The following is a 115,343-nucleotide window of genomic DNA, read 5'->3' on the forward strand; positions in this document are numbered from 1 at the left end:
TAGAGGCGCATTAGATGCAAAAGCCAGTGAAATCAATTCAAAAATGAAAATAGCAGCGGTTCATGCACTTAAAGACTTGGCAAAACTTGACGTGCCAGACAGTGTTTTAAAAGCTTACAGTACAAAGTCTATGGTATTTGGTAAAGATTATATCATCCCCAAACCTTTTGACCCAAGGTTGATAGATGTGGTGCCAAAAGCAGTATTTGATGCTGCTGTTGCAAGTGGTGTTTCACGTTTGTAATTAGCGAAAAGACAGACTTTCAAAAAACAATAAAAAACGTTAAATTAATCCTTGCGCTCTAAAGATAGCTATGGGATAATGCCTGATTGTTTTTTGGAGGGGTTCCTGAGTGGTCAAAGGGAGCAGACTGTAAATCTGTCGGCTCTGCCTTCGAAGGTTCAAATCCTTCCCCCTCCACCATAAAGCATAATAGATTTGCGGGTATCGTATATTGGTATTACCTTGGTCTTCCAAGCCAATGAGACGAGTTCGATTCTCGTTACCCGCTCCAAGATGGAGGGATTGTGCTCACCTAGCTCAGTTGGTAGAGCACTCCCTTGGTAAGGAAGAGGTCGGCGGTTCAAATCCGCTGGTGAGCTCCAAAAATTTAAAATTTAATTTGTTAAATGTAGGAGCATAAAATGTCAAAAGAAAAATTCGAAAGAACCAAACCACACGTCAACGTCGGCACAATCGGTCACGTTGACCACGGCAAAACCACACTCACAGCCGCTATCACTAAAGTCATGGCAGAAGCGCGTGGTGGCGAATTCAAAGATTATGCAGATATTGATAATGCCCCTGAAGAAAGAGAACGTGGTATTACTATTTCAACAGCCCACGTTGAGTATGAAAGTGAAGCTCGCCACTATGCACACGTTGACTGCCCAGGACACGCCGACTACGTTAAGAACATGATCACAGGTGCTGCACAAATGGACGGCGCTATTATTGTTATTGCTGCTACAGATGGCCCAATGGCTCAAACTCGTGAGCACATCTTATTATCTAAGCAAGTAGGCGTCCCTTACATCGTTGTTTACATGAACAAAGCCGATATGGTTGACGATGAGGAATTGGTTGAATTGGTTGAAATGGAAATCCGTGAGTTACTAGACGAATATGATTTCCCAGGTGATGACACTCCAGTCATCTTCGGTTCAGCACTTAAGGCCTTAGAAGGCGACACCTCAGAGATTGGTGTGCCTTCCATTGTTAAATTAGTAGAAGCATTAGACACTTATATTCCAACCCCCAAGCGTGACACAGACAAGTCATTCTTAATGCCAATTGAGGATGTATTCTCAATCTCAGGTCGTGGCACTGTAGTGACAGGCCGTATTGAAACAGGCATTGTTAATATCGGTGACGAGTTAGAAATCGTTGGTATTAAAGACACACAAGCCACCACTTGTACCGGTGTTGAAATGTTTAGAAAACTACTTGATTCAGGCGAAGCGGGTGACAACGTAGGTGTGTTACTTCGTGGCATCAAGCGTGAAGAGGTTGAACGCGGTCAAGTATTGGCCAAGCCAAGTTCAATCAAGCCACATTCAAAGTTTGAAGCAGAGGTTTATATTTTAAGCAAAGATGAAGGTGGTCGTCATACCCCATTCTTTAACAACTACCGTCCACAGTTCTATTTTAGAACAACGGACGTTACAGGCGCTTGTCAGCTGCCTGATGGTGTAGAGATGGTAATGCCAGGTGACAACGTGAAAATGCAAGTAGCGCTATTGTCACCAATCGCTATGGAAGATGGTTTAAGGTTTGCCATTAGAGAAGGTGGTCGCACGGTGGGTGCGGGTGTGGTTTCTAAGGTGACGGATTAAATTAAAAAAGTTAAAACTTAAACAGATTTAAAAAAATAAAGTTGGCTTGGACAATAGTCCAAGCCTTTAAGATTTATAGGCAAGTGGCTCAATTGGTAGAGTAATGGTCTCCAAAACCATTGGTTGGGGGTTCGAGTCCCTCCTTGCCTGCCATGTTAAAGGATGTAATGTGACTAAAACAGTAGAAAGACAAGCAAAAGAGTCATCACTAGGAATGATTGTATCAGTCTTAATTGTGATTGCATCTTTTGTGTTGTTTTATTTAGATCCATTAGGATTAAACACAACGCTATACAAAGTATTGGCTTTATTAACGGGTCTTGTGTTGGCAGGTTTTGTGTTCTTTAAATCGCCTCAAGGCGTGCGTTTTAATTCATTTTTAATCGAAACAAAAATTGAATTACGCAAAGTTGTGTGGCCCACACGCGATGAAACTATTAAAACCACAGGTATGATTATGGTTGCTGTTGTGATTGTGGCTATTTTCTTGTGGATAGTTGATGCACTGCTCTCGTGGATGGTGCAGTTGTTAACAAATTAAGAGGACTAAAGTGTCTAAAAGATGGTATGTGCTTCATGTAAGAAGTGGTTTTGAAGCGAAAGTTAAGATTGCAATTGAAGAGTCTGTTACTAGAGAAGGTCTTGAAGATTTAGTAGGCGAGGTTTTGGTGCCGACTGAGCAAGTTGTTGAGTTAAAAGATGGGCAGAAAAAAACGGCCGAACGTAAATTTTTCCCAGGCTATATGTTGGTGAATATGGAACTGACTGAACCCAGTTGGTTGCTAGTTAAAAATACCAATAATGTGATTGGTTTTATTGGCGGCTCATCAGGTAAACCTTCCCCAATTATGCAGCGTGAAGTTGATAAAATTCTTGCACGTGTGCAAGAAGGTGCTGACAAGCCTAAGCCTAAAGTGGCTTATCAACCAGGTGAAGAAATTTTAGTTATCGATGGGCCGTTTAATGAATTTAATGGCTTGGTTCAAGCGGTTGATTACGAAAAGAATTTATTGAAAGTAGAGGTGCTAATTTTTGGCCGTTCTACTTCAGTAGAATTGGAATTCTCGCAAGTAGAGAAGACTTAAAGATAAACGACTTTTAAAGTTGTGATTTAACAGGGGAGTCCTAATCGGCGTTTGTACCCAAAACGAGGCAAAGTCCTCAAGGAAGAAAAATGGCTAAAAAAATTGAATCCTATATTAAGCTTCAAGTGGCTGCACAAGAAGCAAATCCATCACCACCTGTAGGTCCTGCATTGGGTCAGCATGGTGTTAATATTATGGAATTTTGCAAAGCATTTAACGCAAAAACTCAAGATATTGACAAAGGCATGAAAGTACCTGTTGTGATCACAGTTTATAGCGATCGTAGTTTTACCTTTGTAACCAAAACACCACCAGCAGCTTTGTTAATCCTAAAAGTAACGGGTATTAAAAAAGGTAGTGGTGTTCCTCATCTAGATAAAGTGGGCAATATTACTCGTGCTCAATTAGAAGAAGTGGCTAGTATGAAGATGAAAGATTTGAACGCAAATGACATGGGTGCAGCAGTGAATATTATTGCTGGTACAGCTAGGTCAATGGGTATTACGGTGGGGGGTTAGCAAGTGGCTAAATTAACAAAAAAACAAAAAGATATTTCAGCCAAGGTTGAGTCTAACAAGCGTTATTCAATCAATGATGCACTAAATTTATTAAAAGAATGTGCAACAGCAAAATTTGATGAATCTATTGATGTGGGTATTAATTTAGGTATTGATGCTAAGAAATCTGACCAAAATGTTCGTGGCGCAGTCGTGCTTCCAAATGGTACGGGTAAAACAGTTCGTGTTGCTGTGTTCACTCAAGGTGATAACGTGGCTAAGGCGCAAGATGCTGGTGCAGACGTTGTTGGCATGGAAGATTTAATGAAATCTATGCAAGATGGTGGTTTAAACTATGATGTGGTGATTGCATCTCCAGATGCTATGGGTGTTGTGGGTCGTCTAGGTCAAGTGTTAGGTCCTCGTGGCTTAATGCCTAACCCTAAAGTTGGTACAGTAACACTAGATGTTGCAACCGCTGTTAATAATGCTAAAGCAGGTCAAGTGCGTTATCGTGCTGACAAGGCTGGTATTGTTCATGGTTGCGTTGGCAGGGCGTCATTTGATGCAAGTGCACTAGCACAAAATATTAATGCTTTAATGGAGGCACTTAAAAAGGCAAAACCTAGTTCAACCAAGGGTATTTATTTTAAAAAATTAAGTATTTCTTCGACCATGGGGCCAGGACTTAGCGTTGATTTAGCAAGCGTAGATATTTAAGTTTTATTAAAAGAGACCTTTATATAATTATATAAAGGTCTTTAAAAAAATTCTTTGGGTCGCAAGATTTATCTTGCATGACCTCAAAGACCATAGGTGCAAACATATCTTCTGGTATATTCGTTTAATTGATTGATTTTTTCAATCTGCCTATGTAGAGGGTATGCAAATACTCTATGGCGAAAGTTATCAAAAGATGACTTTCTTTTTTAAATTGTTCAGGGAGGGGTAAATGGCTCTAAATCTGATGGCAAAAAAGGCAGTTGTCGAACAAGTAAACTCACTTGCAAAAGTGTCAGTGTCTGTTGGCGTTGCTGAGTATCGCGGATTGACAGTTGAACAAATGACTAATTTACGTTCAAGTGCGCTTGATGCTGATGTAACTTTACGTGTTGTAAAGAACTCACTAGCAAAAAGAGCATTGATAAAGACAAAATGCGAATGTGTATTGCCGGTTCTTAGCGGACCCGTTATTTTGGGTTTTTCACAAGAAGATCCAGGTGCAGTAGCACGAGTATTCAAAAATTTTATTAAAGAGAATGAAGATTTAGTCGTTAAAGGTTTGGGCGTTTCGGGTGAATTTGTAGAATCAAATCAGCTTCAACGCATTGCAGACTTACCAACTAAAGATCAAGCAATTGGTATCACAATGGCGTTAATGTTAGCACCAGTTGAGAAACTAGTTAGGACCTTAATTGAGGTGCCAACTAAGGCGACTCGAGTAGTGGCAGCAGTTCGCGATCAAAAACGATCATAAATAAATAAAAGGAGTAAATATCATGGCTAAATTAACCAATGAAGATATTTTAAATGCAATTGCCGATATGTCGGTAATGAATGTTGTTGAATTAGTATCAGCAATGGAAGAAAAGTTTGGTGTAAGTGCAGCAGCAGTTGTAGCGGCACCAGTGGCAGCAGTAGATGCAGGTGAGACAACAGTTGAGAAAGATGAGTTTGATGTTATGTTAACTTCATTTGGCGAGAAAAAAGTTGCTGTTATTAAGGCAGTTCGTAGTATTATTGGACTGGGTCTTAAGGAAGCCAAAGACATGGTTGAGTCTGCGCCAGTAGCAATCAAAGAGGGTGCGTCTAAAGCAGAAGCTGAAGACATCCAAAAGCAGCTTGAAGAAGCTGGTGCTAGCGTAGAACTAAAATAATTAGTTAAACGCAAAAACCTAGAATCCCCGACAAGGGGATTCTAGGTGTTTAATTTGTACACTAAATTAAAGTACAAACTCAATGAGAAATTTTTTATATAACACGATCGACTCAATACGAGGTATTCATGGCTTATTCATTCACCGAAAAAAAGCGAATTAGAAATAACTTTGGTTCTAGAGAATCAATTTTGACCGAACCGGATTTACTAGCAATCCAAATTGACTCATTTAACAGTTTTATCCAAGCGGGTAGCAAAACCAAACAAGATGTTGGTTTGCATGCTGTTTTTCAATCGGTATTCCCGATTACTGCGGTTAATGGCTATGCACAAATTGAGTATGCTGATTATGAATTACAAGAACCTAAATTTAATGTTGAAGAGTGTAAATTACGTGGTGTAACGTTTGCGTCGACATTGCGTGTTAAATTAAATCTGGTTCTATTTGATAAAAACGGCTCAACTTTGAAGAAAAAACGCAAAGTTAAGCAAATTATTGAAGAAGATGTTTATTTAGGGCAATTGCCACTAATGACTGAAACGGGTACCTTTGTTATTAATGGTACTGAACGTGTTGTTGTGTCTCAACTGCACAGATCTCCTGGTGTTATTTTTGAACACGATAAGGGTAAGACACACTCTTCAGGTAAGATTTTGTTCTCTTCACGTATTATTCCTTACCGTGGTTCATGGTTGGATTTTGAATATGACCATCACGAGCATTTGTATGTTCGAATTGACAGGCGTAGAAAATTACCAGTTACCACATTATTGCGCGCTATGGGTCTAAGTAGTGAAGGTATTCTTGAAGCCTTTTTTGAAAAAACTACTGTTAAATTAAAAGCTAAATCATGTGATTTAAGTATGGCACCGATTCGTCTGCAACGCACAATTGCAGAATTTGATATTGTTGCTAATCAAGATGTGGTGGTTGAGAAAGGTCGTAGAATCACTGCTAAGCATGTTAAGTTGCTAGAAAAAGCAGGTGTTAAATCAATCAATGCACCACTAGAGTATTTACTTGATAAGGTAATCTGCGCTGATATTATTGATAAAGACACTGGCGAAATTTTAATATCAGCCAATACTGTTATTTCTGAAGAAGTATCGGCGTTATTAAACACCAATAAAGTTAAAAAAATAGAGATTCTTTATATTAATGCCTCTGAAACAGGCGCTTACATTTCAGATACATTGCGTTTAGATGAAACGCAAACTGAGATTGAAGCTCGTATGTCTATTTATCATGTAATGCGCCCAGGTGAGCCTGCCACTGAAGATGCGGTTAATCTATTATTTAACAACTTATTTTTCAAAAACGACCGCTACGATTTATCAAAAGTCGGCCGTATGAAGCTTAATCGTCGTTTAGGCATTGGGTCTGAAACAGGCGAACATGTATTAACCAATGATGATATTATTAGTGTTATTAAGTTACTCATTAATATTAAAGACGGTAATGATTCTGTTGATGATGTTGATACGTTAGCCAACAGGCGCGTAAGAGCGATTGGTGAAATGATTGAAAATCAATTTAGAATTGGTCTTGTTAGAGTTGAAAAAGCAGTCAGAGAGGGTTTGAATTTAGCTGAAACAGACGAATTAACCCCACAAGATTTAATCAATTCTAAGCCTGTATCTGCAGCAGTTAGAGAATTTTTTGGTTCTTCTCAATTGTCTCAATTTATGGATCAAGTGAACCCTTTGTCAGGTGTGACTCATAAGCGTCGTATTTCTGCGCTAGGTCCTGGTGGATTGACTCGTGAGCGTGCTGGTTTTGAAGTGCGTGATGTGCATCCTTCGCACTATGGTCGTTTGTGTCCAATTGAAACGCCAGAAGGTCCTAATATTGGCTTGATTAATACATTGGCTGTTTATGCCAAAACAAACAGCTATGGATTTTTAGAAACGCCTTATCAAGTGGTTAAAAATGGTAAAGTCACTAAAGAGGTGATTTATGTTTCAGCCATTGATGAAATCACGCATACAATTGCACAAGCAAATGCAACAGTGAATGATAAAGGCAAGTTAATGGACGATCTTATTTCTTGTCGCCGTAAGAATGAGTTTGTTTTGGTGAATTCATCAGAAGTGACATTAATTGATATTGACTCTAAGCAAATTGCATCGGTAGCAGCAGCACTCATTCCTTTTTTAGAACATGATGATGCGAACCGTGCGCTGATGGGCTCAAACATGCAGCGCCAGGCTGTTCCTGTGTTAAAAGCTGAAAAGCCATTGGTTGGTACAGGTATTGAGCGTCTTGTGGCAATAGACTCTCGTGTTTGTGTAACTGCTAAACATGGTGGTGTGGTTGAGGCGGTAGATGCATCACGTATTGTTATTCGTGTAGATTCCAAGCAAACTAAAGCAAGTGAACTGGGCGTTGATATTTACAATTTGACTAAGTATTCACGTTCCAATCAGAATACTTGCATTAACCAAAAGCCATTAGTTAAAACGGGTGATAAAATTGCTGTTGGTGATGTCTTGGCAGATGGTCCATCAACCGATATGGGTGAGCTGGCATTAGGTCAAAATATGAAGATTGCCTTTATGCCTTGGAACGGTTACAACTTTGAAGATTCAATTTTAATTTCAGAGAAGGTCGTACAAGAAGATCGTTATACAACCATTCATATTGAAGAATTAACCGCCTATTCACGTGATACTAAATTAGGTCCTGAAGAAATTACTGCCGACATTCCAAATGTTAGCGAGTCAGCACTGGCTAAGTTAGATGAAGTGGGTGTTGTTTATGTAGGTGCTCGTGTTAAAGGTGGTGACATTTTAGTCGGTAAAGTAACGCCTAAAAGTGAAACAGCGCTTTCCCCTGAGGAGAAATTACTCAGAGCTATTTTTGGCGAAAAAGCTAATAATGTTAAAGATTCATCATTACGTGTTGGCGCTTCTAAATCGGGTGTTGTTATTGATGTTCAGGTCTTTATACGTGACCGCGTGGAAAAAGATGCCAGAGCATTAAGTATTGATGCAGAACGCTTAGAGAGAATTAAAAAAGACATTGACGATGAATTTGGCATTATTGATGGTGACATCTTCCGTCGCGTACGTTTAAAACTTTCTGGCAATGTGCTAAGTAGGACTGTTGGTGATATTAAAGCAGGTGAGAAGTTAAGTGCTAAATTGATGAAAAAACTTGATAATAAAGACATTTCTAAGCTTAAAGTTGAAGATGCAACTGTTAATAAAGAAGTAGCAGTATTGGTCAAACAAGCCAAAGCCAAGCAAGTTGAGTTTGAGAAATTTTTTGAAGAAGAAAGAGCCAAGATTAACGAGGGTGCGGAATTGCCACCAGGTGTTATGAAGATGGCTAAGGTTTACGTGGCAACCCGTAAAACACTCCAAGTGGGTGATAAAATGGCTGGACGCCATGGTAATAAAGGTGTGATTTCACGTGTATCTCCAGTTGAAGATATGCCTTATCTTGCAGACGGTTCTACCATAGATGTTGTGCTTAATCCACTAGGCGTACCATCACGTATGAATGTAGGTCAAGTGTTAGAAGTTCACTTGGGTTATGCTGCTAAAGGCCTGGGGTATAAAATTGCTGCCATATTAGATGAAAAACGCACTGAGATGGTTAAACAGATTAGAGACTTTTTAGACAAGGTTTATAACTCCTATGGCAAGCAGGAAGATTTAGCGTCATTTAATGATGAGGAAATTATTGAACTGGCAAATAACCTTCGCGAAGGTGTGCCAATGGCAACACCAGTATTTGATGGTATTAAAGAAGAAGACATTAAATCATTGCTTAGATTAGCCGATTTACCAGAGTCTGGTCAAGAACAATTATATGATGGTCGTACAGGCGAGCCATTTGACCGCCACGTGACTGTCGGCTATATGCACATGTTAAAACTGAACCATTTGGTTGATGACAAGATGCATGCACGTTCTACTGGCCCTTATTCACTAGTGACACAACAACCACTTAGTGGCAAGGCTCAGTTTGGTGGTCAAAGATTTGGTGAGATGGAGGTGTGGGCATTAGAAGCTTATGGTGCAGCACATACATTGCGCGAAATGTTAACCGTAAAATCTGATGATGTCGCAGGACGAGCAAAAATGTATAAGAGCATTGTTGATGGTAAGAATTTAACAGAGTCGGTCATGCCAGAATCATTTAATGTTTTGGTGAAAGAGATTCGTTCGTTAGGTATTGATGTTGAGTTAGAACAACACTAATTAGGAGAATTCAATGAGAGATTTATTAAAAATTCATAAGTTAGAGCAAAAAGAGCAAGATTTTGACGCAATTAGAGTTGGGCTGGCTTCTCCTGAGAAGATTCGTTCATGGTCATATGGCGAGGTTAAAAAGCCTGAAACTATTAATTATCGTACCTTTAAGCCTGAAAGAGAAGGCTTGTTTTGTGCCAAAATATTTGGTCCCATGAAAGATTTTGAGTGTTTGTGCGGTAAGTATAAGCGCATGAAGTTTCGCAACGTTGTGTGTGAAAAATGTGGGGTTGAGGTAACGTATTCAAAGGTTCGTCGTGAGCGCATGGGTCATATCGAATTAGCAGCACCAGTTGCGCATATTTGGTATTTAAAATCTTTGCCTTCACGTCTGGGATTGTTGATGGATATGACACTCAAGGATATTGAGCGTGTGCTTTATTTTGAAGCATTCTTAGTGACTGATTCAGGTTCAACACCACTTGTGCATAAGCAGTTATTAACTGAAGAGATGTATTTTGATGCACTAGATGAATATGGTGATGACGAGTTTGAAGCAAAAATGGGTGCAGAGGCTATTCAAGATGTCTTATCCGACATGAAACTTGAGGTTGAAGCGGCTAATTTACGCGAAGATAGTTTAAATACAAAAAGTCAAACTAAACTTAAAAAATACAATAAACGTCTTAAATTGGTTAATTCATTAATCCAATCTGGCAATAAGCCTGAATGGATGGTGTTAAAAGTATTACCAATTCTTCCGCCTGATTTACGTCCTTTAGTGCCATTAGATGGCGGTCGTTTTGCGACTTCAGATCTTAACGACTTATATCGTCGCGTAATTAATCGTAATAATCGTTTAGCACGTTTATTAGAGCTTGACGCACCTGAAATTATTGTTCGCAATGAAAAGCGCATGCTACAGGAGGCGGTAGATTCACTCATTGATAATGGTCGTCGTGGTCGTGCTGTGATGGGTAATAATCGTCGTCCTTTGAAGTCTATATCAGATATGATTAAAGGCAAGCAAGGGCGTTTCCGCCAAAATTTATTAGGTAAGCGAGTTGATTATTCAGGTCGTTCAGTGATTGTTTGTGGGCCCTATCTTAAGTTACACCAGTGTGGCTTGCCCAAGAAAATGGCATTAGAATTATTTAAGCCATTTATTTATAATAGATTACAAGCTAAAGGCTTGGCCTCAACTATTAAAGCTGCCAAGAAGATGGTTGAAAGTGAATCACCAGAAGTGTGGGACATTTTAGAAAGAGTCGTGCATCAGCACCCGGTTTTACTAAACCGTGCACCAACATTACACCGTTTAGGCATTCAAGCATTTGAACCGCTATTGATTGAAGGTAAAGCTATTCAGTTGCATCCACTTGTGTGTGGTGCATTTAATGCTGACTTTGATGGTGACCAGATGGCAGTGCACGTGCCTTTATCTGAGGAAGCACAACTAGAAGCAAGAACACTAATGTTGGCGTCTAATAATGTCTTACACCTTGCTAGTGGTGAACCTATTATTGTGCCTTCACAAGATGTTATCTTGGGTCTTTACTATATGACTCGTGAAATGATTAACCAAAAAGGTGAAGGGCTAATTTTTGCAAATACAACCGAAGCGCTTAACGCTTATGAGTCTGGCAATGTTACCTTGCATGCCAAGGTTAAATTACGCATTCAGGATTATCAAAAAATTGATGGTAAATTTGAGCCTAGCACTAAACGTATCGTTGATACCACGGTGGGTCGTGCGATTTTTTCAAGAATTTTGCCGAATGGCTTGTCATTTGATTTAATCAATGAGGCCATTAATAAAAAAGTAGTTTCTAATTTAATTCATGTTTGCTACCGCACGCAAGAATTAAAGCAAACGGTTATGTTTGCTGATCAAATGATGTATATGGGTTTCCAATATTCAACCAAATCAGGTATTTCATTTTGTTCAAATGATATGATCATTCCAGACTCTAAAGCCATGATGATTGAACAGGCAGAGGTTCAAGTTAAAGATATTCAGGAGCAATTTTCTAAAGGTGTTGTGACCGATGGTGAACGCTATAACAAGGTGATTGATATTTGGTCACGCACTTCTGAAAAAGTGGCAAAAGCCATGATGGACGAGATTGGTTTTGAAGATTTTACTGACGCTGATGGCAAGACTCAAAAACTTGCCTCATTTAACTCGGTTTATATGATGGCCGATTCAGGTGCTAGGGGTTCTCCTGCACAAATGCGTCAGTTATCAGGCATGCGCGGATTGATGGCGAAGCCAGATGGGTCAATTATTGAAACGCCAATTACATCAAACTTTCGTGAAGGTTTGAACAATATGCAGTACTTTATTTCTACACACGGGGCACGCAAAGGTTTGGCTGATACAGCACTTAAAACAGCAAACTCTGGTTATTTGACCAGACGTTTGGTGGATGTTGGACAAGACTTAGTGATTACTGAAGATGATTGTGGTACCGATAATGGCCTGATTATGAAGGCAGTGATTGATGGTGGTAATATTGTACAAACCTTGGGTGCAGCAACATTAGGTCGAGTGACAGCAGAAGATATATTAATGCCAGATTCAACAAAGGTGTTTTTAGAAAAAGGTCATTTGGTCTCTTTGGATGATTCAGACAAGATTAATGAATTAGGCATTGAGTCGATGAAAGTACGTTCGACTATCACTTGCGATACACGTTATGGTGTGTGCTCATCATGTTATGGTAACGACATGGCACGTGGTCATAAAATTGGTGTGGGTGAGGCGATTGGTGTTATTGCAGCACAATCTATTGGTGAGCCAGGTACACAGCTAACCATGCGTACTTTCCATATTGGTGGTGCTGCATCTGCTTCTACTGCGGTTAGTAGTGTCAATGTTAATACGGATGGTGTTGCACACTTTGAAAACTTAAAATCTATCACTAATGAAAACAATGATTTAGTGGTCGTTTCTCGTTCTTCTGAGGTCACCATTCGTAATAACAAAGGTCAAGAGGTTGAACGTTATAAAATTCCTTATGGTGCGATTGTGCATGTGCAAGAAGGTGGTAAGGTTAAAGCAAAAGACAAGATTGCTGATTGGGACCCGCATACGCATCCTATTATTTCTGAGCAGGCAGGTCGTGTGATTTTTGTAGATTTTGTTGAAGGTGTGACGGTTAATAAAAATACCGATCCATTGACGGGTTTAACGTTCTTTGAGATGATTGATGAAGCTGAAAGATCCACGGCAGCAAAAGGACTAAAGCCGTTAATTAAAATGGTTGAGGAAAGTGATTCTGAAGTTGTATTATCAACGCATTATCTACCTTCAACTGTTAAGATTAACTTAGATGACAATCAAGTCATTGTGGCAGGTGAGGTGCTGGCTAAAATTCCTAAAGATTTGTCTAAAACAAGTGATATTACAGGCGGTCTGCCACGTGTTGCTGATTTATTTGAAGCGCGCAAGGCTAAAGATCATTCAATTCTTGCAGAAGCAACTGGTGTCATTAGCTTTGGCAGTTCTACCAAATCTAAAGACCGTTTAATTATTACCAGTGCAGAAGGTGAAGCCATTGAAATGATGATTCACAAATGGCGTCAAATTAACGTATTTGATGGTGAAACCATTGAAAAGGGCGATGTGATTTCAGATGGTCCATCTAACCCGCATGATATCTTGCGTCTATTGGGTGTTGAGGCATTGGCTAATTATGTTGTTAGAGAAGTTCAGAATGTTTATCGCTTACAAGGTGTTAATATTTCTGACAAGCACATTGAAGTCATTGTTAAACAAATGCTACGTAAAGTTGAGGTTCTTGATGCAGGTGATTCATCATTTGTTAATGGTGAAACTGCTGAATATGGTCGAGTCATTGAAACTAATAAGCAATTAGAAGCACAAGGTAGGGACTTAATCATCTATCAAAGATTGTTAATGGGTATCACTAAAGCGTCTTTGGCAACGGAGTCGTTTATTTCTGCTGCTTCGTTCCAAGAAACAACCCGTGTGTTAACAGAGGCTTCAACAACAGGACGTGTGGACACACTCCAAGGCTTGAAAGAAAACGTGATTGTGGGTCGATTAATTCCAGCGGGTACCGGCTTTAAACATCATCAAAAGCGTCGCGCTCAATATGTTGCAAGGATTACGCAAGCAGTTGATGCGCAGCAGGCACTGGCTGATCAATTAAACGAAGCAGAGGAGCAAGCACAAGAGGGGTGATATTAACTTTTGCTTAAAAATAAAAAACCGCATTAATCAAAATTGATGCGGTTTTTTTATTACAAGGTTTAAAATACTTAGAATTTCTACATAAATACTGTTTATATGAATCAATCTAGTTTCAATCAATTTGTTGAACAGGGCTACAACCACATTCCCGTTTTTAAGGGGGTGGTTCTAGACACTGATACCGCACTAGGTTTGTACTTAAAACTGGCAGATACGCCTTATTCCTATCTTTTTGAATCCGTACAGGGTGGAGAAAAATGGGGTCGTTATTCGATGATTGGTTTGAGTGCACAAACCGTTATTAAAGTATTTGGTTATAAGGTTTGTATTGAGAGAAATTCACAACAGCTTGAGTCATTTATTGTAAAGGACCCGCTATTATGGATTGAACAATATCAACAGCAATACAAGGTGCCAAAAATTGATAATTTGCCAGAGTTTAATGGCGGTTTAGTGGGCTATTTCGGCTATGAAATTATTCACTATATTGAACCAAAATTAAAACATACCAAGCAAAAAGATGAGCTTAATATTGCGGATATTATGCTTATGGTGTCTAATGATTTGGTGGTATTTGATAATTTAGCCAATAAAGCTTTTTTAATGACGCACATTAATCCTGCCAAGCAAAGTTTTAAAGATGCGCAATCAAGATTAAGTGAAATCGAACATCAGATTAACCAACCTTTAATTAAAAAAGACTATCAATCTGATCATCTTAGTAGTGCAGATTTTATCTCTAGCTTTGGCGAACAAAACTATAAAGTTGCAGTTGACACCATTCAACAATATATTAAGGCTGGTGATGTCATGCAGGTAGTGCCTTCACAAAGACTTAGTACAACATTCAAAGCACCACCAATTGAGTTATATCGACAACTTAGACGCCTCAATCCGTCGCCTTATATGTATTATCTCAATTTGGATGATATTATGATTATTGGTTCTTCACCAGAGATTCTCACTCGTGTGGATAGTAATAGACGTGCAACCGTTAGACCTATGGCGGGTACTCGTGTGCGCAGTAAGAACCACGCCCAAGATTTGGCATTGGAGCAAGACTTACTAAATGATGAAAAAGAAATTGCAGAACATTTAATGTTGATTGACTTGGGTCGTAATGATTTAGGTCGTATTGCAAAAACGGGCACCGTTAAGTTGACTGATAAAATGTTTGTTGAACGCTACTCGCATGTGATGCATATTGTATCGAACGTTGAGTGTGAGCTTAAAGACGATGTAAGCGTGATTGATGTTCTAAAAGCAACCTTTCCAGCAGGCACACTCAGTGGTGCACCCAAAGTGCGAGCAATAGAAATTATCAATGAGGTTGAACCTTTAAAACGTAATATTTATTCAGGTGCAATTGGCTATTTATCTTGGCATGGATGTATGGATATGGCAATTGCTATTCGCACTGCTGTGATTAAAGACCAAATGCTTTATATTCAAGCTGGAGCGGGCATTGTTTATGACTCTATAGCACAATCAGAGTGGGATGAGACTATGCATAAAGCTCAAGCACTAATTAAGGCTGCAAAGCAAGTTTAAAAGGAAAAACTCAATCAAATAATTTCTTCTTGTTTGACCATTTGCTTGTTCCTTTTTGAAGAATAACTTGCTCTTTCTCTGTAAATATGTGCATTGTAAACTTACAATAAGCAACATTAATTTTTTTATAAATGGTATTACTTGCAATTGGTATGAAAAGCTACTTTGAAATAAGGTTATAAAACATAGACATTACGTGACATTATTTTTAGAATATTATAATATAACGCTTTAATAAAAGAGTTGCAAAGTATTTTTAAGTGCTATATCATTCCTCTCGTCAAGGCTTAACGCCTTGTTGAGGGATTTATTTTTTTATATAAAGAGGAGAGAAATATGAAGAAAACTATTTCTTCTATCTCAGCAGTTGTGACATTGGCAACATTATTTATGATGCCAACACAAGCAGGTGTTAAAGAGATGACGGGCGAAGAGGTAACTTTTGGTCGTAAGTTGGGCAATTGTCTAGCATGTCATATGATTCCAGGTGGAAGTTTGCCAGGAACAATTGGGCCACCACTACTTGCAATGAAAGCAAGATTTCCAAAAAAAGCTGATTTAAGAGAGCAAATTTGGGATGCGACTATTAAGAATCCACATTCAATTATGCCTCCGTTTGGTAAGCACCAAGCGCTAACCGAAAAGCAAATTGATCAAATTACAGATTTCATTTATTCAAAATAAGGAGAGCAAGATGAAAAGAAGGTTATTTCTAAAAAGTGCGATGACAGGTTCTGCAGTTGCTACAGCAGTAGGTGCAGGCTTACTAACACCAAGCATGGTTTTTGCTAATTCTGCAAGTTTTAAGGCTAAATCAGATGTAGCAAGTGCTTTGATTGCAAATGCTGGTCAAGGTTCATTCAAATTCAAAGTGCCTAAGATTGCTGAGAATGGTACAGTAGTACCAATGACGGTAGACGCTTCTAAAATTAAAGGGGTAACAAATATTTCTTTTTATATTAAAAATAACTCTACCCCTTTAGCAGCTTCATTTAATTTATCTGGTGCCCAGGGTTATGTGTCTACTCGTGTTAAGATGGGTAAAACTTCTCTAGTAATAGCATTAGTGACAGCAGGTGGAACAACAACTTCTAAAACTCAAGAAGTCAAGGTAACAATTGGCGGCTGTGGCGGTTAATTAACTAATCATATTAAAAGGAGAATATAAAAATGGCAAGTATTAAATTAAAGCCCAAGGCTAGAAAAGGTGTTATTGGTATTAAGTGTTTAATTAAACACCCTATGGAGACAGGTCTACGTAAGAAAAAAGGTAAAATCGTACCAGCTAACTATATTGAAAATATGGTTGTATTACACAATGGTAGCAAAGTTGTGGATGCTGATATTGGTAGTTCAATTTCTAAAAACCCATACTTTAGGTTTAATGTTCCTGGTAAGAAGGGTGACACAATTGAACTTAAGTATAAAGACAATAAAGGTAAAACAGGTTCTGCGACTGCAAAGTCTAAATAACTGTTTATGATTACTGGGGAGAGATTAATGAAAAAACTAATAACCACAGTGGCTGGTTTAGGTTTGTTGATTAACGTAGCATCAGCTGATGTTGCGTCTGACCAAGAGGCCTTTATTAACCACTTTAAAACAATTCTTCCGAATGTTGAATTTGCAGACTACACCAATGGTGTATATGCAGTTGATCAAGGTTCAAGAGAACAATTTGAGGAAATCTTAGACGGTATTCCCCCTTATGAGGAGGCAGTGGAAAAAGGTGGCAAGGAGTATTTAAAGTTTGGTCTTGATAAGTGTACTTCGCTTAAAGATCCAGCGGCAGCTCGTGTTAAACACCCATACTTTGATGAAGCAACTCAACAGGTGGTCACACTTGAAAGTGCAATTAAAAAGTGCTACCAACAACAAACTGGCAAGAAGTTAGGTTCTAAGAAGGGCAAAATTGCTCGTATTAGTGCTTGGATTTCAGATCAGGCAGCTGGACAAAAAATTAATGTAAAAGTTGAGTCTGCTGGTGCTAAAGCAGCTTATGAGAAGGGTAAGGCTTTCTTTTATGCTAAGCGTGGCCAGTTCAACATGTCTTGTGCAGATTGTCATGTGTATAACGCAGGTAAAAAAGCCCGTGCTGACATTTTATCCCCTGCATTAGGTCATACTACTCACGTACCTATGTATCGTGCAAAATGGGCTGGTATGGGCACACTACATCGTCGTTATGGTGGTTGCTTAAAGAATATGCGTGCTAAGCCATTAAAAGCTCAGACAGAAGCATTTCGTAATATGGAGTTTTTCCATCAAGCAATGAGCAATGGTCTTGAAATCACTGCTGATAGATACAGAAAATAGGAGACACTAATGAAAAAAGTATTACTAACAACTTTGACACTACTTGCTTTAACAGTTCAGGCTAACTCTTTAGATAGTTCGCATAACTGGAATAACGGCTCTTCTGATTCATTTAAGTCTGCCATTAAAGCAGCTGAGACTGGCTATAAAGCCAATCTTGCTGTAAATATGGCATGGCGTGACACTGGAAAGATGATTAAAAAAGCTAAAACATTGCACAAAGCAGGTAAAAATGTTGCGGCAGTTGCTTTAGCAAATAAAGCTCATAAGCAAACAATTAATGCAACAGCACAAACTGCATTAGCAAAAACAGCTGGACCTAGGCTCTAAAACAAGCTAATGAGTTAGAAAAAATACCCATTTTTTGTCTATTTTTTTTTGTCATAAAAATCTATATTGAAATTTTCAATTGGGTTTTTTAATGACCTTCCTTTTATTTGATATATTTTGAAAACTTCTAACACTTATTAAAATAAAACCAAGTTATTTAGAGTGGTTTATTTAGACTTGTAAAATAGATAAGTATTTCATCAAATTATTCTTAATGGCTAATCCTGGTTTTGTGCATCTACATTGTCAAAGTGAATTCTCGGTTGAGAACTCTTTGGTGCGCATTCCAAAATTGATTGAAAAAGCACAAGAAATTGGCATGGATTCAATTGCACTAACGGATGAATCCAATCTTTTTGCTGCCGTTAAGTTTTATCAAAAAGCCACTACTGCCAACATCAAACCCATATTTGGCGCTAAAATTAATGTCAAGGATAAAGAGGGTGAGTTTTATTCGGTTTTATTATTGTGTCAAGACCATCAAGGCTATCTCAATCTTTCTGAATTGATTTCTTTGTCCTATACTCAAGGGCGCTCATTTGAGGGTGTTAGTGTAACACAGCAACAACTAATTGATCATAACCAAAGCTTGATTATGATCGCAACACCTATTTATAGCGACGTAGCCAAACACTTAATATCAAATCAAATGGTTGAAGCTAAGCAAAAAGTTGAATTTTGGCAGGCTGTTTTTGTTGAGCGTTATTATTTAGGTGTACAGAGAACTTCAAGGGAATTTGATGAAAAGCACTTACACCTTTGCGTTGAATTGGCGCTTGAACTTGGTGTTGCTGTTGTGGCAACAAACGATGTGCAGTTTTTAAATGAAAGTGATTTTGATGCACATGAGGCTAGAATTTGCATTTCTCAGGGTGGTCTTTTGGATGATACACGGCGTGAACGACATTTTTCTAAGGAACAATTTCTAAAATCATCTAAGCAAATGCATGAATTGTTTGCTGATTTGCCAGAAATTTTAGAAAATACATTAGAAATTGCCAAACGCTGTAATGTGCATTTTGAGTTATTCAAAAAGAATTATTTGCCAGATTTTCCTGTACCAGAAGGGTTAACCATAGAGCAATTCTTTTGTGAAGAGGCGGAGAGTGGTTTGGTTAAGCGCTTACAAAACTTAAAAGTTGATGCGCAAATTTATCACCAACGCTTAAAATTTGAGCTTGATGTTATCAATCAAATGGGATTTCCGGGTTATTTCCTAATTGTGGCAGATTTTATTAGATGGTCAAAAGAAAATGATATTCCAGTAGGTCCGGGTCGTGGTTCTGGCGCTGGTTCGTTAGTGGCTTATGTTTTAGGCATTACCAATGTTGACCCAATTAAGCATGACTTGTTATTTGAGCGTTTTTTAAATCCAGAGCGGGTTTCCATGCCAGATTTTGACATTGATTTTTGTACTGACCGTCGAGATGAAGTGATTGACTATGTGTCTAAAAAATATGGTCATGAAAAAGTTTCACAAATTGTTACTTATGGCACAATGGCAGCTAAAGGTGTGGTACGTGATGCAGGGCGCGTTCTGGGTCACCCTTATGGGTTTAGTGACAAAATATCAAAAATGATTCCTAGTGATTTGAAAATGACACTTGAAAAGGCCTTGAGTGATCCTGAAGAAGGAGGTTCAGAGGAGTTGCGAGCTCGTTATGATTCAGAAGAAAGTGTAACGGCATTGATTGATCTTTCTAAGCAACTAGAAGGCCTAGTGCGAAATGTTGGTACACATGCAGGTGGCGTGGTTATTGCACCGAGCAAAATTAGTGATTTTTGTCCAGTGTACAAAGGTTATGGTGAGAATGATAGTGTGGTTTCTCAATTTGATAAAGATGACGTTGAAGCAGTTGGTTTGGTTAAATTTGACTTTTTGGGGTTGTCCAATTTAACGGTTATTCATAAGACTGTTAAGTTAATTAGTGCTAAAGGCTTATCAGATGAACCGATTGATTTAGATGCTTTGCCATTGGATGACAAAAAAGTCTATGAGCTACTTCAACGTTGCGATACAACAGGTATTTTCCAATTAGAGTCTGAAGGTATGCGTAGTTATCTAAAGAAGCTGCAAGCGGATAATTTTGAAGATATCGTTGCCATGTTAGCACTGTATCGTCCAGGTCCATTAGATGCAGGCATGGTTGATGATTATATTAATGTAAAGCATGGTGCTCAAGTTAAATACCCGCACCCAATGTTAGAACAAATCCTTAAACCAACCAATGGTGTATTTTTATACCAAGAACAAGTAATGAAATCAGCACAGGTAATGGCAGGCTACTCTTTAGGCGGTGCAGATTTGCTTAGACGTGCGATGGGTAAGAAAAAAGCCAGTGAGATGAGTCGCCAGCGTAGCGTGTTTGTTAAAGGTGCTGCTGAAAAAAATATTGACGAGAAAAAAGCCAACGAAATTTTCGATTTGATTGATAAGTTTTCGGGCTATGGTTTTAATAAATCTCATTCGGTGGCATACGCCTATGTGTCTTATCATACTGCTTGGCTTAAGTCTCATTACCCTGCACCTTTTATGGCAGCAGTTTTATCCGGTATGATGGATGATACAGATAGAATTTCATTTACCATTAGTGAGGTTCGGAAAATGGGCTTGGTGGTTAATGGCCCAAATGTGTGCGAATCTAATTATGAATTTAGTATTAATGATGAAAAAACAGTTGCCTATGGCCTTGGTGCAATTAAAGGCGTAGGTAGCGTATTGGTTGATGCGCTCGTATTTGAGCGCAATGCTAATGGCACTTATAAAGATTTATTTGAGTTTTGTTCTAGAATTGAAAAGCGTTATTTAAACAAGCGTGCCATTGAAGCATTGATTTATAGTGGCGCTTTTGATGTGTTGGGTGTGGATAGAGCAAGTTTAATCAAAACCTATCCTACCGCCATTAAGCAAGCAGAACAAAAGCAAAATGACCATTCTAGTGGTCAAAGCGGGTTGTTTTCCAATGCTGAACAACATAATGAATATGAGGCGCATTATCTTTCAGTACCAAGTTTTTCGTTTAAAGAGAGGCTACAATTAGAAAAAAGCGTGTTGGGTTATTATTTTGATGATCATCCTACTGATGAATATAAAGCCGATTTAAAGCGTATTGGCGCAACATTGCCTTCTAAAATTGTTTTTAGAAATAATAAAGACGTGCGTGTATTGGCATTGATTTCAGAGCTACGTTATCGTGCTACTAAGAGTGGCGGGCAAATTGCTCTGGTCACGGTTGAAGATGGTGCTAAGCTATTAAATGCTGTGGTATTTATTAAAACCCTAGGTTCGGTGAGCGATCAACTTATTGTTGATGAAGTGGTGGTAATTTCAGGCAAGATTAATAAAGATTTCAGAGATCAGTGGCAAGTAGTGGTTGATAAAATTGAAAATATTGGGCAAGTGAAAATGAGTTACGCTAAGGGCTTTGAAGTATTATTAAATACCAAACACCAGTCAATTTTTGACAAACTTGTCAAAGTGCTACTTGAACATAAAGGCAATTGCCCTGTTAAAATCTCTTATATGACTGATAATTTAAGAGGTGGCATGTTGCTAAACAAAGCCTATTTGGTGACGCCCAATCAACAACTAATTGACGCTGTTAACGCCTTGGCTCAAGATCAAGTTAGCAAGATTCATTATCATTAGTTGCACTGGCGTTGATAGTAGCGTGCATAATCTAACCTGTATTGATTAATTGCAATGTCTTTATCTAGAAAAATCTCAATTTGTCCAGCGCAACTGGTGTTTAAAATATTAATGTTATGATTTTTGTATCTATTTACAACGACCTTAGCAGGGTGGTTAAATCTATTTTTATAGCCGCTAGAAATTGGGTGAAACTACGTCTAAGAATTTATCACTTGATGAGGTCTTACTACCATGATGTGGACTAATGAGTATATTACTAGGAAGTTTATTTTTTTGATTAGCGATTAAATATTTTTCAGCTTTTTTCTCAATATCGCCGCTGAGTAGTATTGAGTGCGAATGGGTTGAGTATTTCAAATAGCACATCATACCAAACCCAATGCTGTCCTTTTTTGCATAAGGCTGTGGTTGCTTTAATTTTATTGGGTACTGAGGTGTGTATTTCTAATACGTTAAATGCTTTTAGGACAGAGTTTAAGCCACCGATATGGTCATTATCACCATGAGAGATAATAATTTTATCCAAATATTGAATTTGTTTTGAACGTAAATAAGGAATAATGACTGCATCACCTATGTTAAATCTAGAAGGGTAGCCGCTACCCGTATCAAATAATAGAGTATGATTTTGGGTGCGAATTACATTTGCAAGTCCTTGTCCAACATCAAGAATCGTAATAACCACTGACCCTTTGGTTATTTTTTCAAAGGGGTGAAATGCAATTAGTAATAATAAAATCAGGGCTATCTTACGAAGATGAAGCGCTGAAGGTAGTACGATCATTAGTATTGCAATGATTAATAGTAACATTTCAGCACTTGATGCTTGGGTGTAATACCACTGATTAAAATTAAGGCTTTGTAGATATTCAAGTAAAACTGACAAGATAATCAAGGATTGATTGGCAATATCAAAAAACTCAGCGTGGCTAGCAAAGAAAGTTGTAAATGGGCAAATATTGCACCTACGAGTGCAAATGGCGTGCTGATAAAACTAAATATTGGAATAGCGACTAGATTGGCAATAAGTGAAAGAAAATTGACCCAGAATTAAAAAACCAAGCAACTAAAGGCATTGTGGCAAGACTAATCAGTAATTGAATATAGATAAGTCGAACAATCCAGTGTCTGTTTTTGTGTTGACTAGTGCCGTAAATAATAATAGCAACTACATAAAAAGACAACCAAAAGCCCACGCTAAAAATACTGACTGGATTAATGACAAGAGCCAATAAAAGTGCCATGCCATAAAGTTGCCAAATAGCATGATAACGCCTAAGAATAATGGATAAAAACACCACGCTCGCCATAATAAAGGCGCGTTGAGTAGGGATGGAAAATCCTGCAATTAGTGCATAAATTAAGGCGGACATCAAACCAAAATAACCGCCTATAGCTACAGCAGGTATACGTAATGTGCATCTTATACATTGACGCCACAAAAAACTGGAAAATAAAAATATAAAACCAGATATAAGCCCGATGTGCAAGCCAGAGAATAACACTAAGGTGTGTGGTATTGGTGGCTTTAAAGAGTGTCCAATTGTACTCAGATATTAATGTTCTATCACCAATGACAAGCGCATTAAGCACACCATCAAATCGTAATTTATTTAAAAATTTAGATAAAGTTTGTTTAATATTTTGCCTAAATTTGTTAATCGACAAGCTATTGTTTGACTTAATTAGCTTGTTGTTAATGCTGTTTCTAACATAGCCCGTTGCGTCAATTTGTTTGTAAAATAACCATTGTTCATAGTCAAAACTACCTAAATTTTGATAACCATTATTGCGTTTTAGTGTTACTCGAAAATGCCATTGATCATTGGCATGTAATGCTGGCAAATTTTTGCCATACCAAGACAATTTGACCTTAGCATTAATAAGGTTGTTCAACTTTGAAAATAAACGTGGCTTTATTGATTTATCATTGCTAAATATATCGTGAAACCAGTTTAGTTTTCCTCTAAAGTGTTTTCAAATTAATTAATAGACATTTTCTCAGCTATCGGTTTTTTATAAATCTATATAAGTTGTTGATTTTTAATTAAAAATTATAACTGATTAATTTTTATTCAAAACCATAAAAAGGTGCAATATATCAACGTTTTGAGTGCTTTTTAATGAGATATTAACATGTTTATCCACAGTTTTGTGAGTAAGTCTATTGGGCGTTGATTTAACAGCATTTTTTGGTATTTATAAGCATTCTTTAATAAAGATTTCAAGGATTTTTTTTGCCACTTTTTGTTTGCTATTTTTGGCAATTTTTTTGTTTAAGTTTCGACTCAAAAAAACCACCTCATTTTCATCCATATTGAAGCCAAAGTCAGCCTTTGAAACATCATTAAGGATAATGACATCACAGCCTTTATTTTTGAGCTTTTTTTGAGCATTTTTTAATATATTTTGTGTTTCTGCAGCAAAGCCCATGCAAATAGGTTTTTCTTTTAATTTGCAGACATCTGCCAATATATCTTTGTTTGGAATGAGTTCAAGTGTTAGATTTTGTCCATCTTTTTTTATTTTTTGATTGTTTGAGTTTTTAACAGAAAAATCACTCACAGCCGCACAAGCAATAAAAATATCTTGACCAGTGATGCTATCCATAACCTTGGTATACATTTGTTGTGCACTAATGATGGATATATTGTTAGATTTTGCATTTAGAGTTGTGGTGATATTGCCATAAATACAAGTCACTGATGCGCCCATTTCAAGACAAGTATTGACCAATGCCATGCCCATTTTTCCGCTACTGTGATTAGAAATAAACCTAACTGGGTCAATGGCTTCAATAGTGGCACCCAAGGTAATCAGTACCTTTTTACCAGTGAGTTTTGTGCTGATAAACTGACTGGCCACTTGTTTGGCAATGCTTGATGGTTCTGCAAGTCTGCCTATGCCAATATCACCACAAGCCTGTTTACCAGATTCTGGCTTAATGATGATTATACGGCGACTAACAAGCGTTGATAGGTTGTCTTGAAGCGCATGAGATTGATACATTTTTAGGTTCATAGCAGGTGCAATAAGTAATGGCGTATCGTTTGCTAAAATGACATTACTTAATAAGTCATCAGCTTTTCCTAGAGTGATATTGGCAACGGTATTGGCACTGGCAGGCGCGATTAAAATGGCATCTGCCCATTTGGCAAGTTCAATATGTCCCATACCAAGTTTAGCATCTTCATCCCATAAATTACGATGAACTTTATTTTTTGAGATTGATTGTAAGGATAACTCGGTTATAAATTTAGCACCTCCCTCAGTAAGAATCACTTTTACCTGAGCACCTAAATCTTGCAATCGGCGTACAATATCAGGTGCTTTATAAGCTGAAATAGAGCCGCTCACGCCAAGGATAATGTGTTTATTAGTTAGTCTGTTCATTTTAAAGTGGCTGTTATCCTAATGTCATCACTCACCATTCTAACATTAACAATATTCAGCTTAATTTTATGAACTATATTTTTAATAACCAGATTAAGCATTGAATTGGCATCACTGCCCATCAATATGGGTGCTACATAAATAATAAACTCATCAATTAAGTTGTTTTTAATCATAGCACCAATCAATTTAGGGCCTGCCTCAAGTAAGACACTGTTAATGCCTTGATTGCCTAATTGGGCTAAGACATCACTAAGGTCCAGCTTGCCAGAGGCAAGTATTTTGGTGTTGGTTGGATTTAAGATTAGTGTTGGTGCATCAGTGTTAAATATATTAAGCGAGGTGTTTGTTATTTGATTTTTACTATCAATCACAACACGTAGTGGCGTTGGGTTGATATTATCAAGACGTACTGTCATTAAAGGATTGTCACTAATAATTGTGCCCGAGCCAGTCATAATTGCTTGGTGATTGGCACGTAATTTTTGCACGTCCAATCTTGCAGCTTCTGAGGTAATCCATTTACTTTCACCTGAGCTCATTGAGGTTTTGCCATCAAGACTCATGGCTATTTTGCAACGCACAAAAGGCTGATTGGTTTTCATGCGTTTGATGAATCCTTGATTAAGAGTTAATGCATCATTTTCTAACAAGCCAATTTTAACCTCAATACCTGCATTTTCAAGCATGACAACACCTTTGCCATTGACCAGTGGATTAGGGTCAAGCATAGCAATAATAACTTTTTTAGCACCTGAGTCAATAATGGCCTGCGCACAAGACGGGGTTTTTCCTTGGTGTGAACAAGGCTCTAGAGTGACGTAAAATGTAGCATTCTGAGCTTGGTGGTTAATTTGTTGTAAGGCGTTAATTTCCCCATGCGCTTTGCCAAAGGTTTGGTGATAGCCTTTGGCAATAATTTTTGTATGTTTTACAATTACACAACCAACCATAGGATTGGACTTTACACCGTATTTTCCTTGGCTGGCAAGTTTGAGTGCAATCGTCATGTTTTGAGTATCATTTATTGAAAAAGTTGCCGGCATATTTCAGATATAATCTGTGAAAATATTTTGCATAAGAATTGATAACATTTTACCTAGGAGAAACAACGTGGATGAACAGAAAAAACAAGCCCTAAAAGCAGCTCTTGCACAGATTGATAAGCAATTTGGCAAAGGCTCAGTTATATTTTTAGGCGACGATCAAGCTCAAAGTGATATTGAGGTGGTTTCTACAGGTAGTTTAAGTCTAGATATTGCCTTAGGTATTGGTGGCTTGCCTAGGGGGCGAGTGGTTGAAATTTATGGTCCTGAGTCATCAGGCAAAACAACGCTGACATTGCACGTGATTGCCGAGGTGCAAAAACTAGGTGGCATAGCAGCCTTTATTGATGCTGAACATGCGCTTGACCCTAAATATGCTAAATGTTTGGGCGTTAATACGGACGATTTATTAATTTCACAGCCTGATACTGGTGAGCAAGCATTGGAAATTACAGATATGTTGGTGCGTTCAGGTAGTGTGGATATTGTAGTGATTGACTCTGTTGCGGCATTAACGCCCAAGGCAGAAATAGAGGGTGAAATGGGCGCTTCACATATGGGGCTTCAAGCTCGACTTATGTCTCAAGCGCTTAGAAAACTCACCTCAAACATTAAGCGAACTAACACTATGGTAATTTTTATCAACCAATTACGCATGAAAATTGGTGTTATGTTTGGTAACCCTGAAACTACAACGGGTGGTAATGCGTTAAAATTTTACGCCTCAGTACGCTTAGATATTCGCCGTATTGGCGCAATCAAAAAAGGCGATGAAATTTTAGGCAATGAAACACGCGTTAAAGTATTAAAAAACAAAGTCGCACCACCTTTCAAACAAGCAGAATTTCAAATTCTTTACAACGAAGGCATTTCACTTGAAAGTGAAATAATTGATTTAGGCGTGAAGCATGGCTTTGTCGAGAAAGCAGGTGCTTGGTATAGCGTTGAAGGGGAGAGAATTGGTCAAGGTAAAGACAACGCTCGTGAATATTTAAAAGCTAACCCTGAGCTTAGTCAAAAAATTGAGACACAAATTCGTGAAAAATTACTAGCTAAAGAGTCAGGTATTGAAAAGGACGTTAGCAATCAAGACACCAACTAATCAAGTTTACCAGCAGGCATTAAGTTTACTGGCTCAGCGTGAGCATTCTGCTTTAGAACTGACACGAAAACTAAGCGCCAAAAGTTATGCTGTTGAAGAAATAGAGCCAGCTTTAGTGCAACTAGCACAAAATAATTATCAAAGCGATGAGCGCTTTGCTGAGGCATTTGTACTTATGCGTACTAATCAAGGCAAGGGTAGTGTGCTAATCAGCCAACAACTCAAACAAAAAGGCATTGAAGATTTTGATTTATCAACCATTGATTTTTTTGAACTTGCTAGTAATGTACGAGTAAAAAAATATGGTGAACAATTGCCTAAAAATTATAAAGAAAAAGCCAAACAGCAACGTTTTTTGCAATCTAGAGGCTTTGGATTTGATGAAATTAATCAAGCGTTCAATTGTGAATAAACTATTCACCATGCAATCTCCTTTGTATATCAAATACCCTAATGGTGAAACAAGAGTTATAGAAGCCTTATTTGAACATCCAGAGGGTATTTTGTATTTTGAACTTTTTTTGGAAAAAGACCCAACTTATAGTATTCATATTATTAAAGACGAGGTGATGGGCGATGGTCCTTGGAAAGTTGGGCAGTGTTCGTTACACGTATTGGGGTGTAATCATACACACCCACAGTTGTGTGAAATGCGTGCATTTTGGCAACAAGAATTATTGCAAAATCCAGACCAGTTTAGAGCCAATGACATGGTGAAAATTGCTTGTAAAAAAAGTGCGTTTTTACCCGGTGATTACCCGATAAACGATGCGCAGTACTGATAAACAAACCAAGGCTTATGATTTTAAAACCAGAGATATTAAGGTTTTAAAAAAGCTTCTACCTTATTTACTAAAAATGCGTGTGCGTGTTATTTTGGCAACGTTATTTTTAATTGCTGCAAAGTTTGCTAATGTTGCAGTGCCTGTTGTTTTAAAAGAAATTGTTGATTCTTTAGATCAAACTAACCTTTTACTGATTTTGCCATTAGGGTTGCTTTTTGCTTATGGTGCGCTTAGGCTTGCTAGTTCGTTGTTTAACGAGCTTCGTGATGCGATTTTTGCGCGCGTTCGTTATCATGCGATGCATTTAATTGCACTTGGTGTATTTAAGCATTTACACACACTGGACTTGTCTTTTCATTTGGATCGCCGTATTGGTGGTATTACTCGTGATATTGATCGCGGCACTCAAAGTGTGTCCACCTTATTATCGATTTTTGTGTTTAACATTATTCCTTCGTTTTTTGAGATATGTTTAGTGATTGGTATTTTGTGGCTAAATTATGATATTTTCTTTGCTGGCATTTCATTGTTGACCGTGGTTTTTTATGTCGGGTTTACACTGGCCATTACAACTTGGCGGATGAAGTATCGTTATCAAATGAATGATATGCAATCTGAGGCTAATACCAACGCAGTGGATAGTTTGATTAACTATGAGACGGTTAAATATTTTAATCAAGAAGACTTTGAGGTTAATCGTTACGATGAGACTATGACTCGCTGGGAAAATGTTGCCACCAAAAGTTTCACCTCAATGACAGCACTTAATTTTGTCCAAGGTGCTATTATTGCGGCAGGTGTGACCATTATTTTAATTTCAGCATCTCAAGGTGTGGTTGACAAAAATTTGAGTCTTGGTGATATGATTATGATTCAAGCATTGTTACTACAATTGTTCATGCCTTTGGGTTTTTTGGGGATTGTGTATCGGCAAATTAAGCATAATTTTATTGACATGAACAATATGTTCGATTTGCTTGATCGTCGACCAAAAGTGAGCAGTTCTAAAGAGGCACCAAAAATAAAAATCAGTCAAGGAAGAGTTGAGTTTAAGCACATCTCTTTTGCCTATAAAGGCAAAGATAAAGTATTGAAGGATGTTAGTTTTGTCATTGAGCCGGGACAAAAAGTAGCCATTGTAGGTCAATCTGGATCTGGCAAGTCAACATTGGCCAAATTATTATTCCGATTTTATGATGTAATTAGTGGCGAAATTTTAATTGATGGGCAAAATATCAAAGCCCTTGATCAGCGTTCAGTGCAATCGGTCATTGGTGTTGTGCCACAAGACACAGTAATGTTTAATGAAAGTATTTATTACAATATCGCCTATGGCAAGCAAGGTGCAAGCCAATATGAGGTTGAAAAAGTAGCCAAGCTTAGTTTTATTGACAGCTTTATTGATAAGCTTCCTGAAGGTTATGATACGTTGGTTGGTGAACGTGGTTTGAAGCTTTCTGGTGGTGAAAAGCAGCGTTTGGCGATTGCCAGGGTACTTTTAAAAAATCCGCCCATTCTAATTTTTGACGAGGCAACATCGGCACTAGATTCCTATTCAGAAAAGATGGTGCAAAAAGCATTAAAGGAACTGTCCAGTGAGCATACTATTTTAGTAATTGCACACCGACTTTCTACTATTGTTGATAGTGATAAAATCATTGTGCTTGGAGATGGGCAAGTGCAAGAAAGTGGCACACATGCTCAGTTGTTAGAGTCTAATGGTAAATATGCTAAATTATGGCAGTTGCAAGTTAATGAAAAGAGTGATGAAATTTGAATTAAAAAATACAGATAAGACAGCACGTCGTGGCAAAATGATTTTTGACAGAGGCGAGGTTGAAACGCCAGCGTTTATGCCAGTTGGCACTTATGGCACAGTTAAAGCCATGACACCAGAAGAAGTAAGCGGACTGGGTGCACAAATCATTTTAGGGAACACCTTTCATTTGGTAATTACACCAGGTACGGATGTTATTGAGGCACATGGAGATTTGCACGATTTCATGCATTGGCAAGGTCCAATACTAACGGATTCTGGCGGTTTTCAGGTATTTAGTTTGGGAGAAACAAGAAAAATTAGTGAAAAAGGTGTGGATTTTCGCTCACCCAAAGACGGCGCAAAGATTTTTATAGGTCCAGAAGAATCTTTGCAAATCCAGCATAAACTTGGCTCAGATATTGTTATGATTTTTGATGGGTGCACGCCTTACCCTGCTGATAAAACAACAGCCGATCAATCCATGCAATTGTCTTTGCGTTGGGCGCAACGCTCAAAAAATGAGCACAATCGTTTAAAAAATAAAAATGCCTTGTTTGGCATTGTGCAAGGTGGTATGCATGAGGATTTGCGCATGCAATCAGCAGCTACTTTGGTTGAAATAGGGTTTGATGGGTTTGCAATTGGGGGGTTGAGTGTGGGTGAGCCCAAAGAAGAGATGATGAAAGTATTGAATTATTTACCAAGTCAGTTGCCCAGTGATAAGCCAAGATATTTAATGGGTGTTGGCACGCCAAAAGACTTGGTAGAGGCGGTTGAGCGTGGTATTGATATGTTTGATTGCGTTATGCCAACACGTAATGCTCGTAATGGTTATTTGTTTACCTCGGTTGGTATCGTTAAAATTCGTAATGCACAGTACAAACTTGATACTAACCCATTAGATATAAATTGTGGTTGTTACACTTGTCAAAATTACTCTAAGTCTTATCTACATCACTTACAAAGGAGAAATGAAATTTTAGGCGCGAGGCTTAATACTATTCACAATCTTTATTATTATCAAGACCTAATGTCACAGATGAGTAATGCTATTGAAAATAATAAATTTTCAGACTTTAAACAAACCTTTTATCAACAACAAGAGCATGACTTATGAGTAGTAATTTATTATTTTTTGTTGATGAAGGTGGTTTTGAAGACTATACAGCAATGTTTATCGAGCAAGGGTTTTCAGTAGATTTCGAAGACTCTCAAAGAAAAGCAAGTAAGCTTGCTAAGAAAAATAGCTACCAAGTGTTGGTAGCTGAATTTAGTCACAATCCAGAGTAAGTAATATTGAGTCCTTACTAGCAACCTTAGAAGGCAACTCACCTGAAGCTAAAACCATTATTTTGTATGATGAAATTAACCAGCCACAATTAGACCAATTTAAAGCGCGTTATCGCATGGATGCAACTTTAATATTCCCAATTAAGCGAGATTTATTAAGGCAAAGTATTATTTAGTTGTTTGTCAAAATATACATCAAGCACCTGACGTGCAATTGGCGCTGCTTTTGAGCTGCCATTGCCTGCATTTTCAACAATAATGGCGATGGCTATTTCTGGGTTTTCAATAGGGGCAAAGCCAGTAAATAAAGCATGATCCCGTAATTTTTCATCAAGTTTTTCTGCAATGTATTGCTCTTCAGCGTCAAGACCGAACACTTGTGCGGTTCCAGTTTTCCCAGCCAGGGTATAAGTTAAACCCTTATTAAGTCTTCTGGTAGTGCCTTTAGGACCATAGACGGCTTGTTTCATGCCGTCAATCACATCCTCCCAATTTTGAATATTTTTGATTGGAATTTGTATATGATGACCTTTCTTAGATTCAATGATTATATTGCCAGGCACCTGCGTATTTTTAAGTAAGGTTGGTTGAAACAAAAGCCCCTTGCTGGCAATCGCTGCTGTGGCAACTGCAAGCTGCAAAGGAGTAACAGTTATAAATCCTTGACCAATGCCTGTAATTAAGGTTTCTCCTCGGTACCAAGGCTCATTTTTATTAATTTTTTTCCAAGCTTTAGAGGGTAGAATACCAGCACTTTCTCCAGGAATATCAATACCTGTTTTTCGGCCAAAATTAAACAAGCCTAAATTATCACGTAATTTGTTAATACCTAGCTTATTTGCTAAATCATAAAAAAATACATCACACGATTGCGCGATGGAGTCTTTGACATTGACGTGCCCATGCCCTGTTTTTTTCCAGTCGTTAAATTTTCGTTTAACGTTGGGTAATTTGTAATAACCTGGGCAGAAGGTGCTACTTTTATTAGTAATAATGCCTTCTTCCAAGCCTGCTAGAGCTATTATAGGTTTAATCGTAGATCCTGGGGGATACAGCCCTTGAACGGCACGGTTAAGTTGAGGGATATTTGTTGAAGTTTGTAACCGGTTATAGTTCGTATGTGATATGCCATTAACAAACCAGTTTGGATTATAGATGGGCGTACTAACTAGCGTTAATATTTCCCCATTTCTGACATCCATAACTACAATTGAACCACGTTTGCCTTTAAGTAATGTCTCTGCTTTTTTTTGCATATCTAAGTCAATGCTTAGATATAAATTCTCACCGGTAATAGCAGGTTTAATAACTTGGGTGTCGATAACTCTGCCATTTACATTTCGTTCAATTTGTTGTAAGCCATTAGTGCCATGCAGTAGTGTTTCGTATTGTTTTTCAATGCCGGTTTTACCTACAAATAAGGTTCCTGAATAGTTTTTCTTGTCATAAAAAAGCTTGTCTTTCTTAGTCATCCTGGAAACATAACCAATGACATGAACGCCGGAATCCTGGTTAGGATAAATTCGATGAAAATAAGGCTCTATATTTACACCAATAAAAGCATTGCTAATTAAGAATTTTGCAACCTGGGTCTCATTAAGATTATATTTGATTGGGATGCTATGAAATTTTTGATAACGCCTTGCATTTTTATTAAAGCTTTTGATGTTATTATCATTGATAAAGCCAGCTTTTTTGAGTTGTTGTAGTGTTTTAGTAATGTTTTTAGTTTTTTCTTGTGTTAAGGTTAGCCGAAATGCCAGCTTGTTAGTGGCTAAAACATTACCATGGCGATCAAATATTTTTCCTCTACTGGGTGTTATGGGCAGAGTGCGCATTTGGTTGCCTAAAGCCTCTTCTAAGTAATACTCATGATTTACTATTTGTAAATTGTAAATTCTAACCACTAATAAAGCAGTTAGTAAAAACATAAAAATAAGCGCTAGCCTTAGCCTAGAAAAGAGAGTTTTGTTTTCAAATTGAGTATTATTTATACTTTGCATTTTGATAATAAAAACCGAACGATTGGCCAAACTAACGCGCTAGTGAACGGCGCTAAAAATAAGTAATAGTTGATGACAAAACCCTGTGTTAATACAAAGGTTAGTAAGAAAAATGCCAGATAAATACTGCTAGATATAAACACATAGATTTGTTGAGTACTTAGGTTAGATACAAAAAATGATTGTTTGACATTACTAATAAATAGGCTACTCAATATGAGTGCCAAGGCATTTTGCCCTAAAATATCACCATGTAAAACATCAGCAAGCACGCCAAGAATGAGTGCAATAAAAAATTTAGCCCTGGTTGGAAAATATACCAACCAGTAGATATAAAAAAGTAACAACCAAAATGCAGATGCATCTAATAGCGCGTCATTCAGGGGTATTACACTTAAAATTAATGCAAAAAAAGTAATCTTAGTTAGAAATATGTAAGGGCGCTGTGCGTTCATGGTTAATCGGTCGCAATAATGACAAATTCTAGTTGCTCTAGTATTTGAGCGGGTTTTAATTGGATATGCAAGAAGGGCTCGTTTTGGTGTTCTTCTACGCGAATTACTGTTCCTAGTGGATATCCATCTGGAAATTTTGAACCGATCGCGCTACTTAGAAATATATCACCCACTTTAACATCTAAATTAGGTTCGATAAACTCAATATCTAATAGATGATTGTTCTCAGCAACGCCTCTACTAATACCGCGAATACCACTACGTTCATTTTTAACAGGTACGTGTTGAGTAGGGTCACTGACTATTAATATGGTTGAATATAGTGGCGTTGTTCGCGATACTTGTCCAATAATACCTTTAGCGCTTAAGGCGACCTGTCCAACCTTGATGCCGCTACTACTGCCTTTGTCAATAATAATTTGTTTTTTGAGTCTAGATTGACTGAGTGCACTTATTCTTGCCAAGGTAAAATTTTGTTGCTTGATGGCATAACTTGAACCTAAAAGCGCTTGGAGTTTTTTATTTTCAAGCGTTAAAGCGTTATAAGTTTGTAATCTTGCTTTGAGCTTTAATAGTTCACGATGTAAATTATTATTATTTCTGATTAATTGACCTTTGCTAGTGCCTAGCTCATCAATCCAAATATAAATTTGTGAAGGCAGGTTTACCATCATATAGATAGGTGATATTAAGGTTGCAATTGGTTGTCTTAAGTGGTTAAGATATGAGAACTTATAATCAGAGAGTATAAGTATTATAGCGATAATGACAGGGATAAAAAGTTTAAGAAACTTCATGTTGGCAACCCTATGAATCGTTAATCAATATTTAACTACTCAGCAGCTAAAAATCCCATATTGTGTTCAGATATCATACTAAGTGCAACACCACCACCACGGGCAACACAAGTGAGTGGGTCGTCAGCAATGCGCACTGGTAGATTGGTTTCTTGACCAATAAGCTTATCAAGGCCGTCTAAAAGTGCACCGCCACCTGTGAGGACCAAGCCATTCTCAGCAATGTCAGAACTTAACTCTGGCGGGGTTTTCTCTAGTGCAGTTCTAATAGCGCTAATAATCATTTTAAGTGGCTCTTGTAAGGCTTGTAAAATTTCAGTATTGGTTATATTAAAACTCACTGGAATGCCTTTGGCAACATCACGACCTCTAAATTGCATTTCTTTAATAGCAGTTGATTTAAAGGCAGAACCAACCTCTTCTTTAATTTTCTCAGCAGTAGAATAACCAATAATAATACCGTGTTCACGGCGTACGAATTTGACAATCGTGTCATCAAATACATCACCACCTACGCGCAGTGAGTCAGAATATACAATGCCATTTAGTGACATGATTGCAATTTCAGTTGTGCCACCGCCAATATCAATAACCATAGCACCTGAGGCCTCTTCAATTGCCATGCCCGCACCCAGTGCTGCTGCCATTGGTTCCTCAATTAAATAAACATCACGCGCACCTGCACCGACAGCGCTTTCTTTAATAGCGCGACGTTCAACTTGAGTTGCACCACAAGGCACGCAGATAAGCACTTTAGGGCTGGGTGAAAAAAAACCAGAACGCAACACCTTACGAATAAAGTGCTGTAACATTTTTTCAGTAATTTTAAAATCAGCAATAACGCCATCTTTCATCGGCCTGATAGCTTCAATAGAGCCAGGTGTTCTACCTAGCATATTTTTAGCATCTTGACCTACAGCAATGACAGTTGATTCTAGCGACCCTCTGTCGTTATAAATGGCAACTACTGATGGCTCATTAAGTACCACAGCACCATCCATATAAATTAATGTATTAGCCGTGCCTAAGTCGATAGAAAGACTTTGACCTTTTAAAAAATCAAACATAAAAATTCCCAGTTAAGTATTCGTAAAATAAAGAGATATAATACTATAAATAATCAGTAAAAATTAAGCAATAATTAACGCCTTATAAATATGAAAATTAAGCAAAAACATGTCATAGAAAGCATTTTTAATGCCTTGCAATATATTTCTTATTATCACAGTCCTGATTTTATTCAGGCCATGACCAATGCTTATGAAAAAGAAACTCACAAGTCTGCAAAAAATGCCATTGCACAAATTCTTATTAATTCAAAAATGGCAGCCTTAGGTAAGCGTCCAATGTGCCAAGATACTGGCATTGTCAATGTGTTTGTTGAGGTAGGTATGGATGTCGTTTGGGTGGCTGATTTATCATTAGAAGACATGATTAATGAAGGCGTTCGTCAGGCATTTACCTATGCAGATAATCCTCTTAGGGCATCGATTGTAAGAGACCCTCTATTTACTAGGGTGAACACTAAAGACAACACACCGGCAGTTATTCATATGAAAGTTGTTAAGGGCAATCAACTTAATTTTATTGTGGCAGCCAAAGGCTGTGGTTCTGAAAATAAGGCAAAATTTAGCATACTTGCACCAGATGATAATATTGTTGATTGGGTGCTAAAAACCATACCAACCATGGGTGCTGGTTGGTGTCCGCCAGGTATGATTGGTATTGGCGTTGGTGGTACAGCTGAAAAAGCTATGCTAATGGCAAAAGAAAGTTTGATGGAGCCTATTGATATTCAAAATATTGCACAAAAATCAAACCAAAGTAACCTTGAAAGACTGCGCCTTAAGTTGTTTGATAAAATTAATTATTTAGGTATTGGTGCGCAAGGTTTGGGCGGTTTGACAACGGTACTAGATGTCAAAATTAAAGACTACCCAACTCACGTCGCCTCTCAAGCAGTGGCAATGATTCCTAATTGTGCAGCGACACGTCATTTACACTTTTCACTTGATGGCTCAGGTGTGGCGCAAATGCCACAGGTAGATATGGACAGTTATCCTCAATTAGAGATGGATTATGCGCAATATAAAAAAATTGATTTAAACAATTTAACACGCAAACAAATGACTCAGTGGCATATGGGTGATACCTTGTTATTAACAGGCACAATTATTACCGGGCGAGATGCAGCACATAAACGCCTTAAGCAAATGCTTGATAATGGAGAAGGCTTGCCAGAGGGTGTAGATTTTGACAATAAATTTATTTATTATGTTGGTCCAGTGGACGCTGTTGGTGATGAAGTTATTGGTCCAGCAGGTCCTACTACCGCTACGCGTATGGATAAATTTACTGATATGATGTTGGATAATACCAATATTTTAGGCATGATTGGTAAGGCAGAACGTGGCGAGGCTACTACGCAAGCTATTAAAAAACACAAGGTCACGTATCTTATTGCAGTAGGTGGTGCAGCTTATTTAATTTCTAAGTCTATTAAAAAGGCTAAAAAAATTGCATTTGAAGAGATGGGCATGGAGGCAATTTACGAATTTGAAGTTAAAGATATGCCAGTTACAGTTGCAGTTGATACTCAAGGTCATAATATTCATAGCATTTTTCAAGATATTCAGATAACTCACTAAGTGGGTTGCTAGCGTTTAAGTAGATCCGTCTTTTTTTAAAGACAACTCAAGTACTTTAGAAAAATAGTCTTGGCGTATAATAACGCCGAAGTTGGTCGGATGGTCGCTGGAGGTTGATCCTTCAGAGGAAAGTCCGGGCTCCATAGAGCAAAGTGCTAGCTAACAGCTAGGTATGGTGACATAACGGAAAGTGCTGCAGAAATTTAGACCGCCTATTTTAGGTAAGGGTGAGAAGGTGCGGTAAGAGCGCACCGCGCGATTGGTGACAACCGTGGCAAGGTAAACCACACTTGGAGCAAGCTCAAATAGGCTGATGATGACGCTGCTCGCGGAGTTGGCGGGTTTAGAGTGCTAAAGCGTTTTGGTAACAAAACACGTAGATGAATGACCATCTATTACAGAACCCGGCTTATAGACTGACTTCTTTTTACTTCGTTTTTGTTCCTTCTACTACATTGAATATCAAACAATACTCGTAAAAACTTGTTTTGTTGTACAATCCGATTATGAAAAGTAATATTCAATCAATATTAATAGTGATGTTGTTGAGCATATCAGCTAATGGGTATGCAGATAATACTATTGCACCTGATTATCCTTACTATCCACCATCTAGCACTTGGGTTGAGGAAGATTATTTTACTCAGCAGGAAAAATACTGTGAGGTGGATTCAATCTATGGCAAGCAACTTGAATATGCATTGGATAAACAACAAAGTGAGGATTAAGGGACTTTAAAAGTCAGCAAAACCATACCAAGTTGGAAACAAAATAAGACTCATTAAAACCATAATTTGGATAGCGATAAAGGGCATAACACCTTTGTAGATACCCATTGTTTGGATTGATTTAGGCGCAACACCTTTGAGATAGAACAAACTAAAACCAAAGGGTGGCGTGAGAAAGGAGGTTTGCAAATTCATAGCAATTAAAATGGCAAGCCAAGTCATATCAATGCCGAGTGATTGGGCGATTGGGTAGAAGATAGGGACGATAATCAGTGATATTTCTACAAAATCGATGAAGAAGCCAAGGATGAGCATAGATAGTAGAATAAAACTCATTTCTTTGGCAGGAAGTTGCATGATGAAGGTTTCCACTAGGGTGTCGCCACCATTGTAAGTGAACACCATGGAAAAACCAGTTGCACCGATTAGAATAGCAAAGACCATTGAGGTGATTTTGATGGTTTCAATGCTGGTTTCACGCAGCATTGCCCAGTCTGGTCTTTTGTAAAGAGTAGCTAATACCAAAGAACCTACTGCACCAATTGAGGCAGATTCAGTGGGTGTGGCAATGCCAGAAAAAATAGAGCCAGGCACAGCAATAATTAGGGATAAGGGCGGAAGAATTGCTTTGGCAACAAGTAAATATTGTGTGGATTTTTTTAAATCATGATTTTTGCCTTTAAAGGCAGGGGCAGCTTGGTTGTCAAATTGGGCGATTGTCAGCACGTATAAGATATAACTACCTACCAGTATTAAAGATGGCATCACTGCGCCTTTGAATAAATCTCCCACAGGTACGCCAAGGACATCTGCCAAGATGATTAAAACAATTGAAGGAGGAATGATTTGTCCTAATGTGCCTGAGGCGTAAATGACACCACTAGCGAGGGTTTTTTGTAATGGTGTTTAAAAGGGCATTACAGGCAGTGAAATAACCCCCATCGCCACTACGCTTGCACCAACAACACCTGTAGAGGCAGCAAGTAATGAGCCAACCAGAATTGTGGAGACAGCAAGACCACCGCGCACATTGCCAAATAACTCACCCATGGCTTCTAAAAGTTGCTCGGCGAGTTTGGTTTTTTGCAAGACAATACCCATGAAAATAAACAAAGGTACTGCCATTAAAATCGTATTTTGCATCACGTTCATGATGCGATAAGGCATAAAGGTAAATAAATCCACGCCTTGGGTTAATACTCCAAAAATAACTGCCACAGGAAAGCCCACCATCAGTAGCATTAGGGTGACTAAAAACATAATAAGCCCTACCATGGTTTAAACTTTTTAAGGTTATTGTGTGTGAAGATAAACTCAGATACGACAAGTAAAATAAAACTGAATGGGATGACGCCTTTAATAATAAAGCGATAAAGCGATAAGGTAGACCGCCAGGATCGCCGCTTTGTTCGTTTAGCAAAAACGCTTGATAGGAAAAATCTACACCGTTGTAAATAATTAAAACACTAATAGGCAGGATGAAGATAACGAAGCCAATAAGGTTAATCCATGCTTGTCTTTTGACACTAAGGTTGGCATAAAAAACATCAACCCTGACACAGGCATCGTTTTGTGATGTATAAGAAATACCAAGTAGAAACATGGCTGAAAATAAATGCCAGCCCATTTCTTGAATGGCGATTGATGAATTGTTAAAGGCGTATCTTAGAACAACACCTGTAAAAATGGTTAATAAAAGCAGTCCAATGGTTAGATTTTCTAACCATTTTGTGTATTTACCCACCATAGTTAATTATTGCGTTTGAGAGTTTAAATAGGCTTGATCTGAGATTGCTGTCCAAGCCCGCGCTTTTTTTAAGTAATCCTTTTGTGATTCAATAATTTCTTTGGACAGTGGACTGTTGGCGGCTAGTTTGGCAAGTAGTTTTTTATTAGCAGCTCTAAGTTTGTCAAATACTGACTTTGGAAAAGTTTTGATTTTAATATTGGAATAATCTTTTTTCATACTTGCCCAGTTTTTAGCACTTTCATGATTAGAGCGTGCCAGCATATCATAAGCAGCTAATTTCATCGAGGTGATTAAGATGGTTTGTAGGTCTTCAGGCGGTGTGTTAAATTTTTTCAAGTTAATTAAGAACTGCATTTCAGAGCCAGGTTCATGCCAACCGGTGTAGTAATAAGGTGCAATTTTATGAAAACCCATTTTTAAAAGTCCAGCGAAGGACCTACCCATTCTAAGGCGTCAATCGTGCCACGATCTAGCGCAGTATATAACTCACCTGCTGGAATATTAGTAGGCTTAGCGCCAACTTCTGCCATGATTTCGCCTGCAAATCCAGGGATGCGCATTTTTAACCCTTGCAAGCCTTCAATTGAGTTAATTTGTTTTTGGAACCACCCACCCATTTGGGTTGCCAGTGTTGCCACCGATAATAGATTTTAGCCCATGTTTGGTATAGACTTTACCCATCAATTCTTGACCGCCACCATATTCAAACCAAGCATGTTGCTCGTTTGCTGTCATGCCAAAGGGCATGGAGGTAAAAAATAAAGTATTGATGTCTTTACCTTTCCAATAGTACGAGCCAGAATGTCCAAGGTCGTATTGACCAGATTTGACCATATCGAAAATACCAAGCGGGGCTTTGTGTTTGTTTTTTGAGTCAATTCTAATAATCAGGCGACCGTTTGATATATCAAATGCTAATTTAGCGGCTTTTTTAACCGCATCGCCAAAAATATGGAAGTTGCTTGGCCAAGTTTCGGCTAACTTTAAGGCTTTGTTGCTTGATTTGTTTTTGATTATCATCATCACTAAACCAGCCAGCAGTAGCGAGTAGCGGTAACAAAGGCGGTTAGTATTAGTATGGTGAACGCTTGTGTTGTTTTTTTCATGGTGACCTTTCTTTAATTTGTGCCAAAACGGCGCGATTTTGTTGATTGTAGTCTTTAAATTTTTGAATGTTGAAAAAATCATGGCTTAATAGTTGTGTGATTTCTTGTTGTTGATCAAAGCCGTGCTCTAATAAAATATAGCCTTTTTTATTAAGGTGTTGTGGTGCGTTGTCAATAATGGCGCGAATGTCATCCAAGCCATCTTTGCCAGATACAAGTGCACTCTGTGGCTCAAAGCCTAAATCATTAAGATGGAGGTCGCCTTGTTTGATATAGGGCGGATTGGAAATAATCAAATCAAATGTTTGATTAAGTGTAGCTTCAAACCAACTACCCAGTTGAAAGTTAATGTTTGTTTTTGCATTTTGTCGGGCAATGTTAAGCGCATCCATTGAAAAATCAGTTGCAGTTAGGTACCACTGCGGATTTTTATCGCCTATCGTTACGGCAATAATACCGCTACCAGTGCCTAAATCAAGTATTTCACAGGTTTGATTTTTATCAAATAAGCCTAAGGCAATATCGATTAAGAGCTCGGTTTCAGGTCTGGGAATTAACGTGCTAGGAGTGACCTTAAAATCAAGATGATAAAACCCTTTTGTGCCACTTAAATAAGCAAAAGGTGTGCCAGATTGTCTTTGCTTGATAAGTTGATTGAGTTGAGTTTTTTCCTCATTATTGAGTGGATAATCACGATGAGTAATAAGTTGAGCGTGGCTTTTATTAAGAACTAGAGATAGTAGTGGCGCAATATCAATTATGCCACTGTTAAAATAATCCTGAATGGCAACCAAGATTTACAGATGAACGGTTGTTAATCCCAATGCTTTCCAGTTTTGCATACCACCTCGAAAGTATTTAATTTTGGCAGCAGGGTAGCCATACTTAAGTAGAGCAGTTACAGCGGTTGGTGTTTGACCACACCAAATGCCATTGCAATACATAACTAAAGTTTTAGCATAAGAAAAATCAGGCAATTCGTCAATTTGAACACCTAATAAGTCTTCCATAACTTCTAGTGCTTTTTCTTTATTTTTAAAACGCGTATAAGGAATGTTAATGGCAGTAGAAATCATACCTGTAATGGTTGGCCAATCAGGTATGCGTGTATCAATAATCAAGATGGTATCATCGCCTGCTGATTTTTTTTGATGTAGTTAATCATGTCCAACTCGCCAATCGTTTCTACAGCATGTAGCGCAAAAGGATGCATGGACTGAATTTTGCCACGAGCAGTTTTGAGATAAAAACTAGAAATTTTATTGTCTTTATTTTGGTTGCGTTGTAGCTTAATGGTTTTGCCATTATGAACAACTTCAATAAAAACTTGTTTAGTGGATTTTTCTTGTGCATAAACACTTAGTGTTAATAAGCTGACTAATAATAATGTTAATTTTTTCATGATTCTCTTCCTCTTAAATCGTATCTATTTTTCATTGCCACAATAAGTCCCAGACCAATAAACGCCCCTGGTGGCAAGATGGCTAGTAAAGTGCCTTGATAATTTTCAAATACAGTAACACTGAGTGTGTTGCCTAAATCACCCAGTAATAATGCAGACTGGTCAAACAAAGTGCCACTGCCAATCAATTCACGCATTGCACCTAATACAATAAGCACAACAGAAAAACCAATACCCATCATCAGCCCGTCCAGTGCCGATTTCCCCCAAGTGTTTTTACTAGCAAATGCCTCAGCACGCCCTAAAATAGCGCAGTTAGTTACAATCAGCGGTACAAAAATACCCAATATTAAATACAAATCATAAAAGTATGACTGCATCAGCAACTCAACAATCGTTACAAATGAAGCAATTAGTAGAACAAAAATAGGAATACGAACTTCTTTTGAAATTTGATGACGAAAAATAGAAACGGTTACATTAGACGCCACTAAAACAAACGTGGTTGCCAGCCCAAGTCCGATTGCATTAACAATATTATTGGTAACTGCTAATAAAGGACATAAACCTAAAAGCGCAACCAAGGCTTGGTTGTTATTCCACAGTCCGTTTTTTATAATTTTGACGTAGTCGTTCATAGAACCCAATTATATACTTAATCGTGCATTGATTCGTTGACAACAAGTCCTTGATTTTGTAGGTCTTTTTCTATGACATACATGAGTTCTGTGGCACTTATTTCTAATGCTTTGGCAATATAGCAAATACTAAAAAGTAAAGGCTCTTGTTTGGCACATTCAAACAACGAAATTGAGCGCATAGAAAGTCCTGATTTTTCTGCTAGAACCTCTTGAGATAGATTAAGTATTTTGCGCTTTTGTTTAAGCACTCTAGCAAATGAGTTTTTAATTGGCACTTAATTTACCTCAAAAATATCAAATTTTGAAGGGTTATTGAAAATATGCTATGAAGTGCACTTCATGGTAATAATTTTTATAAAGATATAATCTTCCAACAAAGTGGTTTTTAAACAAAATGGGGGCGTTGTGATGGCTGTTGGTTTGGCAGGAACGGGGTTATATTAATATTGTAATAAAAAAGGAGGGCATAGCCCTCCTGTGTGTTAATCAGATAAAAATTGATTAAGAGAAAATGATTTGCTCGTCTTTGACATCGCCATGAATGGTTGAACCTGATAAAAATTCTCCAGCAAGGATTTTTTGCGATAAAGGATTTTCTAATAACTGTTGTATGGTGCGCTTGAGTGGTCTGGCGCCAAATACGGGGTCATAGCCCCTGTCAACAATCATACTGATGGCTGTGTCGCTCAATGTTAGTTTGAGATTAAGTTTGGCCAAGCGTGCTGATAAGATTTCAATTTGCCTGAGTGCAATGCCTTTGATTTGGGATTTTTCTAGCGTTTTAAAAATTACAATTTCATCAATACGATTGACAAACTCAGGTCTAAAGTGCTCGCTAACAATTTTAGAAAGTTCGCTAGATATATCCTTGCCTGGGTTTTTTTGAATCAAGTGTGAACCTAGGTTTGAAGTCATAATAATAACAGTATTTTTAAAATCAACCGTGCGACCTTGGCCATCCGTTAGGCGGCCATCATCCAGTACTTGCAATAGAATGTTAAATACGTCTGGATGGGCTTTTTCAATTTCATCCAGTAGAATGATTGAATAAGGTTTGCGACGTACAGCTTCAGTGAGCACACCACCTTGCTCATAGCCAACATAACCTGGTGGTGCACCAATCAAACGTGCAACCGAGTGTTTTTCCATAAACTCGCTCATATCAACACGGACAATGGCTTGTTCAGTATCAAATAAGAAGTCCGCTAAAGCTTTGGTGAGTTCAGTTTTACCCACACCAGTTGGTCCCATAAATAAAAATGAACCATCGGGGCGGTTAGGATCAGACAAGCCACTACGTGCACGACGTACGGCGTCAGAAATTACTTTAACGGCTTTGTCTTGACCCACTAGACGTTTGTGAATAATGCTCTCCATTTGCAGCAATTTGTCTTTTTCGCCTGTCATCATTTTATCCACAGGAATGCCTGTCCAACGGGCGACAATGTGGGCGATTTCATCCTCAGTCACTTTATTTCTAAGTAGGGTCATTTTCTGCGTATCAGCATTTTCAGCCACACTTATTTTTTGCTCTAACTCAGGGATGATGCCGTATTGAAGTTCACTCATTTTGGCTAAATCGTTATTACGATGCGCGCTTTCTAAATCGGCTTTTGCTTGTTCTAGTTCTTCTTTAAGATGGTGTGCACCTTGAACCACTAATTTTTCTTTTTTCCAAATTTCTTCCAAATCAGCGTACTCTTTTTCTAATGATTTAATCAACTCAACCAATTCTTTTAGTCGCGCTTTAGAAGCCTTATCTTTTTCTTTTTTAAGCGCCATGCGTTCAATTTTAAGTTGCACCAGTTTACGGTCAAGTTTGTCCATTGACTCTGGTTTTGAATCAATCTCCATGCGGATTTGTGAGGCGGCTTCGTCAATTAAATCAATGGCTTTATCTGGCAGTTGCCTGTCAGTAATGTATCTGGTTGAATAAGTGACAGCAGCGATAATGGCAGGATCGGTGATTTCTACACCATGATGCACCTCGTACTTTTCTTTAAGACCACGCAAAATAGCAATGGTGTCTTGTTCGGTTGGCTCGTCCACCAATACTTTTTGAAACCTGCGCTCTAAAGCGGCGTCTTTTTCAATATATTGGCGGTATTCATCTAATGTGGTGGCGCCCACGCAGTGTAAATCACCACGAGCCAGTGCTGGTTTTAGCATATTACCTGCATCCATAGCCCCGTCAGATTTGCCAGCACCAACCATGGTGTGCAACTCATCAATAAATAAAATGACTTGACCTTGTTCGGCTTCTAATTCTTTGAGCACGGCTTTTAATCGCTCTTCAAATTCACCTCGATATTTAGCACCTGCCACCAGTGCAGCCATGTCTAATGACAAGACACGCTTACCTTTAATGCCTTCAGGCACTTCGTTATTAATAATGCGTTGTGCCAAACCTTCAACAATCGCAGTTTTACCCACGCCAGGCTCGCCAATTAGTACTGGATTGTTTTTAGTACGGCGTTGTAAAACTTGAATAGCGCGGCGGATTTCACCATCACGACCAATCACAGGGTCAAGCTTGCCGTCAATGGCTAATTGGGTTAAATCTTGGGTGTATTTATTCAGTGCATCCCTGTTATTTTCTGCATTTTGGTCGTTCACGTTTTCACCTCCTCTAAGGCTGTTAATTGCTTGGTTTAAGCTATCCTCATTTGCACCAGCAACTTTTAATAGTTTTGTGGTTGTGTCATTGCCTTGAATGATAGCTAATAAGAATAGTTCAGTTGATAAATATGTATCGTTCTTATCAGTGGCTATTTTTTCAGCTGTGTTTAATAGGCGTAATAGATTTTGAGAAATATTAACATCACCATTTGGGTTGTTAATCGTGGCTAATGTATCAATTTCTTTATCAATTTCTTGTTTAAGTTTTTGAGTATCAATATTAGTGCTGGGCAGTAAATTACTAACACTACTATCGGTATTTTGTAACATGGCACTTAGAACGTGCACTGCTTCTATAGCACTATTATTTTTCGCAATAGCAATGGATTGTGCAGCGCCTAAGTCTTGTTGAAATTGGGCGGTTAGTTTATCAATATTCATAGGTTTGTCGTGTTTTTTATGATGTGTAATGGTTATCTATGGGATGATTAATGCATTTCAAGTACTAAAATAAAATATTATGTTAAATTTAGTGTTGTTCGAACCTGAAATACCCAACAATACTGGCGCTATTATTCGCCTATGTGCCAACATGGGTGCAAACCTGCACCTTATCAAACCTTATGGTTTTGAAATGGAGGATAAAAAATTACGCAGAGCAGGACTGGATTATAAAGAACTTATGTGTGTCAGTGAATATGACAATTTTGATGATTATTTGGAAAAGGCAAAACCTAAAAGGCTATTTGCAGTTAGTTCAAAAGTTAAAACTATTTATACAGATGTTAAGTATCAAGTGGGTGACTCACTGCTTTTAGGTCCAGAAACCAGAGGGCTTCCACAAGCCATATTAAATCAATATAAAGGCATTATTTTACCAATGCAAGATGGGTCTCGTAGTTTGAATTTGTCAAACTGTGCTTCTATTGTGGCATATGAAGCTTGGCGGCAAATCGGTTTTAAAGGGGCTAAGAGTGCTTAAATTTATTGTATTGATGTTATTTTCATCCATTGGCAAGTGCTAATAGTTGTGTGGTTTTGTTGTATCATCATTTTTCTGATGCCGCGCCTAAATCAACTAGTATTAGACCTAAATTATTTGAACAGCACTTGCAATATCTGCAGGCCAATGATTTTGAAGTGTTAAGTTTACAAACAATGTACGCGTTTGAATAATCATAACTTACCAAACAAATGCGTGGTTCTAACGGCTGATGATGCTTATCAATCAATTGCAGAAAATGCCTATCCGCTTTTACAAAAATATCAAATGTCAATGAGTGTTTTTGTGGCAACAGATTCAATTGACCGTAAATACAAAGCAATGATGACTTGGCAAAAAATGCGTGATACTCAAGGTAAAACGATGGCATTTTATAACCATGGTACTAGCCATGCACATTTTCTTGATTTGAACAAAGCGCAAATTAAGATGCAAATTAAGCAAGCACAAAACCGACTCAATCAAGAGCTAGGTAAGGTTGATAAAATCTTTGCTTATCCTTATGGTGAGTCTAATTTAGATATTTTAAAACAAATAAAAAATATGGGTTATGTTGCTTTTGGTCAGCATTCTGGCGTTGTGTCAACGACTAGTAATTTATAAAACCTGCCACGCTTTCCTATGGCGGCAAACTATGCCAAAATGGATGCTTTTAAACTCAAAATCAGTACCTTGCCAATGCCAATAGTGGAAAATAAAATAAACCCTATTGTTACTAACAAAAATCCGCCTATACTTTAGACTGACTTTTAAAAACCCATTGACAAAATCAGCAAAAGAAAAGTTAAATTGTTTTGCTGATAGTGGGGTAAAAATTCATTGGGAAAATGATAAAAAAGTCTCTATTGTAGCGCAAAAACCGCTTATTAATAGGCGTTCAAAATACAATTGCACAATGTTTAACCAAGAAAAAAATAGCTACTATTGGTATAGCATTTAGTGGATTAAACCCGAAGTTGACCAATAAGTTGACCAATGGCGTATTTGATATAATGATGCTTTTTTAACTTAGGATAGGCAAATGAAATTACCAATTGTTTTAGTCGTTTATTTAATATTTTTCAGCAACACTTATGCAAATATGAATAGTGATAGTATTGTTTCGATACATACAGGCTCGTACCTCAAATATATAGTACCTTCTGGAGACGATTTTACTGAAAAATTCGCTAATGATTTTTTTGACATAGAAATACGGGTTAATGATGATAGCGTTGCATTCCAAAAAATAATCATTGGCACATTTAAAAATAGTGAAAATAATAGATGTATATTATTGGGTGTACAAAAAAATTGGAAACACCTTGGTAAAAGACTTATATTTGAAGGCGTTTATGCTTATGCTGGGGAGTTCTTTTTTGGTGATTTTTCCCATTGCGGAGATGATGGGGTTTATGCAAAGATAAAAAAGCAACAGGATCAGGCTTTGTGCCATATAGTTATCATGGCCTAGAATATGATTTAAATAAAAATATTAGTATTGAGGGAGGGTTTATACTTGTGGCAACTATTCAGTTTCATTTTTAACAGATTTTTGATTATTAATCTAATTTTGTTAAGTTGTAGGTGTTACTAAAATCTTTAATATTGAGCACTTTTTTACCTGAAAGTTGTAAGGTTTCCAGACTTAGTGCACCATCTCCAGTGGCAACAATACACGCCTCTTTGTTGTGCTTAATAATACTGCCTGGGTTGTGATTGCTGTCGGCCATTACTACAGAGGCGGATAAAATACGTAGAACTTTAGTATCAAATCTATTACTTGATGCATGGGCTTGGGCAATAGGATAGGGGTTAAATGCTCTAATTTGTCGATTAATTTGTATTGCACTTTGAGTCCAATCAATCCAGGCCTCGTCTTTTTTGAGTTTTTTGGCATAAGTGATGTTGTTTTCACTTTGCATTGTTGGCGATAAATTATCAAGATTATTCAAAGCTTCAATAATAGTATTAGAGCCAAGTTTGGACAGTTTGTCATGTAGAGATTGGGCTGTATCAGTGAGTGTGATTGGACAGGTTTTTTCAAGTAAGATATCACCCGTATCTAAACCCTCATTCATTTGCATGATATCAATGCCTGTGGTTTTATCACCTGCCAAAATTGCACGCTGAATAGGTGCTGCGCCACGCCAACGTGGTAATAATGAGCCGTGGATATTAAGGCAACCATATTTGGGTGTATTGAGGATTTTAGCAGGTAATATTTGCCCGTAAGCCACTACTACTATCACATCTGCATTGAGTTTTGCTAAGACTTGTTGGGTTTTGTCATCTTTTAAGTTTTCAGGTTGAAAAACGTTTAAGTTATGTTCTAATGCTTTTACTTTAACAGGGCAAGCTGTTAACACTCTTCCGCGACCCTTGGGTCGATCGGGTTGGCAATATACGCCAACAATATCATGTTTGGCGTTAATGAGCGCTGCTAATATACCTATCGAAAACTCAGGCGTGCCTGCAAAGACAATGCGCATCCTGAAAGAAGTACTTTTTTGGTGCATTATTTTAAAGTTTTTCTTGCTATTTTGATGGCTTGTTTGACTTGGTTGGGACTGGTTGCACCTAAGTGATTGCGTGCATTTAATGAGCCTTCTAGTGAGAGCATCTCAAATACATCGTTTTTAATGCGACTATCAAAGGTTTGTAACTCTTCCAAGCTAAGCTCGCTTAAATCTTTTTGGTGCACAATACCGTAAGCAACTGATTTTCCAACCACTTCGTGTGCATCTCTAAAGGGCAAACCTTTGTTAACTAAATAATCAGCTAAATCAGTGGCTGTGGTGTAGCCTTGTTTGGTCGAGTTATACATATTATCACGCTTGATTTGAATGGTTGGTACCATGTCTGCAAACACACGTAAACAGGCTTTTAAAGTGTCAACTGTATCAAATAATGGTTCTTTGTCTTCTTGATTGTCTTTGTTATAAGCCAGTGGTTGAGATTTCATAATCGTAAGCAGTGAGGTTAAATTGCCATATACGCGACCTGTTTTTCCGCGAACCAATTCGGGCACATCTGGGTTTTTCTTTTGTGGCATGATGGATGAGCCTGTGCAAAAACTATCAGGCAATTCGATAAAATTAAACTGTGCACTTGACCATAAAATTAACTCTTCTGAAAAACGTGAAAGATGCATCATAATGATGCTTGCTGCGGATAAAAACTCAATGGAAAAATCTCGATCACTAACGCCATCAAGTGAATTAAGACAAATGCGTTCAAAGCCTAATAATTCAGCTGTATGCGTGCGGTTAATTGGATAAGTAGTGCCTGCTAATGCAGCTGAACCTAGTGGCATTGAGTTGATGCGCTTGCGACAATCAAATAGACGTTCTACATCACGCGCTAACATTTCAAAATAAGCCATCATATGATGGCCAAAACTGACGGGTTGTGCAGCTTGAAGATGGGTAAAGCCAGGCATAATTGTACTTGTCTCTTTTTCAGCTAAATCAACTAGTGCCAGTTGTAAGCGCTTAATCTCGTTAGTAATATCATCGACTTGGTTGCGTAAATAAAGGCGAGTGTCAGTTGCAATTTGATCATTACGAGAACGCCCTGTGTGTAGTTTTTTACCTACATCGCCAATCATTTTAACCAGACGTGCCTCAATATTCATATGTACATCTTCAAGTGTTACTGACCACTTAAATTCACCAGTTTTGATGTCACTTAGAATTTTCTCGAGACCTTTAATAATTTGATTTTTTTCATTTTCAGTAAGCAAACCAACTTCTTGTAACATAGTGGCATGAGCAATTGAGCCTTGAATGTCATAAGGTGCTAAAATCTTGTCAAAGAATATTGATGCGCCAAAAATTTTAACAAATTCATCTGTTGGTTCACTAAAACGTCCACCCCAAGATTGATTGGTTTGTGTTGTTTGCCTAGACGCCTCTTTGGAGGCTACTGTGTGTTGCTTATGTTGTGTGTCGTTCGTCATAATTCTGCCTTTAATTGTCGTTTAAGTTTAGTGATTGATTTGTCAATCACCTTGTCAAGCTCAGTCCAATAATAATCCATGCTAGGCACGCCAATTATTTTACCTAAGTTTGCACCATAATTATCCATAAGAAATATTGTAGGGTAAAAATTAATGCCATTTTGAAAGGCAAATCTACCGTGATTGGTGTCGTTATTGTAAAAATCCTTCATATCTTTTAGTGTGCCAGCATTAACATGGCGAATGATGACTTTGTTTTTATATTCATCCAATTCATTCATTGGTGCAATGACTTCTTGTTTGACTTTTTGACAATAAGGACAGTTAGGAATAGAAAACATTATTAAAATAGGCGTTTCGTTTTTACGCACCAACTGAGCATCTTCTAAGAGGTTTTTTGCCAGCGGTAGTGCTAAATCTTGCGACGTAGCAAAATTAGAAACAAGCACAAGCAGTAATAGATAAAATCGAAACATGGGCCTATTTTAATATAAACTCTTTTAACCATGAACAAAACCCTAAAAATTGCAACTCGACAATCTCCATTGGCATTATGGCAAGCACAGCATGTTAAAACTAGACTGGAAAAAACCTATCCTAATCTAACAGTTGTTTTGGTAGAAATGACCACCAAGGGCGATCAAATTTTAAACTCGCCCTTGTCAAAAATTGGTGGCAAGGGTTTGTTTATTAAAGAATTAGAGGTTAGTATGATAAAGGACATGGCTGATATTGCTGTGCATTCTATGAAAGACGTGCCTTATGAAATATCACAAGGATTTGAGTTAGGGGCAATTTTAAAACGCGAAAATCCCTTTGATGCCTTTGTTTCCAATAATTTTTCTAGCATTGATGACTTGCCACAAAATGCTAAAGTTGGTACTTGTTCAATGCGCCGTATTGTACAACTTAAAGCCATCCGCCCTGATTTAAAAATCCTAGATTTGCGTGGTAATGTCAATACTCGATTAAAAAAATTAGATGAAGGCGAGTTTGATGGCATCATTCTTGCCTGTGCAGGGCTTATTCGTCTAAGACTTGAGAGTCGAATCAAACAACAAATTTCTGACCAGCAAAGCTTGCCTGCCGTAGGACAAGGTGCAGTGGGTATTGAAATTCGTGAAAATGATACAGAAATCTTAGATTTAATTAAGCCTTTGATTGATATTGAAACCACCTATAGAGTAAGCGCAGAGCGAGCCATGAATGCACGCCTTGAGGGTGGCTGCTCGGTACCGATTGCAGGCTTTGCTTTGATTGATAATGAGCAAATAACGCTAACGGGCTTGGTGGGTAATGTTGATACTGGTGTGATATTAAAAGAGCAAGTTTTGGGTCATGTTTCTCAAGCAGAGGCTTTGGGTGTTGAATTGGCAAACAAACTCATATCACTAGGTGCTAAAGATATTTTAAAAGGTTAAAGAATGAACACGCCACCTGATTTAAAGATGTTGTCTAAATTATCAGGCTGGACAATGCTTGATGGTAAATTGCATCAAACTTTTGTTTTTGCTGATTTTGCCCAAGCTTTTGGTTTTATAACCCAGGTTGTTATGAAGGCCTCGATGATGAATCATCACCCACAGTGGTCAAATGTTTATACAACCGTTGTGATTGATTTAATCACACATAGTGAAGGCCCAATTAGACGTTGAGTTAGCTACTAAAATTAGTGGTATTTTTAACCATATGAGCAAGTGAGCATGTTGAGATTTATTGAGAAGAATTTTTTTATTATCGTGCAACGCATTGGTTTGTTGTTTGCGCTGGTTTCATTAATAGCCGTTATTGCACTAGGCGTGGTTAGTTATGAAAAAATTAACACACAAGTTAGTGACGAGATTGAAAATCCAGTGGTTGATTTTGACCAATATCAAAACTCACGCGCACCAACCAACAATATTAAGATTTATTTAGATGTCAATCAATCATTAAAGCAAGATGAACAGAATAGTTTTGAGCGTGAGTTTGATAAATATACTCAGCAAATTATTAACCATTTACAGCAGTTGCCTGATGAAGTTATTAATATGCAGCACAGAATAAAAATCTTGCCTAAAATTAAGTCCAATCCTTATACAAAAACGTTGCAATTGGCTTATGTGCAATCTTTAGAGAAATTAATCAAACAAGCAAGCACTTAACACTGAAAATAACCAAATTAATATTGAGGATTTATTACACTGGCATGATCAAATGTTTGCTCAACAAGTCAACCAGAAAACACAGGGCAATCTATTAAAAATGGGTACGGTTAAAACTTAGCAAATGATAGGCTTTATTGCTCTAGGCATGGCCGCCGCTGTCGCTTTGGGAATTTTTATTATGTTTGTGATGATGTTGGCCATGCTACGCATTGAACAAAATACTAGAAAATAAACCTCTTAGTTATTCTAAAATTATTAGCACTTTTGGTGCGTTAGTATTGGTTGCATTTCTTAAATTAGGTGTGGCTTTAATGGTGCCAGGTATGGGTGCGTAAATTTTGTATTTTTTCAGTTCAATTTCAGCAATTTTGATTTTGATATTGTGCGCTTCTAACTCGCGTTTGGCTTTGTCAAAAACCAATTGTATGATTTCTAAATCCCTATGTGAAGAAACTAGGCGGTCATATAACTCCTGTGTTTGTTGAAGATCCAACTGCTTGTCATCAAAATTTTGCTGGTAGGTTTTCTGTAGTGCTTTTAGGTAGTCCAGCTCTAGTTTTGCTTGTGCATTGTCAATTTGTACCAGTAAATCGCCTTGTTTAACAGAACTTCCAATAGATTTAATCATGGTAATTTCACCAGAAACCAGTGGGTATATTTCTAATGCTGCTGTATTCATACTAATAAATACTAGCAAAATCATCGATTTAATCTTCATGGTGTCTCTCCTGTAAGTAAGGCAAGTTTTTCAAAAGTAATCACAAAATCAAATTGGTTTTTGGCTAATTTGTATTCCGTATTAGTGAACTGAGTGAGTGCATCTCCAATATCGCTTTCCAACTCCATTTCATAATGTGCTCTAGCACGTTCAAGGTATAAATCACGATAATCAAGTTCAGTGGTAAGTGATGTTTGTATTTGTTTTAACTCGTTAAGCGTGAGCCAAAGCATAAGCACTTGTGAGGATAAATTTTGTTTAAATTGTTTAATATCCAGTTCAGCTTGCTTGGCTTGCATGCCAAGTTTTGTAATGGTTTGTTGTCTGGTGGTGTTATTGCCAAGTGGCATGGTTAAATTAATGCCAAAGCGTAATTTTCCATTTTTTTCACGCGAATAGGCCTGTTCGCCTATTCTAACGTTACCCTTAATCACAACACCATAATCGTTTTTGTGGTTGCTAATTTGATGCTTGATTGAGGATAAATCTCGGCGCATGATTTGTAGCCTGGTGTTATTTTTAAATGTATTTTCTCTTAACTCATCAAGTGATGTAAAAGGTTTAGAAAAATAATATTTTAATTCAGGTTTGGTTAAATCATCAGGGCGATTCTCATAGTTAATGCCTAGAATATCTGCTAATTTTGCACGCTTAAGAATTTGCTCAGCCTCAACTTTTATGCGCTTACTAACATCTAATTGGGTAATGGCTTGCTTTTCAAGTAACTCCACCTCTGATGCTTTATTAATGTCAAAGTCATCTTGTACATTATTTGCTCGAATGGCAGAAATTGCCAAACGTTCAAGCATGGTTTCAAGTTGCATATCAACTAAAACCACATCAAAAAAACGACGCATAATATCAATGTTTTTTTCTTTTTTCAGGTTGGCTAGGTTTTGTTTGGCATTAGCAATTGTTTGTTGAGCGGTATTAATGCCAAGTTCAGAACTTTGTTCAAATAGAGTTTTTTCAAGGCGAATAAATGTATATGAGTCATCAACATTATCAGAGTATTGATCTCTTTGTGCTAGTTGCAAATCCAAGCTGGCTTTCAAATCAAAATTGGATTGAGCAACTAGCAAATCAATCAAATCTGTGCTGATGATTAATTGTTGTTTTTGCACTTCAAGGCTTTGATTTTTTCCGATTTCAAGTGCTTGTTCTAAGCTTAATGGATTGGGTATTTCGATTGCTATAACAAATGACGACAGCAACACAAGAAACTCAAAAATTCCAGTATGCTTGCCCAAAATTCTTTTGATTAAAACGAGATTAATTAAGAGTTTTATCTGATGATGGATGGTTAATAAAATCACCGATATTTGCGTTTGTGGCGTATAAACCTTTCGTTTTTGTAAGCCTTTTCAACAAAATATTTTGCCAGCAGTAAGAAATCTTTTTCATTGGCAAATCCTGTGCGCCGCACCATACGTTTGCCATTTAAATCAAAAAAAGCAAGTACGGGCGTAGCGCCCACTAGATTGTGGCGTTTGGCAAAGATTTTTTCTAAGACGTCATTGCCGTTAAAATCAGTCAAATTCACGCTAGATTCTATGTCAACTTCAAAGTTTAAAAAATGTTGTTTAAAGTAGTCAATAACAGGCTTTTGGCCAAGTACGTTGCGTCGCATTTTTTGGCAAAATGGGCATTCTTCCATGTGAAAAAAAATAAAAATTCCATCTTTTTTAGCGTCAATGGCATCGTCTAAATTTTCAGAATAGTCATTAAAATGCTGATCAAAAAAAGTATGACCATCTGCTGCATATGTAGAATAAGAGCAAATAAATACTAGTAATAAATAAAGAATTTTTTTCATAAAACGCCCCAAGTTTTCAATCATTGTATCATTTAATCAAACAAAGCGTTAATGAATTGCTTGGGTTGAAAGACTTTAAGATCATCAATCCCTTCACCTATGCCAATATAACGAATAGGCAAATTAAGCTCACCAGCAATTGCAAATAAAACTCCGCCCTTGGCAGTGCCATCTAGTTTAGTGATGCTAATGCCGCTTAGAGTAACTGCTTTGTTAAATTCTTTAGCTTGATTGATAGCGTTTTGTCCTGACCCGCCGTCAATAATTAGCATGGTTTCATGCGGTGCATTTGCATTTTGTTTGGCAATGACGCGTTTAATTTTGGCCAGTTCTTGCATGAGGTTGTCTTGCGTGTGTAATCGTCCTGCCGTGTCAGCAATTAAGATGTCAATATTCTTAGCTTGTGCTGATTGGTAGGCATCAAAGATAACCGAAGCTGCATCAGCACCTGTTGTTTGTGCAATCACGGGTATTTGATTACGCTCGCCCCATACTTTAAGTTGTTCAACAGCTGCAGCGCGGAAGGTATCGCCTGCTGCTAACATAACCGACTTACCTTGATTTTGAAAAGATTTTGCTAACTTGCCAATCAAGGTGGTTTTACCAGCACCATTAACACCCACGACTAGAATAACAAAAGTTTCATTAATATTAGTATTAAGCTGGTTATCTTCAATCAGTAATTTGCCCAATTCATCTTTTAAGAATTGATATAAGCTTTCAGCATCTTTTAGGGTTTTCCTAGAGGCATTTTTACGTACAGATTCTAGTATTTTATCTGTGGTATTAATGCCAACATCAGCAGTGATTAATACCACCTCTAGTGCTTCTAATAAACCCTCATTAATTTCTTTTTTACCTAATAATAAAGAAGATAAGCCAGACCCTAACTTTTGTCTAGATTTATCTAAGCGTTGTCTTAATGAAGTCGGCTTGTCTGCATCTAAACCTTCTGATTTTGACTGATTTTTTTTTAAAAAATTAAACATAGCAATTCAAGTATAAAAAAATTAATTTTACTATTCTTTATTTTTTTCAAAGTGAAACTTTGCATATTTGACAACGTATAATAAAATCAGTGCTCTTGGCAATATAAATGATGAAAAAAAATGACTGACATACCACGTAACCGATGAGGCTCACTATCTTAATCGGCGTAACTTTATTAAACAAAGTGCACGCTTAGGTGTGGGCTTGGCCAAGTTCAGCAGAAGGGGTTGCAAGGTGGTGGCTTGTCTGACAAGATGATATCAACCAATTATGGCAAGGAACTGATGCTACATTCTTTCAAAGAAATTACCAATTATAATAATTTTTATGAATTTGGTACTGGCAAGCGCGATCCAGCAAAAAATGTCCATACTTTAAAACCCAAGCCTTGGCATATCAAAGTTTCTGGTGAATGCTTAAAGCAGGGTGATTACGATTTAGAGGATTTTATTGCGCCTTATCAACTGGAAGAGCGCATTTATCGCTTTAGTTGTGTAGAGGCTTGGTCGATGGCTATTCCTTGGGTGGGTGTGCCGTTAGCAAGTGTGCTTAAAACTTTTCAACTTACCTCAAAAGCAAAATATGTGGCGTTCAAAACTTTGTTTGATAAAACACAAATACCATGGTAAAAGCGACCTACTTTGGACCGGCTTTATATTGAAGGATTAACAATTGCTGAGGCAATGAACCCTTTGAGCTTATTAGCAGTGGGTTTATATGGCAAAACATTGCCCAACCAAAATGGTGCACCACTACGTTTAGTTGGGCCTTGGAAGTATGGTTTTAAAAATATTAAATCGATTGTTTCAATTCATTTTCAAGAAACCGTACCACTCAATACTTGGCAAGATCAAGCTTCTAGTGAATATGGATTTTATGCCAATGTTAATCCAGCCGTGGATCATCCACGTTGGTCACAAGCATGTGAACGCGTGATTGGCATAGGAAGTTTTTTCTCACCAGAAAAATACAAGACTGAATTGTTTAACGGCTATGGTAATGAAGTTGCGCATTTATACACAGGGCTTGATTTGGTTAAGAATTTTTAATTTATATATGGCTCTTTTTGGCAAAAGCCATTGTTGTTTGTACTACTCTTAACGCCTTTTTTTGTTATTGTTGTCTGATGTGCTTTTAGGTCATTTAATTGACCCTATTGAGGAGATTACCAATCCAACAGGGCAATGAGCACTAAGGTTTTTGCTATTTAGTTTGTTGATAACACCGTTAAATAAAATACTACCTTTTTCATTGATTAAATATCGTCGAATGATTGGTGTGTTTAGCTTTTTTTATGCTTGTTTGCATTTGAGTATTTACTTAATTGATCAAAATTTTGAGTTTCAATTAGTGCTTGCAGATGTGATGAAACGACCTTATACAACCATTGGTTTTAGTGCCTTTATTTTGTTGTTTTTATTGGCAATTACCTCAACTAATAAAATGGTGCGTCGTTTAGGCAAGCGTTGGAAAAAGTTACATAAATCTATTTATTTGATTATTATATTGGTTATTGTGCATTTTTATTGGCAGGCAAAATCGTCTATGGATATTGAACCGATGATTTATAGCTTGATTGCGTCGCCGCTACTTGGTTTTAGGATTAATTGGAAAAGATGGTTAAATTCATAGCGTATATTACCTTATTCATTCACCACTTGGCATTTTCTGAAGGATTGGGTAGCTCAAATGTGAGTATGGCAGTGCTTGATAATGGCTTTAAAATTATTATTAAAACTGACCGTCGTGCGCCTGTGTTTATCTCTCAACTTTGGTATAAAGTGGGTGCTAGTGATGAATCTCAACCCATAACAGGCATCTCGCACATGCTTGAGCATATGATGTTTAAGGGTTCACGCGTATATAAATCAGGTGAGTTCTCGCGTATTATTGCGCGTAATGGTGGCGATGAAAATGCGTTTACCTCGAAGGATTACACCGCTTATTATCAAAAAATGCATCAATCAAAATTAGAGCTTGCCATTAAGATGGAGGCGGATAGAATGCGTCATTTGAGTTTTTCTGATGCTGAGCTAACCAAGGAAAGACAAGTGGTGATTGAAGAACGCAGGTTGCGTGTGGAAGATAATCCTAGTGCAAGGGTGTATGAAAATTTACGACTAATTTCTTTTGATTCAAAAGGCGCTTATCATGCGCCCATTATTGGCTTTCAAGCAGATATAGAAAATTATCATTTGTCTGATTTGCGCCATTGGTATGAAACCTATTATGCACCTAATAATGCAACGCTGGTTGTGGTAGGTGATGTTAATCCAAAGCGTGTGATTGAATACGCAACCCGATATTTTGGTGAATATAAGGCGAATCCAAATATTGATAATCATAAAAATAGACCCTCTATTGCACTTAATAAACAATCACGAGTGCTCAAGCTTAAGGCTGAATTGCCATTTTACGCAATGAGTTTTCATGTACCAAGCTTGGTCACAACGAGCAGTGAAGACAAGGCATATCAACTAGAAATGTTGGCTTATATTTTAGACAATGTCTTATCAAAAGCATTAATTAGAAGTCAACAAATAGTGTCAGGCATTAGTGTGGGTTATCGATTGTATGATAAATTTGATACTTTGTTCACTATTAGTTTTGTTCCTGCACAAGGGATTAGTAATCAAAACATCCTTCAAATGATAAAAACTCAAGTAAAAGCGTTGATTGAAAAGCCACATTTAATTGGGACCGAATTAAGGCGTACCAAGGTACAACTGGAGGCTGATTTTATTTTTGAACAAGACCAAATCTCTACCCAGTCATACTACTTGGGCGTGCTCTCTAGTGTAGGATTGGGGGTTGATCAGTTGTTAAATTATGTAGATAGAATGAATCAAGTAAGCACTCAAGATGTGGCTAATGTTGCTAAGCAGTATTTAGATTTTGATACGCTTAATTATGTTGAGTTGATACCACAAGGCATTAAATGAAATTTCTAATTATTTTATTGTTATTGACAACTCAAGCACAAGCCAAGTTAAATATTATGCACTGGATAACGCCTGAAGGTGCTAAAGTGTTGTTTGCACAAACCCAAGACTTGCCCATGCTTGATATTGCCTTAAATTTTGATGCGGCTAGTTCTAGAGATGGTGCTAAATTTGGCTTGGCAACTTTAACTAATAGCTTGTTGGGTACGGCGAGTAAATATCATTCACAGGAGCAAATTATTGAACTGTTTGAATCGGTAGGTGCGCAATTCTCCACGCATTCTTTAAAAGATATGGCAATTGTTTCATTGCGTACGTTAACACGTCAAGATAATTTACAAGTAGCGTTAGATACATTAACTGAAGTTGTTACTCAACCAGTGTTTAAGCATAAATATTTAAACCGTGAAAAGAAACAAACCTTGCGTTCAATTAAAGCCATTAAACAATCGCCTGCTTCAATAGCATCACTTGCTTTTGATAAAGCGGTTTTTGCTGGACATCCTTACGGGCATACAAAAATTGGCACCAAAATATCGCTTGCTAATATTTCTACCCTTGATTTGGCTCAACACTACCAGACATATTATGTGGCCAAAAATTTGACCATTGCTTTGGTGGGTAATATTAGCAAAACTAAAGCCAAACAAATTGCTAGACAAATCTCCCATGGCTTAAACAGTGGCAAAAAAGCCCAAAGCAATCCACTTGTTAAAGGGCTTAAAAAATCACAAAATATTCATATTGAATTTCCATCTAAGCAAACACATTTGTTAATAGGACAAACGGGTATTAATCGGACACATCCTGATTATTATTCGTTATATTTAGGCAATCATATTTTGGGTGGTAGCGGACTAACCTCCATTCTAAGTGGTGAAATTCGTGAGCAAAAAGGTTTGGCCTATTCGGTGGTGAGTTATTTTACTAAGATGAGGTCAAATGGTTTTTTCTTAGTAAAATTGCAAACCAAAAACGACCAAGCCGACCAAGCCCAAAAAATTGCCATTAAAACACTGAAAAGCTTTTTAAATCATCCAGTTAGTAGTCAGCAACTGCAAGATGGCAAAGACAATATCATTGGCGGTTTTGCCCTAGAAACGGCGAGCAATGCAAGTATTTTAACGTACTTGTCAATCATTGGTTTTTACGACCTGTCTTTTGATTATTTAAGTCGTTTTACTGATAAAATAAAAAACATTAGTGCCAAAGATATTCAAATGGCGTTTAGTCGACTAATCGATATGGATAAGTTCATTATTTTAAGTGTTGGGCAAACTCAATAGAAAAAGCATTATGAACACAAGTGAATTACTTTTTTCTTATGGAACCTTGCAAAATACACCAGTGCAATTAGAAACATTTGGGCGTGTGTTAGAGGGTTATGCAGATCAATTATTGGACTATCAATTGCGTCGTGTAAAAATTGAAGATGCATCGGTTGTTGAATTAAGTGGTAAAACTTATCATCCAATTGCTGTTCCTAGTGTGGGCGATTGTGTTGATGGTGTGGTGTTTAAAATAACGCAAACAGAGCTGTTTACATCTGATCAATATGAAGTAGATGCCTATCAACGTATTAAAGGTAAGTTTCAATCTGGGCAAGATGCTTGGGTATATGTTAAGGCTTAGACATAATGAAAGGGCTTTTTAATACTGAAAATCAAAAGACAATAAGCCATTCTCAATGGTCAAACCGAGGTGTGTTTTTACTGGCTGCAATTGGCTCAGCTGTAGGATTGGGTAATATTTGGAAGTTCCCTTATATCGTAGGTGAAAATGGTGGCGGGGCGTTTGTGTTGTTTTGGTGGGTGTGCCTGTTTTAATTGCTGAGATAGCATTAGGAAAAAGTGCACAAAGTAACCCAGTGTCAGCATTTTCAAATTTGGCGGCGGACTTGCAAGGCAAATCGTTTTCTGGCGTTATTTAGCTATGCGGAGATTTATTTCTGGGTTTTTAATTTTATCGTTTTATTCAGTAGTTGCTGGTTGGTCACTAGAGTATTTAAGCGTGTTTATTCAAAATGATTTATTGGGTAGTGATGCCAAGGCAGTAGAACAATACTTTACGCAATTATTGACCAGTCCTAATACGTTACTATTGTGGCACAGTGTTTTTATGTTATTAACCGTTGCTATTGTTGCACGTGGCGTTCGCAAGGGGATTGAAAAAATCATCACCTGGTCAATGCCAATTTTGTTTGTTATTTTGGTACTATATGCCACTCAATTAGAAGGCTTTTCTAAGGCCTTTGATTATTTGTTTGTTGCTGATTTTTCTAAATTAACCACTGATAGAGTTTTGATTGCATTGGGGCATAGTTTCTTTACCTTATCTTTAGGTATGGGGGCGGATGATGGTATATGGCTCTTATTTGCAAAAAGACATACCTGTTGTTAAATTATCATTCATGATTGCCATTGTTGATACTTTGGTAGCACTGATGGCTGGATTGGCGATTTTCCCACTGATTTTTACTTATGGATTGGAAAGTGCTTCTAGCTAGCCCCTCTTTATTGTTTATTTCATTGCCCAATGCGTCGCTAAATTTGCCATTTGGACAGTTTTTTGGCATTGCTTTTTTCTTCTTATTGTTAATTGCTGCTTTGTCTTCTGCGATTTCAATCTTAGAGCCGGTGGCTTCTGTTGTTCAGCAAAAAACACGCCTGTCTAGATATTTTGTTACTTATTTGATTGGTAGTATTGTTTGGCTAATTGGTGTTGGTGCTTTATTGGCGTTCAATGATTGGTCTGATGCTTACCTGCTAGGGGAAAGAAATATTTTTGATAGTCTGGATTATGTAGCCACTAATATTTTATTACCATTGGGGGTTTTGGTATTAGTATATTTGCTGTATGGGTTGTTGCTAAACAGGCCAACACTAGGAAATTACTTGGTATTTCAGATTTAAAGTATCCAATATGGCGTATTAGTGCTGGCATTACTGTACCGATTGTTATTGGCATTATTGCTTGGCATGGCCTAGGTTAAAAGTAATTTTTGAAAACGGTACTACAAAAGAACTTTTTCAATATGTACTGATTTTATAAAATCTTTCTGCCAATGTTTGCCAAATTCTTGCTCAGCAATCAGTTCAACTGGATAAATAGGCTCAATATTGGTTGAGGCTTTATAGCGGGCGATAAACCTTGTCGACAGGCAAGGCAGGTGGTGAGCATTTTTATAGGTTTGTTTGACTCAATACCAACCAAGTCTTTTTTAATTCCAGTTTCTTTTTTAAATTTAACTTGCTTGGCAACGTCTGCTCGTGCGACGGCAAAAGTGCTTGCCTCGCCACAACAACGATCATTGCTAATAACGTTTTGATTAACTAATTCAGAGATGACTTTTTTAGAATCATTAGATTTGATTGGATCATGACAAGGCGTATGATAAAGGTATTGCTCATCTGTTGCGTTTAATTTAATATTGTGTTCTAGTAGGTATTCGTGAATATCCGTTAAGGTAGACTCTTTAAAAAATATCATTAAGTTCATAAGTGAGTAATTGGTCAATACAAGTACCACAAGAGGTTAAAACATGCTTAATATCTAAATAGTTAAGTGTATTTGCCATACGGTGAAATAAAATACGATTATCAGTAGAGATGGCTTTTTGCCTTTAGCCTCGTCCTGCGGATAGCCACAACACAGATAGCTTGATGGTAAAACCACTTTGATGCCTTGATGATAAAGCATGCAATGGTTGCCAGGCTAATTTGAGAGTAAAGACGCTCAGAGCCACAACCAGGAAAATAAAAAACACTGGGTGAGTCGGCGTTGGATTTTTCTGGACGTGAAAGAATAGGCACGGTGTTAGCATCATTAATATTGAGCAGTTCACGCATAGGTGCCAGCCCAGTGTCCATAGGTAACGGTTTGTCTAATAAAGTAATAAGTTCAACTTTAAAACTGGGTTTGCCCACGGTTTTATTAGGCTTTTTATGCAAAAAAGGTTGCGCCATTCTTGAGACAATATTTTGCACTTTATAGCTAAAATCAATCAATACTTTTTTGGTTAATTTAATCTGCCAAGGTTGGGTTATGTTGAGACAAGCCATTGAGGCTTTTGAGGCGATATTGGTGCGACGTTTTTTTTGCTTGATTAAGATAGACCTCATCTTAATAGAGACATCGCCAAAATCAATATTCACTGGACAAGGGCTTGAACATTTATGGCAAATGGTGCAATGATCAGCGATATCGTCAAATTCATCAAAATGGTTAACAGAGATGCCACGCCTGGTTTTCTCTTTGTATAAAAAAGCTTCAGAGATAAGATTGGTGCCAATAATTTTATCGCGTGGTGAGTATAAAAGATTGGCCTCTGGCACGTGCGTGGTGCAAACATCTTTGCACTTGCCACAACGCAGGCATGATTTAACCATGTTATTAATTTCACCAATTTCACTATTTTCAAGGATTAATGCTTCTTATTCAACAAGGCGTAATGACGGGGTAAAGGCATTATTCAACCCACTACCTGGCATTAATTTTCCTTTGTTGAAGTGATTATTTGGGTCAATTTTTGCCTTATATTGGGTAAATGCTTGCTTGAATTCGTCGGATAAATATTGGTATTTAGTCAAGCCAATACCGTGTTCACCAGAGACAACCCCACCAAGACTTGAGGCCAAATGCATAATCTCATCCACCACAGATTCAGCTTTATGTAGCATTTTTGTATTGTGAGAATGTACTGGAACGTTGGTATGTACATTGCCATCGCCAGCGTGCATATGTGCGGCAACAAATAAACGCACTTCACGATATTTCTGATGAATTACTCTGGCTTGGTTGCGAATATCAATAAAGACATCACCCATGAGCAAATCATCAAGCGGGTGAGCGAATTCATTAATGTAGGAAATCACAACCTGTGCTGCTTGTATCTGTTTTAAGACTTTTTGCTCATTAAGACGATTAAGTAAATCTAGCCATTGATTGCTGATTTGATTCAACAGTATTAAGGAAGAAGTAATTTTGTCTTTAATAAGGTTGCTTTCCGGTTTGAGACTTTCAAAGCAGGCTTTAATTTCAGCCAAAGTATCAATTTTATTGCCAATAGACAAACGGATATTAATATGCTCAATACCGTCGTTATAGTCTGCCAATTTGTCCAGTGGAATAACCACATCTTCATTGATTTTAAAAGCGTTAGTGTGGGCGGCAATGGCAGCAGTATTGGAGCGGTCTTTCCAAAATATTTTTCTTTTGTTGAATGGTTTAGCAATAAAGCATTCACCATCACGGGTTTTTACTTTTTCTATTTGAGTGTCAAGTGAGTGCTGATTATTAGCACTAATATCGATTAGCAATATCATTTTTTCGGCAACTGAGACTTATTGGCTTTTGTGCGGTATAATGCATGGCTTTAATATAGCGCGCACCTAGGTGTTCCATGCCAATAAGATCAACATCAGTATTGCTACCAACACTATTTTTAATATCAATAATGGTTAATACTGCTGCTTTTAAATCATGACCAAAGAATTCTAAGCATAGCGTGTTAATATGCTCTAAAGGTTGATGAAAGATAAATTCAGCAGAAGTAATAAACCCATCGCAACCTTCTTTTTGAATGCCCAGCAGTCCATCTAAAAATTTGTTGGTAACATCTTTACCCAACCCACTTTTACGCATATGATTAGTATCGATGGTCAAGGTTTTGGTTTTGATGATGGTTTGTGCATCATCTTTAAGTGTGTGTATTTCAAAACTTACTTTATCAAGCAGTTGGATTTTGTCTTGATTGTGATTCAGGCGTTTTACTTGCAACCATGAGCTATCTGGCATGACCATTTTCCAAGACAACAAGTTGTCAATTGTTGTACCCCATCTTAGGGCTTTTTCCCTCCTGCATTCATAGCAATATTACCACCAATCGTGCAAGCATCTTGAGAAGTTGGATCAACTGCAAATACTAAGCTGTGCTGACTGGCTTAATTCACTAACGCGCTTGGTAACCACGCCTGCACCAACATTGACGCTATGTATATCGTTAGCGGTGTTTATATTATCGATAAAGCTGAGTTTTTCAGTATTAATAACAGCAGCTTGTGTATTTAGTGGAATGACACCACCACGAGGAATGATGGTTAAGCCTAGGTGGGTGCAGGTTTTAACAATGTTTAATATTTCTTGTTCGGTATCTGGCGTGATGACCACGCTGGGATATTCCACCCGCCAATCGGTCGCATCAGTTGAATGCGAGGCGCGCGATAAAGCATCAAAACGAATGTTATTATTATGTGTCACCTTAAGCAGAGCTTTTTTAATGCGCTGCTTGTTGTTTTTAAAATCGCTCAAACAATGCTTGAAATGACTCACTGCAATATCTGCCTGATTAAGAAACTTGATGACTTGTACGTTATTATCAGCTCGTGCTTTGATTGATTCTAGGCGTGAATATAGCGTTTGTATGAGCGTTCGCCAACGACGCTTGTTTTTAATTAAATCTTCCTGTAAATAAGGGTTTCGATTAACCACCCACATATCGCCAAGCACTTCAAATAGCATTCTAGCACTTCGACCTGTATTGCGATTTTGGCGCAGTTGGGGTTGAGTAAATCCCAAGCATCAGCGCCTAAAAAACGACATACAATTTCTTTGTCAGAAAAAGAGGTGTAGTTGTAGGGAATCTCGCGATATTGTTTCAATTGAAAATTAATTGAAAGTAGATTTATTTTACTATAATGGGTGCTTTGAATGCTGTATGTTTAACCCAAAGGGGCTTTAAAAAAGTGGAGATTGTATGTTGTGGATAAAAGCTTTTCATATTATTAGTGTGATTACTTGGCTTGCAGCGCTATTTTATTTGCCGCGTCTTTTTGTTTATCACTCAATGAGTAAAGACAAACCTAGTATTGAACGTTTTAAAGTGATGGAGCGTAAGCTTTATAAAGGCATTATGATGCCGAGCTTTATCCTAGCTAGTGCGCTAGGATTATGGATGACTATTGAAAGTTGGGCATATTATTCAACTCAATATTGGCTGCATGTTAAATTATTATTGGTAGTATTGTTGATTGCACACCATTTTTATTGTGGCTATTTAGTGGGTGTTTTTAAGGCTGATAAAAACACCCACTCTCATATATTTTATCGTTGGTTTAATGAGTTTCCTGTGCTGATATTGGTGAGTGTTGTTATCCTAGTTGTGGTTAGGCCGTTTTAGTTATTTTTGCGTTAACTTTAAGTAACTTTCAGCCAATGCTTCGTAGATTGGTGGCGTGGATATTTGTTTAGACACCCAATTGGCGATAAAGGCAATAATCAGCGCTGGAATGAGTAAATTAAGTGCATTTGTCATCTCTAAAATAACAAATGCACTAGTCAGTGGCGCTCTAATAACAGCACTTAAGTAAGCAACCATCGCCATAATGATAATAATTTGCGGGCTGATTTGTGAATAATAATGCCCCACTTCACTACCAATACTAGCACCAATAGAAATACTAGGCATGAACAAACCACCAGGAATGGTGGAGGCTAGAGAACTTAGCGTTGATAGATATTTCATCACAAAAAAATCACCACCCAGCTGATGTCCAGCTAACATTAATAACACTTCTTCACGACCAGAGCCTGCAATTTGACCTTTAGAAAAGTAGTTGAATAACGCAATAATTAAACCTAATATTAAGGCAACCACGATAACTTTGGTTTTGGTGTGCACCATGAATTTTTTAATTAAGTAAAGAATGGTTTTTGAGAATAAACCACCCAAAATGCCAGAAAATATCGCTAATGGTAGTAGTTGCCAAATTAATGTCAAATCAATAAAATAAGCTGACATATCACTTAAGTAGACATCATTACCACGATATATAATTGCCAATAAGTAAACCAATCCACCCATGATGGCGATTAAAACCAGTGCTTGTTTTTTGAGTTGACGACCTATCTCTTCAAAGCTAAATAAAAAACCCGCAATTGGTGCATTAAAGGCGACAATAAGCCCAGCACTACCACCAATTGCAATAAGTGAATGGATAAGCAGTCTGCGTTTGAATTTAATAAATTGATTAAAGCCAAAAAATATTGAGCCACCAATATGAATGCTAGGTCCTTCAATGCCGATAGGCGCACCACCAAGCATAACCATAAAAATAAGTACAATTTTTCCAATTGCCACCCTAAATGACAAGAGCTTTTCACGTATGGATTTATTACGAGAATCATTAGCAGCAATTAATTGTGGAATGCCACTGCCTTGAACATAATGGCAAAAATACTTGGCAATATAAACAATCAATACAAATACAACAGGTGTAATGGCAAAGCTTAAATAAGGTTTTGAGGCAATTAAATGTTTGAATGTGTGTTGAGCATAATCACTAGAAGTGAGGAAAAAATCAATAGCAATAACAGTAATAATACTGCTCAGTATCAAGGATATGTAGGTTTTTAGTTCATTAGGGAGTTGGTGCGAGAGATATCTTTTCAACTAAACAGTCCAGTTGATAAATAACGATCGCCCCGATCGCAAACAATAGTAACAATGATGGCATTGTTAATTTGTTTGGATAGCTCAATAGCTGCCGATACAGCGCCACCAGAGGATACGCCAGCAAAAATACCTTCTATTGTTGCTAAGTCCCGTGTGGTTTGTTCTGCTGAAGTTTGTGAAATATCCATGATAGTATCCACCTTAGAGCGATCAAAGATTTTTGGCAAGTATGCTTTTGGCCAACGGCGAATGCCAGCAATTTGCGCACCATCCTCAGGCTGTACGCCAATAATTTGAATGGCTGGATTTTTTGACTTCAAACTATCTGATACACCCATAATCGTGCCAGTCGTTCCCATAGCGGAGACAAAATGGGTGATTGAGCCTTGTGTATCTTGCCAAATTTCTTGTGCAGTTGTATTGATATGAGCATTTGGATTGTCTGGGTTAGAAAATTGGTCAAGCTGTTTACCCTTGCCTTGCTTTTCCATTTTATCAGCCAAATCTCTAGCACCCTCCATGCCTTCATCTTTAGTTACTAAGATAAGTTGAGCGCCATAAGCACTCATGGCATCGCGCCTTTCTTGTGAAAGATGATCAGGCATGATTAAAATCATTTTATAACCCTTAATGGCTGCTACCATGGCAAGTGCAATACCAGTGTTACCACTGGTGGCTTCAATTAAGGTATCACCAGGGGATATTTCACCCCGCTTTTCACTATTTAAAACCATGTTAAGTGCAGCCCTATCTTTAACCGAGCCTGCAGGGTTGTTACCTTCTAGTTTGAGCAAGATGGTGTTTGATGAGTTGGAATTGAGCCGCTTAAGTTTGACTAAGGGTGTATTGCCAATGGTCTGCTCAATGGTTTTGAATGTCATCACTTTTTAGTTAAAATCACATGTTTTTTAAAATAGCGTTTTTGACTTCGCTCATCACTGGGTTGATGTTAATCATTTGATTGGTGCAATGTGAAATTGCTGTGTCAGGGTCTTTTAAGCCATGACCTGTTAAAGTACATACAATTTTAGAACCGTTTGCAATTTTGCCATTTTTAATATCACGCATTGCACCTGCTAATGAAGTTGCCGAAGCAGGTTCGCAGAAAATACCTTCTTTTTCAGTGAGTAATTTTTGTGTGTTTAGAATTTCTTCATCGGTTAATGAATCAAACCAGCCACCTGATTCTTTTTCAACTTTATGTGCCAAGTCCCAACTTTGGGGATGGCCAATACGAATGGCAGTTGCAATGGTTTCGGGGCTGTCTATCATCGCGCCTTTAATAAAAGGTGCGCAGCCTGCTGCTTGATAGCCAACCATTTTAGGCGTATTATTTGTCTTGCCCTCTTTATAATATTCTGTATATCCCATCCAATGGGCTGAAATATTCCCTGCATTACCCACAGGTAGGCAGTGATAATCTGGCGCGCAGCCAAGCTCTTCTATAATTTCAAAAGCAGCAGTTTTTTGACCTTGTAGGCGAAATGGATTAATTGAATTAACAATGGATACCGGCGCATGTTCAGCCACCTCTTTAACCAAACGCATGCCATCGTCAAAGTTACCTTTGATTTGAATGATAACAGCATCATGAATCATTGCTTGTGCTAATTTACCCAGTGCAATTTTTCCTTCAGGAATCAGTACAAAGGCCTTAATACCAGCACGCGCAGCGTAAGCCGCAGCAGATGCTGAGGTGTTGCCTGTAGAGGCGCAAATAATTGCTTTAGAACCAGATTCTACCGCTTTGGTAACTGTCATGGTCATGCCGCGGTCTTTAAATGAACCTGTGGGGTTTAGACCTTCGTATTTGATATAAATATTAACATCTTTACCTAGTTCTTTAGGAATATTTTCTAGCCGAATGAGTGGCGTATTTCCCTCGCCTAAACTAATAATTCGGGTATTGTCATCTACAGGAAGTCTATCTTTATAGCGTTCAATTAAGCCGGTATATCTCATTATTTTTTTCCTTAATTAAATGTTTCAACGAAAATAATTTTAACATCTTCTTGAATGTAGTCATGGGTTTGAATTTCTGCCACTGCCTTGTTCAGTTCACTAGTTTTGGTAAGATTGGTAATGATGGCAATGTGTGCGTTATTTTTCTGGTCAATTTGTTTTTGTATAACAGCCTCTACACTAATGTTATGATTGGCTAAAGTTGCTGTAATATCTGCTAAAACTCCTGGCTTATCAGTAGCCAATAAACGCAAGTAGAAAATGCTTTCAATATCATCAGCGTTGCAATTTGGAATATTTATTAATGATTGCCAGCCCAAAATATCATGATTTACAGTACCTTTGATAATACCAATCAAATCAGCAATAACACTACTCGCCGTTGCTTCAGCACCCGCGCCAGCACCATAATAAAGCGTTTCACCAACTGCATTACCTTTGACCAATATACTGTTCATAACGCCATCAACATTGGACAGTAGATGAGTTTTGGGTACTAAAGTTGGGTGTGCGTGCATTTGTAATTTACCATCTAGTTTTTTAGCAATGCCTAGGTGCTTAATGGTATAACCCAATTCCGTTGCAAAGGCAATATCTTCGCCGCTAATTTTGCTAATACCTTGTGTTGAAACTTGATTAAATTGTAACTCACAGCCAAATGCCATTGAGGCGAGAATGGCTAATTTATGCGCCGCATCAATACCCTCGACATCAAAAGTAGGATCAGCTTCGGCGTAGCCTAGTGCTTGTGCCTCTTTAAGGACATTGCCAAAGTCTCTACCTTTGTTGCGCATTTCAGTTAGGATAAAGTTGCTTGTGCCATTAATAATACCAGCAACTAATTCAATTTGATTAGCACTTAAGCCTTGCTCTACAGATTTTAAAATAGGAATGCCACCAGCAACGGCTGCTTCAAATAAAAGATGCGTGTTGTTATCTTTTGCCAAGGTCAGTAGTTTATTACCATGTATAGCAATTAAAGCCTTGTTAGCAGTGACGACATGTTTGCTATTTTTAATGGCCTGTTCGACCAAATCTTTAGCCACGCCTGTGCCACCCATTAATTCTAAAACGACATCAATGTCATTATTATTAACAATCTCAAACGGGTCTTGAGTGAGTTTGATATGCTCAGTAGGGCAAATACGCGTTTGGGTTGTATCCCTCACAGCCGCATGAGTGACGTTAACACTATCACCAGATCGACGTGTAATTTGTGCTTGGTTTTTGTTTAACACATTCACCACGCCACCACCGACAGTACCTAGCCCTAAAATTCCAATATTCACAAGTAAAATCCCTATCTAATAAAACTAAAGAGGCATTATACCAATAGGATGTTTATATAGCTAGAGTTATTGGACGGAGTGGTGGTTTATTTGTTTAAAACAATCGCTGAACATTTAAGTGGGCGCAAGTATTGATTAGGAATTTTGTGTTGATTATTAAAAAGTACAGGTGCTAGAGCTTTTAGCATGTCTTCATAAATTGGTTTTTTAAAACCAATCACATCTTCAATAGGGCGCCAATAATCTACCCATGCCCAATCATCAAATTCTACTTGTGTATGCGTGTCTAGCTTGATGTTGTTTTCATCTGAGGTAAGGCGCAGTAAAAACCAAACTTGTTTTTGACCAATGCACACAGGTTTTTGTTTACGCTTGATGTGATAATCGGGCAAATCATAACGTAGCCATTTAGGCGTTTTGGCAAGAACACTCACATGTTCAGAGGACAGGCCAATTTCTTCATTAAGTTCTCGAAAAAGTGCATCCAACTCACTTTCACCAAGGCCAATACCACCTTGTGGTAATTGCCAAGAATCTTGTTTAAAGCGTTTGGCTAGAAGTACTTGTTGTTTGTCATTAGTAATAACAATGCCAACATTAGCCCGATAGCCCTCACTATCAATCATACTACTTTACGTCAGTGATTAATCTTCGCCAGAAAACACACCTAGCAACTGCAACAAGCTTAAAAATAAGTTATAAATTGAAATAAACAGGGTTACTGTTGCCATGATGTAATTGGTCTCGCCACCACGGATAATATTTGAAGTTTCAAATAAAATCAAACCACTCATTAGTAAAATAAACGTTGCAGATACGGTTAATGATAATGCTGGCATGGCAAAGAAATAAGCAGCAATTCCTGCTAAAAATGCCACAATAATACCCGCCGTTAAGAAGCCAGATAAAAAGCTAAAATCTTTACCCGAAGTGATGGCATAAAAAGACAGCGATAAAAAGATAAGCCCCGTACCCGTCATTGCCATAGCAATTAGTTCAGAGCCATTTGAAAAAGTAGTTGTATAAGCACCAATAACAGGGCCTAGTGTTAGCCCCATAAAGCCTGTTAATGCAAACACCGCTAAAATCCCGTAGTTCGAATTCTTAAGTTTATTGGTTAAATACAGCAAACCAAAATAACCACCAAGGGTGATTAAAAGACCAAAATGTGGCAGGTTTAAAGACATGGCAAGATAAGCCATTAGCCCACTAAATAATAAGGTTGCAGAAAGTAATTGATAAGTGTTTTTTAAAATGCTATTAATGCTAATGCCACGCGTTTGAGTACTGACGTTTGTATTCATGACTTACTGCCTCGTATTTAAAAGTGTAAAATACAATCATTTTACAGCGAAAATAAACGCATGAAACTGGTTTTAGGCTTAGGAAAAACAGGTTTTTCAATCGCTCGTTTTTTATCAACACAAAATGTTGATTACAAAATTGCTGACAGTCGCACCAATCCACCCTTACTATCTAAATATGCCAGTGCGTTTTTAAAATCCCCCCCCATTCTTGGAGTTTGGACATTAGATTTATTAAAAGAAGTTGATGAAATTTTCATCTCTCCTGGCATTGCCCAAAACGAATCTATTGTCATTTGGGCAAAAGAGCAAAATATTCCCATTGTCAGCGATATAGAACTATTTTCAAGATTTGCAAAAGCACCTATTATTGGTATTACTGGCTCTAATGGCAAATCAACAGTCACACAATTATTAATACAAATGATTGCCAATGCAGGCATGCAAGTTGCTATGGGTGGCAATATTGGCACACCCGCACTGGATTGTTTAAGTGAAAAAGTAGAATATTACGTGTTAGAATTATCCAGTTATCAACTAGATTACAGCCGTCATCTGAATTTAGTAGCAGGTGTTGTGCTTAACATTACTCCTGATCATCTTGACCGGTACCAAAGTTTTAAACATTACACCAATTCTAAATTGAGCCTACATCAACACTGCCAACACTTAGTGATTAATTTAGACGAACCACTCACACTTATAAAAGCAAACGCCAAGTGCTTTGGTATTGGCATGCCAAAGCAAGCAGATGATTTTGGTACAGTCACTTGCCACGACACCTGCTATCTACTCAAAGGTGATGATGTACTAATGAGTATTAATGAAGCGCAGCTAATTGGCGAACACAACACAAGAAACATACTGGCAGCCCTTGCCCTAGGCGACCAAATCAAACTACCAATAACATCTATGGTACAAAGTATTAAAAACTTTAAAGGACTAGAACACCGACTTGAATGGGTAGCAAAAAAACAAAATATTGATTATTACAACGATTCAAAAGCCACCAACGCAATCTCCACCATAACAGCAATCCAAGCTTTAATGCACAAACATCAAAATATCGTATTAATCCTAGGCGGTATTGCCAAACAAGAAGACTACACCCCATTATTTAAACGCATCAATAAAAGCATTACTAGTGTCGTCCTCATAGGGCAAAGCACTCAGCAATTTGAACAAGAAATTAACACCAACACCAGCCACGCCAAAACCATGCAAGATGCGGTTAATATTGCTGGCTCAATGATTAATAATGGTGCAATTCTATTATCTCCAGGGTGTGCTAGTTTTGATATGTTTGATAATTTTGAGCATCGTGGAGAGGTATTTAAAAGAACTATCAAGGATGTAATTTAAAATAATTGTTCAAGGTTGGTTTTATTTGGGTAGAGTGTAACTTTTATCTAAATTTTTTACCTTTTATGCAGCAATTAACTGATTTAAAAGCTATTCTTTATTCCAAGTGTGCCAATATTTATTATTTGGACAAATGCCGGGTCATGCAAAAAGATGGGCGTGTTTTGTATCTCACTGAAGAGCAGGATAACAAGCAATATTGGAATATTCCTATTGCCAATACTACTTGTATTTTACTCGGTGGTGGTACTTCAATCACCCAAGTAGTAGAGCGATGCGAATGCTTGCTCAAGCAGGCGTTTTAGTCGGTTTTAGTGGCTCTGGCGGTACGCCACTACTTATGGCAACACAAATTGAATGGCTCACACCACAAAGTGAATATTGTCCTACTGTATGTGCAAGTATGGATGGGCTTTTGGTTTGATGAAGGCAAGCGATTAAATTTTTTCAAAATCATCCAAACCAAACGCATTGATTTCTTAATAAAAGTCTGGGGTAAGGATAAAGATTTACAAATTGAAGGCCTTGTAGTTAATGATAAATTACTTAACGACTTTAAGCAAAAAATCACCAATGCATCCAGTGTTAACAAACTCCTAACCGATGAAATGTTACTCACCAAAGCCCTTTACAGGCAAGCCGCTACCGCCACTAAAACCACAAAATTTACTAGGAAACACGACAGCACTGATTTAGCCAATGATTTTCTCAATCATGGCAACAGTACTTGGCAAACTCCCATCACTGAGGAGGGCTTAGAAGCAGTTAAAAAACTCTTAAAAACAACAGCCAGTAAAAACACTGCCGTTAGTTGTCATCAATTAAAATCAAGGGCAAGAACGGAATTGCTTTGGGTGGCTGGTAATCAGGATAAATTTAATAATGAAGGGATTGTGGCAGTGAATTATACTGAGCAAGATAAATTTATAGGGGAAATAAATATGAGTGGAATATACGCAAATACTAAAAAACAACCGTTAGATCAACATCTTTTTGCTGTTGGAGTGGTGGCACAAGAAATAATGAATACTTTTTCACCAGATAAGAAGCAATTGCAAAAAGCAAGTTAAACATGCCATTTATTGGCATCATGCCAAGCCAATTCGTAAAGATGATATGTTAGTCAAAGTCAGATGATTTTGAAAAATGTTAATCAGTTGGCAAGTGAATATTTTGATAATGAATTTATTAAGTTTAAACAAGTTTCAGATTTTGATAATGAATTTATTAAGTTTAAACAAGTTTCAGATTTTGATAATGAAATAAAAGGCAAAAAATTACCAGCCTATAAAGCTTATGAAACTGCTGAAAATTTAATAAATTATCAAACACAAATTACAGACAATGCTAGAGAAAATTTAATCAGAACTGCTGTTATTACTGCCGATAGAGTGGTGTCATCTTTAAATTGCGATGAGTTACAAAATTATATTGACAATAAAGAACTGGAAAATTTTGTCAAAGAGCAACTGATCCAAGAATGAGGTTTAAACCAACACATTAAAACTTGTCTTGATGATTTTAACAAAAAATATCTAAGTAGCGAATGCAATAAATCGCAAACTAAAGTTGCCAAAGATTTAGCGGGCGATGAGGTAAATATTGGGGTACTAAACGGACCTGCTGGTTGTGACAAAACTAAAATTGCTTTGGAATGGGCGTTAAATGTATCTGCCAAATGCCACAGTGGAAATTTACACGGGTGAATTTAAATACAACAATAAAACAAAGGAATTAAGCGAACAAGACTACTTTACAGGTGGTATTGTGTTAACAACTATTGACCAAATTATTAATGGCATTACCACTCATAGAAACATTAGTACACTAACGCGTTTTATGAATGCAACCGTAGTGTTTGATGAGTTTCACGAATACGTACCAATGGCAGGATTTAATATTTTGGAAGATGAAAGCAACCCACTTTACCAACAAGTGGATAAAAATACTTTCGTGATTAGCAATACTGCCACCACTGTTCAAAAAAGTTTTATTGATAATCAAGAGAAAGAAAATGGACTTTTAACCCACGCTAAATTTACACTCAATGATAGAAAAAATGTTTTTAAAAAGTCATTGATTGTTTTAAACAAAATGGCTCACATAACTTTGATGTTTTACGTAGTGGTCCGATACAAAGTTTAAATTGGCTTGGTGGTTTGTCAGGTTATTGTAAAGTGAGTGATATTCTGCCTGTGCCTGATAAAGTTAAAAGCTATCAAACCACCTCGCGTATTCGCCAAACAATGAGCGATGCTAAACTTAAAAAACGCATTGAATACCAACAAGAAAAAGGCGTTTTAAAAACTGGCGATGAAGTAAAGGTGTACATTAAGCAGTATAAAAATAAAATGTTTGTAACAAGTTTGAACAATCCGTATTTAGAATTACAAAGCATCTCGACGGCGAATAGATATCGGCTTTATATTCAATTTAGCGATTTGCAAAAAGAGGCAATAAGTGGGAAATTTAATCGTTTTGGATTAAGCAAAATTGCTACCGTGTCTATTTTTTAACCATTCATTTGGTTACTCTTTAAAAATTCGTTAAAAATCAAAGTATTACAATAACGATAAAAATCATTAGTAAAAATATTAATATCGGCTTAAATTGTTGTTGTAACACTACCTTTTTAAATTGAAATACTATTCACCACTACACAGGTGGCTTACAAAAGACTTTGGTATGAGTATTATTGATTAATAAATGCACTTGCTTGAGTGGGGTTTGAGATTTTTAAGGTTAAGGCGTCCTCTTCACTTTTCAGCCAAGTGCTTTGGCGTTTGCATAGTTGGCGGGTGGCGATGATGGATTTTTCTATCATTTCTGCTTTGCCTATTTCGCCGTTTAAATATTGCCATGCTTGGCGGTAGCCGACACAGCGGATGGCAGGTAGATTTTCGTGGAGGTTTGGGTTTTGTTTTAGGGTTTTTACTTCGTCTAAAAAGCCGTGTTCTATCATTGATAAAAAACGTTTTTCAATGCGTTGATGTAGCTCGCCTCGTTCGGGCATGAGGATGATTTTTTTAATAGGGTGATTAATAATGGGTTTTTTGTTGCCTTGTAATTCGCTGAGTGTTTTGCCACTTAGGTCAAATACTTCCAGTGCGCGCGTGATTCTTTGCGTGTCATTTGGGTGGATTCTATTGGCGGCTTGAGGGTCTATTTTTTTAAGGTCTTGATGTAGTGCAATTGTGCCTTTACTTTTAAGTAATTGGTTGAATTTTTCTTTGGATTTGGGGTTTGATTCTGGTAATTTTGATAGTCCGTGTTCCAATGCGTGAAAATAAAATGATGTGCCACCTACTAAAATGGGCAACTCGTTATTGGCAAAAGCGGTTTTGATTTGTGTATTAGCATCGCGAGTAAAGTCAAAGGCTGAGTATGAATCTTCTGGATTGCAAGTATCAATTAAGCGATGAGGGTATTTTTTTAAGATTGCTTTGCCTGGTTTGGCAGTGCCAATGTCCATGCCTTTGTAAATAAGGGCGGAGTCAACGCTAATGAGTCGAGTTTTGAATTGTTGGCTTAATTGAATGGCTAAATCAGTTTTACCTGAGGCGGTAGGGCCCATTAAAAATATCACGGTTTTGTTGATTTGAATTGGCATAAAAAAGCTTTTAATTACTAGGTATTAATAGAACGCAACCTACATTATAATATCAGCACAAAATTTATTAGACACAAACACATGTTTACAATTGAAAATCAAGTCAGTGGTAGAGTTTTCCAAACTGAGGGTAAAGATAATATTCTAAATGATGCATTGGCTCATGGGTTAAATTTTCCTTATGGTTGTCAGAAAGGTTTTTGTGGTAAATGCAAGGCGACTATTATTGAAGGCGAGGTTGATTATGAAGGTGAGGTGCCTTCTGGCATCACTCCAGAAGAAGTGGCAGAAGGTATGGTTTTATTGTGCCAATGCAGGGCTAAATCTGATGTTGCTTTGGTGGTGGCTGAGTTAGACAGCGTTGCAGATTTTGAGGTGAGAACTTTGCCTTGTAAAGTGCAAAGTATCAAGCGTCTTAATCATGATGTGGCACAAGTGTTTTTAAAGATTCCTAGTTCTGAATCGTTGCAATATTTAGCAGGGCAGTATATCGATTTAATCCATCCTGATTTTGAGCCTTGTGCTTTTTCTATTGCCAATGCGCCTAGTAATACTAGTTTGATTGAGCTCCATGTGCGTTTAATTGAAGATGGTAAATTTACCAACTTTGTCTTTAATGAGTTGCAAGAGAAGTCACTGCTTAAAATTGAAGGCCCTAAGGGGGATTTTTATTTTAGAGAGAAAAGCGAAAAACCCATTATTTTAGTAGCAGGTGGTACGGGTTTTGGCCCTGTGAAAGCGATGGTTGAACATGCAATTGAAACTAAATCTAGGCGAATAATCCATATTTATTGGGGTGTAAGAGATGAGCAAGACTTGTATACTGATTTGCCTAAGCAGTGGGCTAAAAGCCATGAAAACATTAGTTTTACTCCTGTATTATCACAAGCGAATAGTGCTTGGAAAGGAAGAACAGGCTATGTGAACGAAAGCGTGTTGGCTGATTTCGAGCATTTAGTAGATTATGAAGTTTATGCTTGTGGTCCGCCAGCAATGGTTAGAGCCGCAGCAGATACATTTGTGAAGCGAGGCATACTTAAAGAAGATTTCTTTTCTGATGCTTTTGAATTTGCCTTTGAGGGTAGTACGTTATGAGTAATATGCAACAACATTTAACCGAACAATTAAAAACAGCACTAAGCCCAAGTCATCTTGAGGTGATTAACGAGTCTCATAATCATTCTGGCCCTGCCAGTGAATCCCATTTTAAATTAATTGTCGTGAGTGATTATTTTAACGATTTAAAACTAATTGAAAGACATCGCTTTATTAACCAATTATTTAAAGAAGAGATGAGCCATATTCATGCATTGGCAATGCACACTTATACGCCTGATGAGTGGCAGATGAAAAATGGCGCACCAGATTCGCCTAAGTGTGCAGGTGGTTTAAAATCTTAAAGTTTTTTAAACGGTTTTTATATCTTTCATTTTTGCTGTTTACTGCTTGTGAGGGTACGACAGTTTCAACGATTGTTGTAAAAGTAGCGCCAAAACCAGTTCAAATTAATACTAGCGACTTGGTTGTTGAAAAAGACCTCTGGCGTTATATTGCTAATCGCTATACGTTAAACGCACCTAGTCAAAAAGAATTGTTCTGGCATATTGACTGGTTTAAAAAAAATCCTGATTATTTAATTCGTGTTACCAAGCGTGCACAACCTTATTTGCATTTAGTGAAAACAGAAGTAGAGCGTGCTGGATTGCCCATTGAAATTGCCTTGTTGCCCATTGTTGAGTCGGCTTATTATCCATTTTCTTATTCGCATGGCACAGCTTCAGGTTTGTGGCAGTTTATTCCTTCGACTGGAAAGCTATACGGCTTGCAAAACAACTGGTGGTATGATGCACGTCGTGATGTACTGGCCTCAACTAAGGCGGCTGTTAGATATTTGAAAAATCTTAACAAACTATTTAAGGGGGATTGGCTATTGGCAATTGCTGCTTATAATTCAGGTCCTGGACGCGTACAAAAAGCCATTGCTAAAAACAAACAACAAGGCAGGCCAACTGATTTTTGGCATCTGGACTTGCCAAAAGAAACCAGAGGTTATGTGCCAAGATTGTTGGCAGTGGCGCAACTCATTAAGCATCCTGAAAGATACGGGCAAATAATCACAACAGTCAGTAATACACCTCAAGTGCAAGCCATTAAGCTTAATTCGCAATTTGATTTGGCATTAATTTCTGAGTGGACAGGGCTAGATTTAGAGCAATTGTATACTTTAAATCCAGGGCTTAAACGTTGGGCAACGCCGAGTAAGGGAAGTTATAATTTATTATTGCCGATTGACACAATCGCAACTTTTAAAAAGAATTTAGCCAAACATCCTAAAGAGGCTAGAGTGAAATGGGTGCGTCATCAAATTAATCAAGGTGATAGTTTAAGCAAGATTGCTCATCAATTCAACACTACAATAAGCCAAATTAAGAGTGTGAATGATTTGCATGGCAATGTGGTTAGAGTAGGCAAGTATTTGATTGTACCAATTCCACAAAAAAATGCCCAGTATTATTCATTGTCAGAAGTGCAAAGAGAAGCACAAAGAATGAATGCAGAAAAAACAGGTGTTAGAGTCATTCATACTGTTGTTAGTGGCGACAGTTTATGGAGTATTGCCAGACAATACAATACCCATGTAGATAGCATCGTAAAGTGGAACCATATTACCAAAACCAAGCCACTTCAAGTGGGCAAAAAATTGGTATTATGGCAGCCCAATTCAACCAAACCTAAAGATTTATCAAAGCTAGTCAATGTGGGTATAAATATTGATAGAAAGATTACCTATTACGTTAAAAGTGGTGATAATTTATCCATCATTGCGCATAAGTTTGGCGTGCGGATTGGTCAGCTTAAAAAATGGAATCAATTGACGGGCAAAAAACCACTACAGCTTAAACAAAAATTAACCATCATTGTTAACGTTGTTAACTCTAATATGAAATAAAAATATGAACGCACTACCGATTAATAAAATAATGCTAGCAAGTGTTGCCTTTGCACTTATGAATTGGAAAAAAATACTAGAAATTTCTATTCTGCCAGTATTAATCTCCATTCCTTTTTTAGCAATTTTGCCTGATACACTTAACATAATGAACAGCGTTTTTAGCAACAAGGAAGTTGCTGATATTCAGTTGCCTGATAATATGATGATATATTTATCGCTGTTTTTTTATGGCTATTTAACGCTTTCAATCAATGTGTATCGTCTGGTTATTTTGGGTCAAAATAGCGTTTCTGGGATTGTGCCAGTGCTTAATTTTAATAAAATTATCCACTTTGTTGGTTTAACGCTATTTATTGGCTTGGTAACCATGGCGCCAGTGATTATCAGTGGTATTGCTTTTTTGCAGTTAATTATGTATTTTTTGGTGATTCCAATCACCTTAAATTTTATTAACATTGCTATTGATCAGCCTTCAAAATACAAATGGAATTTGAATTTCATCTCTCAAGCTAACTTGTTCTTTTTACAGATTGTTTTGCCAGCATTAGCGGGTATGATTTTTTCATTCCTTGTATCACTAATTGGACTCCCTGATATACTGGGGTGGGTAGTTAAAGCCATTGTGTTTTACTGGACATTGATTAGCTTGGCATTGTGCTATCAACTTGTTGTTAAACAAAATGCTAAAACTTAAGGCTAAATCCTTTAGCGTAGCGCATATCAAATGTAGCGCGATTGAGTTTAGCACGTGCAATCGATTGTCTTAATTTTTTATAGACTTTAACAAAATTCTTAAGTCGTTTTTTCTGTTTTTGATAGCCTAATATGACTTTAATATTAGGCTTAATAAAAAGAGTATCAATATTAGTTTTAAAAATGGATGTAATGACCATTGGCTTGATAATGGCTTGGTAGGTTTGGTAATCATCAAACAGGGTTTTTACAATGTCTTTATCATGTGCTGAAGTGGCAATAATGGCATTTGATTTGATGATTTTATTCGGTGTAAATAGTTCGCCCTTGGTGGAGATGTAGCCTTGGCAAGTCTGTGTTTTAGCATCATTCGGGCAGTCTTTGTTTTTCCAGCGCATGCTGATTTGCTGCGCACTGATTTTGATGTTGATAAAATTCCAAAAAAGACGACTTACTTTTGCATTTGCGACCCACGGATGGCGCTCTAATTCGTGCTTAATTTCGTGTAAATTTAGTTGGTATGTTTCAGTGATTAAGGGAAATATACGTCGTTTTAATACTTGCTGTGTGATTGGAAGGTTTTTATCAATTTCCCAATTAATATCAACTTTTAAGAACTTGCTTAGATGGGTATTTTGTACACCACATGTAATGAGCCCTAATAAAATAATAATAGATAATAGTTTGAATATGGGCTGATAAATAGACTTTTTACGCCTATTTCTACGCTTATATTTCATCAAGAATTGCCACGACCAGTTGATTAAAATTCATGCCCATTGCTTTTGCTGCCATGGGTACTAATGAGTGCGATGTCATACCTGGAACGGTATTAATCTCTAATAAATACGGTTTATTGTGTTGATTAATAATGAAATCTCCTCGCCCCCATCCTTTGGCATTAATAGCAAAAAATGCTTTAAGTGCAATAGCTTGTAATGCTTTCTCTTGAGATGGGCTTAAGTCACAAGGGCATAAGTATTGGGTCTCATTTGAGTGGTATTTTGATTCATAATCGTAAAAACCTTGATCAGTTATAATTTTCACAACGGGCAAAGCTTTATCGCCCAAAATTGCCACTGTGTATTCATCACCTTCAATCCATTGCTCAACTAAAGCATGTGGGTTATATTGCCAAGCAAGCGTTAATGCCTCATTTAATTGCGTTTGACTATCAACTTTACTAATACCAATGCTAGAGCCTTCTAAGGTAGGCTTAACCGCCCAAGGTAGGGGAAAGTCAATGGGCTTAACGGGTTGATTAATACTTGCAACAATAGAGGGTGCAAGCATGAGGTTATGCTGCTTCCAAATCATTTTAGTGCGCGCCTTGTCCATGCCATTATGGCTGGCATTTGAATCAGACCCTGTGTAGCGAATACCTCGGTTTTCTAGTTGTTTTTGAATATAGCCGTCTTCACCACCACGACCATGTAGAACAATAAAGGCTTGGTCAAACTCTTGCTGCCAAAGTTTTGATAAGTTATCTTTGTGCCAGTCAAATTTAAAGCAATCAATATTTTGATTGTTAAGTGCTTGATAAACAGCTTCACCACCCTTAAGAGAAACCGCTCTTTCTGCTGAATTTCCACCCATTAGCACTGCAATCATTTAATCACCACCTCTAATTCTAAATCAATATTAAAGTTTGATTTTACGGTCTGTTGAATGTGGGTAATTAGATTTATAATGTCAGCGCTACTGGCTTTATTTTGGTTGATGATAAAATTAGCGTGTTTGTTTGATACACAAGCACCACCTATACAAACGCCTTTTAATTGGCTTTGTTCAATCAGTTTTGCTGCAAAATTATTTTCTGGATTTTTAAACACACTGCCACAACTTGCCTTGCCAATTGGCTGGTGTTGATTGCGCTTATCCAGTAATTGCTTGATATCTTGTTGAGGTTCTTTTTGGTTAAATACCAATGTCGCATCAATAAAGTATTCATTGGCGTACTGAGCATGAACATGTCGATACCCAATATCAAAATCATCTTTTGTGCGTTTAGATATAACACCTGATTGGTTAATGGTGGTCACATTAACAACGTATTGCCAGAACTCAGAACCAAATGTACCTGCATTCATCATCAGTGCGCCACCAACAGTACCTGGAATGGCAGACAAGAACTCACCACCGTATAAATGGTTTGCACGGCACAATCTGGATAGTTTTGCTAGTGTTGTACCTGCCTCAACCCAAAGCGTGTTTTTTTTAATTTTTGTTTGTTTTAAGTTGCTTAATTTTATTACTACACCTTTAAAACCTTGGTCGTGCACAATTAAATTACTACCCAATCCTAAAAATAATAATGGTTTGGTATTGGTTTTTAGAAAATTAGATAAATCAGTGACATCATCGGGGATAAAAAAATCTCGTGCTAATCCGCCTGTTCTAAATGAACAGTACAAACTCATAGGTTCGTTATGCAATAGCAAATTAGTTATCCTTAAGTATAGTTGGATTTTAGCAAATCAGGCAGAGTGTGAATATCGCCTGCACCTAGAGTTAATAATACATCGTTGTTATTAACAATGTTAGGTAGCACAGTTAAAATTTCTTGTGGATTTTTTATCACCACTGGATCTAAGCCAGAGCGCTTTCTAATAGCATCAGCCAAGGTGGAAGAATTAATACGGGCAATGGGTTTTTCTTGGGCTGGATATATGCCTAGCAATATGAGTGCATCGGCGCCACTGAGCGTGCGAGCAAAATCATCAAATAAATCACGCGTACGAGAGTAGCGGTGTGGTTGGAAAATAACCACCAAACGTCTGTCTTGATAAGTGTCTTTAAGAGACTCGAACACAGCACTAATTTCTTTTGGATGATGGCCATAATCATCAAACAAAGACACTTGGGCATTGTTGATATTTAATTTTCCATGATGGTCAAGTCGTCTAGCAACACCAGAAAAATTGGCCAATGCTTTTTGAATGGTGCTAATTTTAATATCAAGCTCACAGCAAATGCCAATGGCTGCTAATGTATTAAGAATATTGTGCCTGCCAATTAGATTTAGCTTGACAGGAAATGGCTTTGTATATTTGTCATAAATAACATCAAAGTGCATTTGCATACTCACTTGTTTGACGTTAATGGCTTGAATATCAGCACCATCATTAAAACCATACGTGATTAGTGGACGATGAATATCGTTTAATATCTCGTTCACGCCATCATCATCTGTACACATGACACAAGCGCCATAAAATGGCAAATTAGCACTAAATCTAACAAAGGCATCTTTTAAGTTTTGGTAATCATTGCCATAAGTTGCCATATGATCATAGTCAATATTAGTAATCACACTTAGCATGGGTTGTAAGTGCAAGAATGAAGCATCAGATTCATCCGCCTCAGCAATTAAATAGTCACTCTCACCCAATTTGGCATTAATCCCGCTTGAATTTAATATCCCCCCAATAATATAGGTTGGGTCAAGCTCAGCCACATTGAGTATGTGAGTGATAATACTGGTAGTTGTTGTCTTTCCATGAGTACCTGCAATTGCAATGCCAAATCTAAAACGCATTAATTCTGCCAACATTTCTGCGCGAGGCACAACTGGAATGTTAAGCAGATATGCTTCAATCACCTCTGGATTGTTATTCTTAATCGCACTAGAAACTACCACTACTTGCGCATTTTTTATGTTATCTTGATGGTGCTTATGATAAATTTGACACCCCATTTCTTTTAATCTATCAGTAGCTTGGTTTTGGCTAATGTCCGAGCCAGACACGTCATAACCAAGATTATGCAACACCTCGGCAATGCCACTCATACCTGAACCGCCAATACCAACAAAATGAATATTATTCATTCTAGATTTAAACACTATACGCAAATCTTTCATTATTTTGTCACCGTAATAATACTAAGAACTTGAATGCTATTACCTTTGCCAAATTCAGTTAGTCCCTCGCCAGTAGTGGCAGTAATGCCCACATCTTCGGGTGTAATATCCAGCAATTTAGAAATACTAAACTTCATTTTTTCAATCATGGGAGAAATTTTAGGATGTAAACACTCAATAGAAATGGCAATATGTTGAATATTCCAACTGCTCAAATCATTAAATGCCAATTTCAAATACTCAGCACTATCAGTCACACCTTGCTTGTATAAAGCATCTGCTTTAGCACCCAATACGTTAACGCCAGTAATAGAAGAAATTGCATTTGTGATTGAATGCAAAATTACATCACCATCACTATTAGCATCAAGACCTTTTGGATAATCAAACACAACACCTGCCAAAATAAGTGGCTTATTCGTATCACAAAATGCGTGGGAGTCTTGTCCTAGTCCAGTTTTGATTTTCATTGCTAGATGCATATTTTTTTGTCAAAGCTTTATTTTAATGTTTTATGATTAAGATTTAACCTTTTAATTTTTAAAAGTTAATCAACGGTATCAAATCCCAAAATACACCATCAATCAAGTCTCTGAAACTCACTAAATGCCATTTTACTAAGGATACTCCTGACTAAACCCAACACAAATCAGTACAATCTACCACTAGTTTTAAAAATACTTCCAATCAAAGGAGTATCCAATGCCACAAAATCTAGCAACAAGCACATTCAAAAATACCCTCCCCCGAGTCTTCTCTAAGCCCTAAACCCCTCAAAACCCACTGCCGCTTGTCAAAATATCATTACCATTGGTACCTATTAGGTGTAAATCAGCATCTCTTGCTAAAGCTTGTAGTAGTTGATTGCCAGTTTCATCACCTGCTTGTTCTAGTACTGGTTGCAATGCTCTAACCTACTTGGACACATTTCAAGCCGCTTTTTTCAATTCAGCCATCTTTTGAGCAGGTGTTAAATACCCAATCGCTGAATGAATCCTTTTGTAATTATACAAGTAGATATAACCCTCTACATTTTGCACGACTTCACTATGATTTGCAAAACTTTGATAATTTAATCTCTCAGTCTTCAGACTTCTAAAGAAACGCTCCATGACCGCATTATCCCAACAATTACCTCGCCTGCTCATGCTTTGAGTAATGTTGTTCTTGTTGCAATAATCAATAAAAACTTTAGAAGAGTATTGAGTCCCTTGATCAGAGTGAAACATGTGTTTATTTGTATTGGGCTGGTGTCTAGACACCAGCATTACTAAGCGCATCCTTTGCCAACTGAGCATTAGGCTGTTTTGACAATGCCCAACCAACAACTTGTCTTGAGCCTAAATCCAACACACTGGCTAAATAACTCCCACCTTGATAGGTTTTGATATAGGTAATATCACCAACCCAATGCGTATTAATTGATTGCTGCTCAAACACACGATTTAATAGGTTTTTTGCCTTTTTAAACATCAATCTAGTATTAGGGTAATAATGACGCTTTCTTGGGCGTATGGCAACTACATTGGCTTTTTTCATTAGCGTTGCAGTTTGGTAAATACCAATGTTATAACCTTGGTTATTCAAAACTACTCGCATTCTGCGTTTGCCATAGGTGTATCCAACTTCAATAGCAGTTTGTTTGATTAATTTAATCATAGCGTTGGTGTTGTTGTTTACTCGCTTATCTTTGACTTGATAGTAATAACTACTGTGAGGAAGTTTGAGTAATGCTCATAATTCTTTAGTATTGTATTGTTGGCAAGCCTTGTTTATCTTGATAATCATATCACTTGGTGATTGTCCACAGCGAACAAGGCTGTTGCCTTTTTTAAGATTTCATTGTCCCTTTGTGCGCGCCAAAGTTGTTTCTCAAGCAGTTGTATTGTTTGTTGTTCAGAAGTCAGCGCTTTGCCTGACTCTGGTGTTTGTCCACCAAGCTCTGCTAGGTATTGTTTTCTCCATCTGCTAACTGCTGAGGAGCAAGCTCCTGATATTATCATGATTTTTTTTATTGGTGTAATTCTCATGCACCATGAGTTTGGCATAATCTAGTGTTTCCCCCTCAAGGGGGTATTGAACAGAATGTTCAACGGTAAAAGTCACTCGTTGTTTTCTTGATTTATATTGTGTCATTACTGACCTCCTTATGGTTTGTATTATAAGGCTATCTTTGTGTCCAATAAAATTAGACTATTGCAGTATTGTGCTACTCATGTTCTTTCTCCTTTTTGGGGATTATAAAATATGAGGGTTTACACAATCTGGTTTACAGGGTCAAAATAAAGTTACTTTTTGTTTATAAGATTTTACCTTTGAAAGGTTATTTTTTTTGGTACTGAGTTAAGTAAAAATTTGCCAGTGCCAAATCTTCTGGATTGGTAATTTTAATATTGCTTTTGCTAGACTTAACCAAAATTGACTCAAGCCCCAAGTACTCAATGGCACTAGCCTCATCAGTGATATTAGTACCATTCTTGATGGTAGTATTTAAGGCTTTTAATAACACGCCAAAACGGTACATTTGTGGTGTTTGGGCTTGCCAAAGATTGGATCTGTCAATGGTGGTATTGACAATATTATTGTCAGCTTGTTTAATGGTGTCAACAACCTTGGTTGCAAGTAGTCCGCCAGTTACGTGGTGTTTGAGTTGCTCCATTAAATTGATTATTTCTAATACCTTAACACAGGGGCGAGCGCTATCGTGCACCAACACCCAATCATCATCTTTAGCAAAAGTTGTGAGCGCTTTAAGTGCATTGAAAACAGAGTGCATACGCTCTTTGCCGCCAATAACTGTGGTTAGTAATTTTGGGTGGCTATTAAACGCTGATTTGGCAAACAGACGGTCTTCTTTTGCAATAGCAATGATGCAACCCTTGATCTTATCAATATTAAGTAAGGTTGTTAATGTTTGGTCCAGTATGGTTAATCCATTATCTAATTTTAGATATTGTTTGGGAGTTTTGGTTTGTTCATCAAGATTATTTTTTTCGGAGTGCATGCGCGTACCTACGCCACTAGCAGGAATGATTAAATAATAGCTAGACATTCCTTAATTAAGGCTTATCTTGATTGACTAATTTGATAATACCTTTCACCCTTTTTAAGAAGTCCAAATTTATATCTAGCAATAGATTCTAAGATTTCCAGATTGGCCTCTGATTCAGCTTTAAGTTCAACTGATAACTGCTTATTTTTTTCATCAAGTGTTTGATTGATTGAAATATTTTGGTTAATAATTTGCTGTTTATCATACAGCACGAAAGGAAAGTTATTAGTCAAAAAGCTTTGGCGAACGAGTGTGATTAATAACACTAAAAGAATAATTGTTATTTGATAATTAAAAAAAAAGCCAAATAAGTTATTTGGCTTTTTTTTCTGCCCTTTAGCAGACTGTACCAATGCTTTGATGCTTAAGTTAATGAGTGATGGTATTAGCCATCAGAGAGTTCTCCGCTATCTTTTGAATCTTGGGCGAACATCCAAATAGTACCGCCAACAATATAAATCATGGATGCAATGACTGCAAATGCTGAAACATATTCAACCGTGCCGGAGATGATACCAATATAAGATAGAATGATTAATGCTAATGGCAATACCAAGGTTACAACCAAAGTGCTTAACATAAGAATATTGCCTCTTACGCCACTATTATCAACTGTTGAACTCATTTTTTATCTCCAATACTTTAAATAATAAATTAACGATATTATAGCATAGGTCTTTTGTTGGTAATATTGATACAAATCAATTTTTGATTAAAATGGTGTTAGAAATTTTGTCATGTATTGTTCTATTGTCTTTGTCAAATAGTTGGTATAAAAATCCTAGGCCAAAAATGGCAAAAGAAGGGATGGCACTGATAAGTCGAATAAACGCTTGTTTGTGAGTAATATTATTGTCATTCATTTGTTTAATTTGAAACTTCCAAGCTTTCATGCCTAGTGTTTGCCTGCCTTTAACCCACGACCAAGCAAAATATAGATAAGTTATTGGTATTGTTATTACATAAAAGAAAGCATCACCATTTGGTACTTCTTCGTTGAAAAAAACAATAATAACAACGCCAGTAACAAAAAACACTAAAGAAAATGCTAAGAAAATATCATACGATATAGCACCGAGTCTACGCAATAAAGACACATCAGATTTCATCAGGCACACCGAGTAATAAATTTGGATTAACTGTGGTTTGGTTAAGATAAACACCCCAGTGTAGGTGAGAACCTGTGGCGCGTCCAGTTTGACCGATGGTGCCAATTTTATCTCCTTGTTTAACCAGCTGACCTTGTTTAACCAAGTGTTTATTCATGTGAATATAAACACTGATTAATCCTTGTCCGTGATCAATGAATACGGTATTACCATTAAAGAAAAAATGCTCTGTGAGTATCACTTTGCCATCTGCTGGTGCGTGTATTGATGTACCTATATTGCCTGCAAAGTCTAGCCCTGTGTGCGCTCGGCGTGGTTGCCCATTGTAAAAGCGTTTAAGCCCAAAAGGGCTGGTAATAACGCCTTTAACAGGCCGAATAAATTGACCATTAAATAAAGATTTTTCAGAAAATAACTTTCTAGTTTTTGACAAAATAGGACGTTCACGCTTAATTCGCTCCATGTGTTTAAGGTTTGGATTGACGTATTTTTTCTTTTTTCCAGTGAGGGTGATGTGCTGTTCTTTATAGTGATGCCCGTACACTGTAAATGTGATTTTTTGAGTGGAAAGACCTTTAATAGTGATATATCTCCCCCCCACTTTTGCAAGTAGTGGTATGCCTATCAATGCTTGCCAGTGTTGGTCTTTAATATGCTGAGTATAGACAGGAACATTACTATAAAAAGCCTTTGGTTTTGAATGGTTACTTTGAAAATCAACCACAGCAATGCCACCAGGCATGGGCGTGTTTTCAATGTTGATATTAGCCAATGCAATATTGGATAACAATAACAAAATAATGACGTTAATTTTTTTCAATTTTTTCAATATTAGAGTATAGTTTTCCATCAGCTAATTGAGTGGTAATGGTTTGGTTAATTTTAATATCAGTTGTTGAAGATAACACTTGATTTTTTGCATTAGTGGTAATGCTAAATCCTCGCGAAAGTGTATTAAGTGGTGATAAATGATGAAGCGAGTTGGCTTGAATGGATAATGTGGTTTTGTGCTTACCAGTCAAAGTGGCCATTGCCTTTCGCAGTTTTTCGTTTGCTAAATGTAGGGTGCTATTATTAGTGCTAATTATTTGCTTGATGTGGTGTTTGAGCTGAGAAAAAGATACTTGGTTTAAAACTTTGGCATGTTTAATGGTTTCAATAGGGGAATGCTGTTTTAAGGTGGCAAATATTGAGGTAAGTTTGGCATTATTTAAGGCGAGTGCTGATTTTACATGGATGTTAAGATTGATACTTGCATGGTCAAGTTTTTGACTAAAAAAAGAAAGTTGCCTATTTGGGCTTGGTATTCTTAATTTAAGTTGATTAAGCTCAGATTGATAATCATACAAAGTTTGCTGATAAGATTGATGTAGTTGCGTATATAACTTATCAGCATTGGCGAGTAATTCTAGCCGATCAGGTGCGACTAACACGGCAGCAGCACTTGGTGTGGGCGCGCGAACATCAGCAACAAAATCAGCAATTGTGGTATCCGTTTCATGGCCAATTGCGCTAATAATTGGCGTGCTTGCTTTAAAGATTGCTCTTGCTAGTACTTCTTCATTAAACGCCCATAAGTCTTCTAATGAGCCACCACCCCTGGCAATAATAATAACGTCACACTTGCCTGATTGGTCAGCTGCATTTAAAGCATTTGTGAGTTTTTTCACTGAACCTTGACCTTGAATCATTGAATCAAATAATAAAATATCAGTAAAGGGATAGCGCTTGTTCAATACTTTAATAATATCTCGAATAACCGCACCTGTTGATGAAGAAATAACGCCAATGGTGTTAATAATATTAGGCAGTGGTTTTTTATGAATGTTGTCAAACAAGCCTTCATCAGTAAGCTTATTTTTTAGTTGCTCAAAGGCAAGGTTTAAATTACCAACACCTACAGGTTCAAGATGTTGGATGATGAGCTGAAAATCACCTCGTGCCTCGTACAAAGTAGGTGCGGCGTGAACTAAAACTTCCATGCCATTTTCAGGGTTAAACTTAATATGGCGCTGATTAAGCCGAAATAAAGCGCAACGCACTTTGGTTTTACTGTCTTTGAGGGAAAAATACCAATGACCTGATGCTGGACGTGCTAAATTGGATATTTCCCCTTGTAGCCAACAAGTAGGGATTTTATTTTCAATGGTTTTATTACACAAGGACAAAAAACTAGAGATTGTGTAAATTTCATCAATATTGAACATGATCTAGTTTTGCTTTAAGAGGGCAAATACTGCACCCGTGCCACCATCTTTGGGTGGGCAAGAATTAAAGGCTAATACGTCAGGATGTTGACGCAAAAAACTAGCCACTTGACTTTTTAAAATACTATTATCTTGGTCAGAATTGTAACCCTTGCCATGAATAATATGGATGAATTGTTGATGCTGATGGTAGTGCATAAACTCAGATAATGATTGACAGGCTTCAATGGTGGTTTGACCGTGTAAATCTAAGGCTGGTGCGTGGCTGATATTGCCTTGTTTCATTTTTTTAATAATTTTTGGTGAAACGCCATTTCGAGCATAATTGATTACATCTGAGCCAGATAAATTGCTGTGAGTGATGTAGGTATAAGCCTTAAAGGCTTTTTTCTTGGTCGGTTCTTGAGACGTGATTTTGTCTTTATTAACAGGGGCGCTGCTTTCAACGACACTCCTAAATAATGCTCTGTCAGACTCGCTTATCATGTCGCTATTTAAGAAAATAAATGATTATGAGAGGTTAGTATAACTAATTTGGTGAAAAACCACGCTCTTTTTAAAAAGCCTTGAATTATTACAAAGATGTGAATACAAAAAAACCCTCAAAAGAGGGTTTTTAATAATTTAAGTGCTAATTTTATAATGCTTTAATTTGTGCATTTAAGCGTGATTTTTTTCTAGCCGCCTGACTTTTGTGTATTAAGCCTTTGTTAACTGCTTGGTCAATCATTTTTTGCATGATGGTAAAACCACCTTGCGCTTGTTCTTTGTTGCCTACTGCTAAAGCATAAGTAACTTTTTTAATAAAAGTGCGAACTTTAGCGCGAATTTGTGAGTTGTGTTTGTTGCGTTTAACTGTTTGTCTTGCGCGTTTTCTAGAACCTGCTGAATTGGCCATTAGTTAAGAGAGGTATAAAATAATTAAAGGCGTAATTATAAAGTCTTAAATGCTAAAAGTCTATAGGGTATTAGGATTATTTATTCAATCCTTCTAACGAGCTAATCAAATTGAGTATCTTTTTCTTATTAAACAGTAAATGCCAAGTTTTACCACCTTGGTATTTCCACAAAGATACTGCCCGAATACCCGCTAGTAGTAACGCTCTAATGTGGTTTGCAGTATGTTTATTAGACAAGTAGATTTGTTCACCATTGACCATGATTCTAGGGCTTAAACCACCCAAGGTTGACTTATAAAGTTGAGCCAAACGTGCTACTGAATTTGCATGAGAAATCTCAAAGAATTCTTGATTTTTAATTAAGTCAATTTCCAAAGTGATTTGATCGAGTAGTGCCTGATTTTTCATCAATTTCTTTTCAAGGTTGATTAAAGCCAATGCATAAAGGATGATTTGTTGTATGCGTTTGGTTTTATTACCCAATACAACTTTTAATGCAGCGATACCAACCAACAAATCTTGCCTAGGATTAAACACCTCTTCAAGTTTGGTGCTATTGGTGATAATACTCTTTAAGCTAGCTTGATTGCTATTTGCATCACAAGTGCCTGTTGAAGCAAGTTGGTCAACCAGTGTTGTGGTTTGTAATATACTGGCCAATGCCAAGGTTTGGTTACGTAATTTATTCATTATAGCCTGTACTCAATAATTGCACCACCAAGACAAATTTCATGATCATAAAAAACAATAGATTGTCCTGGGGTAATCGCACGTTGAGGTTGCTTAAAAACAACCTTTAATTGCTTGTTATCATGTTGGCTAATCACACAAGATTGTGATTGCTGGCGGTAGCGTATTTTGGCGCTACATGTCAGTGGTAATGCTGGCGGTGTGTTAATCCAATGAGGCTTGGCGGTATTTAAGGTTTGGTGGTATAGCAATGCATGGTCACCTTGCACAACCATCAGTTCATTACGCTCAATACACTTACCTGCTACAAACCAAGGCTCACCTGAGCTGCCAAAACCGCCACCAATCTCTAAACCCTTGCGCTGACCTATGGTGTAAAAAGCCAAGCCTTGATGATGTTTAATAAATTGTCCTTGTTCATCTACAATATCACCTTGTTGTTTTGGTAGGTAGGCTGCTAAGAATTCAGAAAAACTGCGCTCACCAATAAAACAAATGCCCGTTGAGTCTTTTTTATCAGCAGTGATAAAACCATTTTTTTTGGCAATATTACGCACGTCAATTTTATTAATCCCACCCAAGGGAAATAAGCTTTTTGAGAGTTGATACTGGTTTAAAAGATGCAAAAAATAACTTTGGTCTTTGCTATCATCTAAACCTGTTTTGAGTCGATAAGTGCTATTTTTTTCAGCAATACGAGCATAATGCCCCGTAGCAATTTTATCTGCACCTAATGATAGCGCATGTTCTAAAAACGCTCTAAATTTTATTTTTTGATTGCATAAAACATCAGGATTGGGCGTACGACCCTTTTTATGCTCTTTGAGAAAATGGGCAAACACATCATCCCAATAGTCTACTGAAAAGTTAACAGTATGCAATTTTACGTCAAGTTTGTCAGCTACTTTTTGTGCATCAGATAAGTCTTGCTCGGCACTACAATGTCCACCTTTGTCATCTTCTTCCCAATTTTTCATAAACAATGCTTCAACCTGATAACTTTGTTTAAGCAATAATAGTGTAGCCACTGAGGAATCAACTCCACCTGATAGACCAACTATAATTTTAGTATTTTTATTCAAATTTTTCATACGCTAAAACAATACGTTGTACTAACTTGTGCCTGACAATATCTTTTGATTCGAAATGACAAAATGAAATTTTATGTTCATTTTTTAGCACTTTTATTGCATGTAACAAACCTGATTGATTAGGCTTGTGTAAATCAATTTGAGTTACATCACCCGTAATGACCATTTTCGAGCCAAACCCCAATCGAGTTAAAAACATTTTCATTTGCTCTATGGTAGTGTTTTGTGCCTCATCTAAAATAATAAATGCTTCATTTAAAGTCCTGCCACGCATAAATGCCAGTGGCGCAACTTCAATTACGTTTTTATCTAGTAATTTGGTAACTTTTTCAAAGCCCATCATTTCATACTAGTGCATCATAAATAGGGCATAGATAAGGATCAGCTTTTTCATTCATATCACCAGGTAAAAACCCTAATTTTTCCCCTGCTTCAACCACAGGACGCACTAAAACCAGTCGACGTACATCAGATCTTTCTAGCGCTTCAACAGCGCGCGCTACTGCAAGGTAGGTCTTTGCCAGTGCCTGCAGGACCAATGCCAAAAGTACAATCTTGATTTCTAATAGCGTTAACGTAATGCTGTTGGTTGACGTTTCGCACATGGATAAATTTGCGCTTAGTTTTAATACTAATAATCTTGCTTGATGAGTCAGAATTGGCTTGTGTTTTAATGCCCATCTCAATATCATGAAGATTTATTGTTTGAGTTTTTGCTAGTATAGTCAGGTCTTGAAGTAGTTTTACGGCTAAGGTCTTGTGGTCTCCAGTGATGTTAAAATCAACGCCTTTATTGCTAATTTCGACATCAAAACTTTTAGCAATGGTTTCTAAGTTTTTGTCCAATGAGCCGCAAATATTAGCCAGTTGTTCTGCATTATCAATATCAAGTGTGAATTTCATTAAGTTGTTTTATCAAAAAAAGTAATAATAATCAATTAAATCATGTTTGATGAATGTCATAATTCCTCATTATGATACAATGATGTTTTTAAATTTTACCAATATAACCTAAGAGAAAAACAATGAATAAAATGATATCAAGTTTGACGCTGGTTTTATCCTTATTGGTTATTACCCAAGCGGGTGCAACGAGTCATGACGCGGCTGATATTACTATTCATAACCCATGGATACGTTCAGCGCCACCAAATGCCCCTACGTTAGGTGCATTTATGGAAATTCATAATAATTCTAATCATAATATTAAACTGTTATCTGCAAATACCAGCGGCTACAAACGACTTGAGTTGCATAAAACTGAGCACAAAAATGGCATGATGAAAATGATTAAGCAAGATTTTATGCCTATTCTCGCCCACAGTAAATTGACCTTAAAGCCGGGTAGTTGGCATATTATGATGGTTAGCCCTGAGTTGGTACCAAGTGAAGGCGACTTTGTTATGATAAAGTTGGCATTTGACAATGGCTTATCAACAACATTACGTGCTAAAGTAAGAAAAGGAAATATGACAATGAAACATCAACAACTTTAAATGTTTAAAAAAATATTAATTATTACTGTTGTGGCGACAGCAGTCGCCTTGTCTTTGTATGTCAATTTTGGCAACCATTACAAAGAACTGGCAAAGCAACTTAAAGTTTCTTTTATGCTCTACAACCCTGATAAAGAATTATCATCTTTTTCGTTAATTGATCATAATAATAATAAATTTGATAACAAAAACTTTAAGGGTAAGTGGACGTTGTTGTCTTTTATTTATACGCATTGTCCAGACGTATGTCCCACTGGATTGGTGGATATGTCAATACTCAAATCCACGCTTATTAAAAGAAGTGCCAGCATTGTGCCCAATCTTGTCACCATTACTTTTGATCCGATTAGAGATACGCCTAAAGTGTTAAAAACTTATGTCACTCATTTTGATAAAAGTTTTTTAGGCGTGTCTGGAAATCAAAGTCAGATTAACCAATTGGTGCAAGATTTTGGTGCTTATTATGAACGGGTGGTTTATGCAAAAAATGGCAAGCCAACCATTCTTAAAAATGACGAGCCATTGCCAGAAGGGGTGTTGGAGTCTGGTTATTTGATTAATCATACTGCTTGGATTTATTTACTCAGTCCGGATGGACAAATTTTTGCTGGCTTTCCATCGCCACACAATCCACTTGAAATGGCAGATGATATTGAACTACTAACTAAAAACTATTAAAGAAAATCTTTTGTTAGGGTTTATCTTAAATTACCTCTTTATCAAATCACAATGAGAGCATTGCATTCACCTAGTGTGACTTATAGGGGTACAGAAAATAGTGGATTTTCCACATCCAAAAATTTGACGAGTTTTTGGATGTGGAAAGGTGCTGTTTTATGCTTTTCATAAGTTGTGCTGGGTTAATGCAGTGGTCTCAATATATTTAGGCAACCAAATCACCCACTAAAGAATTGCCACGACCTTGGGTAATTTTTATATTGACAATTTGACCAATCAGGGATTTGTCACCTTTGAAGTGTGTATTACGCATATTTTCTGTACGTCCAAATAAGTGATTTCCTTTTTTGGCTACATTCTCTACCAATACTTTTTGCACACTGCCGACCATTGATTTAGAAATGTGTTCAGTGTTTTTGTCTATTGCTCTTTGTACTAATGCTAGGCGCTGTTTTTTAACACTCATATCGACATCATCAGGATAACTTGCAGCAGGTGTTCCAGGGCGAGTAGAATAGATAAAGCTAAATGATTTATCAAAGCCAATTTCATCAATCAGTGCCATGGTGTCAAGAAAATCTTGCTCATTTTCACCTGGAAAACCGATAATAAAGTCACTTGATATAGAGATATTTGGGCGAATTTTACGTAATTTCCTAATTTTTGATTTATATTCAATGGCCATGTGTCCGCGCTTCATTAATCTGAGAATTTTGTCAGAACCGCTTTGAATGGGTAAGTGTAAATGTGAAACCAATTCTGGTACTTCCATGTAAGCCTCAATTAAACTGTCGTTAAATTGAGTTGGGTGTGAGGTGGTATAGCGAATGCGTTTAATGCCATCAATTTGAGCTACGATGTTAATTAATAGTGCCAAATCAGCCGTCTCTCCATCGTCCATCAAACCTTGATAAGCGTTGACATTTTGCCCAAGCAGGTTAACTTCCCTAACACCTTGGCTGGCTAAAATTTTAACTTCATTAATGACATCATCAAACGGGCGTGATACTTCTTCACCACGTGTATAAGGCACAACACAAAATGTACAATATTTGCTACAGCCTTCCATAATTGAGACAAAAGCGGTAACGGCGTTGGTTTCTGGCTTTGGCAGATGGTCAAACTTTTCAATTTCTGGAAAAGAGATGTCAATTGATGTTTTAACGCCCATGCCGGGTGAGGGTGTTAAAACCTCGTTGAGCATACTTGGTAATCTATGCAAGGTTTGTGGACCAAAAATAATATCCACATAAGGGGCACGTTTGAGAATTAACCCACCTTCTTGTGAGGCAACACAGCCACCCACACCAATGATTAAATTAGGATTTTTATCTTTTAATTTGCGCCAACGACCAAGTTGATGGAATAGTTTTTCTTGGGCTTTTTCACGAATTGAGCAAGTATTAAGCAGTAGTACGTCAGCACTAGTTACATCATCAGTTAGCGCCAAACCATGGGAATGTTTAAGCACATCAGCTATTTTATTAGAATCGTATTCATTCATCTGACATCCAAAAGTACGAATGTATAATTTTTGCATAAATTTTTATTTCTGAATGTACAAGGTTTGAGTAGGGTAGGCAATCTCAGCGTTGTGTTTGGTAATAATTTGTGCAATGCTTAACAGGATGTTCTCTTTTACTTTCTGATAGATGGTTTTATTAACGGTATTGGTAAAGGCATACACATTGAAATCAAGTGAGGAGGCATTAAAATGATTAAAATAAACCCTTAGTGATTGAGAATGGTCAATATCTGTATGGTTTTTGAGCATCTGTTCTATTTCGCTCATAATGATAGGAAGTTGTTCAATGTCATCATAGCGAATGCCAATCACTTCTTTAATACGACGATTAGTCATACGTGATGGTGTTTCAATGGGAATGGTGGCAAAAATTGAATTGGGAATATAAACAGGATTTTTGCTAAAAGTGCGGATGCGTGTCATACGCCAGCCAATTTTTTCAACCGTGCCTTCAAATTTATCAGAGCGAATCCAATCGCCTGTTGAAAAAGGCTTGTCCATTTGAATCATTAATCCACCAAAAATATTTGACAACATGTCTTTAGCAGCAAAACCCATCACAATGCCGCCAACACCACCAAACGTAAGCAAGCCAGAGACTGAAAAACCCAAGTACTGTGCCACACCTATGGCAAAGGCAATGATAATTAAAATTCTAGTCAACCTTGAAAATAACCTGACTGAATCGTTATCAATTTGAGTGTCTTTTTCAATTAAGTAAGCCTCAATGCCTGATACCATTCGAACAACACCCCAAGTAATGATAATGATGGGCATGATATCAATATAAGTAATAACACTAGCTAAGATTTTGACTTGCTCTTTAAACATGCTAATTGATAAAAATATTAAACCAAACCAAATTAACACTTTAAGTGGTGATGATACTGCTTTGATTAAATGTTCGTCTAGTTGGTTTTTCGTTTTGCTGGTATGTTTAGCAATGCTGTTTAAAATAAAGCCAAGTGTTAGGTGCGCAGTGAACGCAACAACGAATAAAGCACCAATGGACTGATAGGGTGTTATGTTTTGTAAAAAGTCATTCATGAGTTTTATTTTAACTAACTTTTGGCTTGTTATTTCAGATACTTAATCGGGTTAATCGGTTGTTTAAACTTTTTCATTTCAAAGTAAAACGGTATTTTGTTGGTGATGGCAATTATTTGTCCTTTGGTAACAGTATCACCATTTTCCACTATTAAGTCTTTATTTTGTGTATATGAGCTGTAAAAACCAAATGGGTGGCGAATGATAATCATTTTGCCATGGCTTTTCATTTTATTACCAACATATACCACTTCACCATCACGAATAGCACGTACATTCTGCCCGATTTTAGTGTCAAAAGTTAAGCCCAAATGTTTGTTTTTTGTTGAGAAGGTTTTACTGATGTTGCCTTTAACTGGAATAGACCATCTGTTGGTTTTTTTGTTTATCTTTTTAGTAGTTTTTTCTTTTCTTTTCTTGGTGTTGGACGAATTGTTGGTCAATTTTTGTTGACTAATATTTTGCAAGTTGATGGATTTTTCGACAATAATAACTTCTTGTTGAGAAGAAAAGCAACCTGTCATTAATAGCAAAATAAACTCAAGGGCTAAAAATTTAACTGGCATACCAAATACCTAGTGCAATAATCAAAATTAGAACATAGCCCAAACGGTCAATATATTTTTGTAGCCACTGATCACATTGTTGACCATAAGCCTTGACTAATAAGGCGACTAAATAATACCTAGCTGCGCGTGCAATGAGTGACATAATAATAAATGGCAATAATGCCATGGACATAGTGCCAGCAGTAATGGTGGTCAGTTTGTATGGAATAGGACTAAATGCTGCAATACCAACTACCCAGATGCCATAAGTATCAAAAAATGTTTTAATGTGTGCGACTGATTCTGGCTTAATGAGTTCAAAGCCCAATAAAAATTGCAACAACACTTCGCCTAGAAAATAACCAGCCAAGCCACCAAGCACTGAAAAAATAGTACAAATAAAAGCAAAATAGTAGGCTTTGTCAGGGTGTTTGAGCACCATGGGTGCTAATATTACATCAGGCGGTGGGTAAGGTAAAATACTGGATTCCAAAAAACTAATCACTGATAAATAATAAATAGCATATCTGCTTTCAGTCCAGTTAAGAATTCTTAAATAAATTTGAGAAAATATATCCATGTTATTTTTTACTTGACTTAGTTTCTGCGTCTTGCCTGAGCATTGGAAAACCTAAAGCTTGACGTGAATCATGGTAAGTTTGTGCCACTTTTTGACTCATGGCACGTACTTTGCGAATAAACCGTGCACGACCTGTCACACTAATAGCATGGCGCGCATCAAGTAAATTAAATAAGTGTGACGCTTTTATTACTTGTTCATAAGCAGGGTAAGGCAACGATGCTTTAATTAATTTTTCATGCATGGCTTCTGCCTCATCAAATTGTCTGGATAGTACCTTAGTATTGGCAATTTCAAAGTTATATTTTGATTGTTCAACTTCATTTTGATGGAACACATCAAAATAACTAACGCCCTCAACCCAAACCAAGTCAAACACACTATCAACACCTTGTAAGTACATGGCTAAACGTTCTAAGCCGTAAGTAAGCTCGCCCGATACAGGTTTGCAAGCCAAACCACCCATTTGTTGAAAATAGGTAAATTGAGAAACTTCCATGCCATTTAACCAAACTTCCCAGCCCAAGCCCCAAGCCCCTAAAGTTGGCGATTCCCAGTTGTCTTCCACAAAGCGTACATCATGTTTGGTTAAATCAATACCAATCTCAGTTAAAGATTCTAAATACAAATCTTGAATGTCAATGGGTGAAGGCTTTAGCAATACCTGGAACTGATAATAGTGTTGTAAACGGTTTGGATTTTCACCATAGCGACCATCAGTGGGACGACGAGAAGGTTGTACATAAGCTACTTTCCAAGGCTCAGGACCGATAGCCCTTAGAAACGTAGCAGGGTGAAAGGTGCCGGCACCTATTTCCATATCAAAGGGCTGTAATAAAGCACATCCCTTTGAAGCCCAAAAAGTTTGTAATTTTAAGATTAAATTTTGGAATGAGGCGCAGGCATCTAAGTCTGAAATTGACATACTAATTCAACAGAAAAATAACAAAAATTTTACCGCAAATTGCCATAAAAAAGTCTTGTATCAAAGTGTTTTTTTGAGTGTTTTTTTGACATTAATACTTAATACCTATAGCTTTCAGGCTTGAATGGGCCATTTTTAGGGACGTTAATGTAGTTAGCTTGAGTAGTTGTCATAACTGTAAGTACACCACCAAAACCACTCACCATGCCTGAGGCCACTTCCTCGTCTAACTTTTTAGGCAGCACTTCAACATAAATATTACCACCTTTGTCGGCAAATTTTGCATCAAATAAGTGCATTTGTGCCAAGACTTGATTGGCAAATGAGCCATCCATAATACGGCTTGGGTGTCCTGTTGCATTGCCTAAGTTAACTAGGCGACCTTCGGATAATAAAATTAAATAGTCATTTTTATTATCTGTTCTAAAGATGCGATGAACTTGAGGCTTTACTTCGTCCCAGCGCCAATTATCACGCATATATTGCGTGTCAATTTCATTGTCAAAATGCCCAATATTGCAAACTACTGAGCCTGATTTAAGAGTTTGTAGCATGGCATTATCACAAACATTAATATTGCCTGTGGTAGTGACGATTAAATCAGTTGTACTTAGCAAGTCTGAATTAATACAATTAATTGAACTTGTATTGATGCCGTTGATATAAGGAGAAACAATTTCAAAACCATCCATACAAGCTTGCATTGCACAAATTGGGTCAATTTCACTGATTTTAACAATCATGCCTTCTTGGCGTAATGATTGCGCAGAGCCTTTGCCAACATCACCATAGCCAATCACCAATGCTTTTTTACCCGACATGAGCATGTCAGTACCACGCTTAATGGCGTCATTTAGCGAGTGGCGACAGCCGTATTTATTGTCATTTTTTGATTTGGTAACGGAGTCATTTACATTGATAGCAGGCACTTTAAGTGAGCCTTCTTCCATCATTTCTAATAAGCGATGAACGCCTGTTGTGGTTTCCTCAGAGATGCCGTGAATGTTGGTCAACATGTCTGAATATTTCTCGTGTAGCATTTGGGTTAAATCACCACCATCATCAAGCACCATGTTGGCTGCCCAAGGTTTACCATTTTCTAAAATAGTTTGTTCAATGCACCATAGAAATTCCTCTTCAGTTTCACCTTTCCAAGCAAAAGTTGGAATATTGGCTGCTACCATAGCACTAGCGGCGTGGTTTTGGGTAGAAAAGATATTGCAACTTGACCAACGTACTTGTGCACCTAAATCAATCAATGTTTCCATTAAAACAGCAGTTTGAATGGTCATGTGAATACAGCCAAGAATTTTGGCATCTTTTAAAGGCTGTGTGCCTTGATATTTTTCCCTAAGTGCCATTAGTGCTGGCATTTCCGCTTCTGCAAGTTCTATTTCTTTACGGCCATAATCGGCCAGTGCCATATCAGCGACTTTGTAATCTTGATTATTTAAGGTTGGGTTGTCCGTCTGGATTGTTATGTGTTGCTTACTCATTTTTTGTTCTCCTGAAAGAGTTTAAAAAATGAGCGTCGTTTTGATTTACCAAGCCTGATTGAAAGGGATTTTTCAATGCAACGCTCCTTGGCATGTTGGTTATTATACCAACTAATGATTTATTTTAGTAAATGGGTGCGGTCGGTTTTTTCCCAACTAATGTCATCTTCTGTACGTCCAAAGTGACCATAACTGGCAGTTTTTTGATAAATAGGGCGTTTAAGGTCAAGCATTGCAATTAAGCCTTTAGGACGTAAGTCAAAGTGTTCGTGTATTAAACTCTCAATTGCTTGGTTGCTGATTTTGCCTGTACCAAAGGTTTCCACATTAATTGAGGTAGGTTCTGCTACACCAATGGCATAGGAAACTTGAATCTCACACCTATCGGCTAAGCCAGCAGCAACAATGTTTTTAGCTACATAACGCGTTGCATATGCTGCAGAACGGTCAACCTTTGATGGGTCTTTGCCAGAAAATGCACCGCCACCATGGCGAGCCATACCGCCATAAGTGTCAACAATAATTTTACGACCTGTAAGTCCTGTATCACCTACTGGACCACCAATGACAAAATGGCCTGTTGGATTGATGTGGTATTGGGTTTTATCACTTAGCCATTCACTAGGTAATACGGGCTTTATGACCTTTTCTAAGACGGCTTCTCGCAAATCTGTAAGCGCAATATCACTATCATGTTGGGTTGATAAAACAACAGCATCAATACCTTTAATTGTATGACCATCATAAACCATGGACACTTGGGATTTTGCATCAGGGCGCAACCAAGACAATGTGCCATCTTTCATTAGCTTTGCTTGACGTGCAACCAAAAGGTGTGCATATAAAATAGGTGCCGGCATCAATACATCAGTGGCATTGCAAGCATAACCAAACATTAAACCTTGGTCGCCTGCACCTTGCTCATGATTAGATAATTCATCAACGCCCAAGGCAATATCTTGAGATTGTTCACCGAGTAAATTAGTAATGTCGCAAGTGTGACCATTAAAGCCGTATTCTTCGCAATTGTAACCAATATCAATAATGGTGTTACGCACGATTTTTTCATAATCAATATTAGCGCCTGTGGTAATTTCACCTGCCAGTACAACATGATTGTCTTTAACTAAAGTTTCAACAGCAACACGTGAATTTTTATCTTGTATCAATGCTGCATCTAAGATGGCATCAGAAATTTGATCACAAACCTTATCAGGGTGGCCAGCAGAGACAGATTCAGAAGTGAATATCATTTTTTATTCTCCTTGTAAAACAAAAAACCCTTAAAGTGGGTTTTCAATAAAGAAGAACACCTACTTTAGCTTGTTTTAGCTACCTTTTGGGTAACAACGCTAGCAATCGGGGCAAATCAGCGTGTGATTGGAATTATAGCACAAGTGACGGATTATTCTAAACTTATCTCTAAGGCAATACTACTGATAAAAGGTGCACTCATTAAACTTATCATGAGAATTGTGGCTAAAAAATACAATTGACCGGTAATCTCTAAGCCAAATTGTGCTTGAGATACCGCACTTGAAGCAAAAATAAGAATAGGAATATATAAAGGTAGTATCAGCAAAGATAATAACATGCCAGAATTTTTAATACCAACAATCAGTGAGGCGCCTATAGCACCAATAAGACTTAGGCTTGGCGTGGCTAGTAATAACGTTATCATTAACACCCAAATACCATCGTCATCAAGAAATAAAAACAACCCCAATAAAGGCGATAGTAAAATAATAGGAATGCCGGTTAAAATCCAATGAGCGGTAATTTTTGACAAAATAAGCAAAGGTAATGAATGGTGAGAAATCACCATTTGTTCTAAAACGCCATTTTCAAAATCGTGATGGAATAAAGCATTCAGTGAGAGTAGCACTGAGAGCATTGAAGCAACCCAAATAATACCCGCTGCAATTTGAGCGATCGTGGTGGCTTCAGGACTGATGGCTAAGGGAAATAGTGATACTGATATTATAAAAAATAACAGCGGATTTAGTATGCTAGAAGGGTTACGAATAGCAATACGCAAGTCACGCTTTAAGGCTTTAAGGTAAATATTCACAGTGCTAACATCTTTTGATTAAGCAGGGCTGAACTTTGATGTGTAGTAAATAGGCACAAACCACCTTGTGCACAGTGTTTGTTAATGCTACTTTCAATGATGGCTACACCATCAGGGTCAAGTGCAGTAAAAGGCTCATCTAGTAGCCAAACTTTAGCGTTGGAGATAAATAATCCTGCTAAGATAACACGACGCTTTTGTCCTGCTGATAGTTTGGCACAGTATTCATCTTCATAACCTTTTAGACCGATGCTTCTTAATGCTTTAATTAAGTGCGCTTGGTTGGTGGATTTATTGAGTCCAGTCAAAAATTCAAGATTTTCAAGCGCACTTAATTCTCCACTAAGTGCTGATAAGTGACCTAAATAAAAAATTTCCTCTTGGTAGGCTTCTGATTTGACTGCATGATTGTCTAAAAAAACGTCACCCTGTTCTTGTGCGTCAAGGCCTGCTAAAATTTTGAGTAGTGAAGTTTTACCGCTACCATTGGTGCCAGTAATGCGTAAAATGTCACCTGAGTTGACCTCGAAAGAAAGATGGTTGAATAAAAGGTTGTAGCCTTTTTGACAACTAAGATTATCTATTTTTAACATAACCAAAGATTATATATGAAACGCACCGCTGATGAACAACTAGCCGATATTGCACAAGAATTTGTACGCCAAAATAAGTCTAAACGTCGTTGGCGTATTATATTTAGCCTATTATTTGTTGGTTATTTTGCTTTTGTGTCTTATATTGGCGTGAGTGAAAGTGGACTATTAGACACCGTACTTAAAAAAGAATCCCTTTTTGTTGCTGAAGTGGTGTTAAGTGGCACCATTCAAAGTTCAGGTTCAATTGATGCTGATGAAGCTATTGAATTGTTGCACAGTGCATTTGAGTCAGAAAATGCAAAAGCCGTTATTTTAAGAATTAATTCACCAGGTGGCTCACCTGTACAATCCAGTAGAATTTACAAGGCCATTGTGCGTTTTAAAAAGCAGTTTGATAAAAAAATCTATGTGGTTATTGAAGATGTTTGCGCTTCAGGTTGTTATTATATTGTTTCAGCTGCTGATGAAATATATGCTGATGAGTCTTCAATTATTGGTAGTATTGGCGTGGTTATGTCCAGTTTTGGCGCAGTTGATGCTATTCAGAAATTAGGCATTAAAAGACGACTCTATACCGCAGGAAAATATAAGGGTTTGTTAGACCCTTTTTCTCCAGAAGATGAAAAAACATTAATGCACATTCAGACCAACATTTTAGATAAATCGCATCAAAATTTTATTAATGCCGTTAAAGCAGGCAGGGGTAAAAGATTGTCAAAACATAAAGATTTATTCACAGGTTTGATTTGGCTTGGACAAGACGCTAATAAACTAGGATTAATAGATGGCATTGCAGACGCGAACTATATTGCTAAACATATTATTGGTATTGACTCAAGAATTTTATTTGAAAAAGAAAAGACTCTGTTGGAGCAACTAACCGAGGCAAGTGTTAAAGGTATTGCATTGGCAATTAGCGATAGGTTAATATCTCAAAGCCCCATTGGCTCTTTACAGTAAGTAATTATTAGAACTTATACTAAGGTGTTTTTGTATTGACCACTTTTTCATTGCTAGTACTATTTTCTAAATGATTTGCAAATTTACGAATGGGTTTTTTGGCTGTTTAGCGTAACCCTCTAATACTTTAACTTCAGCTAATGCTTTTGCTTTAGCAATTTCTCCTCTTTTTCATCGCTAATACGTTTGTTTTCTGCCTCTTTTTCTTTATCAGTGAGTTGTAATAATGAGCTGATACCAGTTGTGTTAATATGTATCAGTGCGTCATCATCAAATGTTAGTACTAAGCGATAGTGAATGTCATCCTTTTTATGCAAAGTAGAGTGGTTAATGTAGTCCCATTGGTTATTGTGAAAGGAGTCAATAATGCTTGGTGATCCAATTAAATCTTGTACCTGTATTTTAGACATGTCTAACTTCAATTGATTAATTTTAAACCTTTCCAGCACCGAGCCTTGGTGGATATCATCTTTATACGGTGTCAGTAATGACATGTCTGGCATTTTAGGTAAACATGCAGATAGGAATGGTAATAAGAATACAATCAAAGTTAATTTGTTCATTTGCTAGTTTTTGATTTAAAATGATTTAAAAAATAATAACTAATTTTACATTAAGGATATTAGACATGGACGCTCAAGATTTAAAAAGTGCAGGGCTTAAAGTCACACTACCAAGGCTAAAGATTTTGGAAATTTTAGAAACCAGTGAAGATCATCATATGAGTGCTGAAGATATCTATCGCACTTTAATCATGCAAGGTGAAGAAGTGGGCGTGGCGACAATTTATCGAGTGCTTACTCAATTTGAAGAAGCAGGTATGGTTAATAAACTTAATTTTGACAATGGTCAAAGTGTGTTTGAGTTATCAAATGTGGATCATCATGATCATTTAGTGTGTGTCAAATGTGGCAAAATTGATGAATTTGCTGACGAGGTCATTGAGCAGCACCAGCATGATATCGCCAACAAATATGGCTATCAACTTACTGATCATTGTTTGTATTTATACGGGCTTTGTAAAGACTGTCACTAATCCATTGTGCAGGATTTTATTTTTAGAGCCGTTCTAGCGGCTATTGGTATTTCAATTATTGCAGGTTCATTAGGCTGTTTTGTTATTTGGAAGCGCATGAGTTATTTTTCAGAATCTATTTCGCATTCAGCACTTTTGGGTGTGTCTTTAGGGCTTGCTAGTGGCTTAGGTATTCATCTTGGTCTAGTGATAGTGGGTGTGATATTTGCAATACTTATTGTCATTTTGCAGCGAAGACAATTTTTATCTAATGATGCTATTTTGGGTATTTTTTCACACATTGCCTTGTCATTAGGTATTGTTGTTTTAAGTTTTATCGGCAATGCTAATACGGATTATTTTTCACTCTTATTTGGCGATATTTTGTCTATTACGAATGCTGATATTGTTTGGGTGTATGTCATTTTAATGATACTTGGCTCACTGCTCATTATTTTTTGGCAGCGTTTATTATTATTAACCTTAAATGAAGAGTTGGCAGTTGCACAAGGGCTTAATCGAGATTTTTATCAGTTGTTATTTATGTTGATGATCGCATTAGCTGTTTCTGTTTCAGTGCAAATTGTGGGTGTGCTTTTGATTACTTCTTTGCTGATTATTCCACCAGCTATTGCCAGAGTATTTTCTAATACCCCTAGTGGTATGGTATTTCAGTCAGTTATTGTTTCTATGGTTGCAGTTGGTATTGGTCTTAGTGTTTCAATAGTTTATGATTTAGCCACAGGACCGGCAATTGTGATTGCGTTGGGTGGATTGTTTATATTATCACAACTCGTGTATAAAAGATCAGCTTAGATCATCATTCAATTCTGTTAATTGATTGGTTTGTTGCTCAACGATTAATGGCTCAATAATTGCACTTAAATCACCTTCCATAATTTCTGAAAGTTTATATAAGGTTAGGTTGATGCGGTGGTCGGTAATACGATCTTGAGGATAATTATAGGTACGAATGCGCTGTGAACGGTCGCCACTACCTATCAATTCCTTGCGAGTTGATGCTTGTTGTTTGTGCTGTTCTTGTTGTTGTACATCAAGAATGCGTGATGCCAATACTGACAAAGCTTGAGCTTTATTTTTATGTTGCGAGCGACCATCTTGGCATTCAACCACGGTACCAGTTGGGAGATGTGTTACGCGTACAGCAGAATCAGTTTTATTAACATGTTGGCCACCTGCGCCACTGGCTCTAAAGGTATCAACACGAACATCACTCATATTAATATTAACTTCTTCAATATTTTCAACCTCAGGCATGATGGCAACTGTACATGCCGAAGTGTGTACTCGACCTTGACTTTCAGTTTCTGGTACACGTTGTACGCGGTGCGCACCAGATTCAAATTTTAATTTTGAGTAAACATCCACCCCGCTAATGCGGGCAATAATTTCTTTAAAGCCGCCATGCTCGCCAAGGCTGGCACTCATGACTTCTATTTGCCATTTTTGCTTTTCGGTGTAACGACTGTACATTTTAAACAAATCGCCTGAAAAAATACTAGCCTCATCGCCACCTGTGCCTGCTCTAATTTCAATGATAATGTTTCGAGAATCGTTAGGATCTTTTGGCAAGAGAGATTTTTTAAGCTCTAAATCAAGATGGTCTAAATTTTTTTTAGCATCAAGTATTTCCTCTTTGGCCATGGCTTTTATATCCATGTCGTCTTCAAGTAGTATTAATTGCGCATCTTCTAAATTTTTCTGATGTGATAGGTAGGCCTGAAATTGTTGATTAACTGGGGTTAATTGAGCATGTTCAATAGACAGCTTTGTGAATTTTTTAACGTCACTGGCAACTTCTGGGTCAGATAATATAGCACCCACTTCTTCAAGGCGCATTGACAGTCGCTCTAATTTGGCAAGGATAGATGCATTCATTATTTTTTAATAGGCGGTATACAACCTTCACATTGGGATAAATTTTCAATGGAAGTTTGTTTGATATTTTTAAAGGGTAAATGTAATAGTTTGTTGACTAATTGATCAGCAAGCTTGCGAATAATATCTTCAGAATCAGCACCATTTTTTAGTTGTTCGATGGCTTTTTCTAATAGTTCGTCTTTAATTGAGTTTGCACCAAACTGGTAAGATTGTACCATTTGCTCATTAGGCATAGTATTCAGCCACTGATTAAAGACTTGATTTTGTTTAATGATGATTTCTTGTGCCAAGCCTTTTTCTTTTTCTCTATTGCCAATATTATCATTAACCACTTGTTCTAAATCATCAATGGTGTATAAATACACATCATCTAATTGACTCACCTCAGGCTCAATATCCCTAGGAATGGCGATATCAAGCATAAATATTGGTTTGTGTTTGCGCTTTTTTAAAGCACTTTCAATTAAGCCTTTACCGATAATGGGCACTGAAGCTGCTGTTGAAGAAATGATAATATCTGCTTTGTACACAATGGATGAAAATTGTTTTAAACTGACAGATTGTGCCTGATATAAATGGGCAATTTTTTGTGCATTTTCAATGGTTCTATTGGCAACAATCATCTTCTTAACTCCTTTCTGGTTAAGATATTGTGCACATAGTTCAATCATCTCTCCTGCGCCGATGAGTAAAACAGTTTGTTCGGATAACTGCTCAAAAATCTTTTCACTAAGTTTAACTGCACAATAGGCAATTGAGACGGGTGAAGCACCGATTTGAGTATCGGTACGTACTTTCTTAGCAGTTGAAAATGCATGTTGGAATAGCTTTTCTAATAGCTTATTCAGGGTTTTGGCTTCTTTTGCTATGTGGTAGGCATCTTTTAATTGGCCTAGAATTTGTGGTTCGCCCAGTACTAATGAATCAAGACCTGTAGCGACGTTGCACAAGTGTGTAAGCGCTTCATTGTCTTCAAAATAATTTAAGTAAGCATCGATTGTACCGCGTTTAATATTGTGTGTTTTGGCAAGATAATCACTCAACAGCTCTTTAGGGTTTTTATGATTAGAAGCGATGTAAATTTCTACGCGATTACAAGTAGAAAGAATAATGCAGGCATCAATACCGTCAATATGATGAAGATTATTAAGTGCTTGAGTTAATTTATCTGGTGCAAAAGCAGCTTTTTCTCGCACTTCAACAGGCGCGAGCTGGTGATTAACACTTAAAATTGCAATTCGCGACATAAATTTAGCAAAGATAACTCAAATAAACGTTTAATTATACCCAAAGGACAAGTTTCACGCTACAATGAGCGGCTTATATGAAACGAATAATAATGACGTGTTTTGCTTTGTTTTTATCAGGCTGCTCAACACTTAACACTCAGCCTACAAAGTTAGCACATCAACAAATTTTGCCGAGTGTTTGGGAAGTATATGGTAGGTTAAGTGTAAGTGTTAATAGTGATACAAAAACATCAGACTTTGAGGTGAGTTTTGACCATCATGACTATAAACTTATATTAAGCACAGCTTTTGGCTTTGGTCAAATTTTGATTGAGTTTAATCAGCAAAAGCTGTTGGTTAATGATGGGTTAATCAATCTAACTTTTAATCAATGGATGATGAGTGAGATGGGATGGTACTTGCCTATTGATATTTTGGCAAAGATATTGTTTAAAAATGAGATAAATAGCACCCACCACCATTGGCAGATTGAAATTAGTCGTTATCAATTGATTGACGGCATTCAATATCCAAAAGTGATTCGTTTTAATCATCTGAGCAAGCCCATCAAAATCAAACTACTGATTAATGAAGTTAATCAGTTAAAATAGCATAAAAAATTAAGTAATTTAGCATGATAGAAGAAGACTCTTTAGTAGGCGGGCAAGACCAAGGTAATGAAGACTTGGTGATGACTTCAGTGCGTCCAGATTCTTTAGAGAGTTATATTGGGCAAGACGATGTTAAGTCACAAATGGCATTGTTTATTAAAGCGGCAAAAAAACGCAAGGATGCACTAGATCACTGTTTAATTTATGGTCCTCCTGGTTTGGGTAAAACCACATTGGCAAATGTGATTGCTAATCAAATGTCTACAGGTATTAAGCAAACCTCTGGTCCGGTATTGGAGCGTTCAGGAGATTTGGCAGCAATTTTGACTAAACTTGAACCGTATGATATTTTATTTATCGATGAAATTCATCGTCTTAATCCTGTGGTTGAGGAAATCCTCTACCCGGCTTTAGAAGATTTTAAATTAGATATTATGGTGGGCGAAGGTGTGGCTGCGCATTCTGTGCAGCTTGAACTACCACCTTTTACGTTAATTGGTGCTACTACTCGTGCTGGCATGCTAACCTCACCACTTAGAGACCGTTTTGGCATTGTCCAACGTTTGCAGTTTTACAATGTTAAAGATTTAAAAACCATTGTTGAGCGTTCGGCGGGTATTTTAGGCATTCAAATTGAATCAAAAGGTGCGCTAGAAATTGCCAAGCGCTCTCGTGGCACGCCTAGAATTGCCAATCGTTTATTGCGTCGCGTTCGTGATTTTGCTGATATCAAGACCAATAGTATAATTCATCAAGCCATTGCCAAAGAAGCACTAACAACACTTAAAGTAGATGAGGTAGGGCTTGAGCAATTAGACCGTGATTATCTTTCTATTATGATGAATAAATTTTCTGGCGGTCCTGTAGGCTTGGACACACTGGCAACTGCTATTAGCGAAGAACGTGGCACCTTAGAAGATATGGTAGAGCCGTATTTGATTCAACAAGGTTTTATTATGCGTACGCCACGTGGGCGTAGCGCTACAGACTTGGCTTATGCACATTTAGGCTTGGCTAATAGCTCAAAAGCGAATGATCTATTTAATCAATGAGTGCATTAAACATTCGTATTTATTACGAGGACACCGACAGTGGCGGTGTGGTTTATTATGCTAATTATCTTAAATTTATTGAAAGAGGGCGTAGTGAATTTTTACGAGATTAGGCTTTGAGCAAGATCAATTAATGCATCATCAAGCAATTATTTTTGCTGTTAAATCACTAAGTGCCGAGTATTTGTTTCCAGCCAAATTTAATGATTTATTAACCGTTCATACCGAAATAGAAAAATCATGGCACGCCAGTCTAGTTTTTTCACAAAAAATAATGGGCTTAGAGCAAAATAAGGTATTATTTAAAGCACAAATAACCGTGGCTTGTTTGGATGCAATTAGTTTTAAATCTTGCGTTATTCCCAGTGCAATTTTGGAGAAAATAAATGGATAACAGTTTATCAATTTTTAGCTTAATTCTTAGTGCCGGTTTTGTGGTGCAAGTGATGATGTTTATTTTGGTATTGATGAGCATTTATTCTTGGACACTTATCTTGTCAAAAAAGAAAATCCTGATTGATACTAACAAGGATATTAAATTATTTCATCAAAAATTTTCAGCTAATGTTGATTTAGAAAAATTAGCACACCAAACACTTCAAAAAGCCACTAATCAAAGTTCAATGGAACGTATTTTTAGCACAGGCTATCAAGAGCTTACTTACACTATCTCAAATTCTAACCAGGCATTAATAATAGATGCTGAGCGCGCTTATCGCGTTATGAATACTACAGCTAATAACGAAGTTGACCGCTTAGATAGCGGCTTGAGCATTCTAGCTATGATTGCCTCGTCCAGCCCGTATATTGGCTTATTTGGTACGGTTTGGGGAATTATGCACTCGTTTATTGGCTTGGCATCAGTTAAGCAAGCAACCATCGCTATTGTTGCTCCTGGTATTGCCGAGGCACTTATTGCAACGGCATTTGGCTTGTTTGCTGCTATTCCTGCTACCATTGCCTACAATCGTTTAATTTCCCAAGTGGGGTCAATTAACAATAAATATACAGCCTTTGTTGAGCAATTGTTTGTTATGTTCCAAAGACAAAAATAGACCATGATTGAATTACCAAAACGCCACAGACCTGTCATAGATGCACAAATTAATATTGTGCCATATATTGATGTGATGTTAGTGCTGTTGGTAATTTTTATGATGACCACGCCTATTATTGAGCAAGGTATTGAGGTTGATTTACCTTCCGCTGAGGCAAAAATGGTAGATTTCACGCAACAACAGCCTACAATCATTACCATTGATAAGCAAGGTAAATATTTCATCAATTCACTTAATGAGGATAATTCTGATGTTGCCAAAGGTGAAAAATTGCCATTAGGTATTATTGCAGGGCGCGTTAGTGCTCGGCTTGAAATCTATCCACAAATGAAAGTGTTTGTTCGTGGTGATAAACAAGTGGCTTACGGCTCTGTTGTATCTTTGATGTCTTTTTTACAAAAAAATGGGGTTGATAAGATTGGTATTGTGACTGAATCCCCAGGTGCAAAATAATGAACATTGATTTTTTAAAAAGAATTAAACTGCCTAAAATTGCCAGGCAACACCCTTTTGCTTTTTGGGTGGCAATTGTGCTTCATGTTGGGTTGGTTATTGGCTTGTTATTTTCAAATGTTCAACGTTGGGAAATTCCAAAACAGACTGCCAAATCAAGCGTGACACCTAAAGCAGTGACGATTGATTTAACTGAAATTAAAAAAGAAAAACAACGATTAATCAATATTAAGCAAAAGCGAGAAAAGCGCCTTGAAGCGTTACAACGCGCAGAAAAAAAAGTTGAGAATGAGCGTTACAAAGAACAGCAGCATTTGAAAAAACTCAAAGCAAAAGTTAAACAAGAGAAAAAAGCCAAAACCACTGCTGAAAGAAAAAGAAAAGAGGCCGAGAGTAAAAGTAAGCAAGCCTTAAAGAAAAAGAAATTGGCTGAGAAAAAAGCCCTTGAAGCTGAAAAGAAAAAACAAGCAATTGAAAAGTTACGTCAAGTTGAAGCTAAAAAATTCAAAAAAGAACAAGATAATCGTTCATTGAAAAAAGAGATTCAGGCTGAAGAAGACCAGGATAGACAACTGGCTCAAGAGGATATTTTAAATGAACTAAAGCTTAACTATATCAATCAAATTGCCTCAAGAATAAAAGAAAAGTGGCGTTATCAAAGCGCGAAAGATAGTTGGGGTTGTGACGTTGAAATTTTGCAAGATTTGAATGGGCAGGTAAAAAGCGTCAATCTTAAATCTTGTAATGTTGATAATAGTGCTAAGGCGCAATCATTTAAAGACTCAATTGAGCGCGCTGTTTATAAAGCGTCGCCATTACCAGATGCGCCTGATAAGAGTGTATTTGATGCGCAAGTCTTGTTTCACTTTAAGGTCAATTAATGGATATTTCCAAGTTAGATGACAAGACTCAGTCAAAGCTTACTTTTCAGTTGTCTCAAATCTTAGAAAATTGGCATTTAGAAGATGTTGAGCAACTTAAATTATTAGGCTTAGACGGGCTTATTAAGCCTAGACATTTGTACCTATACAGGCGTTCAGATAAGTCGTTTGATTTTGATGAGCAATTAGCAAAACGCACTGAAATGATTTTAGGAATTAGTGAGTCTTTGGGTACAACTTTTCCAACCAATAAAGAATATGGGGCAATTTGGCTTAAGCGTTCAGTTAAAAATTTTAAGCATAAAACACCACTGGAACTTATGTTAAGTGGCGATACTGGTATGCTGCGCGTTTGGCATTTTTTGGATTGCACACAAGGGTGGAAAAATTGAATAAAATTGAGATTAAGGCTCAAACTGAGACACTTTATACACTCAAAGTACACGCCAATGATACCGATACATTGGCACAAGAAATTAGTACTTTGAGTTGTGATAATGGACAAAAATTTCAGCATGCACCTGTTATTCTTCAAATTGAAGATAAAAACTTATCTGCAAATGAATTGGCAGTGTTGGTTGAAATTTTGACGCAAAATGATATGGTGGTAGTAGGAATTCGCTCAGACAAGCAAGAGTTGATTGATTTTGCTAAGTTTTCTGGTATGGCTGTATTTGGTAAGCCGATCAAGCCCAAAAAAACCAAGTCAAGCCAAGAAAAAACAACTAAAACCACGCCAAATTCACACCAGAATAAAGTCTATCAAGCGCCTAAAGTTGTGGCTGATGAAGTGAATTCATTTGAACAAGTTATTGCAAAAGACAGCAACTTGGTTCTTTTGAATGACGTTAAATCGGGTGCTGAAATTATGTCATTTGGCAATATTTCAGCTTACAAAGAAGCGCAAGGGTCTTTGTTTGCTGGCATTAATGGTGATGAAAAAGCCACTATTTTTATTCAGTCTTTCAATGCGCAATTAATCTCCATTGCTGGTATTTATAAGCGATTTGATACTGTGCCAAGCAAATTATATGCACATCGGGTAATGATTGATTTATTGGCTGGCAAGCTAAGATTTCAAGTTATTTAAGTCAAACATACTCACAAACCCTTATGAATGCACAAGATTTTTTATTAGAGCTCGGATGTGAAGAACTTCCACCAAAACGCTTGCAGCAATTATCCAATGCACTTACGCACAATTTAACCACTGAACTTGATAAACTTAAATTGTCTTATTCAAGCGTTGAGTCTTTTGCCACGCCTCGTCGTTTAGCAGTATTAGTTAGCAATCTTCAACTGCAACAAAACGATCAAACTATTGAGCGTAAAGGTCCATCAATTAGTGCACCTGACCAAGCTATTGAAGGTTTTGCTAAATCTTGTGGTGTGATTAAGAATGCATTAGCGCAAAAAGCATTTAGCAAGGCGCAATATTATTTTTTTACCAAGCAACAAAAAGGCCTAAAAACAATAGATTTACTTGAATCTATTGTTGATATTGCTATTCAAAATATCCCTATTGCCAAGCCTATGCGTTGGAGCAATTTAGATACATATTTTGTACGCCCAACGCATTGGCTGATTATGATACTAGGTTCTGATATTGTACCAGCTTCAATTATGGGTCTGATTTCTGGCAATACAACCAGAGGTTTGCGTTTTACGGGTGAACGCATATTTGATATTACTTGTGCCAAAGATTATCAAAAAACCCTTCTTGAAAAAGCGCAAATTGAAGTTGACTTCAATACACGCAAAGAAATGATTCGAAAGCAAGTGATTCAGGTGGCGAAAAATAACAACGCCACAGCAGTTATTGATGAATCTTTGCTTGATGAAGTTTGTGCATTGGTTGAATATCCACGTGCATTCTCGGGTAGTTTTTCGTCTAAATTCTTAGATGTGCCGGAAGAGGCACTTATTTCTGCAATGAAGTTGCATCAAAAGTATTTTCATATGCTAGATACGGATGGCAATTTGATACCAGCATTTATTTCAGTTGCCAACATTGAATCTAGTGATTTATCAGTTATTATT

General features: G+C 37.3%; 118 protein-coding genes, 4 tRNA genes, 1 other RNA gene, 10 pseudogenes and 1 riboswitch (2 of these 134 running past the window's edge). Of the genes and pseudogenes, 70 read left to right on the forward strand and 63 right to left on the reverse strand.

Annotated elements, in window-relative coordinates:
- From CVFO_RS00670 to dnaE, 21 genes are all read left to right on the forward strand, one after another.
- Positions 1–244: the final stretch of a malic enzyme-like NAD(P)-binding protein gene (locus CVFO_RS00670; RefSeq protein WP_201339689.1), read on the forward strand. 977 nt of this gene lie to the left of the window's left edge; 244 of the gene's 1,221 nt are visible here — the last part of the coding sequence; its start codon lies off the left edge, out of view; its stop codon occupies positions 242–244.
- A 95-nt stretch (positions 245–339) separates the two neighbouring features.
- Positions 340–424, forward strand: a tRNA-Tyr gene (locus CVFO_RS00675).
- 17 nt (positions 425–441) lie between these two features.
- A tRNA-Gly gene (locus CVFO_RS00680) sits at positions 442–515 on the forward strand.
- A gap of 15 nt (positions 516–530) precedes the next feature.
- A tRNA-Thr gene (locus CVFO_RS00685) sits at positions 531–606 on the forward strand.
- 39 nt (positions 607–645) lie between these two features.
- Positions 646–1,836, forward strand: coding sequence for an elongation factor Tu (gene tuf, locus CVFO_RS00690; RefSeq protein WP_201339494.1), 1,191 nt, complete (start codon positions 646–648; stop codon positions 1,834–1,836).
- 77 nt (positions 1,837–1,913) lie between these two features.
- Positions 1,914–1,989 (forward strand) — tRNA-Trp (locus CVFO_RS00695).
- 16 nt (positions 1,990–2,005) lie between these two features.
- On the forward strand, positions 2,006–2,377 hold the full coding sequence (gene secE, locus CVFO_RS00700; protein ID WP_201339690.1) for a preprotein translocase subunit SecE: 372 nt from the start codon (positions 2,006–2,008) through the stop codon (positions 2,375–2,377).
- Between the two features lie 10 nt (positions 2,378–2,387).
- Complete coding sequence (nusG, locus tag CVFO_RS00705) at positions 2,388–2,921, forward strand: transcription termination/antitermination protein NusG (RefSeq protein WP_201339691.1); 534 nt, start codon at positions 2,388–2,390, stop codon at positions 2,919–2,921.
- 89 nt (positions 2,922–3,010) lie between these two features.
- Entirely contained in the window at positions 3,011–3,439 is a 429-nt protein-coding gene (gene rplK / locus CVFO_RS00710) for a 50S ribosomal protein L11 (RefSeq protein ID WP_201339692.1), read from the forward strand.
- 3 nt (positions 3,440–3,442) lie between these two features.
- Positions 3,443–4,138 carry a 50S ribosomal protein L1 gene (rplA, locus tag CVFO_RS00715; RefSeq protein ID WP_201339693.1) on the forward strand — a complete coding sequence of 232 codons (696 nt, stop codon included), beginning with the start codon at positions 3,443–3,445 and terminating at the stop codon, positions 4,136–4,138.
- 232 nt (positions 4,139–4,370) lie between these two features.
- Positions 4,371–4,895, forward strand: coding sequence for a 50S ribosomal protein L10 (gene rplJ / locus CVFO_RS00720; RefSeq protein WP_201339694.1), 525 nt, complete (start codon positions 4,371–4,373; stop codon positions 4,893–4,895).
- A gap of 22 nt (positions 4,896–4,917) precedes the next feature.
- Positions 4,918–5,295 (forward strand): 50S ribosomal protein L7/L12, encoded by a 378-nt coding sequence (gene rplL / locus CVFO_RS00725; protein ID WP_201339695.1) that lies wholly within the window; start codon positions 4,918–4,920, stop codon positions 5,293–5,295.
- 128 nt (positions 5,296–5,423) lie between these two features.
- Positions 5,424–9,506 carry a DNA-directed RNA polymerase subunit beta gene (gene rpoB / locus CVFO_RS00730; RefSeq protein ID WP_201339696.1) on the forward strand — a complete coding sequence of 1,361 codons (4,083 nt, stop codon included), beginning with the start codon at positions 5,424–5,426 and terminating at the stop codon, positions 9,504–9,506.
- Between the two features lie 13 nt (positions 9,507–9,519).
- A complete protein-coding gene (gene rpoC / locus CVFO_RS00735; RefSeq protein ID WP_201339697.1) occupies positions 9,520–13,707 on the forward strand; it encodes a DNA-directed RNA polymerase subunit beta' in 4,188 nt (1,395 codons plus the stop codon).
- 105 nt (positions 13,708–13,812) lie between these two features.
- Positions 13,813–15,267, forward strand: coding sequence for an anthranilate synthase component I (gene trpE, locus CVFO_RS00740; RefSeq protein WP_201339698.1), 1,455 nt, complete (start codon positions 13,813–13,815; stop codon positions 15,265–15,267).
- 336 nt (positions 15,268–15,603) lie between these two features.
- Complete coding sequence (gene soxX / locus CVFO_RS00745) at positions 15,604–15,951, forward strand: sulfur oxidation c-type cytochrome SoxX (RefSeq protein ID WP_201339699.1); 348 nt, start codon at positions 15,604–15,606, stop codon at positions 15,949–15,951.
- A gap of 10 nt (positions 15,952–15,961) precedes the next feature.
- On the forward strand, positions 15,962–16,405 hold the full coding sequence (gene soxY / locus CVFO_RS00750; RefSeq protein WP_201339700.1) for a thiosulfate oxidation carrier protein SoxY: 444 nt from the start codon (positions 15,962–15,964) through the stop codon (positions 16,403–16,405).
- Positions 16,406–16,437: 32 nt separating this feature from the next.
- A complete protein-coding gene (gene soxZ, locus CVFO_RS00755) occupies positions 16,438–16,740 on the forward strand; it encodes a thiosulfate oxidation carrier complex protein SoxZ (RefSeq protein ID WP_201339701.1) in 303 nt (100 codons plus the stop codon).
- 27 nt (positions 16,741–16,767) lie between these two features.
- Complete coding sequence (soxA, locus tag CVFO_RS00760; RefSeq protein ID WP_201339702.1) at positions 16,768–17,583, forward strand: sulfur oxidation c-type cytochrome SoxA; 816 nt, start codon at positions 16,768–16,770, stop codon at positions 17,581–17,583.
- Positions 17,584–17,592: 9 nt separating this feature from the next.
- Positions 17,593–17,913 carry a hypothetical protein gene (locus tag CVFO_RS00765; RefSeq protein ID WP_201339703.1) on the forward strand — a complete coding sequence of 107 codons (321 nt, stop codon included), beginning with the start codon at positions 17,593–17,595 and terminating at the stop codon, positions 17,911–17,913.
- A gap of 214 nt (positions 17,914–18,127) precedes the next feature.
- Entirely contained in the window at positions 18,128–21,562 is a 3,435-nt protein-coding gene (dnaE, locus tag CVFO_RS00770; RefSeq protein WP_201339704.1) for a DNA polymerase III subunit alpha, read from the forward strand.
- A 310-nt stretch (positions 21,563–21,872) separates the two neighbouring features.
- Here the strand turns inward: dnaE and CVFO_RS00775 are convergent, their stop codons facing one another.
- The 5 genes and pseudogenes from CVFO_RS00775 to ribD form a co-directional block, all read right to left on the reverse strand.
- Positions 21,873–22,451, reverse strand: coding sequence for an MBL fold metallo-hydrolase (locus CVFO_RS00775; RefSeq protein WP_201339705.1), 579 nt, complete (start codon positions 22,449–22,451; stop codon positions 21,873–21,875).
- 127 nt (positions 22,452–22,578) lie between these two features.
- On the reverse strand, positions 22,579–23,070 hold the full coding sequence (locus CVFO_RS00780; protein ID WP_225879285.1) for a ComEC/Rec2 family competence protein: 492 nt from the start codon (positions 23,068–23,070) through the stop codon (positions 22,579–22,581).
- A 208-nt stretch (positions 23,071–23,278) separates the two neighbouring features.
- Positions 23,279–23,461, reverse strand: a pseudogene (locus tag CVFO_RS09365) (DUF4131 domain-containing protein); the annotation flags it as partial.
- A gap of 303 nt (positions 23,462–23,764) precedes the next feature.
- Positions 23,765–24,958: a bifunctional phosphopantothenoylcysteine decarboxylase/phosphopantothenate--cysteine ligase CoaBC gene (gene coaBC / locus CVFO_RS00790; RefSeq protein WP_201339707.1), complete on the reverse strand. Its 1,194-nt coding sequence runs from the start codon at positions 24,956–24,958 to the stop codon at positions 23,765–23,767.
- The gene (gene ribD, locus CVFO_RS00795) at positions 24,955–25,968 is read right to left on the reverse strand and encodes a bifunctional diaminohydroxyphosphoribosylaminopyrimidine deaminase/5-amino-6-(5-phosphoribosylamino)uracil reductase RibD (protein WP_342591023.1); all 1,014 of its coding nucleotides are present in this window, start codon (positions 25,966–25,968) and stop codon (positions 24,955–24,957) included. The genes coaBC and ribD overlap by 4 nt, the downstream gene beginning before the upstream one ends.
- Before the next feature lie 103 nt (positions 25,969–26,071).
- On the opposite strand from ribD, the gene recA reads away from it, so the two are divergent.
- Genes recA through CVFO_RS00825 form a run of 6 tightly spaced genes read left to right on the forward strand, consistent with a single transcriptional unit; the run spans position 26,072 to position 30,940 of the window.
- A complete protein-coding gene (recA, locus tag CVFO_RS00800; RefSeq protein WP_201339709.1) occupies positions 26,072–27,106 on the forward strand; it encodes a recombinase RecA in 1,035 nt (344 codons plus the stop codon).
- Positions 27,072–27,518, forward strand: a complete 447-nt coding sequence (locus CVFO_RS00805; protein WP_225879286.1) for a regulatory protein RecX — start codon at positions 27,072–27,074, stop codon at positions 27,516–27,518. Before recA ends, CVFO_RS00805 begins: the two co-directional genes overlap by 35 nt.
- Positions 27,484–27,888, forward strand: coding sequence for a hypothetical protein (locus tag CVFO_RS00810; RefSeq protein WP_225879287.1), 405 nt, complete (start codon positions 27,484–27,486; stop codon positions 27,886–27,888). The genes CVFO_RS00805 and CVFO_RS00810 overlap by 35 nt, the downstream gene beginning before the upstream one ends.
- The gene (locus tag CVFO_RS00815; protein ID WP_201339711.1) at positions 27,875–29,668 is read left to right on the forward strand and encodes an ABCB family ABC transporter ATP-binding protein/permease; all 1,794 of its coding nucleotides are present in this window, start codon (positions 27,875–27,877) and stop codon (positions 29,666–29,668) included. The genes CVFO_RS00810 and CVFO_RS00815 overlap by 14 nt, the downstream gene beginning before the upstream one ends.
- Complete coding sequence (gene tgt / locus CVFO_RS00820; RefSeq protein ID WP_201339712.1) at positions 29,658–30,767, forward strand: tRNA guanosine(34) transglycosylase Tgt; 1,110 nt, start codon at positions 29,658–29,660, stop codon at positions 30,765–30,767. Before CVFO_RS00815 ends, tgt begins: the two co-directional genes overlap by 11 nt.
- Positions 30,764–30,940: a hypothetical protein gene (locus CVFO_RS00825; protein ID WP_201339713.1), complete on the forward strand. Its 177-nt coding sequence runs from the start codon at positions 30,764–30,766 to the stop codon at positions 30,938–30,940. The genes tgt and CVFO_RS00825 overlap by 4 nt, the downstream gene beginning before the upstream one ends.
- Before the next feature lie 155 nt (positions 30,941–31,095).
- Here the strand turns inward: CVFO_RS00825 and mrdA are convergent, their stop codons facing one another.
- Genes mrdA through CVFO_RS00845 form a run of 4 tightly spaced genes read right to left on the reverse strand, consistent with a single transcriptional unit; the run spans position 31,096 to position 35,262 of the window.
- Complete coding sequence (mrdA, locus tag CVFO_RS00830) at positions 31,096–32,943, reverse strand: penicillin-binding protein 2 (protein WP_201339714.1); 1,848 nt, start codon at positions 32,941–32,943, stop codon at positions 31,096–31,098.
- Positions 32,931–33,398 (reverse strand): rod shape-determining protein MreD, encoded by a 468-nt coding sequence (mreD, locus tag CVFO_RS00835; protein ID WP_201339715.1) that lies wholly within the window; start codon positions 33,396–33,398, stop codon positions 32,931–32,933. Before mreD ends, mrdA begins: the two co-directional genes overlap by 13 nt.
- A 2-nt stretch (positions 33,399–33,400) precedes the next feature.
- Positions 33,401–34,195 (reverse strand): rod shape-determining protein MreC, encoded by a 795-nt coding sequence (gene mreC / locus CVFO_RS00840; RefSeq protein WP_201339716.1) that lies wholly within the window; start codon positions 34,193–34,195, stop codon positions 33,401–33,403.
- 35 nt (positions 34,196–34,230) lie between these two features.
- On the reverse strand, positions 34,231–35,262 hold the full coding sequence (locus tag CVFO_RS00845; protein WP_201339717.1) for a rod shape-determining protein: 1,032 nt from the start codon (positions 35,260–35,262) through the stop codon (positions 34,231–34,233).
- Between the two features lie 90 nt (positions 35,263–35,352).
- Here CVFO_RS00845 and CVFO_RS00850 point away from each other — a divergent pair, with 90 nt between their 5' ends.
- From CVFO_RS00850 to CVFO_RS00860, 3 genes are all read left to right on the forward strand, one after another.
- A complete protein-coding gene (locus CVFO_RS00850) occupies positions 35,353–36,843 on the forward strand; it encodes a fumarate hydratase (protein WP_201339718.1) in 1,491 nt (496 codons plus the stop codon).
- An 87-nt stretch (positions 36,844–36,930) separates the two neighbouring features.
- Positions 36,931–37,271, forward strand: an RNA gene (gene rnpB, locus CVFO_RS00855) — RNase P RNA component class A.
- A gap of 78 nt (positions 37,272–37,349) precedes the next feature.
- Entirely contained in the window at positions 37,350–37,571 is a 222-nt protein-coding gene (locus tag CVFO_RS00860; RefSeq protein WP_201339719.1) for a hypothetical protein, read from the forward strand.
- A gap of 6 nt (positions 37,572–37,577) precedes the next feature.
- On the opposite strand, the pseudogene CVFO_RS00865 reads toward CVFO_RS00860, so the two are convergent.
- The 9 genes and pseudogenes from CVFO_RS00865 to clpB all read right to left on the reverse strand — a co-directional run bounded on the left by CVFO_RS00865 (position 37,578) and on the right by clpB (position 45,530).
- Positions 37,578–38,846 (reverse strand): annotated as a pseudogene (locus CVFO_RS00865) (TRAP transporter large permease).
- A gap of 109 nt (positions 38,847–38,955) precedes the next feature.
- A pseudogene (locus tag CVFO_RS08705) lies at positions 38,956–39,318 on the reverse strand (TRAP transporter small permease subunit); the annotation flags it as partial.
- 6 nt (positions 39,319–39,324) lie between these two features.
- Positions 39,325–40,344 (reverse strand): annotated as a pseudogene (locus tag CVFO_RS00870) (TRAP transporter substrate-binding protein).
- A 79-nt stretch (positions 40,345–40,423) separates the two neighbouring features.
- Positions 40,424–41,221, reverse strand: coding sequence for a peptide chain release factor N(5)-glutamine methyltransferase (gene prmC, locus CVFO_RS00875; RefSeq protein ID WP_201339720.1), 798 nt, complete (start codon positions 41,219–41,221; stop codon positions 40,424–40,426).
- A 3-nt stretch (positions 41,222–41,224) separates the two neighbouring features.
- Positions 41,225–41,548, reverse strand: a complete 324-nt coding sequence (locus CVFO_RS00880; RefSeq protein ID WP_201339721.1) for a rhodanese-like domain-containing protein — start codon at positions 41,546–41,548, stop codon at positions 41,225–41,227.
- Complete coding sequence (locus tag CVFO_RS00885) at positions 41,545–41,829, reverse strand: hypothetical protein (protein WP_201339722.1); 285 nt, start codon at positions 41,827–41,829, stop codon at positions 41,545–41,547. The genes CVFO_RS00880 and CVFO_RS00885 overlap by 4 nt, the downstream gene beginning before the upstream one ends.
- Positions 41,826–42,467 (reverse strand): electron transport complex subunit E, encoded by a 642-nt coding sequence (locus CVFO_RS00890; protein ID WP_201339723.1) that lies wholly within the window; start codon positions 42,465–42,467, stop codon positions 41,826–41,828. The genes CVFO_RS00885 and CVFO_RS00890 overlap by 4 nt, the downstream gene beginning before the upstream one ends.
- A gap of 17 nt (positions 42,468–42,484) precedes the next feature.
- On the reverse strand, positions 42,485–42,745 hold the full coding sequence (locus CVFO_RS00895) for a helix-turn-helix domain-containing protein (RefSeq protein ID WP_201339724.1): 261 nt from the start codon (positions 42,743–42,745) through the stop codon (positions 42,485–42,487).
- A gap of 226 nt (positions 42,746–42,971) precedes the next feature.
- Positions 42,972–45,530 carry an ATP-dependent chaperone ClpB gene (clpB, locus tag CVFO_RS00900; RefSeq protein ID WP_201339725.1) on the reverse strand — a complete coding sequence of 853 codons (2,559 nt, stop codon included), beginning with the start codon at positions 45,528–45,530 and terminating at the stop codon, positions 42,972–42,974.
- Between the two features lie 79 nt (positions 45,531–45,609).
- On the opposite strand from clpB, the gene CVFO_RS00905 reads away from it, so the two are divergent.
- The 3 genes from CVFO_RS00905 to CVFO_RS00915 all read left to right on the forward strand — a co-directional run bounded on the left by CVFO_RS00905 (position 45,610) and on the right by CVFO_RS00915 (position 47,545).
- Positions 45,610–46,071: a tRNA (cytidine(34)-2'-O)-methyltransferase gene (locus tag CVFO_RS00905; protein ID WP_201339726.1), complete on the forward strand. Its 462-nt coding sequence runs from the start codon at positions 45,610–45,612 to the stop codon at positions 46,069–46,071.
- 186 nt (positions 46,072–46,257) lie between these two features.
- Positions 46,258–46,695: a polysaccharide deacetylase family protein gene (locus CVFO_RS00910; protein WP_201339727.1), complete on the forward strand. Its 438-nt coding sequence runs from the start codon at positions 46,258–46,260 to the stop codon at positions 46,693–46,695.
- 418 nt (positions 46,696–47,113) lie between these two features.
- Positions 47,114–47,545, forward strand: coding sequence for a hypothetical protein (locus tag CVFO_RS00915; RefSeq protein ID WP_201339728.1), 432 nt, complete (start codon positions 47,114–47,116; stop codon positions 47,543–47,545).
- A gap of 88 nt (positions 47,546–47,633) precedes the next feature.
- Here the strand turns inward: CVFO_RS00915 and fmt are convergent, their stop codons facing one another.
- Genes fmt through CVFO_RS00930 form a run of 3 tightly spaced genes read right to left on the reverse strand, consistent with a single transcriptional unit; the run spans position 47,634 to position 50,508 of the window.
- Positions 47,634–48,563 carry a methionyl-tRNA formyltransferase gene (gene fmt, locus CVFO_RS00920; protein WP_201339729.1) on the reverse strand — a complete coding sequence of 310 codons (930 nt, stop codon included), beginning with the start codon at positions 48,561–48,563 and terminating at the stop codon, positions 47,634–47,636.
- 26 nt (positions 48,564–48,589) lie between these two features.
- Complete coding sequence (argH, locus tag CVFO_RS00925; protein ID WP_201339730.1) at positions 48,590–50,032, reverse strand: argininosuccinate lyase; 1,443 nt, start codon at positions 50,030–50,032, stop codon at positions 48,590–48,592.
- Positions 50,029–50,508, reverse strand: a complete 480-nt coding sequence (locus tag CVFO_RS00930; protein ID WP_201339731.1) for a thioredoxin family protein — start codon at positions 50,506–50,508, stop codon at positions 50,029–50,031. Before CVFO_RS00930 ends, argH begins: the two co-directional genes overlap by 4 nt.
- 30 nt (positions 50,509–50,538) lie before the next feature.
- On the opposite strand from CVFO_RS00930, the gene hemC reads away from it, so the two are divergent.
- From hemC to CVFO_RS00945, 3 genes are read left to right on the forward strand one after another with little or no spacing between them, the layout of a single operon-like run.
- The gene (gene hemC / locus CVFO_RS00935; protein ID WP_201339732.1) at positions 50,539–51,453 is read left to right on the forward strand and encodes a hydroxymethylbilane synthase; all 915 of its coding nucleotides are present in this window, start codon (positions 50,539–50,541) and stop codon (positions 51,451–51,453) included.
- Positions 51,454–51,456: 3 nt separating this feature from the next.
- Complete coding sequence (locus CVFO_RS00940; RefSeq protein ID WP_225879288.1) at positions 51,457–51,687, forward strand: 4a-hydroxytetrahydrobiopterin dehydratase; 231 nt, start codon at positions 51,457–51,459, stop codon at positions 51,685–51,687.
- Between the two features lie 48 nt (positions 51,688–51,735).
- Positions 51,736–52,176 (forward strand): hypothetical protein, encoded by a 441-nt coding sequence (locus CVFO_RS00945; RefSeq protein WP_201339733.1) that lies wholly within the window; start codon positions 51,736–51,738, stop codon positions 52,174–52,176.
- A 244-nt stretch (positions 52,177–52,420) separates the two neighbouring features.
- Here CVFO_RS00945 and CVFO_RS00950 read toward each other — a convergent pair whose 3' ends face one another.
- From CVFO_RS00950 to ftsY, 4 genes are all read right to left on the reverse strand, one after another.
- A complete protein-coding gene (locus CVFO_RS00950; RefSeq protein WP_201339734.1) occupies positions 52,421–52,897 on the reverse strand; it encodes an efflux RND transporter periplasmic adaptor subunit in 477 nt (158 codons plus the stop codon).
- Entirely contained in the window at positions 52,894–54,114 is a 1,221-nt protein-coding gene (locus CVFO_RS00955; protein WP_201339735.1) for a TolC family protein, read from the reverse strand. Before CVFO_RS00955 ends, CVFO_RS00950 begins: the two co-directional genes overlap by 4 nt.
- A gap of 95 nt (positions 54,115–54,209) precedes the next feature.
- Complete coding sequence (locus CVFO_RS00960) at positions 54,210–54,713, reverse strand: thioredoxin family protein (protein WP_201339736.1); 504 nt, start codon at positions 54,711–54,713, stop codon at positions 54,210–54,212.
- 32 nt (positions 54,714–54,745) lie between these two features.
- Positions 54,746–55,702, reverse strand: a complete 957-nt coding sequence (gene ftsY, locus CVFO_RS00965) for a signal recognition particle-docking protein FtsY (RefSeq protein WP_201339737.1) — start codon at positions 55,700–55,702, stop codon at positions 54,746–54,748.
- 285 nt (positions 55,703–55,987) lie between these two features.
- Between ftsY and msrP the strand changes: the two are divergent.
- The 9 genes and pseudogenes from msrP to CVFO_RS01005 all read left to right on the forward strand — a co-directional run bounded on the left by msrP (position 55,988) and on the right by CVFO_RS01005 (position 61,557).
- Positions 55,988–56,752, forward strand: a pseudogene (gene msrP, locus CVFO_RS00970) (protein-methionine-sulfoxide reductase catalytic subunit MsrP).
- A 166-nt stretch (positions 56,753–56,918) separates the two neighbouring features.
- Entirely contained in the window at positions 56,919–57,335 is a 417-nt protein-coding gene (gene msrQ, locus CVFO_RS00975; protein WP_201339738.1) for a protein-methionine-sulfoxide reductase heme-binding subunit MsrQ, read from the forward strand.
- Positions 57,320–58,645, forward strand: a complete 1,326-nt coding sequence (locus tag CVFO_RS00980; protein WP_201339739.1) for a M16 family metallopeptidase — start codon at positions 57,320–57,322, stop codon at positions 58,643–58,645. The genes msrQ and CVFO_RS00980 overlap by 16 nt, the downstream gene beginning before the upstream one ends.
- Positions 58,642–59,931, forward strand: coding sequence for a M16 family metallopeptidase (locus CVFO_RS00985; RefSeq protein WP_201339740.1), 1,290 nt, complete (start codon positions 58,642–58,644; stop codon positions 59,929–59,931). The genes CVFO_RS00980 and CVFO_RS00985 overlap by 4 nt, the downstream gene beginning before the upstream one ends.
- A gap of 10 nt (positions 59,932–59,941) precedes the next feature.
- On the forward strand, positions 59,942–60,277 hold the full coding sequence (locus CVFO_RS00990; RefSeq protein WP_201339741.1) for a gamma-glutamylcyclotransferase family protein: 336 nt from the start codon (positions 59,942–59,944) through the stop codon (positions 60,275–60,277).
- A gap of 5 nt (positions 60,278–60,282) precedes the next feature.
- Positions 60,283–60,471, forward strand: a complete 189-nt coding sequence (locus CVFO_RS00995; protein WP_201339742.1) for a hypothetical protein — start codon at positions 60,283–60,285, stop codon at positions 60,469–60,471.
- Between the two features lie 106 nt (positions 60,472–60,577).
- The gene (locus CVFO_RS01000) at positions 60,578–61,045 is read left to right on the forward strand and encodes an SLC5/6 family protein (RefSeq protein WP_201339743.1); all 468 of its coding nucleotides are present in this window, start codon (positions 60,578–60,580) and stop codon (positions 61,043–61,045) included.
- Entirely contained in the window at positions 61,020–61,151 is a 132-nt protein-coding gene (locus tag CVFO_RS09075) for a hypothetical protein (protein ID WP_281064406.1), read from the forward strand. The genes CVFO_RS01000 and CVFO_RS09075 overlap by 26 nt, the downstream gene beginning before the upstream one ends.
- 10 nt (positions 61,152–61,161) lie before the next feature.
- On the forward strand, positions 61,162–61,557 hold the full coding sequence (locus tag CVFO_RS01005; RefSeq protein WP_201339744.1) for an SLC5/6 family protein: 396 nt from the start codon (positions 61,162–61,164) through the stop codon (positions 61,555–61,557).
- 101 nt (positions 61,558–61,658) lie between these two features.
- Here the strand turns inward: CVFO_RS01005 and CVFO_RS01010 are convergent.
- Positions 61,659–65,316 (reverse strand): annotated as a pseudogene (locus tag CVFO_RS01010) (DUF3683 domain-containing protein).
- A gap of 83 nt (positions 65,317–65,399) precedes the next feature.
- Here CVFO_RS01010 and CVFO_RS01015 point away from each other — a divergent pair.
- Positions 65,400–65,822, forward strand: coding sequence for a CopD family protein (locus tag CVFO_RS01015; RefSeq protein ID WP_201339745.1), 423 nt, complete (start codon positions 65,400–65,402; stop codon positions 65,820–65,822).
- Here the strand turns inward: CVFO_RS01015 and CVFO_RS01020 are convergent, their stop codons facing one another.
- From CVFO_RS01020 to CVFO_RS01045, 6 genes are all read right to left on the reverse strand, one after another.
- Positions 65,823–67,094, reverse strand: a complete 1,272-nt coding sequence (locus CVFO_RS01020) for a chloride channel protein (RefSeq protein ID WP_201339746.1) — start codon at positions 67,092–67,094, stop codon at positions 65,823–65,825.
- The gene (gene cysM / locus CVFO_RS01025; protein WP_201339747.1) at positions 67,091–67,978 is read right to left on the reverse strand and encodes a cysteine synthase CysM; all 888 of its coding nucleotides are present in this window, start codon (positions 67,976–67,978) and stop codon (positions 67,091–67,093) included. Before cysM ends, CVFO_RS01020 begins: the two co-directional genes overlap by 4 nt.
- A 16-nt stretch (positions 67,979–67,994) precedes the next feature.
- Positions 67,995–69,059, reverse strand: a complete 1,065-nt coding sequence (thrC, locus tag CVFO_RS01030; protein ID WP_201339748.1) for a threonine synthase — start codon at positions 69,057–69,059, stop codon at positions 67,995–67,997.
- An 11-nt stretch (positions 69,060–69,070) separates the two neighbouring features.
- Positions 69,071–70,348, reverse strand: coding sequence for a homoserine dehydrogenase (locus CVFO_RS01035; RefSeq protein ID WP_425352110.1), 1,278 nt, complete (start codon positions 70,346–70,348; stop codon positions 69,071–69,073).
- Between the two features lie 86 nt (positions 70,349–70,434).
- Positions 70,435–70,974, reverse strand: coding sequence for an RNA pyrophosphohydrolase (locus CVFO_RS01040; protein WP_201339749.1), 540 nt, complete (start codon positions 70,972–70,974; stop codon positions 70,435–70,437).
- 18 nt (positions 70,975–70,992) lie between these two features.
- Positions 70,993–71,652, reverse strand: coding sequence for a Bax inhibitor-1/YccA family protein (locus tag CVFO_RS01045; RefSeq protein WP_201339750.1), 660 nt, complete (start codon positions 71,650–71,652; stop codon positions 70,993–70,995).
- 60 nt (positions 71,653–71,712) lie between these two features.
- Here CVFO_RS01045 and murD point away from each other — a divergent pair, with 60 nt between their 5' ends.
- The 6 genes and pseudogenes from murD (at position 71,713) to cas6f (ending at position 75,530) form a co-directional block, all read left to right on the forward strand.
- Positions 71,713–73,014: a UDP-N-acetylmuramoyl-L-alanine--D-glutamate ligase gene (gene murD / locus CVFO_RS01050; RefSeq protein WP_201339751.1), complete on the forward strand. Its 1,302-nt coding sequence runs from the start codon at positions 71,713–71,715 to the stop codon at positions 73,012–73,014.
- 65 nt (positions 73,015–73,079) lie between these two features.
- A pseudogene (cas1f, locus tag CVFO_RS08710) lies at positions 73,080–73,736 on the forward strand (type I-F CRISPR-associated endonuclease Cas1f); the annotation flags it as partial.
- 3 nt (positions 73,737–73,739) lie between these two features.
- Positions 73,740–74,084, forward strand: a pseudogene (locus CVFO_RS09210) (CRISPR-associated endonuclease Cas3''); the annotation flags it as partial.
- A gap of 69 nt (positions 74,085–74,153) precedes the next feature.
- Positions 74,154–74,498: a hypothetical protein gene (locus tag CVFO_RS01070; protein ID WP_201339755.1), complete on the forward strand. Its 345-nt coding sequence runs from the start codon at positions 74,154–74,156 to the stop codon at positions 74,496–74,498.
- Positions 74,499–74,700: 202 nt separating this feature from the next.
- Positions 74,701–75,159, forward strand: coding sequence for a DEAD/DEAH box helicase family protein (locus CVFO_RS01075; protein ID WP_201339756.1), 459 nt, complete (start codon positions 74,701–74,703; stop codon positions 75,157–75,159).
- Positions 75,160–75,191: 32 nt separating this feature from the next.
- Positions 75,192–75,530: a type I-F CRISPR-associated endoribonuclease Cas6/Csy4 gene (gene cas6f, locus CVFO_RS01080; protein ID WP_245394588.1), complete on the forward strand. Its 339-nt coding sequence runs from the start codon at positions 75,192–75,194 to the stop codon at positions 75,528–75,530.
- Between the two features lie 176 nt (positions 75,531–75,706).
- On the opposite strand, the gene miaA is transcribed toward cas6f, so the two are convergent.
- On the reverse strand, positions 75,707–76,624 hold the full coding sequence (gene miaA, locus CVFO_RS01085; protein WP_201339758.1) for a tRNA (adenosine(37)-N6)-dimethylallyltransferase MiaA: 918 nt from the start codon (positions 76,622–76,624) through the stop codon (positions 75,707–75,709).
- Between the two features lie 81 nt (positions 76,625–76,705).
- On the opposite strand from miaA, the gene CVFO_RS01090 reads away from it, so the two are divergent.
- From CVFO_RS01090 to CVFO_RS01105, 4 genes are read left to right on the forward strand one after another with little or no spacing between them, the layout of a single operon-like run.
- Positions 76,706–77,719 (forward strand): CDP-6-deoxy-delta-3,4-glucoseen reductase, encoded by a 1,014-nt coding sequence (locus CVFO_RS01090; protein WP_201339759.1) that lies wholly within the window; start codon positions 76,706–76,708, stop codon positions 77,717–77,719.
- Positions 77,716–78,024: a BolA family protein gene (locus CVFO_RS01095; RefSeq protein WP_201339760.1), complete on the forward strand. Its 309-nt coding sequence runs from the start codon at positions 77,716–77,718 to the stop codon at positions 78,022–78,024. Before CVFO_RS01090 ends, CVFO_RS01095 begins: the two co-directional genes overlap by 4 nt.
- 32 nt (positions 78,025–78,056) lie before the next feature.
- Positions 78,057–79,574 (forward strand): lytic transglycosylase, encoded by a 1,518-nt coding sequence (locus CVFO_RS01100; RefSeq protein ID WP_225879290.1) that lies wholly within the window; start codon positions 78,057–78,059, stop codon positions 79,572–79,574.
- A 4-nt stretch (positions 79,575–79,578) separates the two neighbouring features.
- Positions 79,579–80,271, forward strand: coding sequence for a hypothetical protein (locus CVFO_RS01105; RefSeq protein WP_201339762.1), 693 nt, complete (start codon positions 79,579–79,581; stop codon positions 80,269–80,271).
- On the opposite strand, the gene CVFO_RS01110 is transcribed toward CVFO_RS01105, so the two are convergent.
- The 18 genes and pseudogenes from CVFO_RS01110 to CVFO_RS01190 form a co-directional block, all read right to left on the reverse strand.
- Positions 80,261–81,010 carry a cell division protein FtsQ/DivIB gene (locus CVFO_RS01110; protein WP_201339763.1) on the reverse strand — a complete coding sequence of 250 codons (750 nt, stop codon included), beginning with the start codon at positions 81,008–81,010 and terminating at the stop codon, positions 80,261–80,263. The two genes, CVFO_RS01105 and CVFO_RS01110, sit on opposite strands and share 11 nt — an antisense overlap.
- The gene (locus tag CVFO_RS01115) at positions 81,000–81,881 is read right to left on the reverse strand and encodes a D-alanine--D-alanine ligase (RefSeq protein WP_201339764.1); all 882 of its coding nucleotides are present in this window, start codon (positions 81,879–81,881) and stop codon (positions 81,000–81,002) included. The genes CVFO_RS01110 and CVFO_RS01115 overlap by 11 nt, the downstream gene beginning before the upstream one ends.
- A complete protein-coding gene (gene murB, locus CVFO_RS01120) occupies positions 81,878–82,711 on the reverse strand; it encodes a UDP-N-acetylmuramate dehydrogenase (protein WP_201339765.1) in 834 nt (277 codons plus the stop codon). The genes CVFO_RS01115 and murB overlap by 4 nt, the downstream gene beginning before the upstream one ends.
- A gap of 11 nt (positions 82,712–82,722) precedes the next feature.
- A complete protein-coding gene (gene murC, locus CVFO_RS01125; RefSeq protein ID WP_201339766.1) occupies positions 82,723–84,132 on the reverse strand; it encodes a UDP-N-acetylmuramate--L-alanine ligase in 1,410 nt (469 codons plus the stop codon).
- Complete coding sequence (ispF, locus tag CVFO_RS01130; protein ID WP_201339767.1) at positions 84,132–84,602, reverse strand: 2-C-methyl-D-erythritol 2,4-cyclodiphosphate synthase; 471 nt, start codon at positions 84,600–84,602, stop codon at positions 84,132–84,134. The genes murC and ispF overlap by 1 nt, the downstream gene beginning before the upstream one ends.
- Positions 84,603–84,905: 303 nt before the next feature.
- Positions 84,906–85,037 (reverse strand): hypothetical protein, encoded by a 132-nt coding sequence (locus tag CVFO_RS09080; protein WP_281064407.1) that lies wholly within the window; start codon positions 85,035–85,037, stop codon positions 84,906–84,908.
- Positions 85,038–85,061: 24 nt separating this feature from the next.
- Positions 85,062–86,169, reverse strand: a pseudogene (locus CVFO_RS01135) (IS3 family transposase).
- A gap of 286 nt (positions 86,170–86,455) precedes the next feature.
- Positions 86,456–87,184, reverse strand: coding sequence for a 2-C-methyl-D-erythritol 4-phosphate cytidylyltransferase (gene ispD, locus CVFO_RS01140; protein ID WP_201339768.1), 729 nt, complete (start codon positions 87,182–87,184; stop codon positions 86,456–86,458).
- 14 nt (positions 87,185–87,198) lie between these two features.
- Positions 87,199–87,537 (reverse strand): cell division protein FtsB, encoded by a 339-nt coding sequence (locus tag CVFO_RS01145; protein ID WP_225879291.1) that lies wholly within the window; start codon positions 87,535–87,537, stop codon positions 87,199–87,201.
- Positions 87,538–87,569: 32 nt separating this feature from the next.
- Positions 87,570–87,809, reverse strand: a complete 240-nt coding sequence (locus CVFO_RS01150) for a hypothetical protein (RefSeq protein WP_201339769.1) — start codon at positions 87,807–87,809, stop codon at positions 87,570–87,572.
- Between the two features lie 76 nt (positions 87,810–87,885).
- Positions 87,886–88,293: an RDD family protein gene (locus CVFO_RS01155; protein WP_201339770.1), complete on the reverse strand. Its 408-nt coding sequence runs from the start codon at positions 88,291–88,293 to the stop codon at positions 87,886–87,888.
- On the reverse strand, positions 88,283–89,122 hold the full coding sequence (locus tag CVFO_RS01160; protein WP_225879292.1) for a M23 family metallopeptidase: 840 nt from the start codon (positions 89,120–89,122) through the stop codon (positions 88,283–88,285). Before CVFO_RS01160 ends, CVFO_RS01155 begins: the two co-directional genes overlap by 11 nt.
- Entirely contained in the window at positions 89,100–90,500 is a 1,401-nt protein-coding gene (gene xseA / locus CVFO_RS01165; RefSeq protein WP_201339772.1) for an exodeoxyribonuclease VII large subunit, read from the reverse strand. The genes CVFO_RS01160 and xseA overlap by 23 nt, the downstream gene beginning before the upstream one ends.
- 3 nt (positions 90,501–90,503) lie before the next feature.
- Positions 90,504–90,986, reverse strand: a complete 483-nt coding sequence (locus CVFO_RS01170) for a Smr/MutS family protein (RefSeq protein ID WP_201339773.1) — start codon at positions 90,984–90,986, stop codon at positions 90,504–90,506.
- 151 nt (positions 90,987–91,137) lie between these two features.
- The gene (rpsT, locus tag CVFO_RS01175; protein WP_201339774.1) at positions 91,138–91,398 is read right to left on the reverse strand and encodes a 30S ribosomal protein S20; all 261 of its coding nucleotides are present in this window, start codon (positions 91,396–91,398) and stop codon (positions 91,138–91,140) included.
- Positions 91,399–91,474: 76 nt separating this feature from the next.
- Positions 91,475–92,089: a high frequency lysogenization protein HflD gene (gene hflD / locus CVFO_RS01180; protein ID WP_201339775.1), complete on the reverse strand. Its 615-nt coding sequence runs from the start codon at positions 92,087–92,089 to the stop codon at positions 91,475–91,477.
- On the reverse strand, positions 92,089–93,180 hold the full coding sequence (mnmA, locus tag CVFO_RS01185) for a tRNA 2-thiouridine(34) synthase MnmA (protein WP_201339776.1): 1,092 nt from the start codon (positions 93,178–93,180) through the stop codon (positions 92,089–92,091). The genes hflD and mnmA overlap by 1 nt, the downstream gene beginning before the upstream one ends.
- Positions 93,164–94,083 (reverse strand): annotated as a pseudogene (locus CVFO_RS01190) (PhoH family protein). The gene mnmA and the pseudogene CVFO_RS01190 overlap by 17 nt, the downstream one beginning before the upstream one ends.
- Before the next feature lie 122 nt (positions 94,084–94,205).
- On the opposite strand from CVFO_RS01190, the gene CVFO_RS01195 reads away from it, so the two are divergent.
- Together CVFO_RS01195 and CVFO_RS01200 are read left to right on the forward strand one after the other, a co-directional pair.
- Positions 94,206–94,676, forward strand: a complete 471-nt coding sequence (locus tag CVFO_RS01195; RefSeq protein ID WP_201339777.1) for a copper chaperone PCu(A)C — start codon at positions 94,206–94,208, stop codon at positions 94,674–94,676.
- Positions 94,677–95,354 (forward strand): SCO family protein, encoded by a 678-nt coding sequence (locus CVFO_RS01200; protein ID WP_201339778.1) that lies wholly within the window; start codon positions 94,677–94,679, stop codon positions 95,352–95,354. It abuts the gene before it with no gap.
- 205 nt (positions 95,355–95,559) lie between these two features.
- On the opposite strand, the gene miaB is transcribed toward CVFO_RS01200, so the two are convergent.
- The 9 genes from miaB to ccmA all read right to left on the reverse strand — a co-directional run bounded on the left by miaB (position 95,560) and on the right by ccmA (position 104,139).
- Positions 95,560–96,894 carry a tRNA (N6-isopentenyl adenosine(37)-C2)-methylthiotransferase MiaB gene (miaB, locus tag CVFO_RS01205; protein ID WP_201339779.1) on the reverse strand — a complete coding sequence of 445 codons (1,335 nt, stop codon included), beginning with the start codon at positions 96,892–96,894 and terminating at the stop codon, positions 95,560–95,562.
- A gap of 6 nt (positions 96,895–96,900) precedes the next feature.
- Entirely contained in the window at positions 96,901–97,926 is a 1,026-nt protein-coding gene (locus tag CVFO_RS01210; RefSeq protein WP_201339780.1) for a mechanosensitive ion channel family protein, read from the reverse strand.
- A gap of 29 nt (positions 97,927–97,955) precedes the next feature.
- Positions 97,956–98,492 carry a murein hydrolase activator EnvC family protein gene (locus CVFO_RS01215; RefSeq protein WP_201339781.1) on the reverse strand — a complete coding sequence of 179 codons (537 nt, stop codon included), beginning with the start codon at positions 98,490–98,492 and terminating at the stop codon, positions 97,956–97,958.
- Complete coding sequence (locus CVFO_RS01220; protein WP_201339782.1) at positions 98,482–99,054, reverse strand: YqaA family protein; 573 nt, start codon at positions 99,052–99,054, stop codon at positions 98,482–98,484. Before CVFO_RS01220 ends, CVFO_RS01215 begins: the two co-directional genes overlap by 11 nt.
- A 1-nt stretch (position 99,055) precedes the next feature.
- Positions 99,056–99,979 carry a glycine--tRNA ligase subunit alpha gene (gene glyQ / locus CVFO_RS01225; RefSeq protein WP_201339783.1) on the reverse strand — a complete coding sequence of 308 codons (924 nt, stop codon included), beginning with the start codon at positions 99,977–99,979 and terminating at the stop codon, positions 99,056–99,058.
- Positions 99,980–100,077: 98 nt separating this feature from the next.
- Positions 100,078–101,475 (reverse strand): adenosylhomocysteinase, encoded by a 1,398-nt coding sequence (locus CVFO_RS01230; RefSeq protein WP_201339784.1) that lies wholly within the window; start codon positions 101,473–101,475, stop codon positions 100,078–100,080.
- A gap of 23 nt (positions 101,476–101,498) precedes the next feature.
- A riboswitch (S-adenosyl-L-homocysteine riboswitch) is annotated at positions 101,499–101,570 on the reverse strand.
- Positions 101,571–101,594: 24 nt separating this feature from the next.
- A complete protein-coding gene (metK, locus tag CVFO_RS01235; RefSeq protein ID WP_201339785.1) occupies positions 101,595–102,728 on the reverse strand; it encodes a methionine adenosyltransferase in 1,134 nt (377 codons plus the stop codon).
- Between the two features lie 152 nt (positions 102,729–102,880).
- Entirely contained in the window at positions 102,881–103,546 is a 666-nt protein-coding gene (gene ccmB, locus CVFO_RS01240) for a heme exporter protein CcmB (RefSeq protein WP_201339786.1), read from the reverse strand.
- Positions 103,543–104,139: a cytochrome c biogenesis heme-transporting ATPase CcmA gene (gene ccmA, locus CVFO_RS01245; protein ID WP_201339787.1), complete on the reverse strand. Its 597-nt coding sequence runs from the start codon at positions 104,137–104,139 to the stop codon at positions 103,543–103,545. Before ccmA ends, ccmB begins: the two co-directional genes overlap by 4 nt.
- A gap of 15 nt (positions 104,140–104,154) precedes the next feature.
- On the opposite strand from ccmA, the gene sppA reads away from it, so the two are divergent.
- On the forward strand, positions 104,155–105,102 hold the full coding sequence (gene sppA / locus CVFO_RS01250; RefSeq protein WP_201339788.1) for a signal peptide peptidase SppA: 948 nt from the start codon (positions 104,155–104,157) through the stop codon (positions 105,100–105,102).
- Between the two features lie 137 nt (positions 105,103–105,239).
- Here the strand turns inward: sppA and CVFO_RS01255 are convergent, their stop codons facing one another.
- Positions 105,240–105,665, reverse strand: a complete 426-nt coding sequence (locus CVFO_RS01255) for an outer membrane protein assembly factor BamE (RefSeq protein WP_201339789.1) — start codon at positions 105,663–105,665, stop codon at positions 105,240–105,242.
- Between the two features lie 65 nt (positions 105,666–105,730).
- Here CVFO_RS01255 and fur point away from each other — a divergent pair, with 65 nt between their 5' ends.
- Together fur and CVFO_RS01265 are read left to right on the forward strand one after the other, a co-directional pair.
- Positions 105,731–106,138 (forward strand): ferric iron uptake transcriptional regulator, encoded by a 408-nt coding sequence (fur, locus tag CVFO_RS01260; protein ID WP_201339790.1) that lies wholly within the window; start codon positions 105,731–105,733, stop codon positions 106,136–106,138.
- Positions 106,139–106,144: 6 nt separating this feature from the next.
- Positions 106,145–106,933: a metal ABC transporter permease gene (locus CVFO_RS01265; protein ID WP_201339791.1), complete on the forward strand. Its 789-nt coding sequence runs from the start codon at positions 106,145–106,147 to the stop codon at positions 106,931–106,933.
- On the opposite strand, the gene prfA is transcribed toward CVFO_RS01265, so the two are convergent.
- Positions 106,925–108,016 carry a peptide chain release factor 1 gene (gene prfA / locus CVFO_RS01270; protein WP_201339792.1) on the reverse strand — a complete coding sequence of 364 codons (1,092 nt, stop codon included), beginning with the start codon at positions 108,014–108,016 and terminating at the stop codon, positions 106,925–106,927. The genes CVFO_RS01265 and prfA overlap by 9 nt on opposite strands.
- Complete coding sequence (hemA, locus tag CVFO_RS01275) at positions 108,016–109,266, reverse strand: glutamyl-tRNA reductase (protein WP_201339793.1); 1,251 nt, start codon at positions 109,264–109,266, stop codon at positions 108,016–108,018. Before hemA ends, prfA begins: the two co-directional genes overlap by 1 nt.
- A gap of 77 nt (positions 109,267–109,343) precedes the next feature.
- Here hemA and CVFO_RS01280 point away from each other — a divergent pair, with 77 nt between their 5' ends.
- From CVFO_RS01280 to glyS, 9 genes are all read left to right on the forward strand, one after another.
- Positions 109,344–109,859, forward strand: coding sequence for a LolA-like protein (locus CVFO_RS01280; protein ID WP_201339794.1), 516 nt, complete (start codon positions 109,344–109,346; stop codon positions 109,857–109,859).
- Between the two features lie 23 nt (positions 109,860–109,882).
- Positions 109,883–110,911 carry a Holliday junction branch migration DNA helicase RuvB gene (gene ruvB / locus CVFO_RS01285; protein WP_201339795.1) on the forward strand — a complete coding sequence of 343 codons (1,029 nt, stop codon included), beginning with the start codon at positions 109,883–109,885 and terminating at the stop codon, positions 110,909–110,911.
- A 133-nt stretch (positions 110,912–111,044) separates the two neighbouring features.
- Complete coding sequence (locus CVFO_RS01290) at positions 111,045–111,305, forward strand: acyl-CoA thioesterase (RefSeq protein WP_342591024.1); 261 nt, start codon at positions 111,045–111,047, stop codon at positions 111,303–111,305.
- Positions 111,298–111,966, forward strand: coding sequence for a protein TolQ (gene tolQ / locus CVFO_RS01295; protein WP_201339796.1), 669 nt, complete (start codon positions 111,298–111,300; stop codon positions 111,964–111,966). Before CVFO_RS01290 ends, tolQ begins: the two co-directional genes overlap by 8 nt.
- Positions 111,967–111,969: 3 nt before the next feature.
- A complete protein-coding gene (gene tolR / locus CVFO_RS01300) occupies positions 111,970–112,422 on the forward strand; it encodes a protein TolR (RefSeq protein ID WP_201339797.1) in 453 nt (150 codons plus the stop codon).
- Positions 112,422–113,303: a cell envelope integrity protein TolA gene (gene tolA, locus CVFO_RS01305; RefSeq protein ID WP_201339798.1), complete on the forward strand. Its 882-nt coding sequence runs from the start codon at positions 112,422–112,424 to the stop codon at positions 113,301–113,303. Before tolR ends, tolA begins: the two co-directional genes overlap by 1 nt.
- Positions 113,303–113,695 carry an antitoxin Xre/MbcA/ParS toxin-binding domain-containing protein gene (locus tag CVFO_RS01310; RefSeq protein ID WP_201339799.1) on the forward strand — a complete coding sequence of 131 codons (393 nt, stop codon included), beginning with the start codon at positions 113,303–113,305 and terminating at the stop codon, positions 113,693–113,695. Before tolA ends, CVFO_RS01310 begins: the two co-directional genes overlap by 1 nt.
- Positions 113,692–114,393: a septum site-determining protein MinC gene (gene minC, locus CVFO_RS01315; RefSeq protein WP_201339800.1), complete on the forward strand. Its 702-nt coding sequence runs from the start codon at positions 113,692–113,694 to the stop codon at positions 114,391–114,393. The genes CVFO_RS01310 and minC overlap by 4 nt, the downstream gene beginning before the upstream one ends.
- 23 nt (positions 114,394–114,416) lie before the next feature.
- On the forward strand, positions 114,417–115,343 hold the 5' end (the start) of the coding sequence (gene glyS, locus CVFO_RS01320; protein ID WP_201339801.1) for a glycine--tRNA ligase subunit beta. 1,173 nt of this gene lie beyond the right edge of the window; the window shows 927 of its 2,100 coding nt (coding positions 1–927); its start codon is at positions 114,417–114,419; its stop codon lies off the right edge, out of view.

Source organism: Isorropodon fossajaponicum endosymbiont JTNG4 (assembly GCF_016592615.1).
In the GTDB taxonomy this organism is placed as follows: Bacteria; Pseudomonadota; Gammaproteobacteria; order PS1; family Pseudothioglobaceae; genus Ruthia.

Excerpts from the sequence above, each read along its gene's own strand:
- CVFO_RS00990 (WP_201339741.1), top strand. The coding sequence starts at position 59,942 with ATGAACACAAGTGAATTACTTTTTTCTTATGGAACCTTGCAAAATACA.
- soxX (WP_201339699.1), top strand. The coding sequence starts at position 15,604 with ATGAAGAAAACTATTTCTTCTATCTCAGCAGTTGTGACATTGGCAACA.
- mnmA (WP_201339776.1), bottom strand. The coding sequence starts at position 93,180 with ATGAAAAATTTGAATAAAAATACTAAAATTATAGTTGGTCTATCAGGT.
- ccmA (WP_201339787.1), bottom strand. The coding sequence starts at position 104,139 with ATGTTAAAAATAGATAATCTTAGTTGTCAAAAAGGCTACAACCTTTTA.
- fur (WP_201339790.1), top strand. The coding sequence starts at position 105,731 with ATGGACGCTCAAGATTTAAAAAGTGCAGGGCTTAAAGTCACACTACCA.
- CVFO_RS01255 (WP_201339789.1), bottom strand. The coding sequence starts at position 105,665 with ATGAACAAATTAACTTTGATTGTATTCTTATTACCATTCCTATCTGCA.
- rplK (WP_201339692.1), top strand. The coding sequence starts at position 3,011 with ATGGCTAAAAAAATTGAATCCTATATTAAGCTTCAAGTGGCTGCACAA.
- rplL (WP_201339695.1), top strand. The coding sequence starts at position 4,918 with ATGGCTAAATTAACCAATGAAGATATTTTAAATGCAATTGCCGATATG.
- CVFO_RS00980 (WP_201339739.1), top strand. The coding sequence starts at position 57,320 with ATGGTTAAATTCATAGCGTATATTACCTTATTCATTCACCACTTGGCA.
- CVFO_RS01195 (WP_201339777.1), top strand. The coding sequence starts at position 94,206 with ATGAATAAAATGATATCAAGTTTGACGCTGGTTTTATCCTTATTGGTT.
- CVFO_RS00890 (WP_201339723.1), bottom strand. The coding sequence starts at position 42,467 with ATGAACGACTACGTCAAAATTATAAAAAACGGACTGTGGAATAACAAC.
- soxY (WP_201339700.1), top strand. The coding sequence starts at position 15,962 with ATGAAAAGAAGGTTATTTCTAAAAAGTGCGATGACAGGTTCTGCAGTT.
- hemA (WP_201339793.1), bottom strand. The coding sequence starts at position 109,266 with ATGTCGCGAATTGCAATTTTAAGTGTTAATCACCAGCTCGCGCCTGTT.
- CVFO_RS00940 (WP_225879288.1), top strand. The coding sequence starts at position 51,457 with ATGAACACGCCACCTGATTTAAAGATGTTGTCTAAATTATCAGGCTGG.
- CVFO_RS01220 (WP_201339782.1), bottom strand. The coding sequence starts at position 99,054 with ATGGATATATTTTCTCAAATTTATTTAAGAATTCTTAACTGGACTGAA.
- tolA (WP_201339798.1), top strand. The coding sequence starts at position 112,422 with ATGAACATTGATTTTTTAAAAAGAATTAAACTGCCTAAAATTGCCAGG.
- dnaE (WP_201339704.1), top strand. The coding sequence starts at position 18,128 with ATGGCTAATCCTGGTTTTGTGCATCTACATTGTCAAAGTGAATTCTCG.
- CVFO_RS00845 (WP_201339717.1), bottom strand. The coding sequence starts at position 35,262 with ATGTTTGATTTTTTAAAAGGTCAAAGTCTTTCTATCGACTTAGGCACG.
- CVFO_RS00825 (WP_201339713.1), top strand. The coding sequence starts at position 30,764 with ATGAGTAGTAATTTATTATTTTTTGTTGATGAAGGTGGTTTTGAAGAC.
- ftsY (WP_201339737.1), bottom strand. The coding sequence starts at position 55,702 with ATGTTTAATTTTTTAAAAAAAAATCAGTCAAAATCAGAAGGTTTAGAT.
- ruvB (WP_201339795.1), top strand. The coding sequence starts at position 109,883 with ATGATAGAAGAAGACTCTTTAGTAGGCGGGCAAGACCAAGGTAATGAA.
- murD (WP_201339751.1), top strand. The coding sequence starts at position 71,713 with ATGAAACTGGTTTTAGGCTTAGGAAAAACAGGTTTTTCAATCGCTCGT.
- fmt (WP_201339729.1), bottom strand. The coding sequence starts at position 48,563 with ATGCGCATTGTCTTTGCAGGCACGCCTGAGTTTTCGATAGGTATATTA.
- murC (WP_201339766.1), bottom strand. The coding sequence starts at position 84,132 with ATGAAAGATTTGCGTATAGTGTTTAAATCTAGAATGAATAATATTCAT.
- rpoC (WP_201339697.1), top strand. The coding sequence starts at position 9,520 with ATGAGAGATTTATTAAAAATTCATAAGTTAGAGCAAAAAGAGCAAGAT.
- CVFO_RS01040 (WP_201339749.1), bottom strand. The coding sequence starts at position 70,974 with ATGATTGATAGTGAGGGCTATCGGGCTAATGTTGGCATTGTTATTACT.
- tolR (WP_201339797.1), top strand. The coding sequence starts at position 111,970 with ATGATTGAATTACCAAAACGCCACAGACCTGTCATAGATGCACAAATT.
- argH (WP_201339730.1), bottom strand. The coding sequence starts at position 50,032 with ATGACGAACGACACACAACATAAGCAACACACAGTAGCCTCCAAAGAG.
- cysM (WP_201339747.1), bottom strand. The coding sequence starts at position 67,978 with ATGACATTCAAAACCATTGAGCAGACCATTGGCAATACACCCTTAGTC.
- CVFO_RS00850 (WP_201339718.1), top strand. The coding sequence starts at position 35,353 with ATGAAAATTAAGCAAAAACATGTCATAGAAAGCATTTTTAATGCCTTG.
- thrC (WP_201339748.1), bottom strand. The coding sequence starts at position 69,059 with ATGAGATATACCGGCTTAATTGAACGCTATAAAGATAGACTTCCTGTA.
- rpoB (WP_201339696.1), top strand. The coding sequence starts at position 5,424 with ATGGCTTATTCATTCACCGAAAAAAAGCGAATTAGAAATAACTTTGGT.
- CVFO_RS00765 (WP_201339703.1), top strand. The coding sequence starts at position 17,593 with ATGAAAAAAGTATTACTAACAACTTTGACACTACTTGCTTTAACAGTT.
- CVFO_RS00945 (WP_201339733.1), top strand. The coding sequence starts at position 51,736 with ATGTTGAGATTTATTGAGAAGAATTTTTTTATTATCGTGCAACGCATT.
- CVFO_RS00950 (WP_201339734.1), bottom strand. The coding sequence starts at position 52,897 with ATGAAGATTAAATCGATGATTTTGCTAGTATTTATTAGTATGAATACA.
- ispD (WP_201339768.1), bottom strand. The coding sequence starts at position 87,184 with ATGTCTAGCTATTATTTAATCATTCCTGCTAGTGGCGTAGGTACGCGC.
- CVFO_RS00860 (WP_201339719.1), top strand. The coding sequence starts at position 37,350 with ATGAAAAGTAATATTCAATCAATATTAATAGTGATGTTGTTGAGCATA.
- tgt (WP_201339712.1), top strand. The coding sequence starts at position 29,658 with ATGAAATTTGAATTAAAAAATACAGATAAGACAGCACGTCGTGGCAAA.
- prfA (WP_201339792.1), bottom strand. The coding sequence starts at position 108,016 with ATGAATGCATCTATCCTTGCCAAATTAGAGCGACTGTCAATGCGCCTT.
- hflD (WP_201339775.1), bottom strand. The coding sequence starts at position 92,089 with ATGAATAAATTACGTAACCAAACCTTGGCATTGGCCAGTATATTACAA.
- CVFO_RS01210 (WP_201339780.1), bottom strand. The coding sequence starts at position 97,926 with ATGAATGACTTTTTACAAAACATAACACCCTATCAGTCCATTGGTGCT.
- CVFO_RS01105 (WP_201339762.1), top strand. The coding sequence starts at position 79,579 with ATGAACGCACTACCGATTAATAAAATAATGCTAGCAAGTGTTGCCTTT.
- CVFO_RS01155 (WP_201339770.1), bottom strand. The coding sequence starts at position 88,293 with ATGAAATCTGATGTGTCTTTATTGCGTAGACTCGGTGCTATATCGTAT.
- tuf (WP_201339494.1), top strand. The coding sequence starts at position 646 with ATGTCAAAAGAAAAATTCGAAAGAACCAAACCACACGTCAACGTCGGC.
- CVFO_RS01000 (WP_201339743.1), top strand. The coding sequence starts at position 60,578 with ATGCGGAGATTTATTTCTGGGTTTTTAATTTTATCGTTTTATTCAGTA.
- rplJ (WP_201339694.1), top strand. The coding sequence starts at position 4,371 with ATGGCTCTAAATCTGATGGCAAAAAAGGCAGTTGTCGAACAAGTAAAC.
- metK (WP_201339785.1), bottom strand. The coding sequence starts at position 102,728 with ATGATATTCACTTCTGAATCTGTCTCTGCTGGCCACCCTGATAAGGTT.
- CVFO_RS00960 (WP_201339736.1), bottom strand. The coding sequence starts at position 54,713 with ATGAAAAAAATTCTTTATTTATTACTAGTATTTATTTGCTCTTATTCT.
- CVFO_RS01310 (WP_201339799.1), top strand. The coding sequence starts at position 113,303 with ATGGATATTTCCAAGTTAGATGACAAGACTCAGTCAAAGCTTACTTTT.
- ispF (WP_201339767.1), bottom strand. The coding sequence starts at position 84,602 with ATGAAAATCAAAACTGGACTAGGACAAGACTCCCACGCATTTTGTGAT.
- CVFO_RS00905 (WP_201339726.1), top strand. The coding sequence starts at position 45,610 with ATGTTAAATTTAGTGTTGTTCGAACCTGAAATACCCAACAATACTGGC.
- mreD (WP_201339715.1), bottom strand. The coding sequence starts at position 33,398 with ATGAACGCACAGCGCCCTTACATATTTCTAACTAAGATTACTTTTTTT.
- tolQ (WP_201339796.1), top strand. The coding sequence starts at position 111,298 with ATGGATAACAGTTTATCAATTTTTAGCTTAATTCTTAGTGCCGGTTTT.
- CVFO_RS00930 (WP_201339731.1), bottom strand. The coding sequence starts at position 50,508 with ATGTTTCGATTTTATCTATTACTGCTTGTGCTTGTTTCTAATTTTGCT.
- CVFO_RS01215 (WP_201339781.1), bottom strand. The coding sequence starts at position 98,492 with ATGCCAGTTAAATTTTTAGCCCTTGAGTTTATTTTGCTATTAATGACA.
- CVFO_RS00815 (WP_201339711.1), top strand. The coding sequence starts at position 27,875 with ATGCGCAGTACTGATAAACAAACCAAGGCTTATGATTTTAAAACCAGA.
- CVFO_RS01090 (WP_201339759.1), top strand. The coding sequence starts at position 76,706 with ATGTTTACAATTGAAAATCAAGTCAGTGGTAGAGTTTTCCAAACTGAG.
- CVFO_RS00915 (WP_201339728.1), top strand. The coding sequence starts at position 47,114 with ATGAAATTACCAATTGTTTTAGTCGTTTATTTAATATTTTTCAGCAAC.
- CVFO_RS01200 (WP_201339778.1), top strand. The coding sequence starts at position 94,677 with ATGTTTAAAAAAATATTAATTATTACTGTTGTGGCGACAGCAGTCGCC.
- xseA (WP_201339772.1), bottom strand. The coding sequence starts at position 90,500 with ATGTTCAATATTGATGAAATTTACACAATCTCTAGTTTTTTGTCCTTG.
- ribD (WP_342591023.1), bottom strand. The coding sequence starts at position 25,968 with ATGACGATTGCACTCAAACTTGCCAGCCAAGGAAAATACGGTGTAAAG.
- CVFO_RS00995 (WP_201339742.1), top strand. The coding sequence starts at position 60,283 with ATGAAAGGGCTTTTTAATACTGAAAATCAAAAGACAATAAGCCATTCT.
- CVFO_RS00885 (WP_201339722.1), bottom strand. The coding sequence starts at position 41,829 with ATGAAAAAATTAACATTATTATTAGTCAGCTTATTAACACTAAGTGTT.
- CVFO_RS01045 (WP_201339750.1), bottom strand. The coding sequence starts at position 71,652 with ATGAATACAAACGTCAGTACTCAAACGCGTGGCATTAGCATTAATAGC.
- sppA (WP_201339788.1), top strand. The coding sequence starts at position 104,155 with ATGAAACGCACCGCTGATGAACAACTAGCCGATATTGCACAAGAATTT.
- mreC (WP_201339716.1), bottom strand. The coding sequence starts at position 34,195 with ATGAAGTTTCTTAAACTTTTTATCCCTGTCATTATCGCTATAATACTT.
- trpE (WP_201339698.1), top strand. The coding sequence starts at position 13,813 with ATGAATCAATCTAGTTTCAATCAATTTGTTGAACAGGGCTACAACCAC.
- mrdA (WP_201339714.1), bottom strand. The coding sequence starts at position 32,943 with ATGCAAAGTATAAATAATACTCAATTTGAAAACAAAACTCTCTTTTCT.
- clpB (WP_201339725.1), bottom strand. The coding sequence starts at position 45,530 with ATGAATATTGATAAACTAACCGCCCAATTTCAACAAGACTTAGGCGCT.
- CVFO_RS01095 (WP_201339760.1), top strand. The coding sequence starts at position 77,716 with ATGAGTAATATGCAACAACATTTAACCGAACAATTAAAAACAGCACTA.
- hemC (WP_201339732.1), top strand. The coding sequence starts at position 50,539 with ATGAACAAAACCCTAAAAATTGCAACTCGACAATCTCCATTGGCATTA.
- CVFO_RS01015 (WP_201339745.1), top strand. The coding sequence starts at position 65,400 with ATGTTGTGGATAAAAGCTTTTCATATTATTAGTGTGATTACTTGGCTT.
- CVFO_RS01170 (WP_201339773.1), bottom strand. The coding sequence starts at position 90,986 with ATGATAAGCGAGTCTGACAGAGCATTATTTAGGAGTGTCGTTGAAAGC.
- glyQ (WP_201339783.1), bottom strand. The coding sequence starts at position 99,979 with ATGTCAATTTCAGACTTAGATGCCTGCGCCTCATTCCAAAATTTAATC.
- miaB (WP_201339779.1), bottom strand. The coding sequence starts at position 96,894 with ATGCAAAAATTATACATTCGTACTTTTGGATGTCAGATGAATGAATAC.
- CVFO_RS01110 (WP_201339763.1), bottom strand. The coding sequence starts at position 81,010 with ATGAAATATAAGCGTAGAAATAGGCGTAAAAAGTCTATTTATCAGCCC.
- CVFO_RS01230 (WP_201339784.1), bottom strand. The coding sequence starts at position 101,475 with ATGAGTAAGCAACACATAACAATCCAGACGGACAACCCAACCTTAAAT.
- rpsT (WP_201339774.1), bottom strand. The coding sequence starts at position 91,398 with ATGGCCAATTCAGCAGGTTCTAGAAAACGCGCAAGACAAACAGTTAAA.
- coaBC (WP_201339707.1), bottom strand. The coding sequence starts at position 24,958 with ATGAACAGACTAACTAATAAACACATTATCCTTGGCGTGAGCGGCTCT.
- soxA (WP_201339702.1), top strand. The coding sequence starts at position 16,768 with ATGAAAAAACTAATAACCACAGTGGCTGGTTTAGGTTTGTTGATTAAC.
- CVFO_RS00985 (WP_201339740.1), top strand. The coding sequence starts at position 58,642 with ATGAAATTTCTAATTATTTTATTGTTATTGACAACTCAAGCACAAGCC.
- miaA (WP_201339758.1), bottom strand. The coding sequence starts at position 76,624 with ATGCCAATTCAAATCAACAAAACCGTGATATTTTTAATGGGCCCTACC.
- CVFO_RS01150 (WP_201339769.1), bottom strand. The coding sequence starts at position 87,809 with ATGAGTTCAACAGTTGATAATAGTGGCGTAAGAGGCAATATTCTTATG.
- soxZ (WP_201339701.1), top strand. The coding sequence starts at position 16,438 with ATGGCAAGTATTAAATTAAAGCCCAAGGCTAGAAAAGGTGTTATTGGT.
- CVFO_RS01280 (WP_201339794.1), top strand. The coding sequence starts at position 109,344 with ATGAAACGAATAATAATGACGTGTTTTGCTTTGTTTTTATCAGGCTGC.
- CVFO_RS01115 (WP_201339764.1), bottom strand. The coding sequence starts at position 81,881 with ATGATTGCAGTGCTAATGGGTGGAAATTCAGCAGAAAGAGCGGTTTCT.
- CVFO_RS01290 (WP_342591024.1), top strand. The coding sequence starts at position 111,045 with ATGCATCATCAAGCAATTATTTTTGCTGTTAAATCACTAAGTGCCGAG.